The sequence below is a fragment of the Devosia sp. genome (assembly GCF_036563435.1).
Lineage (GTDB): Bacteria > Pseudomonadota > Alphaproteobacteria > Rhizobiales > Devosiaceae > Devosia.
On record NZ_DATCMJ010000006.1, the window covers coordinates 54,865 to 147,654 of the forward strand.

General features: G+C 61.8%; 96 protein-coding genes, 2 tRNA genes and 1 pseudogene (1 of these 99 only partly in view). 49 read left to right on the top strand and 50 right to left on the bottom strand.

What is annotated here, in order from left to right; translation table 11 throughout:
• Both purB and rpe read right to left on the bottom strand, forming a co-directional pair.
• On the bottom strand, nt 1-745 hold the 5' portion of the coding sequence (gene purB / locus VIL88_RS04350) for an adenylosuccinate lyase (RefSeq protein WP_331986378.1). It extends 584 nt beyond the left edge of the window; only the first 745 of its 1,329 coding nucleotides appear in the window; it begins with the start codon at nt 743-745; its stop codon lies beyond the left edge, outside the window.
• 30 nt (nt 746-775) lie between these two features.
• A complete protein-coding gene (gene rpe, locus VIL88_RS04355) occupies nt 776-1,456 on the bottom strand; it encodes a ribulose-phosphate 3-epimerase (RefSeq protein WP_331986380.1) in 681 nt (226 codons plus the stop codon).
• 720 nt (nt 1,457-2,176) lie between these two features.
• Between rpe and VIL88_RS04360 the strand changes: the two genes are divergently transcribed.
• Complete coding sequence (locus VIL88_RS04360) at nt 2,177-3,220, top strand: hypothetical protein (RefSeq protein WP_331986382.1); 1,044 nt, start codon at nt 2,177-2,179, stop codon at nt 3,218-3,220.
• Nucleotides 3,221-3,371: 151 nt separating this feature from the next.
• Nucleotides 3,372-4,313: a hypothetical protein gene (locus VIL88_RS04365; RefSeq protein WP_331986384.1), complete on the top strand. Its 942-nt coding sequence runs from the start codon at nt 3,372-3,374 to the stop codon at nt 4,311-4,313.
• A gap of 593 nt (nt 4,314-4,906) precedes the next feature.
• On the opposite strand, the gene VIL88_RS04370 is transcribed toward VIL88_RS04365, so the two are convergent.
• From VIL88_RS04370 to VIL88_RS04380, 3 genes are read right to left on the bottom strand one after another with little or no spacing between them, the layout of a single operon-like run.
• Nucleotides 4,907-5,779, bottom strand: a complete 873-nt coding sequence (locus tag VIL88_RS04370) for a CsgG/HfaB family protein (RefSeq protein ID WP_331986386.1) — start codon at nt 5,777-5,779, stop codon at nt 4,907-4,909.
• Nucleotides 5,773-6,123 carry a hypothetical protein gene (locus VIL88_RS04375; RefSeq protein WP_331986388.1) on the bottom strand — a complete coding sequence of 117 codons (351 nt, stop codon included), beginning with the start codon at nt 6,121-6,123 and terminating at the stop codon, nt 5,773-5,775. Before VIL88_RS04375 ends, VIL88_RS04370 begins: the two co-directional genes overlap by 7 nt.
• Before the next feature lie 33 nt (nt 6,124-6,156).
• Nucleotides 6,157-6,594, bottom strand: coding sequence for a hypothetical protein (locus VIL88_RS04380; protein WP_331986390.1), 438 nt, complete (start codon nt 6,592-6,594; stop codon nt 6,157-6,159).
• Nucleotides 6,595-6,918: 324 nt separating this feature from the next.
• Between VIL88_RS04380 and VIL88_RS04385 the strand changes: the two genes are divergently transcribed.
• Together VIL88_RS04385 and VIL88_RS04390 are read left to right on the top strand one after the other, a co-directional pair.
• Nucleotides 6,919-7,653: a cytochrome c biogenesis CcdA family protein gene (locus VIL88_RS04385; RefSeq protein ID WP_331986392.1), complete on the top strand. Its 735-nt coding sequence runs from the start codon at nt 6,919-6,921 to the stop codon at nt 7,651-7,653.
• An 88-nt stretch (nt 7,654-7,741) separates the two neighbouring features.
• On the top strand, nt 7,742-9,001 hold the full coding sequence (locus VIL88_RS04390; RefSeq protein WP_331986394.1) for a GNAT family N-acetyltransferase: 1,260 nt from the start codon (nt 7,742-7,744) through the stop codon (nt 8,999-9,001).
• Here the strand turns inward: VIL88_RS04390 and radC are convergent.
• Both radC and map read right to left on the bottom strand, forming a co-directional pair.
• Nucleotides 8,993-9,748, bottom strand: a complete 756-nt coding sequence (gene radC / locus VIL88_RS04395) for a RadC family protein (protein WP_414650109.1) — start codon at nt 9,746-9,748, stop codon at nt 8,993-8,995. The two genes, VIL88_RS04390 and radC, sit on opposite strands and share 9 nt — an antisense overlap.
• Complete coding sequence (gene map, locus VIL88_RS04400; protein WP_331986396.1) at nt 9,748-10,581, bottom strand: type I methionyl aminopeptidase; 834 nt, start codon at nt 10,579-10,581, stop codon at nt 9,748-9,750. The genes radC and map overlap by 1 nt, the downstream gene beginning before the upstream one ends.
• 125 nt (nt 10,582-10,706) lie before the next feature.
• On the opposite strand from map, the gene VIL88_RS04405 reads away from it, so the two are divergent.
• The 3 genes from VIL88_RS04405 to VIL88_RS04415 all read left to right on the top strand — a co-directional run bounded on the left by VIL88_RS04405 (nt 10,707) and on the right by VIL88_RS04415 (nt 12,772).
• Nucleotides 10,707-11,480 carry a competence/damage-inducible protein A gene (locus VIL88_RS04405; protein WP_331986398.1) on the top strand — a complete coding sequence of 258 codons (774 nt, stop codon included), beginning with the start codon at nt 10,707-10,709 and terminating at the stop codon, nt 11,478-11,480.
• Between the two features lie 104 nt (nt 11,481-11,584).
• Entirely contained in the window at nt 11,585-12,082 is a 498-nt protein-coding gene (gene gpt, locus VIL88_RS04410; RefSeq protein WP_331986400.1) for a xanthine phosphoribosyltransferase, read from the top strand.
• 264 nt (nt 12,083-12,346) lie between these two features.
• Complete coding sequence (locus VIL88_RS04415) at nt 12,347-12,772, top strand: GNAT family N-acetyltransferase (RefSeq protein WP_331986402.1); 426 nt, start codon at nt 12,347-12,349, stop codon at nt 12,770-12,772.
• A 647-nt stretch (nt 12,773-13,419) separates the two neighbouring features.
• On the opposite strand, the gene VIL88_RS04420 is transcribed toward VIL88_RS04415, so the two are convergent.
• Entirely contained in the window at nt 13,420-14,169 is a 750-nt protein-coding gene (locus VIL88_RS04420) for a Crp/Fnr family transcriptional regulator (protein WP_331986404.1), read from the bottom strand.
• 218 nt (nt 14,170-14,387) lie between these two features.
• Here VIL88_RS04420 and VIL88_RS04425 point away from each other — a divergent pair, with 218 nt between their 5' ends.
• Nucleotides 14,388-14,654, top strand: a complete 267-nt coding sequence (locus tag VIL88_RS04425; RefSeq protein ID WP_331986406.1) for a DUF6894 family protein — start codon at nt 14,388-14,390, stop codon at nt 14,652-14,654.
• A complete protein-coding gene (locus tag VIL88_RS04430) occupies nt 14,651-14,860 on the top strand; it encodes a hypothetical protein (protein WP_331986408.1) in 210 nt (69 codons plus the stop codon). The genes VIL88_RS04425 and VIL88_RS04430 overlap by 4 nt, the downstream gene beginning before the upstream one ends.
• Before the next feature lie 30 nt (nt 14,861-14,890).
• On the opposite strand, the gene VIL88_RS04435 is transcribed toward VIL88_RS04430, so the two are convergent.
• Nucleotides 14,891-15,592, bottom strand: coding sequence for a glutathione S-transferase (locus tag VIL88_RS04435; RefSeq protein ID WP_331986410.1), 702 nt, complete (start codon nt 15,590-15,592; stop codon nt 14,891-14,893).
• Between the two features lie 202 nt (nt 15,593-15,794).
• Here VIL88_RS04435 and VIL88_RS04440 point away from each other — a divergent pair, with 202 nt between their 5' ends.
• The 4 genes from VIL88_RS04440 to VIL88_RS04455 all read left to right on the top strand — a co-directional run bounded on the left by VIL88_RS04440 (nt 15,795) and on the right by VIL88_RS04455 (nt 18,157).
• Complete coding sequence (locus VIL88_RS04440; RefSeq protein ID WP_331986412.1) at nt 15,795-16,853, top strand: acyltransferase; 1,059 nt, start codon at nt 15,795-15,797, stop codon at nt 16,851-16,853.
• Nucleotides 16,854-17,391: 538 nt separating this feature from the next.
• Nucleotides 17,392-17,477, top strand: a tRNA-Leu gene (locus tag VIL88_RS04445).
• Between the two features lie 12 nt (nt 17,478-17,489).
• Nucleotides 17,490-17,870: a RidA family protein gene (locus VIL88_RS04450; protein ID WP_331986414.1), complete on the top strand. Its 381-nt coding sequence runs from the start codon at nt 17,490-17,492 to the stop codon at nt 17,868-17,870.
• A complete protein-coding gene (locus tag VIL88_RS04455; protein ID WP_331986416.1) occupies nt 17,870-18,157 on the top strand; it encodes a hypothetical protein in 288 nt (95 codons plus the stop codon). Before VIL88_RS04450 ends, VIL88_RS04455 begins: the two co-directional genes overlap by 1 nt.
• Here VIL88_RS04455 and VIL88_RS04460 read toward each other — a convergent pair.
• Nucleotides 18,154-18,813, bottom strand: a complete 660-nt coding sequence (locus tag VIL88_RS04460; protein WP_331986418.1) for an RluA family pseudouridine synthase — start codon at nt 18,811-18,813, stop codon at nt 18,154-18,156. The two genes, VIL88_RS04455 and VIL88_RS04460, sit on opposite strands and share 4 nt — an antisense overlap.
• A gap of 113 nt (nt 18,814-18,926) precedes the next feature.
• Between VIL88_RS04460 and VIL88_RS04465 the strand changes: the two genes are divergently transcribed.
• The 3 genes from VIL88_RS04465 (at nt 18,927) to VIL88_RS04475 (ending at nt 20,597) form a co-directional block, all read left to right on the top strand.
• Nucleotides 18,927-19,109 carry a CsbD family protein gene (locus VIL88_RS04465; protein ID WP_331986420.1) on the top strand — a complete coding sequence of 61 codons (183 nt, stop codon included), beginning with the start codon at nt 18,927-18,929 and terminating at the stop codon, nt 19,107-19,109.
• A gap of 93 nt (nt 19,110-19,202) precedes the next feature.
• Nucleotides 19,203-20,105, top strand: a complete 903-nt coding sequence (locus VIL88_RS04470; protein WP_331986422.1) for a CHAD domain-containing protein — start codon at nt 19,203-19,205, stop codon at nt 20,103-20,105.
• A 3-nt stretch (nt 20,106-20,108) separates the two neighbouring features.
• Nucleotides 20,109-20,597: a CYTH domain-containing protein gene (locus VIL88_RS04475; protein ID WP_331986424.1), complete on the top strand. Its 489-nt coding sequence runs from the start codon at nt 20,109-20,111 to the stop codon at nt 20,595-20,597.
• Here the strand turns inward: VIL88_RS04475 and VIL88_RS04480 are convergent.
• Together VIL88_RS04480 and VIL88_RS04485 are read right to left on the bottom strand one after the other, a co-directional pair.
• Nucleotides 20,581-21,123, bottom strand: coding sequence for a gluconokinase (locus VIL88_RS04480; RefSeq protein ID WP_331986426.1), 543 nt, complete (start codon nt 21,121-21,123; stop codon nt 20,581-20,583). The genes VIL88_RS04475 and VIL88_RS04480 overlap by 17 nt on opposite strands.
• Nucleotides 21,124-21,125: 2 nt before the next feature.
• Nucleotides 21,126-21,896 carry an SDR family oxidoreductase gene (locus tag VIL88_RS04485; RefSeq protein ID WP_331986428.1) on the bottom strand — a complete coding sequence of 257 codons (771 nt, stop codon included), beginning with the start codon at nt 21,894-21,896 and terminating at the stop codon, nt 21,126-21,128.
• Between the two features lie 198 nt (nt 21,897-22,094).
• On the opposite strand from VIL88_RS04485, the gene gndA reads away from it, so the two are divergent.
• Nucleotides 22,095-23,513: an NADP-dependent phosphogluconate dehydrogenase gene (gndA, locus tag VIL88_RS04490; RefSeq protein WP_331986430.1), complete on the top strand. Its 1,419-nt coding sequence runs from the start codon at nt 22,095-22,097 to the stop codon at nt 23,511-23,513.
• Nucleotides 23,514-23,551: 38 nt separating this feature from the next.
• On the opposite strand, the gene VIL88_RS04495 is transcribed toward gndA, so the two are convergent.
• The 5 genes from VIL88_RS04495 to VIL88_RS04515 form a co-directional block, all read right to left on the bottom strand.
• A complete protein-coding gene (locus tag VIL88_RS04495; protein ID WP_331986432.1) occupies nt 23,552-24,706 on the bottom strand; it encodes a GGDEF domain-containing protein in 1,155 nt (384 codons plus the stop codon).
• A 121-nt stretch (nt 24,707-24,827) separates the two neighbouring features.
• Complete coding sequence (locus VIL88_RS04500; RefSeq protein WP_331986571.1) at nt 24,828-25,313, bottom strand: GNAT family N-acetyltransferase; 486 nt, start codon at nt 25,311-25,313, stop codon at nt 24,828-24,830.
• Nucleotides 25,291-26,625 carry a TCR/Tet family MFS transporter gene (locus tag VIL88_RS04505; protein WP_331986434.1) on the bottom strand — a complete coding sequence of 445 codons (1,335 nt, stop codon included), beginning with the start codon at nt 26,623-26,625 and terminating at the stop codon, nt 25,291-25,293. The genes VIL88_RS04500 and VIL88_RS04505 overlap by 23 nt, the downstream gene beginning before the upstream one ends.
• Nucleotides 26,626-26,732: 107 nt before the next feature.
• Nucleotides 26,733-27,944: an FAD-dependent monooxygenase gene (locus VIL88_RS04510; protein ID WP_331986436.1), complete on the bottom strand. Its 1,212-nt coding sequence runs from the start codon at nt 27,942-27,944 to the stop codon at nt 26,733-26,735.
• Nucleotides 27,945-27,953: 9 nt separating this feature from the next.
• Nucleotides 27,954-28,193: a zinc-finger domain-containing protein gene (locus VIL88_RS04515; RefSeq protein WP_331986438.1), complete on the bottom strand. Its 240-nt coding sequence runs from the start codon at nt 28,191-28,193 to the stop codon at nt 27,954-27,956.
• A 136-nt stretch (nt 28,194-28,329) separates the two neighbouring features.
• Here VIL88_RS04515 and VIL88_RS04520 point away from each other — a divergent pair, with 136 nt between their 5' ends.
• From VIL88_RS04520 to VIL88_RS04530, 3 genes are all read left to right on the top strand, one after another.
• A complete protein-coding gene (locus tag VIL88_RS04520) occupies nt 28,330-29,091 on the top strand; it encodes an alpha/beta hydrolase (RefSeq protein WP_331986440.1) in 762 nt (253 codons plus the stop codon).
• A gap of 87 nt (nt 29,092-29,178) precedes the next feature.
• Nucleotides 29,179-30,015 carry a serine O-acetyltransferase gene (cysE, locus tag VIL88_RS04525; RefSeq protein WP_331986442.1) on the top strand — a complete coding sequence of 279 codons (837 nt, stop codon included), beginning with the start codon at nt 29,179-29,181 and terminating at the stop codon, nt 30,013-30,015.
• Between the two features lie 148 nt (nt 30,016-30,163).
• Complete coding sequence (locus VIL88_RS04530) at nt 30,164-30,382, top strand: DUF3126 family protein (protein WP_331986444.1); 219 nt, start codon at nt 30,164-30,166, stop codon at nt 30,380-30,382.
• A gap of 42 nt (nt 30,383-30,424) precedes the next feature.
• On the opposite strand, the gene VIL88_RS04535 is transcribed toward VIL88_RS04530, so the two are convergent.
• Nucleotides 30,425-31,111, bottom strand: coding sequence for a hypothetical protein (locus tag VIL88_RS04535; RefSeq protein ID WP_331986446.1), 687 nt, complete (start codon nt 31,109-31,111; stop codon nt 30,425-30,427).
• 101 nt (nt 31,112-31,212) lie between these two features.
• Between VIL88_RS04535 and VIL88_RS04540 the strand changes: the two genes are divergently transcribed.
• A complete protein-coding gene (locus VIL88_RS04540) occupies nt 31,213-31,533 on the top strand; it encodes a DUF6949 family protein (protein WP_331986448.1) in 321 nt (106 codons plus the stop codon).
• A gap of 105 nt (nt 31,534-31,638) precedes the next feature.
• Here the strand turns inward: VIL88_RS04540 and VIL88_RS04545 are convergent, their stop codons facing one another.
• The 3 genes from VIL88_RS04545 to VIL88_RS04555 all read right to left on the bottom strand — a co-directional run bounded on the left by VIL88_RS04545 (nt 31,639) and on the right by VIL88_RS04555 (nt 33,958).
• Entirely contained in the window at nt 31,639-32,265 is a 627-nt protein-coding gene (locus tag VIL88_RS04545; protein ID WP_331986452.1) for a transglutaminase-like cysteine peptidase, read from the bottom strand.
• 276 nt (nt 32,266-32,541) lie between these two features.
• Nucleotides 32,542-33,174, bottom strand: coding sequence for a PilZ domain-containing protein (locus tag VIL88_RS04550; protein WP_331986454.1), 633 nt, complete (start codon nt 33,172-33,174; stop codon nt 32,542-32,544).
• Between the two features lie 130 nt (nt 33,175-33,304).
• The gene (locus VIL88_RS04555; RefSeq protein ID WP_331986456.1) at nt 33,305-33,958 is read right to left on the bottom strand and encodes a PAS domain-containing protein; all 654 of its coding nucleotides are present in this window, start codon (nt 33,956-33,958) and stop codon (nt 33,305-33,307) included.
• 182 nt (nt 33,959-34,140) lie between these two features.
• Here VIL88_RS04555 and VIL88_RS04560 point away from each other — a divergent pair, with 182 nt between their 5' ends.
• A complete protein-coding gene (locus VIL88_RS04560; RefSeq protein ID WP_331986458.1) occupies nt 34,141-34,875 on the top strand; it encodes a rhomboid family intramembrane serine protease in 735 nt (244 codons plus the stop codon).
• Here VIL88_RS04560 and VIL88_RS04565 read toward each other — a convergent pair.
• From VIL88_RS04565 to folE, 5 genes are all read right to left on the bottom strand, one after another.
• Nucleotides 34,872-36,101: an OpgC domain-containing protein gene (locus VIL88_RS04565; protein ID WP_331986460.1), complete on the bottom strand. Its 1,230-nt coding sequence runs from the start codon at nt 36,099-36,101 to the stop codon at nt 34,872-34,874. The two genes, VIL88_RS04560 and VIL88_RS04565, sit on opposite strands and share 4 nt — an antisense overlap.
• A complete protein-coding gene (gene mdoH, locus VIL88_RS04570) occupies nt 36,088-37,851 on the bottom strand; it encodes a glucans biosynthesis glucosyltransferase MdoH (protein WP_331986462.1) in 1,764 nt (587 codons plus the stop codon). The genes VIL88_RS04565 and mdoH overlap by 14 nt, the downstream gene beginning before the upstream one ends.
• Nucleotides 37,852-37,998: 147 nt before the next feature.
• Nucleotides 37,999-39,597 carry a glucan biosynthesis protein G gene (locus VIL88_RS04575; RefSeq protein WP_331986464.1) on the bottom strand — a complete coding sequence of 533 codons (1,599 nt, stop codon included), beginning with the start codon at nt 39,595-39,597 and terminating at the stop codon, nt 37,999-38,001.
• 233 nt (nt 39,598-39,830) lie between these two features.
• Nucleotides 39,831-40,283, bottom strand: a complete 453-nt coding sequence (gene hisI / locus VIL88_RS04580) for a phosphoribosyl-AMP cyclohydrolase (protein WP_331986466.1) — start codon at nt 40,281-40,283, stop codon at nt 39,831-39,833.
• A gap of 16 nt (nt 40,284-40,299) precedes the next feature.
• Nucleotides 40,300-40,920 (bottom strand): GTP cyclohydrolase I FolE, encoded by a 621-nt coding sequence (folE, locus tag VIL88_RS04585; RefSeq protein ID WP_331986468.1) that lies wholly within the window; start codon nt 40,918-40,920, stop codon nt 40,300-40,302.
• A gap of 142 nt (nt 40,921-41,062) precedes the next feature.
• Here folE and VIL88_RS04590 point away from each other — a divergent pair, with 142 nt between their 5' ends.
• From VIL88_RS04590 to VIL88_RS04615, 6 genes are all read left to right on the top strand, one after another.
• Nucleotides 41,063-41,515 carry an iron-sulfur cluster assembly scaffold protein gene (locus VIL88_RS04590; protein ID WP_331986470.1) on the top strand — a complete coding sequence of 151 codons (453 nt, stop codon included), beginning with the start codon at nt 41,063-41,065 and terminating at the stop codon, nt 41,513-41,515.
• A complete protein-coding gene (yidD, locus tag VIL88_RS04595; RefSeq protein ID WP_331986472.1) occupies nt 41,515-41,826 on the top strand; it encodes a membrane protein insertion efficiency factor YidD in 312 nt (103 codons plus the stop codon). The genes VIL88_RS04590 and yidD overlap by 1 nt, the downstream gene beginning before the upstream one ends.
• An 81-nt stretch (nt 41,827-41,907) precedes the next feature.
• Nucleotides 41,908-43,890 (top strand): threonine--tRNA ligase, encoded by a 1,983-nt coding sequence (thrS, locus tag VIL88_RS04600; protein ID WP_331986474.1) that lies wholly within the window; start codon nt 41,908-41,910, stop codon nt 43,888-43,890.
• Nucleotides 43,890-44,120: a hypothetical protein gene (locus tag VIL88_RS04605; protein WP_331986476.1), complete on the top strand. Its 231-nt coding sequence runs from the start codon at nt 43,890-43,892 to the stop codon at nt 44,118-44,120. The genes thrS and VIL88_RS04605 overlap by 1 nt, the downstream gene beginning before the upstream one ends.
• Nucleotides 44,121-44,133: 13 nt before the next feature.
• Entirely contained in the window at nt 44,134-44,562 is a 429-nt protein-coding gene (arfB, locus tag VIL88_RS04610) for an alternative ribosome rescue aminoacyl-tRNA hydrolase ArfB (RefSeq protein ID WP_331986478.1), read from the top strand.
• Between the two features lie 33 nt (nt 44,563-44,595).
• Entirely contained in the window at nt 44,596-45,999 is a 1,404-nt protein-coding gene (locus tag VIL88_RS04615; RefSeq protein ID WP_331986480.1) for a phosphomannomutase, read from the top strand.
• Nucleotides 46,000-46,035: 36 nt separating this feature from the next.
• Here the strand turns inward: VIL88_RS04615 and VIL88_RS04620 are convergent, their stop codons facing one another.
• The gene (locus VIL88_RS04620; RefSeq protein ID WP_331986482.1) at nt 46,036-47,823 is read right to left on the bottom strand and encodes a hypothetical protein; all 1,788 of its coding nucleotides are present in this window, start codon (nt 47,821-47,823) and stop codon (nt 46,036-46,038) included.
• An 82-nt stretch (nt 47,824-47,905) separates the two neighbouring features.
• Nucleotides 47,906-48,901 carry a hypothetical protein gene (locus VIL88_RS04625; RefSeq protein WP_331986484.1) on the bottom strand — a complete coding sequence of 332 codons (996 nt, stop codon included), beginning with the start codon at nt 48,899-48,901 and terminating at the stop codon, nt 47,906-47,908.
• Between the two features lie 168 nt (nt 48,902-49,069).
• Here VIL88_RS04625 and VIL88_RS04630 point away from each other — a divergent pair, with 168 nt between their 5' ends.
• From VIL88_RS04630 to VIL88_RS04640, 3 genes are all read left to right on the top strand, one after another.
• Nucleotides 49,070-49,651, top strand: a complete 582-nt coding sequence (locus VIL88_RS04630) for a nitroreductase (protein WP_331986486.1) — start codon at nt 49,070-49,072, stop codon at nt 49,649-49,651.
• Nucleotides 49,652-49,732: 81 nt separating this feature from the next.
• Nucleotides 49,733-50,527, top strand: a complete 795-nt coding sequence (locus tag VIL88_RS04635) for a transglycosylase SLT domain-containing protein (protein ID WP_331986488.1) — start codon at nt 49,733-49,735, stop codon at nt 50,525-50,527.
• 88 nt (nt 50,528-50,615) lie between these two features.
• On the top strand, nt 50,616-51,818 hold the full coding sequence (locus VIL88_RS04640; protein ID WP_331986490.1) for a DUF2336 domain-containing protein: 1,203 nt from the start codon (nt 50,616-50,618) through the stop codon (nt 51,816-51,818).
• Here the strand turns inward: VIL88_RS04640 and VIL88_RS04645 are convergent.
• From VIL88_RS04645 to VIL88_RS04655, 3 genes are all read right to left on the bottom strand, one after another.
• Nucleotides 51,815-52,591: an NAD kinase gene (locus VIL88_RS04645; protein WP_331986491.1), complete on the bottom strand. Its 777-nt coding sequence runs from the start codon at nt 52,589-52,591 to the stop codon at nt 51,815-51,817. The two genes, VIL88_RS04640 and VIL88_RS04645, sit on opposite strands and share 4 nt — an antisense overlap.
• Before the next feature lie 100 nt (nt 52,592-52,691).
• Nucleotides 52,692-54,722: a response regulator gene (locus VIL88_RS04650; protein WP_331986493.1), complete on the bottom strand. Its 2,031-nt coding sequence runs from the start codon at nt 54,720-54,722 to the stop codon at nt 52,692-52,694.
• Nucleotides 54,719-60,400 (bottom strand): HAMP domain-containing protein, encoded by a 5,682-nt coding sequence (locus tag VIL88_RS04655; protein ID WP_331986497.1) that lies wholly within the window; start codon nt 60,398-60,400, stop codon nt 54,719-54,721. The genes VIL88_RS04650 and VIL88_RS04655 overlap by 4 nt, the downstream gene beginning before the upstream one ends.
• A 154-nt stretch (nt 60,401-60,554) precedes the next feature.
• On the opposite strand from VIL88_RS04655, the gene VIL88_RS04660 reads away from it, so the two are divergent.
• From VIL88_RS04660 to VIL88_RS04670, 3 genes are read left to right on the top strand one after another with little or no spacing between them, the layout of a single operon-like run.
• Nucleotides 60,555-60,944, top strand: coding sequence for a hypothetical protein (locus tag VIL88_RS04660; RefSeq protein ID WP_331986499.1), 390 nt, complete (start codon nt 60,555-60,557; stop codon nt 60,942-60,944).
• Nucleotides 60,941-61,210 (top strand): DUF5985 family protein, encoded by a 270-nt coding sequence (locus VIL88_RS04665; RefSeq protein ID WP_331986501.1) that lies wholly within the window; start codon nt 60,941-60,943, stop codon nt 61,208-61,210. The genes VIL88_RS04660 and VIL88_RS04665 overlap by 4 nt, the downstream gene beginning before the upstream one ends.
• Nucleotides 61,211-61,213: 3 nt before the next feature.
• Complete coding sequence (locus VIL88_RS04670) at nt 61,214-61,465, top strand: DUF5985 family protein (protein WP_331986503.1); 252 nt, start codon at nt 61,214-61,216, stop codon at nt 61,463-61,465.
• 55 nt (nt 61,466-61,520) lie between these two features.
• Here VIL88_RS04670 and VIL88_RS04675 read toward each other — a convergent pair.
• Nucleotides 61,521-61,596: transfer RNA gene (locus VIL88_RS04675), tRNA-Thr, on the bottom strand.
• A 305-nt stretch (nt 61,597-61,901) separates the two neighbouring features.
• Between VIL88_RS04675 and cysD the strand changes: the two genes are divergently transcribed.
• Together cysD and cysN are read left to right on the top strand one after the other, a co-directional pair.
• Nucleotides 61,902-62,810: a sulfate adenylyltransferase subunit CysD gene (cysD, locus tag VIL88_RS04680; RefSeq protein ID WP_331986505.1), complete on the top strand. Its 909-nt coding sequence runs from the start codon at nt 61,902-61,904 to the stop codon at nt 62,808-62,810.
• Nucleotides 62,810-64,705 carry a sulfate adenylyltransferase subunit CysN gene (gene cysN, locus VIL88_RS04685; protein ID WP_331986507.1) on the top strand — a complete coding sequence of 632 codons (1,896 nt, stop codon included), beginning with the start codon at nt 62,810-62,812 and terminating at the stop codon, nt 64,703-64,705. Before cysD ends, cysN begins: the two co-directional genes overlap by 1 nt.
• A gap of 60 nt (nt 64,706-64,765) precedes the next feature.
• Here the strand turns inward: cysN and VIL88_RS04690 are convergent, their stop codons facing one another.
• A complete protein-coding gene (locus VIL88_RS04690) occupies nt 64,766-66,193 on the bottom strand; it encodes a mannose-1-phosphate guanylyltransferase/mannose-6-phosphate isomerase (RefSeq protein WP_331986509.1) in 1,428 nt (475 codons plus the stop codon).
• A 202-nt stretch (nt 66,194-66,395) separates the two neighbouring features.
• Between VIL88_RS04690 and VIL88_RS04695 the strand changes: the two genes are divergently transcribed.
• From VIL88_RS04695 to VIL88_RS04705, 3 genes are all read left to right on the top strand, one after another.
• Nucleotides 66,396-67,523, top strand: coding sequence for an S-(hydroxymethyl)glutathione dehydrogenase/class III alcohol dehydrogenase (locus VIL88_RS04695; RefSeq protein ID WP_331986511.1), 1,128 nt, complete (start codon nt 66,396-66,398; stop codon nt 67,521-67,523).
• A gap of 17 nt (nt 67,524-67,540) precedes the next feature.
• Entirely contained in the window at nt 67,541-68,011 is a 471-nt protein-coding gene (locus tag VIL88_RS04700) for a YaiI/YqxD family protein (RefSeq protein WP_331986513.1), read from the top strand.
• A 70-nt stretch (nt 68,012-68,081) separates the two neighbouring features.
• Nucleotides 68,082-68,960, top strand: coding sequence for a polysaccharide deacetylase family protein (locus VIL88_RS04705; protein WP_331986515.1), 879 nt, complete (start codon nt 68,082-68,084; stop codon nt 68,958-68,960).
• Nucleotides 68,961-68,969: 9 nt separating this feature from the next.
• On the opposite strand, the gene VIL88_RS04710 is transcribed toward VIL88_RS04705, so the two are convergent.
• The 10 genes from VIL88_RS04710 to VIL88_RS04755 all read right to left on the bottom strand — a co-directional run bounded on the left by VIL88_RS04710 (nt 68,970) and on the right by VIL88_RS04755 (nt 78,241).
• Nucleotides 68,970-70,568 carry an MGH1-like glycoside hydrolase domain-containing protein gene (locus VIL88_RS04710; protein WP_331986517.1) on the bottom strand — a complete coding sequence of 533 codons (1,599 nt, stop codon included), beginning with the start codon at nt 70,566-70,568 and terminating at the stop codon, nt 68,970-68,972.
• A gap of 8 nt (nt 70,569-70,576) precedes the next feature.
• The gene (locus VIL88_RS04715; RefSeq protein ID WP_331986519.1) at nt 70,577-71,656 is read right to left on the bottom strand and encodes a sn-glycerol-3-phosphate ABC transporter ATP-binding protein UgpC; all 1,080 of its coding nucleotides are present in this window, start codon (nt 71,654-71,656) and stop codon (nt 70,577-70,579) included.
• Between the two features lie 9 nt (nt 71,657-71,665).
• Nucleotides 71,666-72,586, bottom strand: a complete 921-nt coding sequence (locus VIL88_RS04720) for a carbohydrate ABC transporter permease (protein ID WP_414650110.1) — start codon at nt 72,584-72,586, stop codon at nt 71,666-71,668.
• Between the two features lie 2 nt (nt 72,587-72,588).
• Complete coding sequence (locus VIL88_RS04725; protein WP_331986521.1) at nt 72,589-73,482, bottom strand: sugar ABC transporter permease; 894 nt, start codon at nt 73,480-73,482, stop codon at nt 72,589-72,591.
• Nucleotides 73,483-73,598: 116 nt separating this feature from the next.
• The gene (locus VIL88_RS04730; protein WP_331986523.1) at nt 73,599-74,900 is read right to left on the bottom strand and encodes an ABC transporter substrate-binding protein; all 1,302 of its coding nucleotides are present in this window, start codon (nt 74,898-74,900) and stop codon (nt 73,599-73,601) included.
• A gap of 123 nt (nt 74,901-75,023) precedes the next feature.
• Nucleotides 75,024-75,884 carry a phytanoyl-CoA dioxygenase family protein gene (locus VIL88_RS04735; protein WP_331986525.1) on the bottom strand — a complete coding sequence of 287 codons (861 nt, stop codon included), beginning with the start codon at nt 75,882-75,884 and terminating at the stop codon, nt 75,024-75,026.
• A 411-nt stretch (nt 75,885-76,295) separates the two neighbouring features.
• Complete coding sequence (locus VIL88_RS04740) at nt 76,296-76,688, bottom strand: hypothetical protein (protein ID WP_331986527.1); 393 nt, start codon at nt 76,686-76,688, stop codon at nt 76,296-76,298.
• A complete protein-coding gene (gene rlmB, locus VIL88_RS04745) occupies nt 76,685-77,440 on the bottom strand; it encodes a 23S rRNA (guanosine(2251)-2'-O)-methyltransferase RlmB (RefSeq protein WP_331986529.1) in 756 nt (251 codons plus the stop codon). Before rlmB ends, VIL88_RS04740 begins: the two co-directional genes overlap by 4 nt.
• A gap of 68 nt (nt 77,441-77,508) precedes the next feature.
• On the bottom strand, nt 77,509-77,772 hold the full coding sequence (locus VIL88_RS04750) for a hypothetical protein (RefSeq protein WP_331986531.1): 264 nt from the start codon (nt 77,770-77,772) through the stop codon (nt 77,509-77,511).
• A 196-nt stretch (nt 77,773-77,968) separates the two neighbouring features.
• Nucleotides 77,969-78,241: a hypothetical protein gene (locus VIL88_RS04755; protein ID WP_331986533.1), complete on the bottom strand. Its 273-nt coding sequence runs from the start codon at nt 78,239-78,241 to the stop codon at nt 77,969-77,971.
• A 234-nt stretch (nt 78,242-78,475) separates the two neighbouring features.
• Between VIL88_RS04755 and VIL88_RS04760 the strand changes: the two genes are divergently transcribed.
• From VIL88_RS04760 to VIL88_RS04770, 3 genes are read left to right on the top strand one after another with little or no spacing between them, the layout of a single operon-like run.
• Entirely contained in the window at nt 78,476-78,739 is a 264-nt protein-coding gene (locus tag VIL88_RS04760) for a hypothetical protein (protein ID WP_331986535.1), read from the top strand.
• Complete coding sequence (locus VIL88_RS04765; RefSeq protein ID WP_331986537.1) at nt 78,740-79,402, top strand: response regulator transcription factor; 663 nt, start codon at nt 78,740-78,742, stop codon at nt 79,400-79,402.
• Nucleotides 79,399-80,766, top strand: coding sequence for a HAMP domain-containing sensor histidine kinase (locus tag VIL88_RS04770; RefSeq protein WP_331986539.1), 1,368 nt, complete (start codon nt 79,399-79,401; stop codon nt 80,764-80,766). Before VIL88_RS04765 ends, VIL88_RS04770 begins: the two co-directional genes overlap by 4 nt.
• Here the strand turns inward: VIL88_RS04770 and VIL88_RS04775 are convergent.
• From VIL88_RS04775 to VIL88_RS04795, 5 genes are all read right to left on the bottom strand, one after another.
• Nucleotides 80,763-80,903, bottom strand: a complete 141-nt coding sequence (locus tag VIL88_RS04775) for a hypothetical protein (protein ID WP_331986541.1) — start codon at nt 80,901-80,903, stop codon at nt 80,763-80,765. The two genes, VIL88_RS04770 and VIL88_RS04775, sit on opposite strands and share 4 nt — an antisense overlap.
• A gap of 21 nt (nt 80,904-80,924) precedes the next feature.
• A complete protein-coding gene (locus tag VIL88_RS04780) occupies nt 80,925-81,107 on the bottom strand; it encodes a hypothetical protein (RefSeq protein ID WP_331986543.1) in 183 nt (60 codons plus the stop codon).
• Nucleotides 81,108-81,110: 3 nt separating this feature from the next.
• Nucleotides 81,111-81,317 (bottom strand): hypothetical protein, encoded by a 207-nt coding sequence (locus VIL88_RS04785; RefSeq protein WP_331986545.1) that lies wholly within the window; start codon nt 81,315-81,317, stop codon nt 81,111-81,113.
• A gap of 169 nt (nt 81,318-81,486) precedes the next feature.
• On the bottom strand, nt 81,487-83,049 hold the full coding sequence (locus VIL88_RS04790; protein ID WP_331986547.1) for a DUF6600 domain-containing protein: 1,563 nt from the start codon (nt 83,047-83,049) through the stop codon (nt 81,487-81,489).
• A 70-nt stretch (nt 83,050-83,119) separates the two neighbouring features.
• A complete protein-coding gene (locus tag VIL88_RS04795; protein ID WP_331986549.1) occupies nt 83,120-83,566 on the bottom strand; it encodes a DUF1236 domain-containing protein in 447 nt (148 codons plus the stop codon).
• Nucleotides 83,567-83,940: 374 nt separating this feature from the next.
• On the opposite strand from VIL88_RS04795, the gene VIL88_RS04800 reads away from it, so the two are divergent.
• The 6 genes from VIL88_RS04800 to VIL88_RS04825 all read left to right on the top strand — a co-directional run bounded on the left by VIL88_RS04800 (nt 83,941) and on the right by VIL88_RS04825 (nt 90,731).
• A complete protein-coding gene (locus VIL88_RS04800) occupies nt 83,941-85,131 on the top strand; it encodes a FecR family protein (RefSeq protein WP_331986551.1) in 1,191 nt (396 codons plus the stop codon).
• Nucleotides 85,128-87,473, top strand: a complete 2,346-nt coding sequence (locus VIL88_RS04805) for a putative bifunctional diguanylate cyclase/phosphodiesterase (protein ID WP_331986553.1) — start codon at nt 85,128-85,130, stop codon at nt 87,471-87,473. The genes VIL88_RS04800 and VIL88_RS04805 overlap by 4 nt, the downstream gene beginning before the upstream one ends.
• Before the next feature lie 197 nt (nt 87,474-87,670).
• On the top strand, nt 87,671-89,020 hold the full coding sequence (locus VIL88_RS04810; protein ID WP_331986555.1) for a tyrosine-type recombinase/integrase: 1,350 nt from the start codon (nt 87,671-87,673) through the stop codon (nt 89,018-89,020).
• 38 nt (nt 89,021-89,058) lie between these two features.
• Nucleotides 89,059-89,313, top strand: coding sequence for a hypothetical protein (locus VIL88_RS04815; protein WP_331986557.1), 255 nt, complete (start codon nt 89,059-89,061; stop codon nt 89,311-89,313).
• 130 nt (nt 89,314-89,443) lie between these two features.
• Nucleotides 89,444-90,238, top strand: a complete 795-nt coding sequence (locus VIL88_RS04820; protein WP_331986559.1) for a glutaredoxin — start codon at nt 89,444-89,446, stop codon at nt 90,236-90,238.
• Nucleotides 90,239-90,275: 37 nt separating this feature from the next.
• A complete protein-coding gene (locus VIL88_RS04825) occupies nt 90,276-90,731 on the top strand; it encodes a DUF305 domain-containing protein (protein ID WP_331986561.1) in 456 nt (151 codons plus the stop codon).
• A 57-nt stretch (nt 90,732-90,788) separates the two neighbouring features.
• Here VIL88_RS04825 and VIL88_RS04830 read toward each other — a convergent pair whose 3' ends face one another.
• On the bottom strand, nt 90,789-91,217 hold the full coding sequence (locus VIL88_RS04830; RefSeq protein WP_331986563.1) for a helix-turn-helix domain-containing protein: 429 nt from the start codon (nt 91,215-91,217) through the stop codon (nt 90,789-90,791).
• Between the two features lie 73 nt (nt 91,218-91,290).
• Here VIL88_RS04830 and VIL88_RS04835 point away from each other — a divergent pair, with 73 nt between their 5' ends.
• A complete protein-coding gene (locus VIL88_RS04835; protein WP_331986575.1) occupies nt 91,291-91,992 on the top strand; it encodes a cation transporter in 702 nt (233 codons plus the stop codon).
• Between the two features lie 542 nt (nt 91,993-92,534).
• On the opposite strand, the pseudogene VIL88_RS04840 reads toward VIL88_RS04835, so the two are convergent.
• A pseudogene (locus VIL88_RS04840) lies at nt 92,535-92,790 on the bottom strand (DeoR/GlpR transcriptional regulator); the annotation flags it as partial.

Below are 92,790 nucleotides of genomic sequence, written 5' to 3' on the forward strand. Positions count from 1 at the left end.
CGACGGCGACGCGCTCGATTGACGAGGCGATGACGCCTAGTGTGGCAAAGAACATGGCATGCCGGTCGCGCGGAATGACCTGCGTCGAGACCGGCTCCACCGTCAGCCCGAGCTTTTCGGCGACATATTCCTCCACCTGCGGGTCGATATTGGCAAAGGTGCCGATGGCGCCCGAAATGGCCGCGGTCGCAATCTCGGCGCGGGCCGCCACCAGGCGCTGCCGGTTGCGGGTGAATTCGGCATAGGCCTCGGCCAGCTTGACGCCAAAGGTGGTGGGCTCGGCATGAATGCCATGCGAGCGGCCGATGGTGATCGTGTCCTTGTGCTCAAGAGCGCGGCGCTTGAGGGCGGCCAGGAGCGCGTCGATATCGGCGATCAGCAGGTCGGCAGCGCGCGCCAACTGCACCGACAAGGTGGTATCGAGAATGTCCGACGAGGTCATGCCCTGGTGCACGAAGCGGGCATCGGGCCCCACGATTTCGCTCAGGTGGGTGAGGAAAGCGATCACGTCGTGCTTGGTGGTGCGCTCGATCTCGTCGATACGCGCCACGTCGAAGCCGTAGTCCCCGAGTTCCGCCTTGCGGCGGTTCATCACGTCCCAGATGTTCTGCGCCGACTCTGCCGGCACCACGCCCAGTTCCGCAAGCTTGGTGGTGGCATGCGCCTCGATCTCGAACCAGATGCTGAAGCGCGTTTCCGCCGACCAGATGCTGACCATTTCCGGGCGGGAGTAACGAGGGATCATGGGCTTGGACCTTGTGGTTCAGAGTTTGAATCAGGCGCTGCGGCCGGTGGCCGCCATGCGGATCGCGGCGATACGGCTGGCATAGGTTGCGGAGTCATTGCCGGCAAAGATCGATGACCCCGCCACCAGAACATTGGCGCCAGCATCGGCGATGGCGCGGGCATTGTCGGCCGTTACCCCACCGTCGACTTCGAGGTCGATGGGGCGGTTGCCGATCAGCGCCTTGGCTTGGCGCAGCTTGTTGAGCGTCTCGGGAATAAAGCTCTGGCCGCCGAAGCCGGGATTGACGCTCATGACGAGAACGAGGTCGACATCGTCGATAACGTGCTGGATCGCCGCTACGGGTGTCGCCGGATTGAGCGCAACGCCCGCCTGCTTGCCCAGGCCGCGGATCGCCTGCAGCGAACGGTGCAGGTGCGGGCCCGCCTCGGCATGGACGGTGATGATATCGGCGCCGCCCTTGGCGAAATCGGCGAGATAGGGATCGGCCGGGGCGATCATCAGGTGGCAGTCGAACACCTTGTCCGTCACGGGACGCACCGCCTTCATGATCGGCGCGCCGAAGCTGATATTGGGCACGAAGTGACCGTCCATGACGTCGATATGGATGAAGTCCGCGCCGCCCTCGGCAATGGCGCGGACCTCCTCGCCCAGGCGCGCGAAATCGGCGGAAAGGATCGAGGGGGCGATACGGATGGGGCGGGTGGTCATCGGCATTCACCTCGGCCGCGTGTGTGCATAGAGGCTGCTATATTGTGGCATGGCGCCAGCGGCAAGGGCCGATGCTCGGAACGGTCCAGCGGCAGGCCTGGCGAGCCAATGCGGCTGCTCACATTGGTCAGCAGGATGGCAGCATTGTGTGCGCATCTGCGTCGCGGAGGGGGAGCTCTGTCTCGCCCCCTCGTCGCGGAAGGGGCAGAAATCCTGGCCCAATCCGTGACCTTTTACTTAAGCCACCTAAGTAAATAATCGAATATCCGCTAAGTAGATCATCGCGGAATATTGTTATGAACCCGTATTGGTTAACCAAGCATTAATTGTGATTAGACGGCGCGGCCAAGATGTGGCAAAGATGTGGCCACTAGGGCATGTGAGAAAATCACGCGGGGGAAAGCGCTTCATGAAAGATACCGCACGACATTAAGCGGAGTCGGGCAAGGCGGACACTGCTGTCACAGTATCTGTTGACGCGTCCTTCTGTCGGCACCTTCCCAAACATATTCAGCACTGGCTTTCTGCCGCGGCAATACTTTGGCGCGCATTGAGCCCGGCTGACCGTCATCAGACAAACTGAAACGGTGCAAGCGAAGAGATCCATCTCTACGCGCGGGGCAGCTCGCCATCAGTTCCAGATGTCTGTGTCTAGAACTGTCGATCCTCTCAAAAGAAGGGCGACGGCAGTGCGTCAACTTTGGAAAATGGAGAATTGAAATGAAGAAGACAGTATTCGTTGCAGCTCTGCTTGCTACCAGCACGCTGGGAACCGCATCAGCCTTCGCCTTCACTTTTGGAGGCGGTCACCATGGTGGTGGCGGTTATCCGGGTGGCGGTTCGAACAACTGCGGCACCGGCATGTGTACCCAGGATTCCGATTTCTACCAGAAGTTGCTCGGCTTCCAGAAGGCCCTCAACATGATCGTTGATGTGGAAGATGCGACAGCCATCGTTCAGGAAGCAGTGAACGCCGGCAATCTCATCTCTGTTGGTGATGCTGAAGATATCGAGATCGATCTCGCCAATGTCGAACAGTATGGCGACCTCTATCAGTTTGCCCTCAACAAGCTGGAAGGAGACGACTGGAGCTCCGATTTCACCGACGTCACGCAGTCTGCAACCAACGTCGTGAACTCCATCAGCGGTGACGGCGTGTTGTCGATCGAGCAGACCGCCAAGGGTGCTCAAGACGCGACCAACAAGATCCTCGGTTCGGGCAACAGCACGTTCATCGATCTTGAGCAGGCCGCAACCAATGTGGTGAACACCGTCACGGCCAGCACCTCCAAGACCATCGAGCAGGTCGCGCACACCGACCAGACAGCCATCAACGTCATCGTCGGCGGTGAAGGCGGCTACGACAACGTCGGATCCGATATTAATTGGGATGAGGCGGATGCGGTTTCCACTCAGGCCGCCGTCAATGCCGCAAACCTGGTCAACATCGACACGCTGACTGGCGCGATCACTCAGTCCGCTTCCTACAACCCGCAGATTGCCGTCAATGCCGCGATCTTCCACGGCTACGATGCCGACGTCTTCGACTTCGGCCAGTCGGCGACCAACGTCGTCAACAGCGTGACGGTCGGCGACATCAATCCGAGCATCAACTGCAACTGCTATGACGGCTGGGAGATCAACCAGGAAGCTTTCGCCAGCCAGCTTTCCAGCAACCTGCTGGAGACCATGGGCAGCGTGACCAACAGCGTCCAGTCGGCCACCAACGTGGCCAACTCGATCAGCATCCCTTCGGGCGATTGATCGATCTGGGGCCGCGCTTCGGCGCGGCTCCTTCCTTCAAAACAGGGAGTGGTCGAGATGCCCCGGTTCAGCGTGGTCTATCTGAGCCTTCTGCTGGCGCCTGTCGCCCATGCGCAGGATGGGCTGCCCAGCGTCGAGCAGGACGGCAGCGGTGCGCAAATTATCGAACCTCATCCAGGTCGGCACGCTGGAGCGCCTCACCGACAGCTATATGAGCCAGATGCTGGACTTTGCCTCCACCGGCAACCTGTCGCAGTCCGGCAGCAATGCGATCAATTCCGTGGTCTATGCGGGCGATCTCAACAGCGTCGTGCAGCGCTTCGACGGCACGCAAACCGTCGGCAACAGGCTGGCGCTGGGTGCGGTCGACGTCTTCGGCACCGTAAACCAGACCGGCAACAATGTTGCCAATTCCACCATTTCCAACAGCCTCGAATTTGCCGATCAACTGCTGGCCGCCACCGGGAAGCAGCTGGTGCTTAACAGCGCCGAACTGGCCATTCTCTATGGCAACATCAATCAATCCGGGCTCAACATGGCCAACTATGCCGAGGCGGCGCTGGCCGTTGGCAGCGCCAGCCAGGAGATCGAGCTGGGCGCGGTGCAGCGCGTCGACAACACACTCACCGTTGCCGCCATGTCCGTGGTTTCGGCCGCCATCACGCAGCGCGGCGAGAACTTCGGCAACATCATGATTTCCGAGACGGTGGACAGCGTCACCCGCAACTTTGCCGGTGACCAGATCGTCCACAATGTGGTGACGCTGGGCGAAGGTGGCGCCGGCCCGATCACCCAGCACGGCGCCAATGTCGCCAACTTCATCATGTCGAGCCGCATCGGTTCGCTCGAACAATCCTCCGTTGGTACGCAGACGGTGATTAACGAGGTGCTCGATGCCAAGGGCCGGCCGGTCAAGGGCGACGGCATCATCCAGACCTCCGAGGATTCGGTGAATGTCATCATCCTCACCAAGCCGGCCGAAGGCGGCGACTCCGCCGTCATCGAGGTGGCGCAAACGGCCGATTTCCCGCAGTCTTCCAACAGCAATGGCGGTGGTTCTCAATCGGGGAACACGCTGGTGATCAACCGATAGGGAAGCAGCGGGCGCGGGAGGGCGGGGCGGCCCTCCGGGCAAGAGGCAGCCAGTCCCCTGGCTGCCTCTTTTCTGTTGTCGACCCGCGCACGGGTGAAGATGACCGACGCAGCTGACTTTTGCGCCTCCTATAGCCCTCCGCGCAATGCCGTGATGGGTTCCTCGGTGCCACGACAACCGTCAGACGGCGGGCAGCGATTTCATAAGCGGCCGAGGGATTGAAGCGGCGTCCTAGTTCCTGGCGCAGTTGCCGCCGCGGGAGGAGGCTTGGCCAACTGGTGGTTTCAGAATGCAACGCAGGCAAATTTGATATCCAAGCCCCCTCGCGCCGCACCCGCTGACGAACGATCAGGAACGTGTGCTGAGCACGACCGGCGACCCAAAACCTGGGTCAGGATCTGGTGCGGGCAGGCCGGTTGATGGTTACTGTCGAAGGTGATAGGCCCGCCTGACCCGAGATCCGGCCGCACCGGACGTGTGACTCCCCTCACGATCACCGCTGAACTCAGCAGCTGCCGGACCCGAAGGGGAGGTACAGAAAACGCCCGGAACACAGGCGCGCCACTGCCACGCGCACCGACACCCGTTCGCTGTCAGGGCTTGACCACTGCCGTCTGCATATTGGCTTCGGCGCGGATTTCCTGCGTGGCGGCCGGCAGGTATTTGTCGCAGGAGCCCTGGTGGTGCACCAGCGAGGCGACGATGTCATAGGCCGCTTCCGCCATCAGCCAGCGCACCCCGGCATGGAGACCTTCCTGGGACTTGTCGCCAATCTTGACGTCGAACAGCTCGTTGGAAAAGAAGCGGAACACCGAGGCATAGACTTCGGTGCCGATCGCCTGCTTGGCATAGGAGCCGGCCCGCACGATGCGCGTCGTTTGCGTATTGGTGACGCGGATGTCGGCGGCAGCCGTCAGGGCGAAGGCGCGGGCGCCGGCGCCGAGGCCGCCGACCGTTGCTTCCGCCCCGCCCGAATAGGTGTTGAAGTCGAGCTGCGTCAGCGCGCCGTCGATCACATAGTCCGAGCCGCGGATCGTGCCCTTGGTCACGGGACGGAACTCCACCGTCTGGTTGCCGACGGTCGCGGTGCCGCCGTCGCCCAGCAACTGCTCCTTGGCGCGGGCGATTTCCCACTCGGTCACCACGGTATTGGTGCGGTTGACCTGTTTCATGCCGGCCTTCTGCAGCGCCGTGATCAGCATGGCGGCCACGTCGCGCGGCACGAAGCTGCCTTCGTCGGAATTGAACTTGTTGGTCTGGTCGGTAATAGTGTGGACCGCCAGCATGATGCCCGAATTGCGCACTTCCGGCGTCTTGCTCAGGCAGACCAGCGCCTCGTCATGCGGCGTGGAATTGGCGATCGGCACCGGGCCGTGAAAGGCTGCCTTGGGCCGTGTCATCGGCGTCAGCGCCGTACATCCCGCCAGCGCCACCAGGGCGAGGCTCATGCCAAGAAGTTTCAGCATCCGAACATGCCCCCGGTAACGTTGAAGCTCGAGCCAGTGCAGTCGCGCATCTGGGATTGGGCGCCGCTATTGGTCTGGGTGACGGAGATCACGTTGTTGGATCCGTTCACGGTGATGGAGGTGGAGTTGCCCGTCTGCCCGGTCCCGGTGCCGATGCCATTGCTGCTGCCCGAGCCGAGGAGGCCCATGAGTTCCAGCCGCGTGCGCTCGAGCGCCAGGTTCACCTGCCGCTGGCTGTCGGAGCGGAACTGGTAGGGCCGGCTTTCGCCCAGGCCATTGGCGGCGGCGGGCAGGGCGGCGGTGGCTGACAGGGCCAGCGCGATCAGGAAAAGCTTTGTGGTCACGCCGATCTCCTCGGATACGTTCGCATCGGGTTCTTAGAATTCGAGGCAGTTTTCGCTGCTGCACCAGGGGCCGTTGGCCACTTCCGGCGGCGCCGGCCAGTCGTCGGGCTTGCTGGCGAGGTAGACCTGCGCCTGCGCCTGGTAGCCGCGATAGGCCGCCTCCAGCTTGTCGCGGCACAGAACCGCCGCCTGCGAGCGCACGAAGCGGTCGAGGCTTTTCTGGGTCGTGCCGTCTGTCAGGTCGGGGAGTTCCTGATTGAGCGCCTTGAAGAAATCGACAATACTTTGCGTCCGCGCGGTTGGACTATTAGCGACAAAGCGGTCGCAAGTAACGGCTACGGTGCGCATGGTGACCATCGACGCCAGGAATGGCGCCGGATCATAGGCTGGTTGTGCCGGTTCTGCTGGTTGTTGCGCAATCGCGCTGCCCGCAAGCGCACAGAAGGCCATGGCCACCACAGTGCGACGCAATGGTGTTTTCACAAGACTTACCCCGAATCCTGATCTTGAGGATAGCTGAGGTTGTTTGTAACGCTAGAGCAAATCAGCAACAGTGGTCAATTAGATACTTCTCTGCTGATAGTATAGAAGATGTACGTACATAGAAGTAAGAATCCGGCGCCGGCAGATGTTTAGCCTGTCCCAGACCGGGCCGGCTTGCCGCCTGCTACCTAGGTAGTCGTACGAGGTGGGTTCCGGTGTCCCGCCTTTCACTTCGCGGCGATGCGACAACGCCGGCATTGCGTTGGCCGGTGCAGGCGCTAGAACGCTTCGGGCAACAGGAGCGTCAGCCTCGTGGAATTTTCATTGCCGTTGGTGTTCGGGGCAGGGGTGCTGAGCTTTCTCAGCCCTTGCGTCCTGCCGCTGGTCCCGCCCTATCTCACCTATATGAGCGGCGCCAGTTTCGACCAGTTGCGCGGGGAAGATGCCGATGCCGCCGCCCTGCAGCGGCGGGTCGCGGTGACGTCGCTGTTCTTTATCGCCGGCTTTGCAGTGGTCTTCGTAGCCCTGGGCGCCACCGCCACCGCCTTTGGGCAGGCCTTCCGCCAGCTGCTGCCGATCCTGACCCCGGTCGCCGGCGTCGTCATCATTGCCATGGGCCTTCATTTCCTCGGCCTCTATCGCATTGGCCTTCTGGACCGCCAGATGAGGCATCAGGGCCCCGGCGTCGCCAGCGGCCCGCTCGGCGGCTTCCTTCTCGGCCTGGCCTTTGCCATCGGCTGGACGCCCTGTATCGGTCCGGTACTCGCCGCGGTGCTCTCCGTCGCTGCCGGCCGCGAAACGGCCTGGGAAGGGGCAGGGCTCCTCGCGCTTTATTCCCTGGGCCTGGGCGTTCCCTTCTTTCTGGCCGGCATCGCGGTGGGGCCGTTCCTCACCTTCTTTCAAAGCTTCAAGCGCCACCTCCATACAGTGGAAAAGGTCATGGGCGGCCTGCTGGTGCTCACCGGCGTCCTCTTTCTAACCGGCAACTTCACCCGTCTGTCCTACTGGTTCCTGGAGACCTTCCCGGTCCTCGCCAATTTCGGCTGAGTAACGGCGGCTTAACCTTCCAAGGTTTTTTGACACTCTGTCAGCCAAACTTCAGCCGCGGTTTACCTGCTCCCGCCAGAGTGCGGGCATGAGCGGGAGCGCCTTCACACTGCAAACGTCCGGCCCTGGCACGGACTTGGAAGCACAGCGCGACGGGGACGCAGCGGCGCCCGCGTCGCTCCGGTCGCGCATCGACGTCTCCGTCACCTCCCGCATCGAGGATGTCGAAGCCGTCTGGCGCAAGCTCACCGCGCCAGCCATCGAGTCGCCCGGCCAGAGTTTCGACTTCATTCGGCTCTGGGTGGGCGATCGCCAGATCGCGCCCGAAAACCAGCGCTACGTCCTGGGCTCGGTCGATGGCGAGCCTGTGGCGCTCCTGCCGCTGCATCGCAAGCGCGTCCATGGCCTGCCGGTCTTTACCTGGTTTCCCGGCGCCAATGCCGGTTGCTATGCGCCCATCGTCGATGCCGACCGGCTGGTGGCGCTCGGCCCCGAAGGGCGGGCTTCCCTCTGGGCGGCCATGACAGCCTCGCTCAAGGGTGCGGAGGTGATCTATCTCCGCTCGATCCCGGTGGAGGTCGGCGGTCACGAGGACCTGTTCGGTGAACTGGGGACGCAGCTGCGGGTGGAGACGCTTTATCGCGCCGAGTTCCCGAGCTGGGAACAGTGTGACAAGCTCCAGCGCAGCAAGAGCCGCCGCAAGCATGACCGGCAACAGGGTGACCGCCTGGCGGCCTTGGGCGAGGTCAGCTTCTGCGAGTTGCGCAATGGCGACGATACGGGTTTGGCCCTGGCCACCATGTTCCAGCAGCGCTCGGCCCGCTTCAAGGCCATGGGCGTCCGCGACCCCTTCGTGCATGATCGGCTCTTCAACTTCTACCAGGCGCTGGCGAGGCCCGATTCCGGCGTCGACCTGCGGCTCCACGTCCTGCGGCTCGATGGCGAGATCGTTGCCGTCCGCTACAACGTCGTCCACAATGATCGCATGTTCTGCCTGATCTCGTCCATGAGCGACGATCCGCGCATCCAGGGCGGCTCGCCCGGCAAGCAGTGCCTCCTGCGCGTCATGCAGACGGTGTTCGACCAGGGCATCGGCGTCTTCGACATGGGCCAGGGCTTCACCGACGAGAAGCGCCACTGGTGCAATGTCCAGAAGCCGCTCCGGCAGCACTATGTCGGCCTCACGCGCAAGGGGGCCCTTGTCGTCCACGCGCACCGCAACTTCCAGAAGGCACGGGCGGCCATCAAGGCTAATCCGCAGCTCAAGGCCGCGGCGCGCAATCTCCGGCAGCTGGTCGATCGCTTGGGCCCCACGGCCCCGGCCGCCGCATCCGACCAGCTAGATTAGCTTGAGGCTGCGCAGCGAGGCGTGGCCGGATTTTCCGACAATGATGTGGTCGTGCAGCACGATGCCGAACGGCTTGGCGATGTCGGCGATTTCGCGCGTCATCCGCACATCGGCCGATGAGGGAGACGGATCGCCCGAAGGGTGGTTGTGCACCAAGATGATGGCGGTGGCGGACAGTTCGAGCACCCGCTTGATGACCTCGCGCGGATAGACCGGCGTATGGTCCACCGTCCCGGTCTGCTGCACCTCGTCGGCGATCAGCCGGTTCTTCTTGTCGAGAAAGAGAATACGGAACTGCTCGATGGATTCGAACGCCATCTGGCTGCGGCAATAATCGATCAGCTGGTTCCAGGACGACAGGATCGGCTTGTCATGGTCGATGCCGTCGCGCCCGAAGCGGGCCGCTACCGCCTGGATCACCTTGAGGTGGGCGACGGTCGTGGGACCCAGTCCCTTGATGGCGGCAAGGCGCGCCTGGCTGGCCGAGAACACGCCGGAAAAGGAGCCGAATTCCTTGAGCAGGGCCTTGGCCAGCGGCTTGGTGTCCTTTTGCGGGATGACCATGTGGAGCACGAGTTCGAGGAGTTCGTAGTCCTCAAAGGCGTCGGCGCCAAGCTTGAGGAAGCGCTGCCGCACGCGTTCGCGGTGGCCGGCATGATCGGGCTTGGCGCCGGCCGCATCGGAATGCGGCATAGCATCAAGAGCGGGGAAGGGCGCCTCGGCGAGTTCGACGGGGCGCTTCGGCATCAGGCAGCCCGTGCAGCCAGGGGATTGAACAGGCCGCCGGGCGACACGGTGAAGATTTCGCAGCCCGTCTCGGTGATCCCAATCGTATGCTCGCATTGCGACGACAACGTCCGGTCCCGCGTCACCGCGGTCCAGCCATCGGAGAGGATTTTCACATGCGGCCGGCCCAGATTGATCATCGGCTCGATAGTGAAGATCATGCCGGGCTTGAGCGGCACGCCCATGCCCGGTGTGCCGAAATGGAGGATGTTGGGCTCGTCGTGGAAGAGCTTGCCCACCCCGTGGCCGACGAAATCGCGCACCACGCTCATGCGCTCGCCTTCCGCCAGCGTCTGGATGGCCGCGCCGATATCGCCCGTCGTGTTGCCCGGCCTGGCCGCCGCCATGCCCGCGTCGAGGCTGGCATAGGTCACCTCGATCAGCCGCTCCGCCTTGCGCGAGATTTCGCCCACCGGATACATGCGGCTCGAATCCCCGTGCCAGCCATCCACCACCAGCGTCAGGTCGATATTGACGATGTCGCCCTCGCGCAGCGGCCGCTCGTCGGGAATGCCGTGGCACACCACATGGTTGATCGAGGTGCAGAGCGAGTGGCGATAGCCCTTGTAGAATAGGGTAGCCGGCACGGCATTGTTGTCGCGCGCGAATTCATAGGCGATCTGGTCGAGCTTGGCCGTCGACACGCCCGGCTCGACGAATTCGGTCAGGATGTCGAGCGCCCGCGCCGTGAGGCCACAGGCCTTGCGCATGCCCTCGAAGCCCTCGGCGCCGTGCAGCGGAATGACGCCGGCGGTGCGGCGGGCCTTGGCGGGCGCTTCGACAAAGGTGATCATGGAGGACTCCGGCTGTTGAAGGGCAAAATAGTCCCTCGTCCCGCGGTTGGGAAGCCTCCGGCGCCAGCTTGACGCCACTATCGCGCCGGAGCATGTCTGATGAACAGCAACCCAGAGAACATCCCATGTCCGCAGACAGCATCACGGCCGGCCTCCTGGTGATCGGCGACGAAATCCTTTCGGGCCGCACCAAGGACGTCAATATCGGCGCCACCGCCGAATTCTGCACCGATCTGGGCATCGAGCTCACGGAAGTGCGGGTGGTGAGCGACGATACCGACGCCATCGTCGAGGCCGTCAACGCGCTGCGCAGGCGCTATACCTATGTGTTCACCACCGGCGGCATCGGCCCCACCCATGACGACATCACCGCCGATGCCATTGCCAAGGCCTTCGGCGTCGCCCTGCCGATCAACCCGGAAGCGCGCGCCATGCTGGAGGCGCGCTGGAAGCAGACCGGCACCGAGGTCAACGAGGCCCGCCTGCGCATGGCCCGCATTCCCGAGGGCGCAACGCTGATCGTCAATTCGGTCAGCGCCGCCCCCGGCTTCCGCATCGGCAATGTCCATGTCATGGCCGGCGTGCCGGTGATCATGAAGGCCATGCTCGAGGCCATTGCGCCCACGCTCGAAGGTGGGCGCAAGGTGCAGTCGGTGACTATCAAGGCAGCCGTGGGCGAGGGGACTTTGGGCAGCCCGCTGGCTGCCCTCCAGGACCGCTTTCCGGACGTCAAGATGGGCAGCTATCCGCAGATGGGTAAGGACCGGGTGATGACCGAGCTGGTGCTCCGCTCCGCCGACCTCGACCGCCTCAACCTTGCCGCCGGCGAGGTCCGGCAGATGGTAACGCAGGTGCACCTGCGCGAAGGCGTGGCGCTGCCCGACGACGAAGTTTACTGACTGGGGGCAAAAGCCTGCGTGCCTGATTGGCGCGGCGTTCCGCTTTTGCTAAGCACGGTGCCTTGATTTACCGGGCGCTGCCGCGCCGGCGCAGGAGACGTGACTTGAGCAACGCCAACCAGAAATCCTTTCCCGTCACCTGGGACCAGTTTCACCGTGACAGCCGCGCCCTGGCCTGGCGCCTGGCCGGCATGGGAAGCTTCGATGCCGTGGTGGCCATCGCCCGCGGCGGCCTGGTTCCCGCTGCCATCGTCGCGCGCGAGCTCAATATCCGCACCGTCGAGACCGTGGCGGTCAAGAGCTACGACCACCAGAACCAGGGCGGCATCCAGGTGCTCAAGCCCATCAGCCAGCCCATCCTCGACATCGCCAAGAATGGCGGCAAGATCCTGATCGTCGACGACCTCGTCGACACCGGCTCCACCGCCCGCGTCGTCCGCGACATGCTCCCTGGCGCCCACTTCGCCACCGTCTACGCCAAACCCAAGGGCCGCGACCTCGTCGACACCTTCATCACCGAAGTCAGCCAGGACACCTGGATCTTTTTCCCGTGGGACCTGGACGTGGCCTATGTCGCGCCGATCAGTGGTGGGACGGACTGACGGGGCAGCCCGATCGATTGTGGGGCACGCGTAGCAGCAAGGGTCTGCAAGGGGGTGGGTTGCGGACTGGCGGCTTTCGGCTGAAAATGTGCCTTGTCAGCCGGAAAGGACACTTCGTGCATTACCGTGAGGCGCTGCCCAAGACGTCGACGGCATCACTCCTATCCATGTCATAGGTGGCCAGCAGGCCTATGCTGGTATTTTGCCCGCAACCTATCTCGAATGCGTAATGCCTAAGGAAAAAGCGATCTCTGGCGGTCTCGATTGGGCGAAGGGATAGATCAGTCCAGAATGTCGGTAATGGTCGCCGAAGAAGCGAACGATCTTGCCGGTTTTGCTTGCTTTCTGTTCGACCAAGAACAGGATTTTGGGACTTATCTTCACAACATTTACGTCGCCAAAGGTTATCAGCGAAGAGGCGTAGCCAGCGGCCTGCTTGCAGCAGGGATTGAGGCTTTCCATGCAACTAGGCGTGGGGAGCCCGTGCATTTGCTCGTCTTTGCCAAAAACGCGCCGGCCCGAGCTTTTTATGATCGATTAGGCGGCAGAGTGATCGAACAGATTGAAAGAAGTCGCGCTGGAAGCGAGCCTGTAGCTCTTTTTCGATACCAGTGGGCGTCTGCAAACAAGCTGCGAGAGGCTTCGCTGCGGCAGATATCAGGGAGCGGCATTAATCGGTCTAGTGGCTGACATGGGGTCGGGAGCAGCCATGGTCGCTTAGGCGGATTGCTCCTTCAGCCAACCTCTCAAAAACTTATCCCCGCCTCCCTTCACCCGTGCCAAACTCCACCCATTCCCGCCACGACACGCAGTGCCGACGAAGCACTGGGCGGGGGGAGTGGTAGCCGGAGTCGCCTGGCACCGGCGTGGATGCTGACCACCGGTAGGCGGGGGACGTGAAAAGGAGAAGGGGGGGATCCCCGCCCGATCGCCCAACCGGACGTTCCTTCATGGAGCCGCTCGATGCATGCGCGGGAAAAACCAGTTCGTGTGAAGCGGCTTTCGCCTCTTCAACTCCCTCAAACAGGCGGCGCAAGCCGTCGGGGCGAAAGCCGCTTCCCACCGTGCAACCGCGACGCCAACTGGCCGGGCGGCGTTTTGTGTTGGAGCAGGTCCGAAGTGTCTTGCCCCTTTATCATCGAAGTCGGGCAGGACACCTGGATCTTCTTCCCCTGCGGCCTGACGTGGCCAATGTGGCACAGGTCGGTGGGCGACGGACTGAGGCGATTGGTCCCTGACGATCATGAAGCTGATGGGCGGCAAGGTGCTCTGCAGTAGGCAGCCTCACGGAGTGCCGCTCTGCGGCAGAGAGCTTGTCCGGCGGTGAGCAAAAACGCTTAGCTGGGTGAGAAGCGAGCTGTCTTGGGCATTCGAAGGTATGTGGGATCGAACTCGGCTGATCGAGCGAGGCCGTCCCAGTCCTTGATGGTGATGAGGTCTCGCTCCCAGCTGATCACCCCGCGCGCTCTGAGCTTCTGTATCGCGCGATTGGCATGAACTGGCGTAATGGCCAGGCACTCACCAACTGTGGCCTGCGACAACGGAAGGTGGAAGCTGTAGTCGTCGACCCTGCCAATCTGCCGAAGGCGCAGGTAGAGCTCACAAATCAAATGGGCAAGGTGCTGGTGGGCCTGGTAGCTTCCCAGGCAAAAAGTCCAGCGCCTGTGCGTGCCGCCATCGACAAGCGTGTTCAACCACAACAGGCGGACGAGCCCGGGATTTTGTTCGTAAATCTGCGTCAGCCGTTCGTGCGGGAACATGGCTACCTGGCAGGTCGTCAACGCGACTATGCCATGGTCCAGCGGCTTCATCAGCAGGCTATGAAGGTCAACGAAGTCCCCGGCTACGTGCAGCGACGTTATCTGGCGAGAACCATCCAGCTTCAGGTTATAGCGTGCTGCAAAACCGCTCAGAAGCAAGGTACTGTGAGAGGGCGACGTGCCTTCAAGCACCAGCTCCGTGTCGGGCGGCACCTCGCGCTCGGAGCTTACCGCCTGTTCGAGAAGCGCCTGCTCTTCCCTGGAAAGAGGCCCGTAGTTCAGAAGACGGGCGATCAGGAGCCTCACCAAGGAAGCGTCGGAAGCCATGCTCTTTCTCCAATTAGGGCAAGAGCAAACCGCTTCTCCCAATCGTCTGCGACCTAACTTGGCGGCATTCGATGCGCTCGCTGTTATCACAACTATCGTGAAGACGCGCTATTCTGCATCAATACGTCTAATCCATCTTATAGGTATTTAGCGGTTCCGAATTTTTTCGGAAACAGTGGCGCCTTTTCCATTGGTACTCCGCATCAGGAGATTACCGCATGGCCCGTTTTTTCTTCCACATTGTGGATGGTCAATTTGTCCCCGATACTAACGGGATTGAATGCAGCACGCAGGCACAAGTCAAAAATCAGGCAGTTCGTATCGCCGGTGAGATGATCAAGGACCTCGGTTCGGAAGTGTGGGGTACGAGTCGCCTAGACCTCTTCGTCTGCGACGACCAGAACAATACCCACCTGAAACTGTCGTTTTTTGCCGAGGACGTTTCTGGTACGCTGGGCAAGTTGGTGCCTGAGTCGTCCACATGATGGTCAGGGCGATACAGCTTTCCGAAGCAGGGGCAGCACTGGACGCTGTCGCGACGGAAGCGGACCTGATGCAGTGGCACGACGACTGGATGAGCAGTTCCGAATATGTCGGAATGTCCGACGACGAAGCAGGATTTCTCGAAGCATCTTTCGAAGCGAGGGCCCGGCTTTTCGCTGGCGTTACGCAGAAGCCGCCGTCGCTGTAAGCCTCCCTGATCGCTCGGCAACACGCGGTCCTAGCGGTTCAAGACCTCCGCCATGGATTGGCCGATCTGCCCGCCGGCATAGGCCTCCCCATATTGCCTGCGGGCATCCCCGGAGAGCTTGCTGAGGGCCGGGAGGGCCGAGACGCGGCGGCAGAGCGCGGCCGTCATTGGGGCGCTTTCCTCGAGCAGCGTCCGGATCGCGCTAAAGCGATCGGTCATGGTGGTCCACAAGGTGGCGGTGATCACGTCCGCAATGGCTGGTGCCACGCCGCCCAGCATGAAGCCGCTGTCGGCCTGGAGCCCGTGTCGACGCCCGGTTTCTTCCCAGATGCGCATCCACTGCTGAAGCCTGGGCTTGAACTCCTCCCAGCGCTCCGGCGTCCACATCGCCTTGCCGCCATCGAGGGTGATCTCGTCGATCACGTCATTGGCGTCGTTGACGATCTTCATGGTCATCGCCCGCTCCTGGGGCGTGTCCGGCAGGAGGTTCAGCGTTTCGCCGAGATAAAGGATGATGGCCGGCATCTCCGCGATGGCGAACCCGGTCGTCAGCTCGATCAGCACCGGCGGCCCCATGAACGGCACCGGCATGTCACCGATCGCACCCTGCATCAGCCGCGAAATCTTGCCATCTCCACCCTCGACCCAGCTCTTGCCGGCAAAAGCGAGCACCGCCCGGACGAATTGGCCGCGAAACGGGACGGACCAATAGAGCAGTTCATAGTCGGCCATGGGGAGCTCCTGCGAGCGTTGCAGCCTGTCGCCAACGCTCTCGAAGGCGATCGGTTCGATCGATGCCGATCTCTGACGCAGCGGCTGGTGCCGGCTCGCAAGCTTCATCAGCGAAAATCGGCACGGCCGTTTACGATAAAGATCAGATATGCACTCGTTGGTGGCTCAGGTCTGTTAGCTATTTGGCAACCTTGGGCAAGACATGCAGAAATCAAGCACCTACCGGCCAGAGCTAGACAGCATCCGTGCACTATGCATCATTTTTACTGTAGCCGGGCACGTACCTGGAGCGATGCCTCTCATTAATGGCAGCGTAGGAGTTGATGTCTTCTTTGCGCTTAGCGGCTGGTTGGTCACGAGTCTGCTGCTCAAGGAGAGGCAGGTCGCCGGGGAAATTTCTCTTGGCTCCTACTACCTGAGGCGCACATTCCGCATCGTGCCGCTTTATGCTCTGACAATTGGCTTGTACTTTTGCGCTGCTTACCTGCTGCAGGCGATGCTGTCCCAGGGTGAGGAACTCTCGGCCTTTCAATCGGGCTTCGTGTATTTCGTCACATTCAACGGTGAATACATGTTGCACCGTGACGGGCTGTTGTTTGGCCACTCATGGACCTTGGGGATCGAAGAAAAGTTCTACCTCTTTTGGCCGCTAGCTATCATTCTGCTGGGGCAGCACAACATCTCTGTTCTTCTCGGCGCAACCATTCTCGCCATCACCATCCTGATTTTGCCGGCTTCCAACCCAGAACTGCTCGTTAGAGGCTATGTTGGATTGGCTGCCGGTGCTTTCGCCGCCATAGCTTCCTCGCGCTCTACAGCGATCTCCCGCGGCTTTGGGAACTTGATTGCTCCGCGGTTAGCACTTTTGGGCATTGGCTTTGCTTATTTGGCATCAGTTTTCCTTCCGACTGCGATCATATGGAACCTGCTGATATCCCTTTTTGCAGTGCCGCTGATCGCTCACTTGTGGATACAACAGAGTGAAGGCTCCATCGGCAAAGTGCTGAGGTGGACGCCACTCGCGGCCCTTGGTCGGCTTACCTATGCGGTGTACCTAACTCACGTCCTTGTGATAAATGCCGTTTTGCTGGTTCTAGACCGCTTGGGTTGGTCGCCGGGATGGTGGCTCACCTTTCTCCTTTCGTATGCTGCGTCACTCTTATTGGGGGTTTGCTTACATCTCTTCATCGAGAGGCCCTTTATTGCGGCGGGCCGAAACTTATCGAGACGCTCCATCAAAGGTACTGCCGTGCCAGTTTGATCGTCGGCAGTGGCTTCAGGATTGCCGGGTGTCACCAAGCTCAGGGTCGTTGAAGCTGCTTTTGAGCCCGGAGTGCTGCCTTGGATTGCGCCTCAGTTCAGGAGCAGCAGGCGACCACTGCAAAAACTTATCCCCACCCTCCTTCACCCGTGCCAAACTCCACCCATTCCCGCCACGACACGCAGTGCCGACGAAGCATTGGGCGGGGGGAGTGGTAGCCGGGGTCGCCCGGCACCGGCGTGGATGCTGACCACCGGTAGGCCGGGGACGTGAGAAGGAGAAGGGGGTAATCCCCGCCCGATCGCCCAACCGGACGTTCCTTCATGGAGCCGCTCGATGCATGCGCGGGAAAAACCAGTTCGTGTGAAGCGGCTTTCGCCTCTTCAACTCCCTCAAACAGGCGGCGCAAGCCGTCGAGGCGAAAGCCGCTTCCCACCGTGCAACCGCGACGCCATATGGCCGGGCGGCATTTGGCGTTGGCCGAACGGCCACTAACGCGTTGGCACCGCGCGTCCCCCATGCTACCTCCCCCTCCGCCGCGGGCGTGGTGGAATGGTAGACACACCGGACTTAAAATCCGGAGGGGGTATCCCCGTGCGGGTTCGAGTCCCGCCGCCCGCACCACAAGGAGCCGCCATGATCGAGCGTATCGAAACCGGAATCGCCCCCTCATCGGCACCGATCAGTGACGCGGTCCGCGCCGGCAATCACCTGTGGCTCGTGGCCATTGCCGAAGATCCGCAGACCGGCGAGATCGTCGAGGGCGGCATCGAGGCGCAGGCACGCCGCTGCATCGAGAACCTCGAGATCGCGCTCAAGGCGGCCGGCGGCACGCTCCGCAACCTCGTCATGGTGCAGATATTCCTCGTCGACAGCGCCGACGCCGCCGGCATGAACAGCGTCTATCGCGAATTCTTTACCCAGCAACCATTCCCGGTGCGCGCAACCGTCGTGGTCAAGGAGCTCCTTGCAAAGGGCCTCCGCATCGAGATCACCGCGCAGGCGGTGCTGGGCTGATGCTGCTCAAGCTCGAACTGCTGGAGCAGATCCAGCGCGGCGAGGTCGACCTGGTGTTTCGCCGCTGGAGCCGGCCGACGGTGAAAGCCGGTGGCACGCTCAAGACCAAGCTGGGCCTGCTCCAAATCGGCGCGATCACCGACGTGGATCCCGCTGACGTCTCGGAGGCCGATGCCCGCCGCGCCGGCTTCAGCGATGTCGCCGACTTCCGCAAGTGGCTCGACACCATGAAGCCGGGCCACCTGTTCCAGCGCATCGAGGTCGGTTTCCCGCCCGAGGGGCACTAGAACGGCGTCGGCGCCACGAAGCGCACGAATTCGCCCGTCGTGGGATGGGTGAGGCCCAGTTCCGCCGCATGCAACTGCAGCCGGTCGGCCGCCGCCAAAGCCGCAGCATCGGCATAAAAGGCATCGCCCAGAATCACATGGCCGATGGCCTTCATGTGCACCCTGAGCTGATGCGTTCGCCCGGTCAGCGGATGGAGGCGCACGCGCGTCGCCGCCGCCTCGCGCTCCAGCACCACATATTCGGTCTGCGACGGACGGCCATTGTCCCAGTCCACGCGCTGGCGCGGCTTGTTTTCCCAGTCGGTGGCGAGCGGCAGATCGACAAGGCCGCTGTCGCTCTCGATGATGCCGTCGACGCGGGCGATATAGGCCTTGGTGGTCTTGCGGTGCTCGAACTGCGAACCGATGCGGCCATGGGCGCGCTTGTTGAGCGCCAGCACCAGGACGCCCGACGTATCCTTGTCGAGCCTGTGGCACATGCCGGCGGTCGGCCAGGTTTGCCGCGCCCGGTACTCGATGCAGTCCCACAGCGACGGGTCCTTGCCCGGAACGCTCAGCAAGCCGCTCTGCTTGTCGACCACCAGGATATCCTCGTCCACATAAAGGACGTTAAGATAGGGATCGAGGGGCGGGTGGTAGTCGACGAGGGTGGGCATGGGACCGGGCATGCCGGGGGTGTAGCAGACCTCAACGAATAGGTGAATGCAGGGTTGGAACGGCTAGGAGCCCCATCCGTTTATCTATCAGGTAAACCACCAAGGAGATGAAAATGCACAAGGATCATGCCGAAGGTGCTGGCAAGCAGGCCAAGGGTGCCCTCAAGGATGCCGCTGGTGGTCTGACGGGCGACGAACGCCTGCAGGCAGAAGGCAAGGCCGACAAGGCCGACGGCAAGCTGCAGCAGAAGGTGGGCGACGTCAAGGAAGCCGCTCGCGACGCGCTGAAGCACTAAGCGCTGCCGCCAGCCTATTCGGGCCGTCCTTCCGGGGGCGGCCTTTTCGTGTCAGCCTTCCAGGCAAGATCATGGACCCTACCGGACAAGGCAATGAGTTTCACCTTTACCCATCGGCGCGGCATCGAAAAGCAGGTCCGCCAGATTGCGCGCGAACAGATCGGCAAGGCGCTGGAAGCCTGTGCGGACACGCATGCCGAGTTCGACGCGGTGGTGCATGGATTGCGGCGGCGCTGCAAGAAGCTCCGCGGTCTGGTGCGCCTGGTGGAACCGCATCTGGATGGGAGCAAGACCGAGGATCGCGCTTTCCGCGATGCCGCCCGTTCGCTGTCGGGCAGTCGTGACGCGGCGGTCATGGCCGAAACCTTCGAGGCGGTGCGGGCTTTCGACCGCAAAAGCGGCGAACGCATCGAGCCGTCCGAGGGCAAGGCGATCCTGCGCTGGCTCCAGAGCCGCGTCGGCCAGACGCCAACCGGAACGGCACGCAAGCAGATGCTGGGCGAGTTCGTCGGCATTTTCGAAAGGGCTGACAAGCGGGCCCGCGACTGGTCCTTGTCGGGCAAGGGCTTTGCAAAGATCGGCGACGGGCTCGAGGCGACCTATCGGCTGATGCGCCAGGGCCTGCGCGATGCGGAGCAGGAGGGCACGGCGGAGCTGCTCCATGAATGGCGCAAGCACACCAAATACCATTGGCATCATGTGAGCCTGCTGGAACCATCGGCGCCAGACATGCTGGCGCCGCGCCGCAAGCTCCTCGACCGGCTGGGCGAAGCCTTGGGCGACCACCACAATCTTCATGTTCTGGCTGAAACCCTGGGCGACTACGATGACGCCAAACCCGATGCTCTCGCCGCGGTTCACCGGGCCATCGCGGCACTGCAGGATGAGCTGGCACGGGACGCCTTCGTTCTGGGGCGGCAGTTGACCGCCGAAACCTCGTCGAGCCTCGGTGATCGCTTCGGGCGCTATTGGGCCCTGTTGCCCAGGGAGAGTTGAGCCATGGCTACGGAAATCGAACGCAAGTTTCTGGTTGTCGGCGATGGCTGGAAGGCTTTGGCGCAAAGCAGCAGCGTCATCCGGCAGGGCTATCTCTCGTCCAACGCCAAGGCGACCGTCCGCGTCCGCAGCTGGGATGACCAGCGCGCCGCCTTGACGCTCAAGGGCCGCGTCAGCGGCATGAGCCGTCCGGAATATGAGTATGACATCCCCGTCCAGGATGCGCGCGAACTGCTGGACATGGCGCAGCCGCACCTGGTCGAAAAACGCCGCCACATCGTGCATTTTGCCGGCCTCACCTGGGAAGTCGATGTGTTCGAGGGCCGGCATGCAGGCCTCGTCATTGCCGAGGTGGAACTTCAATCCGAGGCGCAGGAGGTGACGCTGCCCGACTGGATCGGCGCCGAGGTGACCGACGACGAGCGCTACTACAATGCCAGCCTCTCGCGCAGCGACGGCATGCCGGAGCCGAAGCTTACTGCCAGCGCTTGAAGGTCTTGAGGTGCTCAAGGTTCTTGAGCACCGTGCCGGTCAGGCGATCGACGCTTTCGGTCACCGGCAGGACCAGCACGTTTTCGGTGGCCGGGTCTGGCACTTCGAGGGTCGCAAACTGCGAATCGAGCAGGCTCGTGGGCATGTATTCGTGGCTCCGCCGCGCCATGCGCTCGCCGATCACCTCGCGGCTGCCGTGGAGATAGGCAAAGAGGATATCCTCGCCTGCTTTTTCCATGAGATAATCACGGTAGATGCGCTTGAGCGCGGAGCAGGCCCCCACCGCCGCCCCCTTGCGCTCGGCAGCCTCATGAAGCGCCTGCGCCAGGCGCTCCAGCCAGGGCCAGCGGTCCACGTCGGTCAGGGGAATGCCGGCCCGCATCTTTTCGACATTGGCTTCGGGGTGGAAGCCGTCGCCATCCAGAAAGGGAACATGGAGGCGCCGGGCGATGGATTGGCCCATGGTGGACTTGCCAGAGGAACTGACCCCCATGACGATGATGATGCGTGCAGGCTTGAGGGACATGGTCACACCACCGCCGTCAGGCCGCCATCCACATAAAGGATGTGCCCGTTGACAAAGCTCGATGCGGGGGAGGCGAGGAACACGGCAGCGCCACCCAATTCCTCCACCTCGGCCCAGCGGCCCATGGGCGTCCGCCCCTTCACCCAGGCGTCGAAAGCCGGGTCCGCCATCAGGGTCGTATTGAGCTCGGTGCGAAAATAGCCGGGCGCCAGTCCATTGACGTTGATGCCGTAGCGGGCCCAGTCCGCCGCCATGCCGCGCGTGAGGTTGGCCACGGCCGCCTTGGCCGCCCCATAGGGCGCCGCCCCCGGCCGGGCAATGTCGGTCAAGACCGAGCAGATATTGATGATCCGCCCTTGGCCGCGCTTGATCATGCCCTGCACCACGACCTTGCTGACGGCAAAGGTCGCGGTCACATGCGTTGCCAGCAAGCGCTCGAAGCTTTCCATCGGATAGGTCTCGAGCGGCCCGCGGATCTGCATGCCGGCATTGTTGACCAGGATATCGATGGGCCCGATCTCGCTCTCGCAATGGGCGACCGCTTCGGTCACGCTGTCTTCGCTGGTCACATCGAACGCGATGGCCTTCACGTCCGCGCCGGTCGCGGCCAGGTCGGCCGCAGCAGCACCCAGTGCCACGCTGTCCCGCGCGTTGAGGATCACGGCTGCACCGGCCCGCGCGAAAGCCGTCGCCATGGCCAGGCCCAGGCCGCGGCTCGAGCCGGTGACCAGTGCGCGTTTGCCGGTAAGATCGAAGGGATGAGTGGCAGGCAAAGTCAGTCTCCAATGAGGGCCAGACCTTACGCAGCCTCAGGGGTGACGGCAATACGATCCTACCATACAAGATCGGACTTTCGGCCAAAAATTCCCCTAAAGCGACTTCCTTACGGCTCTGGTTTGTGGTCAGTTCGCCGCCACATTCCATGCACCACACGCATGGGCGAGACGAGAAGTTCTTGGAAGGACGTTTGTATGTCGACAGCGGATATTGGCCTGATCGGCCTGGCGGTGATGGGCTCCAATCTGGCGCTGAACATCGCGGAAAAGGGCTATACCATTGCCGTCCATAACCGCACGGCGTCCAAGATCGACGACTTCATGGTCACCGCCCGGGAGCAGGGGCTCGATGGCAAGGTCGTTCCCAAGGCCGACCTGGCGGACTTCATCCAGACCATCAAGCGCCCGCGCTCGATCATCATCATGGTCAAGGCCGGCCAGCCGGTCGACGACATGATCGAGCAGCTGCTGCCCCATCTCGAGCAGGGCGACGCGATCATCGAATGCGGCAACTCGCTCTATACCGACACGCAGCGCCGCTTCGACTACCTCAAGCCCAAAAATATCGGCTATCTCGGCGTCGGCGTGTCCGGCGGCGAAGAGGGCGCGCGCCATGGTCCGTCCATCATGGTCGGCGGCTCCAAGGAACAATGGCACAATGCGGAAGCGGTTCTCACTGCCATCGCGGCCCAGTTCAACGGCGAAAGCTGCTGCGCCTATCTGGGCGAAGGTGGCGCCGGCCACTTCGTCAAGATGATCCACAACGGCATCGAATATGGCGACATGCAGATGATCGCCGAAATCTATGGCGTGATGCGCGATGGCCTGGGCATGTCGCCCAAGGAATGCGCCGACGTCTTCAAGGAGTGGAACAAGGGTCCGCTTAATTCCTATCTGATCGAGATCACCGGCCACGTGCTTGATGCTGTCGACGAGCAGACCGGCAAGCCGCTGGTCGACCTGATCCTCGACAAGGCCGGCCAGAAGGGCACTGGCATGTGGTCTGCCGTTGTCGCCCAGCAGATGGGTGTGCCCGCCACGGCCATCGAAGGCGCCGTCGCAGCCCGCTCGCTCTCCTCGCGCAAGTGGGAGCGCGTCGCTGCCGAAGGCATCTACGGCAAGCCCAACCGCGCCAAAACCGACGTGTCTCTCGCCGATCTCGAAAAGGCGCTGCTGGCGGGCAAGATCGTCTCCTATGCGCAGGGCTTTGCCGTCATTGCCAAGGCCTCGGAAGAGTTCGGCTGGTCGCTGCCGCTGGCTACGATCGCCAAGATCTGGCGCGCCGGCTGCATCATCCGCTCGCGCTTCCTCGACCAGATGAGCTCGGCCTATGCCAAGGGCGAGGCGGTCAATCTCCTGGTCGTTCCGGACTTCGTCGCGATCATGAAGGACAGCCATCCGAGCCTGCGCAAGGTCGTGGCGGCGGCGGCCATCGGCGAGTTCCCGATGATCTGCCTGTCCGCTTCGCTCAGCTATTTCGACAGCTACCGCCAGGCGCAGGGCACCGCGAACCTGACGCAAGGCCAGCGCGACTTCTTCGGCGCCCACGGCTTCGAGATCGAAGGCCGCGGCGCCGACCTGCACGGCACCTGGCCCTCGACGCTGGGCAAGTAAGAACAATCAAGCCCCGCTTCGGCGGGGCTTTTTCCCCTTCAGGCGCGCATGCGGCTGCCGGTTCGGCGTTCCGCAGCCTGGGGCAGGGCGTGCAGTGCCGGCGCACCAAGGACAGCACGGTCCTTGCCGGCGCGCTTGGCCTCGTAGAGCGCCCGATCGGCAGCCGACATCATCTCGGAAATGGTCTCGCCCGCCACCCTCGGATGCAGCCCGATGCTGACGGTAACGTAGCGATCCGGCGGCAGGCCCGGGAAATGCGCTTGCGAGAGCTCTTTTCGAATAACTTCTGCATGCCCGAGCAGTTCGGGCCGTGATACCTTGCCGTAAAAAAGCGTGAATTCCTCACCGCCCGACCGGGAGGTTAGGTGGCCACCTCCGTGCCGGTTCAGCACCTCGGCCACTGCCGCGATCACCCCGTCCCCCACCGCGTGGCCATAGCTGTCATTGACCAGCTTGAAGTTGTCGATGTCGACGATCATCACGGCGGCGCCGTCCTCGGCCCCACAGGCCGTCAACGCCTTCTGCACGCCTTTCTGGAAACCGCGCCGGTTCAGGAGCCCCGTCAGGAAGTCGCGATCGGCTTCCACGGTGAGTTCATCAAAGAGCTTGGCCGCCAGCGATCCGAGGAAGGCGAGTCCGACGGCGATAGCCAGGATTGGTGTCACGGCCTGAACGGTTGCCCAATAGGCGGAGTCGCGAAACGAGCCGCCGGCATTGGCATCGAGCTGCTTGAGCAGCAGTGCGGCGGGCCGTGCTACGGCCAACACGGTCAGGGCAAAGGAGAGCACGACGAACAGCCAGTCCAGCGCCCGTTGGGGTCGAGCGCGGAGCAACATCCAGGTCGTTGTCGCCGACAGGATGGTATAGGCGACGCTGACGACATAGATGCGCGCCTCGGTCGAGGGCTCCACCACAAGGTACCAGGCAAAGGCCGGGCAGCAGAGCGCGATTGAAACGCCGAACAACCGCAGCGGCACCGGCACGCCCGCGCGTTGCAACCCGCCGATGCAGGCGGAAGCGATGGCTGTGAGAAACAGAATGTTGGCCGCCACGCGGGAGGCTGAGGTGGAGAAACCGGGGAGGAGGTCGTTGACGGCAAATGCCAGCCCACAACTCAGAAAGGCAAGCGCCAGCATGCCGAGATAGGCTTGATCGGGGCGCTTGCGCCACAAGACGAGAAAGGTGACCGCCAATATGGCTGCCACCGCTGGATTGAGTAAAGTGAAGAAGAAGTGCCCGACCAAGTGTCGAAACCCGCATGTGCCCCGCAGATAAAGCACTTCAATAGGTATAAAGAAATGTTAAGGGCGCAGATCAGACAAGAGATTTGAACATCACAAAACTGTCCACATAGCCGTGGACCGGGTGATGAAAGGCCATTGGGAGAGTACCCACGATCTCGAAGCCCAAGCCGCGCCAGAGGTTTACGGCACGATTGTTGGTGGACACGACGTGGTTGAACTGCATGGCCCGAAAACCACGCTCCTTCGCCCGCGCCAGGGAGTGTTCGCACATCGTCCGCGCCACGCCGCGTCCCTGGGCTGCGGCGGCAGTCATGTAGCCGCAATTGGCCACATGCGCACCGCCACCTTGCTGGTTAGCCATCAGGTAATAGGTGCCAAGCAGTTTGCCATCGGCTTCGGCAACGAACACTTCATGCGTCGGACCGAACCAGTAGGCTGCAACGCCCGCCCTATCGAGATCGCGCGCAATGGCATAGGTCTCGCCCGCTGCCAGCACGGGCGTGACGATCTCCAGGACCGCTGGAATATCGGCTTCAGCGGCGGGACGGATGCGGATCATCTTCGTCATCGATGGGCGCGATGCGGACCTGGCCGGGCGGCGGGGTCTCAGGAGTATGCGGATGATCGGCAACACTGGGGCGATGCCCCAGTTCGAAGCGCCAGGCGGCTATGCCAAATACCACAAGGGCGACAATCACGGCGCCGGCGCAAGCGATGAAGGGAGCGCCAGGGAAATAGTGCCCGGCTTCGGGGGCACTGGTATAATATGAAAAAATCTGGGTGGCAGCCAAGGGACCGATGATGGTCGCCAGCGAGCTGGCGGCGTTGACCGCTCCCTGCAGTTCCCCCTGGCTATTGTCCGGCACCTGCCTCGACAGAACGCCATTGATGGCGGGCGGCGCCATCCCGCTCACCGTGCCGACGGCGATGAACAGGTAGAGCTGGTAAACATCGGCCGAAAAGGCGATGCCGGCAAATGCCGCTGCAGCCGCCAGCAGCCCGACGATACCAACCGCCGGTTCGCCGAGACCTTTGGAGAGGGGAGCAGCCAATACGGCCTGGCTGAAGGCGAAACCAATGCCGAAGGCGCCCAGCGTCCGGCCGATCGAGGACGAGGTGAAGTGGAACACCTCCACCGTGAAATAGCTGAAAATCGTGGGTAGCGCCTGCGTAGCGAGTTGCAGGAAGAACAGCACGACCAGCAGCCAAATCACTGCGGGATATTTCCGCAGGGCTGCCACGGCGCCGAACGGATTGGCACGGCGGATGTCGAACTTCCGGCGGGAGGCCTTGGGCAGGCTTTCAGGCAGGACCAGCAAGCCAAAAAGGAAGTTGGCAAAAGCCAGGCCTGCGGCGGCATAGAAAGGCACACGCGGGCCAAGCTCGCCCAGCTCCCCGCCGATCACAGGCCCGATGATGAAGCCAAGACCGAAGGCCGCGCCGATCAGGCCAAAACGGTGGGTACGCTTATGGGGCGGAGTGATGTCGGCCATATAGGCCGTCGCCGTTGCCAGTGCGGCTCCGGCGATGCCGGCGATGACGCGGCCGATGAACAGGTACCAAACAAAGGGCGCGATCGACATCATGAGGTAGTCGAAGGTAAGGCCCAGCAGCGACGCCAGAAGAACCGGGCGGCGACCATAGCGGTCCGACAGGTTGCCTAGCACGGGCGAAAACACGAACTGCATGAAGGCATAGGCGAAAACCAGATAGCCGCCGATGACAGCCGCATTGGCGACGCTGCCGCCGGTGAGGTCTTCCAGCAATTCGGGCAGGACCGGCACGATGATGCCGACGCCGATCATGTCCAGAAGGATCGTGACCAGAATACAGGCAAGGGTCAGGCGTGAGCGGGTCGCTGCTTGCATGCTGGGAGCGCAAACCTTCAATGTTTCAGTCGGCTGTGCCGCGCAGTTGACACAGGGTCATATGCCAAGGCAAGGCCGAAGGACGGGCAAGGTTCCATCCCTCTCCATCAGCGCGATCTATCCTCGTGGGCAGGCGCGCTGGTATAATCTGGAACCTCATAGCCGTAGATCCAGGCGAGTCGGCTCAAGTGGCCACGACTCCCCCCCAGGGTGATGGCGAGGTCCCGCGCCAAGGTGAGCGGCCAGCGCATGTGGAAAATGCGACCGTTGGTCAGCGATGTGTTGGCGACACGCGCAACACGCTCCCGCCGCGCCAGCTCGTACTGGCTGAAGGCGGATTCTGTGTCCGCAGCGCCTTCCAGTGCAGCAGCAAGCACCGCCGCGTCTTCGATGCCCATGGCAGCGCCCTGCGCCTGGAACGGTACCATGGCATGAGCGGCATCACCGACAAGGGCGATGTTGCCGTCATGCCAGCGCGGCGTGGACACGGTATAGAGCGGCCAGGGCGTCCAGCTGTCGCCGGCCGCGGCCAGCAGAACTTCGGTCGCCGCACCGCGGCGCGCCTCCTTGGGAAGCACCGGTTGTGTTCCTGCGGCATCGGGCTGCCTGTGTTCCGAGAAGAGAGCCAGGTTCACCTGCCGGCGGTGTGGCAGCGGATAGCAGACCAGATGGTAGTTCGGGCCCAGCAACACCGAGACGCTATCCGGCCGGATCTGGCTTAAGATTGAGTCGGCGGGCACGAGGGTGCGCCAGGCGATACGATTGCCATACCGCGCTGCATCGCCACCGAGAACCGCAGTGCGGGTCTTGGAGTGAACTCCATCCGCGCCGATGAAAGCGTCACCTCGGCTGGTGCGGCTCTGCCCGTCAGTCTCGTCGATGGAGACGGTGACGCCTCGGGCATGCGATACCACATCCCAGGAGCGGACGCCGAAGACGAGATCGATCCGCGCATGACGACGGCAGGCCTTGTAGAGCACGTCGGCAAGATCGGCCCGGTGCATCACCGCGTAAGGGGCGCCGAAGCGCTCGCGCATGATGACGCCCATTTCCATGGTGACCAGCGGCCGCGAGCCGCCGGCAAATACGTCCAGTCCCTTCGGATCGAGGCTCCGCGCCGTCAGCGCCGCGCCGAGGCCCAGCCTGTTGAGGATCTTTCGTGCATTGGGACTGACCTGGAGCCCGGCGCCGAACTCGGAGACAGCGGCAGCGCGCTCGAGCACAACCACACTCGCGCCGCGTTGGGCGAGCGAAAGAGCAAGAGTCAGGCCGGATATGCCGGCGCCGGCAACAAAAAAGGTCTGCCCATCAAGGGGCATGGTTCAGCCTCAGGCGGCCTGGACGAGTGCCGATGACGGGTTCGCCGTGCCCGCTTCGAGGCGGGAGTTATATACGAAGTGGGTCGAGCAGTAGGGGCAGACGATCTCGCTGTCCTTGCCCATGTCGAGGTAGATATGGGGGTGATCGAATGGCGGAAGTGCGCCCACGCACTGGAATTCCTTGGAGCCGACCTCGATCTGGCGAAGGCCTTCAGTGTTATGGAAATGGGGCGTTGGGCCGTGTGCCATGACGATAAACCTGTTTGATTTGCGCGGACCATATGCCAAGGACGGCGCGAAAGAAAGAGTTAGCACCACCGCTCGAAAGAGCCTCGTCCGGTGCTTCATACGCTATCACATTGCTAACATCTGGGACGGATCTGCCTTGCCTCGCTACCAGTCGGACGGATTGAGCCTCGCCTACCAGACTTTCGGCGACGGACCGCCGGTGCTGTGCATCCACGGCTTCGCCTCGAGCGGCAAGGTCAACTGGATCGACACGGGCTGGGTCGAGACGCTGACGGGTGCCGGCTACCGCGCCATCACGCTCGACAACCGTGGCCACGGCGACTCGGACAAGCCCTATGATCCGGAGCAGTATTATCCGCAAGCGATGGCAGGCGATGCACTGGCGCTGCTGGATCATCTCGGAATCGAGCGGGCAGCGGTGCTGGGTTACTCCATGGGCGCGCGGATCAGCGCCTTCCTTGCCTTCGAGCATGAGGAGCGCGTCGCCTGCGCCATTTTCGGCGGCATGGGGATGAACCTCATCAATGGCCTGACTGATGGCAACGACATCATTTCCGGCCTGCTGGCGCCGACGCTGGCCGGCCTGACGCATCCGACAGCGCGCCAGTTCCGCATTTTTGCCGAACATACCGGCGCCGACCGGGAAGCCTTGGCGGCCTGCATGGAAACGTCGCGACAGCCGATGGCCCGCGCGGATGTCCGCCGCATCAACATGCCCGTGCTGGTCGCCGTCGGCGAGGCGGACGAGATGGCTGGTTCGCCCGCACCACTGGCAGAATTGCTGCCGCAGGGTGAGGCCTTCGTGATCCCCAAGCGCGACCATATGCGGGCAACGGGCGACAAGGCGTTCAAAGCTGCTGCGCTCGGCTTTCTGGGCAAGACGTTCCCGGTTCGGTGACATTCGTGAACCAATTGCCCGTCCATGACTTTGTTTGTGGAAGTGGTTAGCCTATATCGGTAGCTGTCGATGAAGCGGAGACGCCCGATGTCAGCAAGCGCGACCAAGTCAGCTGGACTGCAGTCCGTGGACCCGGTTTGGGACGCGGTGCGTGCCGGCGCGCGCCAGATCGTGGCGTCGGAGCCTTCCCTGGCCAACATGGCCGTTTCCGCTATTCTGAACCACGATAGCTTCGAGCAGGCGCTGGCTCACCGGCTGGCCGCGCGGCTGGACCATGACGACGTCTCTGCCGACCTGATCCGCCAGGCTTTCGCCGAGACGCTGGTGGATGCGCCAGAGATCGGCGAATTCGCCCGTGTGGACTTGGCTGCGACGCTGGAGCGCGATCCCGCCTGCCATCGTGCAATCGAGCCACTGCTCTACTTCAAGGGCTACCAGGCCATCCAGACTCATCGGTTCGCCCATGCCATGCTGAAGGCTGGCCGCCGCGACTTCGCGCTCTATCTGCAGAGCCGGTCGAGCCAAGTGTTCCAGGTCGATATCAACCCCGCTGTTGCCATGGGCAAGGGGATCATGCTTGACCACGGCACAGGGCTGGTAATCGGCGAGACGGCAACCATTGGCGACAATGTCTCCATGCTGCAGAACGTGACGCTGGGCGGCACGGGCAAATCGGACCAGGACCGGCATCCCAAGATCGGCAACGGCGTGCTGATCGGGGCAGGCGCCAAGGTGCTGGGCAATATCAGGATCGGCGACTGCTCGCGCATCGGGGCCGGCTCGGTGGTCCTCAAGGAAGTCCCTCCACGCGTGACTGTCGCCGGTGTTCCGGCCAAGGTCATTGGGGAGGCCGGTTGCGCTCAACCGGCACTGGTCATGGACCAGATGGTGCTGGTGCACGATCTTAACGCCGAGCGAAGCTAGCGCCGATACTTCCCATCGGAATGGCTGCAGCGTTGGCGGGCAAGCGCGCATCACATGTTGTCACCGCTAAAATGGCACCGTTGCGGGGTTGTCAGCGTTTAGCCTGTGACTAGATTGCGGCCTCAACCAAATCAGCAGGACTTTCCCAGTGAACCATCCCGAGATCATCAAGCTGCAGAAGTTCTTGCAGCTGAAGTTCAACAACAAGAACATCGACGTGCGGCCGCGCGCCAAGCTCAATGACTCTGTCGAAGTTTTTATCGGCGATGAATCGATCGGGCTTATCCACGCGGACGACGAGGACGGCGACAAGTCCTACATCTTCAACATGTCGATCCTCGACATCGACCTGGATGACGTCGGCTAACCAAGAAATCCCCGCCTTCGAGCGGGGATTTTCTTTAGGCGCTTACCAAGCGCCGATCGGGCGCAGCCACAGCGCCATCTGGTCGTCGAACTGGCGCCAATGCTCGAGCAACCGGGCATCGAATGTGTAGACAGCGGCGATGCCGCTGGCCAAGTGAACCGTCCGCACACATTGCGCGCCAGCGTCCGGCGTCACCGGCTGCTGGCATTTGGCCACGAAGGGGTTGGGCGAAAGCGCATCATACCAAACCGTCTCGCCGGCGTACCCGACCGTGCCATTCATGGGCTTGCCCACGAGGCCAGGAACGCCCGAGAGATTTTCGTTCGCAAACTGGTGCAGATAGACTCGGTCGAGCAGGCTAGCGCTGGCGCGAGCGCGGCTGCGCGGCAGCAGCGTGACATTCACCCAGGCTGGTGGAGCACCCGCCTCAGGGGCAAAGCCAAGCTTGAGATCGATCTGGTCGGTAAAACCGCTGCGGATTTGTTCGCCGAAGCGGAACCAGCTCGTGGGAATCGCCAGATCCTTGCCGGAGATGGTCTGCGTCACGTTCTCCGTGTCACCCAGGGTTGGCGTGCGAACTTGATCGCCGCGGCCCAGCATATCGATCAGATAGGCTGTTCCTACCGCCAGCAGCAGCACCAGAACCCCGATCGTCAGCAGGTTGTAGACCATGCCGGACCGCGTCGGCTCTTGGCCTGAGACCGCCGATTGGGAAGACACGTCCAGCATTAACCAGTTTCTCGGAGGGGAGGTGACAGGTCATGGAGCGCCCAATATGCTTAATGATGTGTTAACGAGGCTGCCCAGCGCAGCCAGAATGGGCGGATGGCATGACCAAGGAATTGTTGGCAGCAGCGTTTTCCATCGGCATGGGACTGTGCATGGCCGGAGTCGTGACGCACCTTTACCAGCTGCTGTTCAAGCAGCCGGCCATGCTGCGCTACGACGGCGAGACGTTCTTGGCCTCCATGGGTCATCTGGCGATGAGTTTCGTTTGCGGCCCCTACATCATGCTGCAGACGGGCTGGACGCCTGCGAAGGACGGAACGATCTCGACGAGTTCGGCGCTGCTCTCCGCCATGGTCGGCTTCAGCTGGGCGTTCCTTACCGGCCTGCTGTTTCTTGGAACCTATGCGTCGATCGGCATCTGACGGATTAGCGTCCTCAAACAACAAGGCCAGCCGTCAAGCGGCTGGCCTTGTTGTTTGAAACCCTTGTCAGGGTAGGTGGGCTTCGGAGATTGGGATCGCTTTCGCCTACTGGATCGCGGCCGTGATGGTGACGTCGCGGTCGTCCATCATGTCGACCCACTGGCCCGCATTGGCCTGCGACTGGCGCTTGATGAACTTGTAGGGGGTCTGGCTCCACAGGTCGACAGAGCCAATCTGGTTGTCGAGCACCAGGTCGCCGCGGTCGGTACGCACCAGCAGCACGGCGTGACCATCGCCATTGGCCTGCTTGACGACAGTCATCAGCAGCGTGCTGGCGGGCCAGCCGGCATTAATCAGTTCGCGGCGCTTGGCCAGCGCGAAGTCTTCACAGTCGCCATAGCCGTTGGGGTAGGTCCAGAACTCGGACACCTGATAAAGCTGCTCGTCGGTGACGGGTGTTACGGTCTGGTTGACATAGGCGTTGATGTTGAGGAGCTGCTGCCAGAGCTGCTCGTCCAGGGCTACCGCCGATACAGGCTTGGCATGCGCGGTGCACTCAGCCGGACGAGCCTTGCAGAATTCGAGGTGGCCGACAGGGATGCTGGTGGCGACTGTGCCCGTCTGAACAAAGGCGACGTTGGTCGTGTCCAATGCATGGGCCGGGGCGGCTAAGGCAGCAAGCGCCAGCACGGCGCCCAACACATTCCGCAGTCCCTTGTCGATCGAAAACATCGTGTGATCTCCCTGATGGAGACCACGTTAGAAGCGGCCACTTAGGGCGATCGGAAAACTGCAATGCAGATTTTATGCGTGTTTTATCGATTGGATTCGGCTGCGGTTAACCATGGAGGGGTGGAGGAGTCTTTGCTGGCCACCTGCTCCTAGCCTGCCTGTCCTAAGGGAGGAACAGACCGAGGGCGTGTAGCATTCGTGCCATTCGGGCATAGCCCTTATGGCCTGCTCGCCTCAAATCGATCCCCTGGATCGGTTTACCCTAGGGAACGGCTCTCAGTTCATCCGCAGGTTCTGCTGAATGACCGTCAGCATTTCCTGTGCGGAGGCAAATTCCACGGCGACGCCGTTCTGGAAATGGCGGACGACGCGCGCCCGCATGCGGCCCAGCGTGACCGGCGTGCCCATTGCCGGCCGCACGTCGAGTTCGATAGCGGCGCCCGAGAGCGAGATATCGATGATCTTGCAGTTGTAGCGGCGTCCGTCATCGAGCACGACGGTGGAGTGGCGGATATCGGGGACGACACGTTCGTGCCGCCGATCTTCGGGCAGATCGAGGATGTCCTTGTTGGCCAGCCAGGTGAGTTGGGCCGCCAGTTTGTCCCGCTTGCGCGGTGAGGCGGAGATGTCCATTTCGAACCCGCCTTCGGCCTGGCTCTGAATCGTGCCTTCGATGCGACCGATATGGTCGATATAGGCAATGACCTTCTCGCCGTCCTGGCCCGGAACGGGGGCGACTACCAAGGCGTCGCCGGGCGACATTTCGAGGATCTGGCAGGGAAATTCACGCCGGTCGGCGAGCATATAGCGGCCCAGCACCGAAACCTTCACGCGCTGGAACTTGCCCGCATCCGCACGCGTGCGGTTGGGGGCAATAAACTGCGGTGAGGGAAGGTCGTCGCTCAGCATTCACCAGACCGCCAGCACATTCGATTACTTGCGCAAACCTAACCGCTTCTGGTTAACGCAAGGTGACAAATACCTGACATGCCGTTCCGCAAGTCAGTATGCAATGGCGCTGATTTGACGAAAATGCCGATTACTGGCGACCGCCGTCAATTACGGCAAGATGGGCGTAGCGACGTGCGGTACGACCATAGACCACAGCAGGCAGGCCCATCGGCGAAGCGCCGCCGCTGAAGCTGCTCTCGTTGACGACACTCGCCGCCACTTCGCGCACCGAGTCTTCCGTGCCCATGTCATCGGGCCAGATCAGGCGCAGCCCGGTGATGCGCTGTTCCATGATCGGCTGCACGCCCAGCCAGTAGGGCTCTTCCAGTGCCGTCATCGCGCCAAGCAACCGCGTATGTGTCGAGCCGTTGTGACGCAGCGGCATCAGGATGGTTTCAAAGCTGACCTTGGTGTGCAGGGCAGTGGTGCCCTGGAAGGTCACCAGGGCGACGGCATGATCTTCGGTGACAGCCCGGATCAGTGTGTCCATGGCGTCGTGGTCGCGCTCGTGCCAGAGGGCGCTGAAGGAGCGGCCCTTGAGCTCGCGGCAATAGCTGGTGCAAAGATGGGACCCGGCGAGGCGGAAGGAGAACTTGTCGCTCTCGTCGAGTTCCAGAATGAACGTGTTGGCCAGTGCCTCGCGAATGCGCGTCGGATCGATATCCTTGCGGTCGGGTGCGCTACGCGAACCTCGGATCGAGTTCCAGTATTCGTAAAGCGTTCTGGTGCTGTTCTTTTGCATTCTGATTGGACCCGATCAGCCTGTCGCCAGCGTTCCCCCCGTGGAACGCTTTCGCCGCTCCGAGACATTGGCAAAAGCCGGCGGCAAAAGCGCTCTTAAAGGAAAGTTAAGGTTAACGCGGGGGCTGCCATGTGGAAAAGAACAGCCAGAGGCGCAGGACGCCAGCGAGTCGGAGCGAAGCGATGATTGAACAAGGCGAGACGCCGGTGAATCCAGAGCAAAAGGGGCGGGAGCCGATCTTCCTGTTGCCAGGCGCTGTCACCGCGATGATCGGCGTCCTGCTCGCGATTCATCTGGCATCAACCTATGCGCTTAATCAGGACGGCTATCTGCAGCTGATCTTCTGGCTCGCCTTCCAGCCGCTTCGCATCGTGGCGGCGCCCACTGATCCGTCCCTTGCCGTGCCGCTGCTGTGGACGCCGTTCACCCATGCTCTTCTGCATGGCGGCTGGGAGCATGTTCTGGTGAACACCGCCTGGTTCGCGATCTTTGCGACCCCACTGGCGCGGCGCTATGGAGCGGGCCCGATGTTGATCATCTTCTTTGTGTCCGCCGCGGCCGGCGCAGCGCTCTTTGCAGCCACAACGCTGCTCTCGGGCTCGTACCTGATCGGCGCTTCGGGCGGTGTCGCGGGGCTGACCGGAGCGGCCGTGCGGTTCATCTTCCAGCCCGTCATCGTAGCGCAGCATCCCGAAACGGGCGAGCGCATGGTGCTCGGCCGGCGCCTCGCGAGCTTCGGCGACTTGTTGCGCGACAACCGGGCACGGTTCTTTATCCTGATCTGGGTGGTACTCAATGCTGCAGTGCCGTTGCTGCCGCTCGTCACCGGCATGGAAATGTCAGTGGCCTGGCAGGCGCATCTCGGCGGCTTCTTCGCCGGTATCCTGATGGTCGGGCTTTTCGAGCGCCGCCACTAAGGCGCGCTCGGCACCTTGCTGCGGCTCAGCTCCGCCGTTCTCGTGAGGAGCCAGGCAAGGGCAACCAGAAAAAGCAGGCCACCGCCGAGGATCAAGCCGTCGAAGATAGGGTCGGGCTGCCGGGCAGACTTGACGGCTTGAAGGAACATGCTGAGGACGGTGCCGATGGAAAAGACGGCGAGCCCTTGGCGTCCCATGAGACGAAGGGGGGCCGCAATCGCGGAACTGGCTAGGCGCTGCATCACCGGTAGGTGACCTAGGAAATAGAACAGCGCCAGCGCATGCAGCAGGCGCGGGAGCGCCAGAAAGGTCTTGTCGAACCAGGTGATGTAGAAGGGCAAACCCGCCTGTGACAGCGCAGAAAGGCCGCTCATCCCGAGCTTGCCCACGGGCGGAACCTTCATCCAGAGCAGGACCAGCAGCAGGAACAGGCCGCAGGCGGCAAACAGCACGCGATGGTAGGGGATGAAGCGGCTGCCCGCTTTCATCGCCGCTCCGGACAGGAGACCTATCACGAAAAGGATTTGCCAGGCGAAGGGATCGAAGAACCAGCCGCCGGAATTGGGAAAGGCCGGCAGGTTGAGCCGGAACTGTCCGGCCACGGCCCAAAGAAGTATCGAGGCCGACAGCACGAGCCAGGGCTTTCGCAGACCCGCGAGCAGCACTAGCGGCGTGATCAGCAGCAGGGTCATATAGAGCGGCAGGATGTTGAGATAGCCCAACTGGTGACTGAGCAGCGGAATTCCAATGATGGTGCTTAGCGGCTTCTGGAACAGAGGGGCGACGTTGTTCTTTGTCAGAAGCTCCGGCAGATCGAACCAGAGGGCGCCCGCCGCAAAGATAGCCAGGCTCGCCATAGTGATGGCGATGTGGACCAGGTAGAGCTGACGCGCGCGCGCCCAGACCTTGGCCGTGGCGGCCCAGAGGCTGCCGCTGCGGAAGCGGTTGGAATAGGCTAATCCGGCGGCCATGCCGGACATGAAGACGAAGGCTTCGGCCGCGTCGGAAAAGCCAAAATTGCGGTTGGTAAAGTTCTCGTAGACCGTGCCCGGCACGTGGTTGACGAAGATCATCACCAGCGCAATGCCGCGAAACATGTCGAGGCGCGCGTCACGTCCGACCGGAGCACTAGTCTCCTTTGGTGCAGCGGACGGCAGGACAGCACGGATCAGGCTGGGGCCAAGCAGGCCCGCAGCGCGATGGGACGCCAGTTCAGGCAATGACATGTGTTGGCGTTCTCACAGACGCAGCATCGGCCTCGATCGATGAGCCCTGAATGGTCCAGGCCGTCATGATGGCGCGTTGTTCCTTGATTACGGAACTCGGTGCAAGCTCTGAATCCGTGGCGAAGAGTTTGGGCGTAGCAGTGCCGCGCTTGGGGCGTGAGGTCCAGGAGATCAAGACCGGCGCAAGGAGGGCAGGCAGCATGGCTGGAGCCACCCAAATTGCGCTGCCGGAGGCAAGCAGCACGGCCCCTGCAAGCGTTGCTGCTGCAATGGCCACGATCCACCAGCTCGCGCGCCAGGCATCGGCGAGGCTGATCCAGTTCTGGCCGCGGCGTGTCGCGGGCCACCCGCCATCGATGCCGAGCAGCACCTGGATGACAGCGCGGCTCTGAAGAAATAGCAGGGTGGGCGCGAGGAGGGTCGAGAGCACGATTTCGCCAACCACCGATCCGCCAGCGGCAAGCGTTCCGCCAAAGGAGCGGTTGCGTCCGTCCAGGATGCTGCGCAACCATATGGCTAACTTGGGCAGGAGCAAGATGGCGGCGACGGCGATAGGCAGGGTCCAGGCGCTGATGTCGGTCTTGCTGAAGCCACGGACAACAGACGGTTGTTCCGGTACTAACGCTACCATGCTGGCGACCAGAAGCAGGAGCCAGAGTGGGGAAGCCAGATAGGCCATGATGCCCTGCAGGAAGATGAAGCGGCTCCAGAACTTGAGACCGGGCGCACCGACGAGGCGGGCGTGCTGCAGGTTGCCCTGGCACCAGCGGCGATCGCGCTTGGCATATTCAATGAGGTTGTCGGGGCCTTCCTCGAAGGAGCCGGGCAGGGCCGGGTCCATCTGCACCTTCCACCCGGCGCGCGACAGCAGTGCTGCTTCGACATAGTCGTGGCTAAGGATGTGGCCGCCGAAAGGGGGTTTGCCGGACAGTTCAGGCAGGCCGCAGCTGGCAGCAAATGCACGTACCCGAACAATGGCGTTGTGACCCCAATAGGGACCCTCATTGCCCTGCATCATCGCGGCGCCGCGCGCAAAGGTGGGCGACAAGTAAGCGGCGGCAAACTGAAGCGACCGGCCGAACAGGGTGCGCGCGTTGATCACGTGCGGCACGGTCTGGAACAGGCCGAGCTGAGGATCGGCATCCATCCGCCGTGCCATTTCGCCAATGGTCGCCCCTTCCATGAGGCTATCAGCGTCAAGGATCAGGGCGTAGTCGTAGGCACCGCCTGAGCGAGCGACGAAATCTTCGATATTGCCAGCCTTGCGGCCGACATTGCGCTCGCGCCGGCGATAGAAGATGCGGCCGGCGCCCATGGGTTCGTCGATCAGCCGATTGAACCAAACGACCTCAAGCGCGGCTGTTTCCATCACTTGCGTGTCGGAAAGGATGACGAAATGGAAGCGCTCAGCGATGCCCAAGGCAACGAGGCTGCGGTTCATGGCAGCGATACGCGAGAAGGTGGCGACCGGGTCCTCGTTGTAAACGGGCACCAAAATGGCGGTCATGCCCTTGGGCGCCTGCGTCGGCTCGCCCTGGATGAGCCTTGAGGGCGTAAGCACGCCCAGGATGGCTGCAGCACTGCCCCAGATCAGCCAGAAACCGGTAAGCACGACGAGGGCCGTACGCAACAGATCGATTGCTGTCACGCCGCCCTGGCCGGTGAGGCGCAGGAAAACGTAGGCGCCGGTAATCGTCAGCGCGGCAGCAAGCGATAATGCCAATAGGCGAAGAGCGGTAGAACGACGCATGAGGCTCCTGGTCGACCTATCGACCGGTAATCGCCGATAGAGTCAGCCGGATCACGTCGAAGAAGCTCCGCCGTTCGAGCATCTGCTTGGGCATGTCGAGCGGGGCGTCAGGCAGAGACCTGGCCATGGGGAATTCTCCGCTATGCTTCATGCTTCGGGCCTCCACTGATAGAGCCAAGTTTCGGTAAGTTTGCGCCCCAGGCCAACGACATAGGCCTTGAGCTCGAGCGGCACCGTTCCGTCGGTTTCCACATCGAGCACCAGGCGCCAGACACCATTAGCTTCGACACGAGAAAGCACGGAACTCACAATGGTTCCCGCGCTGGTTGTCGCAAGGACGTCGAGTTCATCTTCCTCGGTCATACCCGCGAGATCCCCACCTTCGAAGTCGATGACGAACTTACGGAACGAGGCCTTGGATTCGACACCCGAAACGCCGCCAACGCCGCTGCGCGTTTCAGCTACATAGGCGAGCGACGCGTCGGCGCCGGGGTTCAGATCACCCCAAACCATGCGGTAGCTGAACTCGCGCGAGCTGCCGGCAGTTACCTGCTCCGCAGGCACCCAGAACGCCCCGATATTGTCGTCGGCCTCGAGCTTGGCCGGGATCTCGATCAGGCGCACCATGCCCTGGCCCCAATCGCCGATAGGCTCGATGCGCAGCGAGGGGCGACGCTCGTAGTGTGCTCCGGCGTCCTGATAGGTCTCGAAGTCGCGCCCGCGCTGGTAGAGGCCAAAGGCGCGCGGATTGTGCTCGGCGAAGTACGAATTGCCCAGCGTGCTCGAGTTGTTGAGCGCGCGCCACAGCACCTCGCCCGTTTCCATCTCGATGAGCAGCCCGTTGCTGTCATGGACTTGTGGCCTGTAATCGTCGAACCCGGCGCGGTTAGCTTCGGCATAAAGGAACATGGAGGTCAGCGGGGCAACGCCGAGCTCCTTGACGTCAGCCCGGAAAAACAGCCGGGCCGTCACTTCCATGATGGTTTCCTGCCGCGTGTCGCGCGCCGGCGTAATCAGAAAGCGATAGGCGCCCGTGACGCTCTGGCTTTCAAGCGCGGCGTAAACGGTGAGCGGGCCACCGGACACAGGCTTTTCAGCATAGAATTCGGAGAAGCGGGGAAATTCCTCAGGCACATCGAGCCATGAGTTCATCAGCAGGCCACGGGCACTCAGGCCATAGACATTGTTACGGCCCAAGGCGCGAAAGTAACTGGCGCCGAGGAAGGAGACGACTTCATCGTAGGTGCCGGGGCGGTTCATCGGGTAGTTCACCCGAAAGCCGGCAACGCCCGGGAACTCCGCAGCCGAGGCGGCCTCGCTGACGGCTTCATCGTGGTAGTCGAAATCAGCCGCGCTGAAGCCGATAGAGTGGGCTTTGCCGTCCACGATCTCATAGACATAGACGGGCTCAGGGAACAGCCAGCCCATGTGGAAGGCCTGCAGGCGGTAGCCCAAATCCTCTGCCGCCCACTTACTGGCTTCGGTGCGGTACTGGATGCGGCGATAGGCGTCGTAATCGAGGCCCTTGAAGGCCTCTGGCAGCACGTCTGGTGCCGGCTTGAAAGGTTCAGCCGCCAAGGTCTGCATTCTCTGGCTGAAGCTGTCGAAATCGAAGGCAAATTCCTTCGCCGTTTCGATTTGTGCGAGAGCCGGTGTGGAGAGCGACGTCGTGGCCAGAAGAGAGATTGCTGCCAGTCCCTTAAGGAACTGACGACGCGTGTGCGGAGTTGGAATGTGACGCTTCAACACAATGCCCTATGGGTCTCGTTTGGCCGACTTCTTCGGCAAAGCGCGAACGCCGCCTAGAGCAAAAAGTTGTTGCATAGCGGGCATTCGCAAGGAACATAGCTCCTGGCCCGTTTGAACGCGGCGGCGCTACGTGATTGGCGTCAAAAAGTCCGACGATTCCCGCCATTTTAAGGCACAAGCTGCCTTAATCTCACAAAGCCGTGAATCCGTGCGCAATTGCCGCACGCGTTTCAGTGCCCGTAGACCTCATTTGGGTCGAATAGCCGGGGCTGAAGGGTGTCAGTCAATACAGCCTGCCCCTCCACGAGCTGGACGGTGCGGTAAAAGCAACTCTTGCGCCCGGTGTGACAGGCCGCGCCCCTGCCGGTTTGCTTCACCACCAGCACCAGCGCGTCCTGGTCGCAATCGGTGCGAAGTTCGACAACCTGCTGCAATTCACCCGACGTCTCGCCCTTTTTCCAGAGCTTGCCGCGGGAGCGTGACCAATAGTGTGCGATGCCCGTCTCCAGCGTAAGCGACAGGGCTTCGGCATTCATGTGAGCGAGCATCAGCACATCATTGCTGCCATGCTCGACAGTCACTACCGTGATGAGGCCGCTCGGGTCAAAACGCGGTGAAAAGGCCGAGCCTTCCTCCAGCTGTTCATGCGACAGCCCAGCAGGGTCAGCAAAAACAATTGTCATGTCAGCTCCAGCGGCTCTAACGCCGGATCATGGCGTAGAAGCGATCCTGCTCAACGCGGTCCTCGGCAAAAGTGCCTGTAAACCGGTGCGTCACGGTGGCGGCTCCATGGGCGCGAACACCGCGCATCGACATACACATGTGTTCAGCCTCGAGCATCACGGCCGCGCCGCGGGGATGCAGATGCTCGTTTATGGCGTCAATGATCTGCGCGGTGAGATTTTCCTGGGTCTGCAGGCGCCGGGCGAAGACATCCACAAGGCGAGCAAGCTTGGAGAGGCCTACCACGCCTTCCTGAGGCAGGTAGGCGATGTGTGCCTTGCCGACGAAGGGTACCATGTGATGTTCGCAATGGGAGCTGAAGGGAATGTCCTTGACCAGAACGATATCGTCGTAGCCGCCGACTTCCTTGAAGGTCTTGGCGAGTATGGCGCCGGCGTCTTCGTCATAGCCGCCAAAAAACTCGCCATAGGCCCGCACCACGCGTGCCGGCGTTTCCAGCAGACCCTCGCGGTTAGGGTCATCACCGGCCCAGGCAAGAAGCGTGCGCACGGCAGCCTCCGCTTCCTCGCGCGTCGGGCGCGAGGGGAGGGCAGTGGAAGTGCGAAGGGCGCCGATCGGCTTGGTCATCGCGTCCATGTTGGTCGGCTCCTAAACGCTTGGCCATTCCGCGAGACCAGAGCGAAAAAGGCAGGTGCGGCAGTCGAGCCTGACACTCTGCGTATCAGCCTCTATATAAGAGGGGCGCCGAGCGCTCACAAGAAACAGAATTGTCCGGTTAATGGAACTTAGCGATCTCTATTCCCAGAAAATCCTGGACCTCGCCGGGAATGCGCCTAACCCGGGGCGGTTGACGCGCCCGCATGTCAGTGCCCGCAAAGTCAGTCGGGTTTGCGGCTCGATGATCGAAGTCGATGTTGCGGTTGAGAACGAGATCATCGTTGCCTATGGCCATGACATCTCCGCCTGTGCGCTGGGGCAGACATCGGCTGCGGTGGTGTCCAGGGAAATCGTTGGAACGCCAGTCAGCGAATTCAGGCAGTTGCAGGCGCAGATGCTGGCCATGCTCAGGCAGGATGGTCCTCCACCTGAGGGGCGTTGGAGCGATCTTCGCTATCTCCAGCCGGTGCGCGACTTCAAGGCACGGCACCTTTCGACCATGCTGGTTTTCGATGCGGTGGTGGAGGCATTAGAGAAAGCTAAGTCCGCAGAATCGGTTACGGCACGAATTTGATGGAGCGGTTCAGCAGCTATCTCTGGCGGGCAGTGGACCTGCCGTTCAAGGTCGCGGCGGTATTCCTGATCACCATCTACCGCTACACGCTCTCGGCCTTTGCAGGGCGGACCTGCCGCCACTTGCCGACTTGCTCGGAATATACCAGCACGGCCATATGGCGTTTCGGGTTCTGGCCCGGTGGCTGGATGGGTCTTGCCCGCTTCGTGCGATGCCGCCCCGGCGGGACGCATGGCTATGATCCGGTGCCGGAAGGTGTGCCTGCAGGTGCCAAGTGGTATGCGCCCTGGAACTATGGGCGCTGGCATTAGGCTGGCATTAGAAGCAAAGCGTGATAGACAGGCGCTCTTGCAGCGATTTCGCTGCCATTGTCCAATTCTGGAGACCCTAAAATGACGATCAAGGTGACGTTCCCCGACGGTGCAGCTCGCGACTATGCGCGTGGCACCACTGGGACCACCGTTGTCGAGGGCATCTCCAAGTCGCTGGCCAAGAAGACGGTGGCGATGCGCTGGAACGGCGTGCTCAGCGATCTCAGCGATCCGCTGGAGCAGGACGGCCGCATCGAATTCGTCACGCGCGACAGCGGATCCAAGGACGTGCTGGAACTGATCCGACACGATGCCGCACACGTGCTGGCGGAGGCGGTGCAGGAGCTGTGGCCCGATACGCAGGTGACGATCGGTCCGGTGATCGAGAACGGCTTCTATTACGACTTCAAGCGTGACGAGCCGTTTTCGGAAGAAGACTTCCCGGCTATCGAAAAGAAGATGGCCGAGATCATCGACCGCGGTGCCGCCTTCACCAAGGAGATCTGGACGCGCGATCAGGCGAAAGCCTTCTTCAATGCGCGTGGCGAAAACTTCAAGGTGGAGCTGGTGGATGCCATTCCGGCCGACCAGTCGCTCAAGATGTACAAGCAGGGGCAGTGGATCGACCTCTGCCGCGGGCCGCATATGCGCACCGTCAAGGATGTCGGCATGGCGTTCAAGCTGACCAAAGTGGCGGGCGCCTATTGGCGGGGCGACAGCAACAATCCGGTGCTGTCGCGCATCTACGGCACGGCTTTCGCAAGCAAGGAAGAGCTCGAAGCCTATCTCCACATGATGGAAGAGGCCGAAAAGCGCGATCACCGCAAGATCGGGCAGGAAATGGACCTCTACCACTTCCAGCCCGAGGCGCAGGGATCGGTGTTCTGGCATCCGCGCGGCTATGTTCTTTACAACCAGATGGAAGCCTATATCCGCCGCCGCCTAAACTCTTCCGGCTATGTCGAGGTGAAGACCCCCCAGCTGATGAGCTCCAAGTTCTGGGAGCAGTCGGGGCACTGGGGCAAGTATCGCGAGAACATGTTCGTGGTGCCCGACGAGGTGCCCGGCACGGAAGAGGAAGGTCCGGTCCTGTCGGGCAAGGGCGACCTGATGGCGCTCAAGCCGATGAACTGTCCGGCACACGTGCAGATCTTCAACCAGGGCATCAAGTCATACCGCGACCTGCCGCTGCGCATGGCAGAATTCGGCTGCTGCCACCGCAACGAGGCGCATGGTGCGCTGCATGGGCTGATGCGCGTGCGCCAGATGACGCAGGACGACGCCCATATCTTCTGCCGCGAGGACCAGATCCAGAGCGAAACCGAGCATTTCGTGCATCTGCTCTATTCGGTCTATGGCCATATGGGTTTTGACAACGTGGTCATCAAACTGGCGACGCGGCCGGAGAAGTTCGGCGGTACCATCGAGCGCTGGGATGCGGCCGAGAAGGCGCTGGGTGATGCGCTCCGAGCAACGGGTTATGACTTCGAGATTGCCGAGGGCGAGGGAGCGTTCTATGCACCCAAGCTCGAATTTCACCTTAGGGACGCGATCGGACGCTCCTGGCAGGTCGGAACGCTGCAGCTCGACTATGTCTTACCCGAGCGGCTCGACGCCACCTATGTGGCCGAGGACGGATCACGCAAATATGCGGTGATGCTCCATCGCGCGATCCTGGGATCGCTCGAGCGTTTCATCGGCATGCTGATCGAGAACTATGCCGGCAAGATGCCGATGTGGCTGGCCCCGACGCAGGTGGTGGTGGCGACCATTGTCTCGGAAGCGGACGAGTATGCGCAGAAGCTGGTCAACCAGCTGCGCGCCGGCGGCATTCGCGCCGAACTCGATACGCGCAACGAGAAGATCAACTACAAGGTGCGCGAGCATTCGGTCGGCAAGGTGCCGCTGATGTTCGTGGTGGGCAAGCGCGAGGCCGAGGAGGGCACCGTCTCGGTTCGTCGCCTTGGCACCGAAGGGCAGAAGGTGGAGCCGTTCATGGATGCGCTGGTCGCGCTGATGGCGGAAGCAACACCGCCCGACCTCAAGGCCGCGCAGGCTGCCTGATGCCGCAGCGTCCGTCCAATCGCGAGATCAAGGCCCTGACGCATCTCGGTGAAGAGAATGCGTTGGGGCCGGGCGACTTCAAGGACATCGGCGAGAAGGTCTTTGCCGGCATGCTCAAGAAGGGCTGGGTAGTCGAGGCCGAAGGCATGCCGGGAAAATACCGGGCGACCATCAAGGGCCTGACCATCCACGAGGGTGAGATCATCTTCGCGGGCCGCCTGCGCCGATAGTGGAGGAGCGGGGATGGCTGACCCCATTGTTATCACCCGCTCCGTCTCCATCGACCCATCCGAGATCGAGGAGAGCTTCGTCCGGGCCTCCGGTCCGGGTGGACAGAATGTCAACAAGGTGTCGAGCGCGGTGCAGTTGCGCTTCGATCTCGCCAACTCGCCGAGCGTCCCCGAGGCGATGAAGCGGCGGGTTTCGTCCTTGGCCGGCAAGCGACTAACCAAGGACGGCGTCATCGTCATCACGGCGAACACGCATCGCGATCAACCCATGAACAGGGCGGATGCTCTGGAGCGGCTCGTGGGGCTGCTGGTGGCCGGAGCGCAGGTGCCCAAGGCACGCGTGGCCACGCGGCCAACGCTCGCAAGCAAGCAGCGGCGGCTGGAGGGAAAATCCATCCGCTCGCAAGTCAAGAAGCTCCGGGGCAGCCCGCTCGACGGGTGACGCTACCGAAGCAAACAAGAAGCGGAGACGGAGATGAGCGGCACGAGCCTCAAGTTCGGGACCAGCGGATTGCGCGGCCTGGCAGTGGACCTGGAAGGACAGGCTGCGCGGCGCTATACGGCCGCCTTCCTCCGCCACCTCGAGAAACTGGGTCAGGCCGGCGGCGGCACGGTGTTCATCGGCCGCGATTTTCGCCCGTCGAGCCACGCCATCATGCGTGACTGCGCTGCCGCCATTGCTGCTGCAGGGTTGACGCCGGTGGATTGCGGTGCGGTACCGACGCCAGCCCTGGCGCTCCATGCCATGGCTGCAGGATGCGCGGCGATCATGGTGACCGGCAGCCATATCCCCTCGGATCGCAACGGGCTGAAGTTTTACCTGCCCGTCGGCGAGATCAGCAAAGCGGACGAGGCAGGGATCCTCGCTGAACTGCGCAATGAAATGGTTGCCGATCTTGTCGGGGACGTCGCCGACGCGTTCGACGCGGCTACTGAGCGCTACTTCGAACGTTGTGCGTCGCTGCTGCCGAAGGGCGCGCTGAGCGGCTGGCGCATTGGGGTCTTCGAACACTCCACGGTCGCGCGCGACTTGCTGAAGCGGATCGTCGTGCACTATGGCGGGGACGCTGTTCCGCTGGGCCGGAGCGATGTCTTCGTGGCCGTGGATACTGAAGCGTTCGGCGACGAGGTCTTCGCCCCGCTGCCGCAGTGGATTGCCGAGCAGCGTCTCGATGCCTTGATCTCGGCCGATGGCGATGGCGATCGGCCCTTGCTGATGGACGCCGCGGGGCAGTTCGTGCGTGGCGATGTTCTGGGGCTGATCACGGCGCGCTATCTTGGTGCACAGACGGTGGTCACGCCCGTGACCTCCAATTCGGGTATCGAGCGGACCGGATCCTTTTCGCGGGTGCTCCGTACGCGCGTTGGATCGCCCTATGTGATCGAAGCCATGACCGGGGCTCCGGGTTCGGTCATTGGCTTCGAGGCCAATGGCGGGACCTTTGTTGGCGACAAGGTCACGGCGGCCGGAGTCCCGCTGCCGGCGTTGCCGACCCGCGATGCCCTATTGCCGCTGCTCTGTGTGCTTGGCCTGGCAGCTGGCAAGGACACCAGTGTCGATGCACTGGTCCGGCAACTGCCGTTGCAGCACGCGCTGGCGGACCGGCTGCAGAACGTGCCGAGCGAACGAAGCGCTGCTTTCCTATCCAGGCTGTCAAGCGACAGCGACTATGCCGCCACAATCTTCGAGCCGCATGGCATTGCCGACCTGTCGCAGATTGACGGCCTGCAGTTCCGCACCCGTTCGGGGGACATGGTGCACTTCCGTGCGTCCGGCAATGCGCCCGAGCTGCGCTGCTATGTCGAGGGGAGCACGCCCGAAGTGGCAGAGGCGCTGCTGGCCTGGGGCATGGCTGCGGCTGCACGCGCAGTGGCCTAAAGAAGCGGGGGCCGCCTAGAGGCGGCCCCTGTTCAATTACTTTGCCGTGGCGTCGACGACGACCTTGCTGACCAAGACGCTTGGATCCTGTTCGGCAGCCATGAAATCCACCAAACCGATTCCTGCTGCGTCCTTGGCGGTCATGTCGATGGCCAAGTGCTTGGCCTTGCCGCTGACAAAGCTGCTGACGGCTGCGCCAACCTTCTGGGCCTCGGCGGCACCAGCCAGAACGCTGATGATGGAGCCTTCCGCCAGACCTGCAAAGACGGGTCGCATGGTGGCTGGGTCTGAACCCTGGTCGGCGGCAACGCTGGCAAGGATGATGTCGGAGAGACCTTCGTCATGGACATCCAGCGTCAGGTTCCGAATAGCGAGGGCCATGGTTGCCGCCAGTCCCTCGTTCTCATCGGCGCTGAACAGGGCTTCCGTCGCGTTCGCAAGGGTTCCGCTCAGCACGACGGTCGCCAGATCGGCGCCGGTGATCGATAGTTCTTCGATCGCGATGGTTTCCTCAGCCTCGCTCCAGGCTGCGTTGAAGGTGAAGCCGGTATCGATGCTGGTGATGCCGAGGTCGATCAGCTGCTGCAGTTGCTCATCCTCGGTGTCGGCGGGGAGGTCGAAAACGATGTTCTCGGCCGAGGTCGCCACGTCCGTGGGCATGCCGTTGAGATAGCTGCCCAGGGTCAGGTCAAAGCTGCCGACGCTGGCGACTATCCGGTTGCCCTCCATTTCGGGGTCCGGGATGTCCATGCTGAAGTCGCTGAAGGAAAAGCCTTCGAAGGCGGGGATCAGCGCACGGGCATTCTCCGTGAACCAGGCTTCGTCCAGCACTTCAGGTGCATCCTGCAGCACCGCCAAAGGACCGCTGAGGTCCATCTGCTTGATCGTTACATTGCCCAGGGTGAAGGAGCCTTCGCCCTCGACGTCCACCACGAAACCATCCATGGAGACTTCGGGATAGACGCCCGGGCTCATGCCACCCATCGACATGCCGGCGATGCTGAAGCTCATCGGCTTGCCGTCTTCCTCACCGGAGCAGTCGAAGCCGTCAAAGGTCGCCGGGGTGGTTTCGAATGCGGTGAACATATCGGCATAGAGCCGCACAAGCGCACCCATGACCTGGGGCGAGGGTGTTTCATCCTCTTCCAGCGAGGAGAGCAGCGCGTAAGCGTCAGCGAAGGAGGAACCGAGCGGCCGCGCCTTGAGCTCGCCAACTTCCATGGCGCCCATGGTGCACGACATTTCAGGCGCTTCGAAGGTGCCGCCTTCAAAGGTAAAGTCGCTATAAATGGTCTTGAGCTCGGTGCTGCCATCGGACTCGACCAAGCCGTAGAGCGCGAGCATGCCGGCAATGTCGAAATTGGTGGCGGAGAGTTCGCCGAAATCGGCGGAGCCTTCTTCCCCAGCATCCATGGCGACGCCGCCCAGCGACACTGAGGCGGCACGGCCATCGACCACATCGTTCATGACGAAATTGTTGAAGGTCATGGTGGTGTCGCGCGTTTCCCCATCGACCTCTGTCGTTACATCGAGGATGATTTCCGGGATGGTAATGCTGGCGGCATCGAGGCCAGCGAGGGCTTCAGCATTGTCGACCAACTGGCCGCTGAAGATGTCGCGCAAGGTTTCGTCATCGACATTGGAGTCGAGGGTCTCGATTTCGGGGATGCTCAGTTCGTAGGACGAGAGCGGCGCGGCCTCTGCAGCCGTGCCCTTGTTCTTGACCTTTTGGGCCAGGGCAACATTTGCCGGCAGGGCAACGCTGAGGAGGCAGGCGGTGGCAAAAAGAGCGATTCCGCGCCCGGCTGTGGTGGTGGATACCATCGTACATTCTCCCAAAGGGGTTTTCGGCATGTGATCGACGCGCCGTTCCGATAATTTCCTCGATAGGCGCTAGAAGTGACGTTCAGTAGACGGTCGTCAAGACCTCGATCTCCTGCGCAGGACCGGGCCGGACTTGAAATTCAAGGTCGAAGACCTGTTCCCCCTGTTTGGCCAGCACAACATAGTCTCCCTCCGCCAGAACCGTGGACGGAAAAGCGCCCAGCTCGGTGAACAGTGTCTCACCCGCGGCAGCTTTGACCGTCCACTCCACGTCGGCAATGGCTTCGCCGCCCGCTTCGGAGACGAGCTTGAATGAAACCTGGCTGGCGTGGTGGTAGAGCGTCGCGTCCGTCAACTGGCCAGCTTCGACCCGCAGGTCTGCCCGCACGACGGCGTTGATGGTGCCGAAGTGCGAGACAATGTGGTAGGTGCCGGCGTTGAGAGTGACAATGTCGTTCGGTCGCACGGCTTCGGCAATCGGTGTGCGGCTGCCTTCGTCTCCTGATGTCAGGATGTCGAAGGTCGAAAGATCGGGCGGGATGGCAATGTCATCGGTGACTGCGGCGTTGAGCCGTAGAGCACCGGCCTCCAGCACGAAGGTCTTCTGGTTGGCGCCCGGCGCAACTGACAAGGGCTCGCTGGTCTGCGCCCGGCCATAGGCGACGTGAACTACGTATTCCCCAGGGGGAAGCTGCACGGTCGGTTGACCCAGTTCAGACTTGGCGACAAGTGCCAGTTCGCCCGTGGCATCGGGTACCGTGTCGAAAACGCGCCAGACCAACCCTTCCGGGATTGCAGGTCCGTCAGGGGTGATGCTTGCCGTCAAGGTCACCGGCTGTGGAGCAGAGGTGAGCGCAGTAATGGCATCGGTAGCAGGCGTGTCCGAGCCTTGATTGCCGGCAGGCGCGGTTCTCTGCGGCAAACTATCAGGATCGGGGCGAGGCCGCGGCAAAGGGGGAATATCTCCCTTGCCAGCTTCACCGGTCTCCTGCGCCATGACGGGAATTTGGAGGAGGCAAGCAGGCACTACTGCGACGGCCAGCACAAGAAGAAGAGCTAGGATTGGTCGCAGGCGCATCGGGGTTCCCGGGAAGCAAGGATCGGCATTTGGTCGTCATAGGCTACGATTGGGAAGAAGCTGTGTCACAGAGCCAGACGGATGAAAACACTGGAAGTGAGGCCGGGCCAAATTATCGGTGCACCGCCGCCTGATTGCCGCTATGGCTCACGGCAAAGGAGACACCCCATGCCACCCAATGCCTCGACGCGTGACTACCTGCTGACGCGGCGTTCAGTGGGCATAGCGTTCCTCAAGGAGCCGGGTCCGAACGCGAGCGAACTGGAGCAATTGCTGACGATCGGCACGCGCGTGCCCGATCATGGCAAGATCAATCCGTGGCGGGTGGTGGTGATAGAGGGCGATGCGCGGGCAGAGGTGGGCGCCAGGTTGGCGGAGATTCATGCGCGCCGCAATCCGGCAGCGGATGAAGCCAGCCTGGAAATCGAGCGGCAACGGTTCTTGCCAGCGCCGCTCACCCTGGTGGTGATCTCGTCGCCCAAGGAGCATCCCAAGGTGCCCGAGTTCGAGCAGTTGCTGTCGGCGGGCAATGTGGCATTCAACCTGGTTCATGGCGCGCATGCGCTGGGCTTTGCCGCATCGTGGGTTACGCGCTGGTTCGCCTTTGATGAAGAAGCAGCGGCGATGCTTAGCGTGGCGCCAGGGGAGCGCATCGTCGGGATTGTGCATGTCGGGACGCCGACTACCACGATAGGGGACCGTCCCCGTCCGGCTCTGGACGAGGTGGTGAGCTACTGGGGGCGGAAGTAAGTACCTGGCAAGGTTGGTTAATGGGCGGTTAACCGTTGGCGGCTATGGTGGCCGGAGCGAATCTGCGGGACGAGCCTTCCGATGGGCGTACAGCCAATCTCGGTGCCACAAAGCCTTGCTTATGTGCTGACGGCGGCGGGTGACCGGAACGGCGTCGATTTCGACTACCTGCTCCAAACCGCCATCCGCGAAAGCAGCCTCAATCCGCAGGCGAAGGCGCAAACCTCTTCGGCGACGGGGCTTTTCCAGTTCCTGGAGGCCACCTGGTTGCAGGTTCTCAAGGAAGAGGGTCCGCGGCTGGGCTATGGCGAAATCGCTGGGCAAATCTCGCGGACCGGAGACGGTGACTATGTGGTGGCCGACCCGCAAGCGCGGGCGCAGATCCTGGAGCTGCGCAAGGACCCGCAAATGGCGGCAGACCTGGCTGCGGCCTTCACCAAGTCGAACGGAGAGTATCTGGAGGCCCGGTTCGGCCGGCGGCCCAGCGCGGGAGAGCTCTATATCGCGCATTTTCTGGGGGCGCAGGGCGCCGAAAGGATGTTCAACGCGGGTCTGCAAGATCCCGACCAGATCGCGGCCAACCTTTTTCCCAAGCAGGCGGCTGCAAACCGGGCGATCTTTTACTCTGACGGGCAGCCACGAACCATCCGCGATGTTTATCGCGTCCTGGTGGCCAAGCACGAGGGCGGCGAGGTCAATGCCGCGTTTTCGGCGCAGCAGATGGCCAGCCAGCCGCAGGCCCCCGAAGCGCCGGTCGTGCCCTCCCGCTTTTCACCCGCCAACATGTCCTTTTCCGGCCTCTTCAAGAACGAAGAGGAAGTGCCAACAGGCACGAGCGACGGTGGCGGTTTTTTCACCCAGCTCTACGCCCAGTAGAGTGGTTAGCAAGGTGTTGCCCGACGGGGTGAACCGTTCCTTAAATCTTGGCGGCTAGGATGATCTTCGCCGGCGTGCGGAGAGTGGAATGGTTGCGTATCAAGAGTTCATGTCGCTATCGCAGTCGCCCGACAGCGAAGAGCGCGGCAGCGCGGCCCACCTGGCTGCACTGGCCTACTTGAATCACACCGGACCTGCCGACGAGCATGCTGCCCTCTATGCAGCGCTGATGGGCTTTCTCGATGATCCTTCGGTGAAGGTGCGGGCTGCACTCGCCTATGGCCTGCTGCATTCAGTCGAGGCGCCACGGCCGATCATCCTGGCGCTGCTGCATGACAGCGCCATCATTGCCCGCGCGGTTATCCAGTATTCGCCAGTGCTGATCGATGCAGACCTCGTCGGTTTGATCAAGACGATGGACCTGCCCATGCTGATGGCCGTGAGCCAGCGGGCAACCTTGAGCACGCGCCTGGCGGCCAGCATCATCGAGCGGGGGCAGGCTCCGGTCACACTCGGCATCCTGCGCCGGCATGACGTTGCACTCGGCGAGGCGGTTCTTCTTGACTTGACTTCAAGGCATAGCGACGAGGCGGAGATGCGCGGCGCTTTGCTGGCGCGCAAGGACTTGCCATCTGCGGCACGCCTACAACTGGTGCAGAAGGTCTCGGCCGTCTTGCGGACCGCTCGCATCGTGTGCGGTGCTGTCGGCGAAGACCGCTTGGCCCGCTTGCTGCGCAACAGTTGCGACACCGCTCTTGCGGCGATCGGCGAACGAGAGGTCATCAAGGGTGGCGGCACCTATGCCAGCGACCTGATCGTTGGTGACAAGGTCAATACGAGGGTGCTGCTGCATGCGGTGGTGACCGGGCATGTCATGTTCTTTGCCGAGTGTCTGGCGGAGTTGGCACAGACGCCCCGGCACAAGGTGTTTACCTTGCTGGAGGGCGGAAGCCGTCCGGCGCTGCATGCCCTGCTGGTTCGCTGCGGCTTGGGCGAGGGGGTGCGCAATCTCCTGGCGCGCCTGGTGCTGCATGCGCGGACCAGCGATCTCGCGGACGATGCCGGGGCCCGGCATTACGTGGTGACGGCAGTGACCGAGGAATTGATCGCCGAACATGGCGGGGTGATCCCCGAGGAGCTGGAGGAGGCCTTTGCCTATCTCAGCGAGCAGAACATCATCCTGGCGCGCAGCGCGGCGCGGGGCGTGATGGCGGCTTTTGCGCTTGACGCCATCAACCCCATGGCTTTGCCGGACGTAGAGACTGACCGGCTGTCGCTGCCGGCAGCCTAGAAACGGAACTGCTCGCTGAGGACGCGCTCTTCGAGGCTGGTGCCTGGATCGAACAGCAAGGTCACGCCCTGCGTCCGATCCTCCTTGATGGTGACTTCAAGGACGTTCTGGAATTCCACGTTGTCAGCCACGGCGCTGACGGGGCGCTTGCCTGCTTCACGGGTAATGAAGCGCACCACGGCACCATTGGAGAGGATGGCTCCGCGCCAACGGCGTGGCCGGAAGGGCGAGATCGGGGTCAGGGCCAGCAATTCCGCCTCGATGGGCAGGATGGGACCATGGGCGGAGAGGTTATAGGCGGTGGAGCCGGCCGGCGTGGACAGCAGCACGCCGTCGCAGATCAGCTCCTCGAGACGTGTTTCTCCGTCGACAATGATCTGGATCTTGGCCGCCTGATAGGTGGAGCGGAACAGCGAGACCTCGTTGAGGGCCAAGGCTGTCTGCGTCTTGCCCGCGGTGTCCACCACATCCATGGAGAGTGGGAAGATACGGGTGCGCTGCACGAGATCGAGCCGCTGGTCGAGGTTGTCCTCGGAGAAGGCATTCATCATGAAGCCGACCGATCCGAAGTTCATCCCGTAGACCGGGATGCCGGTTCGCATGACCCGGTGGAGGGTCTGCAGCATGAGGCCGTCACCGCCCAGGGCCACGACCACGTCAGCCACATCCAGGGGGTAATCGCCATAGCGGGCCTTGAGACGTGTGGCAGCTGCATCGGCCTCAGGCGTACCATTGGTCACAAAGCAGATCCGGTTGTTAGGTGGGCTGGACACAAGTGGTCTCCGCTACAAGGCGCGATTGCCTAGCATGAGGCGCAGGGGCGTTTCCAGCGCCAGCCCCCGGCTGACGCTTGGATGGACGCTGGCGATAGGATTAGCTGGACTGCAGAACGGTTCGGAGCGCCTGAAGCAGCGCAGTTCGCGTGAAGGGCTTGGTCAGGAGAGGAACGTCCCCGGGGCGTTTGGCGATGTCCTCAACATCGGCAAAGCCACTGATGATCACGGCTGGCCACTCGGCCCGCATGGAGCGCGCGGTGGTGATGAGATCCAATCCGGACATGCTGGGCATGGCGTAATCAGTGACGATGACGTCGAAACGGGTTTCGCTGCTGCTGATGATCTCCAAAGCCTCGACGCCACTAGCCGCGCAGGTCACCTGATAGCCGGCGTCGGACAGGTGCATGCGCGTGAGGTCGCGCAGGCCCACCGCATCGTCGACCAGGAGCACGGTCTGCCCGGACGCCACCAGCGGCTCGGCCTCGCCACCCAGGGAAGGTGCGTCCTCTTCGGCGTCACTCCTCGACCGGGGCAGCCAGACTTCCACGACGGTGCCCGATCCCAGTTCGCTGTGAACGCGAAGGCTGCCGCCTGACTGCTGGGCAAAGCCCAGGACGGAGCTCAGGCCCAGGCCGGTGCCCTTGCCAGGATCCTTGGTGGTGAAGAAGGGCTCGAGGACGCGCTGCAGTAGGTCGGGCGGAATGCCGGCACCGGTATCGGCCACGGACAGCAGTACATAGTCGCCCTGAGCCAGTTCGCCCTGCTTTTCGGCTAGGTGCCGATTGCTTCCCGAGACCGTGACGGTGCCACCGTTGGGCATGGCGTCGCGGGCGTTGATCACGAGGTTCATCAGTGCCAGCTCGAGTTCGCCACTGTCCACAAAGGCTGGCCAAAGGTCTTCGTCCAATTCCCACTTGAGGGTGACCAAGCCACCAAGAACGGGTCCGAGCATGCCGTCGAGGGCGCGGGCGGCGTCCGCGACCCGAACAACTTCGGGTTGCAGGTGCTGGCGCCGGGAAAAGGTCAGCATGCGGTTGACGAGATGCGTGCCTTGCTGAGCGGCGTGGCGCATCATGCCCAGGACCTTTTGCCCGCGCTCGTCGAGGTCGCTCCGCCGTTCAAGGAGCCCGACGCCACTCAAGATCGACGCGAGAAGATTGTTGAAGTCGTGCGCGATGCCACCGGTCAGTTTTCCAATGGCGTCCAGCTTTTGCGACTGGAGCAACTGATCCTGAAGACGGCGCTGTTCGGTGATGTCGCGCAGGGTGCCGACCCAGGTTCCTTGGCGTCCCGACACCGGCACCCGCTGATCGACGAATACTCGATAGGCGCCGTCGCGATGCTGCCAGCGATATTCACCCGCTGCGACATCGGCAGACGCCAGCCACGCAGCCTGATCATCAGCGTGGATGCGATCTCGCCAAACTTCCGGACTGGCTTCGAATGCTTCGGCCGAAAAGCCGGTCAGACTTTCGACGTCGCCAGCGATGAAGACGGGCGTGTTGCTGCCGGTGGTGATCTGGAACACGGCCAGGGGCAGGGAGCGCAACAGGAGTGCCTGCCGTTCTTCCGCCTCGCGGAGCGCCTGGTCGATCTTGAAACGCTCGGCCTGGGCCTTGAGCGTCTCCTGCAGCAGCGCCTGCTCGCGCCGGGCGTTACGCTCAATCTCCCGGGTCTTTTCGTAAAGACTGACGAAGACCGAAACCTTGGAGCGCAGTATGACCGGGTCGACCGGCTTGAACACGAAGTCGACGGCGCCGCTGTCATACCCGCGCATCAGGTGGGCGTCTTCCTTGTTGATGGCAGTTAGGAAGATGATCGGTGTGTCGTGCGACTGCTCGCGCATCCGCACCAGCTTGGCCGTCTCGTAACCGTCCAGCCCTGGCATCAGGACGTCCAGCAGGATAACCGCGAATTGCCCCTTGAGGAGGTGCCGAAGGGCCTCGGCGCCGGAGTCGGCGGTGACGATCTCCGCTACGTCTTCAAGGACCTCGCTCAAGGCAAGAAGGTTGCGCTGGTCATCGTCGACTAGGAGAACACGCGGGCGGGCAGTCATATGCGGCTCCTCCGCCCCCGATGTGGGTTCCGGCACGATCGCTACGGCAGCATCGGCTAAGGAAAGGCTCATGCGCCGTTCGCAATCATGCTCGACCCAGCGCGGGTTTGCGACCGCCCGATCCAGACGCGCAGCAGTGCGAGCAGGAGATCTAAGTCCACCGGTTTAGCGATGTAGTCCGACGCGCCGGCATCAAGGCATTTCTGGCGGTCACCCTTCATCGCCTTGGCGGTGACGGCAATCAGCGGAATATGAGCCAGGGCAGGGCGGTTGCGGATTTCGCCCATGGTCTCATACCCGTCCATCTCCGGCATCATGATGTCCACGAGGGCGATATCAACGTCGGTGTTGCGCTCCAGGATTTCGATGCCTTCGCGACCGCCTTCGGCATGCAGAACTTCAATGCCGCAGGTTTCCAGCAAGCTGGTCAGCGAATAGATGTTGCGGATATCGTCGTCGACGATCAGCACCTTGGTACCGGCGAGGTCCTGTACACCGATCTGCTCCTGTCCATCCGGGCTGGCATCGAGCGGCCGCTCCAGCAACTGGACCAGCTGGTTGATATTGCCCGCACGGGAGAGGTTTCGAAGAGCAGGTGGCTCCGTTTCGGCAGGCAGGTTCTCAGTACCAAATAGAATAGTGGCGGCAAGCACCGTCTCGTCCTGATGGGCAAGATTGGCCAGTGCCGTCTTGTCATCTTCTGCAGAGCGACCGAGCGAGAAGACGATGTGGTTGTATTGGTGCAGGGCCGCCTCGTCGGTATTCGCAGGCAGGAAGTCAACAACTGTGACGGAGGTCACTCCGTCTCGGATTGCTTCGGTGGTCGCAGTTCTGCGATCGGTGTCGTTATCGACCACGAGAACGCTGCGTTGCCGGCGGCCGGGGTCATCAACGATGGAGGCAAAGACCTGGGTCAACTCCTCCTGTTCGACAGGCTTCAGCATGACGGTGGCTGCACCCTTGTCCGATAGACCCGCAGCGTCTTCGGCGCCTGAGATCACGTGGATGGGGATCGAAGCGGTCTTGGGATCGTGACGGAGAAGGTCGAACAGGACCCAGCCATCGATGTCGGCGAGGCCAAGGTCGAGTGTCACGGCGTCGGGCATGATCTTGCGCGTGAGCGCCAGGGTGCCGGAACCCGCTGTTGACAAGACGGCCTTTAGACCAGCCGCCCGAGCGACGTTGAGCAAGACGCGGCCGAAGGTGGGATCGTCTTCGACGATCAGGATGACCTTGTCGCCAGGTTCGAGATTGTTACGGTCGTCGGCGTCGATTGCTTCGCTGGTGGAGTGAGCACCGGGAGCGCCTAATTCAGCCAGGGTGGTTTCGTTTTGCTGCAGGCCGAGGCTTTGCGGGCCGTCGAGCGGTACGACGAGTGTGAAGGTCGAGCCCTTGCCGGGGATGCTCTGCACACGCAATTCGCCGCCAAGGAGATTGGCGATCTCGCGGCTGATCGAGAGACCAAGGCCCGTACCGCCATACTTGCGGCTGGTGGTGCCGTCAGCCTGCTGGAAGGCCTCGAAGATCAGCTTCTGCTTGTCTTCGGGAATGCCGATGCCGGTATCGCTGACGGCTACAGCCAGCATACGGGGTGCTGTACGTCCGCGCCGTTTGGCTGCTGCCTCCTCCAGCCCAAAGCGCAGCTTGACCTCGCCCTGTGCGGTGAACTTGAAGGCGTTGGAGAGGAGGTTGAGCACCACCTGCTGCAGACGCTTTTCGTCCGTCCGCATGGTCTCGGGCAGGTCCGGGTCGATCTCGATTGTAAACGAGAGCCCCTTGTCACTGGCAAGCTGCCGGAACGTGCGCTCCATGTGCTGGCGCAGCTGGCTGAGCTTGAGGTCGCCAAGGTCGATTGAAACGGTGCCCGACTCGATCTTGGACAGGTCGAGAATGTCGTTGATGAGGTTGAGCAAGTCAGTGCCGGCGGCGTTGATGGTGCGCGCGAACTCGACCTGCTTGTCATTGAGGTTGCCCTGCTGGTTGGAGGCCAGGAGCTTCGAAAGGATCAGCAGCGAATTGAGCGGCGTGCGCAATTCGTGCGACATGTTGGCTAGGAATTCGGACTTGTACTTGGAAGTGAGGGCCAGCTGTTCGGCCTTCTCCTCAAGCGCGCGGCGCGCCATTTCGATCTCGAGATTTTTGTTCTCGACCTGGCGCTTTTCGTTTTCCAGAAGCTGCGCCTTTTCCTGCAGCTCCTCATTGGTGGCGTGCAGCTCTTCCTGCTTCTTGGTCAGTTCCGACTGGCGTGCCTGCAGCTCTGCAGTCAGCAGCTGGGACTGCTTGAGCAGGCCCTCGGTGCGCATGGTCGCGGCGATCGTGTTGAGCACGATGCCGACTGACTCCATCAGCTGGTTGAGGAAGGACTGGTGGGTGTCATTGAACTCGCCAAAGGAGGCGAGTTCGATCACTGCCTTAACTTCTTCTTCAAACAGCGCCGGCAGGATGATCACGTTGGCAGGGTCGGCAGCGCCAAGGCCAGAGCTGATCTTGAGGAAATTAGGCGGCACCTCATCGAGCATGATCACGCGCTTGTCTGCGGCGCTCTGTCCGATCAGGCCCTCGCGCAGTGCGAGCTGGCTTTTGATCGCTGTGCTGTTTTCTGCCCCATAGCTGGCAGCAAGCTCGAGCCGGGTCTCTGAATCCTCACGGTTGGTCACGTAGAACACGCCATACTGAGCGTTCACCAGAGGAGCGAGCTCGCTCATGATCAGGCGCGACACCGTAGAGAGGTCGCGTTCGCCCTGCAGCATGCGCGAGAAGCGCGCCAGGTTGGTCTTGAGCCAGTCCTGCTCGGCGTTCTTGAGGGTCTGATCCTTGAGGTTGCGGATCATCTCGTTGATGTTGTCCTTGAGCGCCGCCACTTCACCGGAGGCTTCCACAGAGATCGAGCGGGTCAGGTCGCCCTTGGTCACGGCGGTGGACACTTCGGCAATGGCGCGCACCTGGGTGGTCAGATTTGCCGCTAGCTGGTTCACGTTGTCGGTCAGGTCGCGCCACAGGCCGGCAGCACCGGGCACGCGGGCCTGGCCGCCGAGCTTACCCTCGATACCCACTTCGCGGGCCACGTTGGTCACCTGGTCGGCAAAGGTCGCCAGCGTCTCGATCATGCCGTTGATGGTTTCGGCGAGCGCGGCGATTTCGCCCTTGGCATCCACCGCGAGCTTCCGCTTGAGGTTACCCTGCGCCACCGCGGTCACCACCTCGGCGATGCCGCGCACCTGGTTGGTGAGGTTGGTGGCCATGAGGTTCACGTTGTCCGTGAGGTCCTTCCACGTGCCGGCGACACCTTCCACGCGCGCCTGGCCGCCCAGCTTGCCTTCCGTGCCCACTTCGCGCGCCACGCGCGTCACTTCGCCGGCGAAGGAATTGAGCTGGTCCACCATGGTGTTGATGGTGGATTTCAGCTCAAGGATTTCCCCCTTCACGTCCACGGTGATCTTTTTAGACAAGTCGCCGGATGCCACGGCCGTGGTCACTTCGGCGATGTTACGAACCTGGCCCGTTAGGTTCTGCGCCATGGAGTTCACATTGTCGGTCAAATCCTTCCAGGTGCCGCCCACGCCCTTCACCTGCGCCTGGCCGCCCAGCTTGCCCTCGGTGCCCACTTCGCGGGCCACGCGCGTCACTTCGGATGCGAAGGAGTTGAGCTGGTCCACCATGGTGTTGATGGTGTCCTTGAGCTCGAGGATTTCGCCGCGCACCGCCACGGTGATCTTTTTGGACAAGTCGCCCGAGGCCACGGCGGTGGTCACCTCGGCGATATTGCGCACCTGACCGGTGAGGTTTGCGGCCATGGCGTTCACATTGTCGGTCAGGTCCTTCCAGGTACCCGCGACGCCGCGCACTTGTGCCTGGCCACCGAGCTTGCCGTCCGTGCCCACTTCGCGGGCGACGCGCGTCACCTCGGAGGCGAAGGAGTTGAGCTGGTCCACCATGGTGTTGATGGTGTTCTTGAGCTCGAGGATTTCGCCCTTCACGTCCACGGTGATCTTTTTCGACAAGTCGCCCGAGGCCACCGCGGTGGTCACTTCGGCGATGTTGCGCACCTGACCGGTCAGGTTCTGCGCCATCGAGTTCACATTGTCGGTCAGGTCCTTCCAGGTACCGGCGACGCCTTCCACATGCGCCTGGCCGCCGAGCTTGCCCTCGGTACCCACTTCGCGCGCCACGCGCGTCACTTCGCCAGCGAAGGAGTTGAGCTGGTCCACCATGGTGTTGATGGTGTCTTTGAGCTCAAGGATTTCACCCTTCACGTCCACGGTGATCTTCTTGGACAGGTCGCCGCGCGCCACGGCGGTGGTCACCTCGGCGATGTTTCGCACCTGGCCGGTGAGGTTCGCGGCCATCAGGTTCACGTTGTCGGTGAGGTCTTTCCAGGTGCCGCCGACGCCCTTCACGTCGGCCTGGCCGCCCAGCTTGCCCTCGGTGCCCACTTCGCGCGCCACGCGTGTCACTTCGCCAGCGAATGAATTGAGCTGGTCCACCATGGTGTTGATGGTGGACTTGAGTTCGAGGATTTCGCCCTTCACGTCCACGGTGATCTTTTTGCTCAAGTCACCCGAGGCCACGGCGGTGGTCACTTCGGCGATGTTGCGCACCTGGCCGGTCAGGTTGGCCGCCATCAGGTTCACGTTGTCGGTCAGGTCCTTCCAGGTGCCGCCCACGCCGCGCACCTGCGCCTGGCCGCCGAGCTTGCCTTCGGTACCCACTTCGCGCGCCACGCGCGTCACTTCCGAGGCGAAAGAGTTGAGCTGGTCCACCATGGTGTTGATGGTGGACTTGAGCTCGAGGATTTCGCCCTTCACGTCCACGGTAATTTTCTTCGACAAGTCACCCGAAGCCACGGCGGTGGTCACTTCGGCGATGTTGCGTACCTGACCGGTAAGATTCTCGGCCATGAGGTTCACATTGTCGGTGAGATCCTTCCAGGTGCCGCCGACGCCTTCCACGCGTGCCTGGCCTCCAAGCTTGCCTTCGGTCCCCACTTCGCGCGCGACGCGGGTCACTTCGGAAGCGAAGGCGTTGAGCTGATCCACCATGGTGTTGATGGTGTTCTTGAGCTCGAGCACCTCACCCTTCACCTCCACGGTGATCTTGCGGCTGAGGTCGCCATTGGCCACGGCAGTGGTCACTTCGGCGATGTTGCGCACCTGGCTGGTCAGGTTCTGCGCCATGGAGTTCACATTGTCAGTGAGGTCCTTCCAAGTGCCGGCGACGCCCTTCACCTGTGCCTGGCCGCCCAGCTTGCCCTCCGTGCCCACTTCGCGCGCAACGCGCGTTACTTCCGAGGCAAAGCTGTTGAGCTGGTCCACCATGGTGTTCACGACCTTGCCGATACGCAGGAACTCACCGCGCAGGGGCCGTCCGTCGATCTCTTCCATCATGGACTGGCTAAGGTCGCCCTTGGCCACGGCGCCAATCACGCGCGCCACCTCGGCGGTTGGCTGCACCATGTCCTCGATCAGCTCGTTGACCGAGCGGACGCTGGCCTCCCAGCTGCCGGTGGCATTGCGCACATGGCCGCGCTCGCCGATGCGGCCGTCCTTGCCCACCACGCGGCCGAGCCTGGCGAACTCGTCGGTCAGCGCCTCGTTGAGTTCCACGATTTCGTTGAAACTCTGGGCAATTTCGAAGTCCAAGCCCTCGAAGTCACCATCCAGCCGGACCGAGAAGTCGCCGCGCCGGAACGCTCGCAGAGCATTCAGAATATGGCGGCGATCAAGCTGTTGAACGAGAGCGGAGGTGGTCACGATGAAGTCTCCTCAAAGCTTCAAGCCCGGCCTGTCTGGGGCAGAGCACGCTGTTCTAGCGCAACCCTATGCTCATGGCACCGGATTGTTCGCTTCGCCACAAAAATCCTCGGAAGGGTTGATCCGACACTTATCGGATTCTACACCCCTGCCGATGACTCGCGCTGCCCCACCAGAGCCGGACTTCGTGGAGATGGTCGAAAGCTGTCTCGACTCCGTGTGGTCGCTGGATCTGCTTCTGCTCACCCATGCCCAGCCCAAGCGCCAGTGGAACACTGCGGATCTGGTCGCCGAGCTGCGCAGCAGCGAGCTGGTTGTCACCCAGTCGGTGCGGCGCCTCCTCGAGGCTGGGCTACTGGTCGACGAGGGGGAGGGCAATGTTCGCTATGCGGCTGTTTCAGCGGACCTCGCCAGCTTCGTGGACAGACTTGATCACGAATACCGCACCCGCCCCAACCAGATCCGACGCATGATCGTGGGGCGGTCCAATGCCAAGCTCACCTCGTTCTCGGATGCCTTCCTCTTAAGGAAACCACCGCAGTGAACCAGACCGTCCAGGTTGCCATCTATGTCCTGTGTCTCGTCGCCAGCGCGGCCTGTACCTGGCTGCTTCTGAGAGGATACAGGCGATCGGGAACCCGACTGCTCTTGTGGGCTGGGATCTGCTTTTTCTTTCTGTCGCTCAATAGCACGGCCGTGTTGTTCGATCTTTTGATCTTTCCGCAATGGGACTTTCAGGCCTGGCGCCACGCTGCTTCGCTCATGGCGGTTGGTGTGCTGATGTTTGGCCTTGTGTGGGAGTCGGAGTAGACCATGTTTGCCTTCGTCTCGGGCCTCATCACCATGGGCTTCCTGGTCTCCGGCTTGTTCTTCATCCGGTTCTGGGTGCGAACCCGCGACATCCTCTTCGCGGCCTTTGCCGCCGCGTTCTGGCTCCTGGCCGCCAATCAGGCGCTCCTGGCGCTCTCGAACCTGCCGGTGGAGGAGAGGAGCTGGATGTATTTGCTGAGGCTTGCCGCCTTCATCATCATCATCGCGGCCGTGGTGCTGAAGAACCGCCGCTGACTGAAGTGCTGGGCTGCTTTGCCCGTAGAGTGATCTGAGGTGCGCCGCGCTGGAATGGTGCCGGCAGCAGGGTTCGAACCCGCGACCCCCTGATTACAAATCAGGTGCTCTACCAACTGAGCTATACCGGCGCGACGGTGCGTGTAGCATTGGCCTGCGGCGGGAGCAACCGGCTCGATGACTTTGCTGGCTCTCGATTTGCTGTGTCCGCGGGAACTATTTTTCTGTTCCTGAGCCTCCGCGGCGGATGCCCTCGCTGCGTCATTACGCTCTCGCAGATCGCTGGCGCCAGCAAACCGCAAAGGTGCAGACTTTTATCCCAAACCCCTGCGCTGCCAGGGGTTTCCGGCCGTTCCGGGGCTTGAAGCGGGGTGCTGTTCCGCTTTACCAAACCAGCAGAAGTGGCCTGTCTGATGGGCCGAGGCTGGAGGCAGGATTGACCCGGGCATTGCTGACGCATCTGCAGACGCTTGAGGCTGAGAGCATCGAAATTCTGCGCGAAGTTGCGGCCAGCTTCGAGCGGCCGGTGATGATGTATTCGATCGGCAAGGATTCGAGCGTTCTGCTGCATCTGGCGCGCAAGGCCTTCTACCCATCTCGCATCCCATTCCCGTTGCTGCATGTGAACACGACTTGGAAGTTCCGCGAGATGATCGCGTTCCGCAATGCCATGGCGGAAAAGCATGGCTTCGAGCTGATCAGCCACACCAATCCCGAGGGCGTTGCGGCAGGCATTAACCCGTTCGATCATGGTTCCTCCCGCTTTACCGACATCATGAAGACTCAGGCGCTGCGGCAGGCGCTCAATGCAGGGCGGTACGACGCGGCCATTGGCGGCGCGCGGCGCGACGAGGAAAAGTCGCGGGCCAAGGAACGGGTCTTCTCCCACCGTAACGCGAGCCACGCCTGGGACCCGAAGAACCAAAGGCCGGAGCTGTGGCGCCTGTTCAATACCCGCCTCAATCCAGGGGAGAGCATGCGCGTCTTCCCGATCAGCAACTGGACCGAGCTCGATGTATGGACCTACATCTATTCGGAAGGCATCGAGCTGCCATCGCTGTATTTTGCCAAGCCCCGTCCTGTCGTCGATCGGTCAGGCACGTTGATCATGGTGGACGATGAGCGCTTCCGGCTTGTGCCGGGCGAGACGCCGCGCCAGGAAATGGTGCGCTTCCGCACCTTGGGAGACTATCCGCTCACTGGGGCGATCCGCTCGACGGCGGCAACCTTGCCCGAGATCATCATGGAAATGCAGACCAGCCGCACATCCGAGCGTGAAGGGCGGCTGATCGACAGCGACAGTGTCGGGTCGATGGAAAAGAAGAAGCAGGAAGGGTATTTCTGATGAGCCTGCCCTTGGCGAGCCCCGATACCGATATTGCGCTCTGGCTCAACCAGCAGACTGAGAAGTCGCTGCTGCGGTTCCTGACCTGTGGCAGCGTCGACGATGGCAAGTCCACGCTGATCGGCCGGTTGCTCTATGATAGCCAGCTCATCCTCGACGATCAGTTAGCGAGCCTCAAAAAGGAGTCGCACAACCGCACTGTCGGGGACGAAGGCATCGATTTTTCCCTGCTGGTGGACGGCCTGACTGCAGAGCGCGAGCAGGGCATCACCATTGACGTGGCCTACCGCTTCTTTTCCACCGACAAGCGCAAGTTCATCGTCGCAGATACGCCCGGTCACGAGCAGTATACCCGCAACATGGCGACGGGCGCGTCCAATGCGGATCTGGCGCTGGTGCTGATCGACGCCCGCAAGGGCGTGCTGACGCAGACGCGCCGACACAGTTTCATCCTGTCGCTGATCGGCGTGAAGCACGTTGTTCTCGTGGTCAACAAGATCGACCTGGTCGACTACGACCAAGCCGTCTTCGACAAGATCGTGGCCGAATATCGCGCCTTTGCGGAGCCGCTCGGGTTCAAGAGCCTGGAAGCGGTGCCGGTCTCGGCGCTGCGCGGTGACAATATCCTGACGCAAAGCACCAAGACGCTTTGGTTCAGCGGAACACCCCTGGTGCCATATCTAGAAACCATCTCCGTCGCCGAGGATCGCAGTGCGGGCAAGCTGCGGTTCCCGGTGCAGTGGGTCAATCGGCCCAACCTCGATTTCCGTGGTTTTTCCGGCACGGTTGCTTCAGGCTCGGTCGCGGTGGGCGACGAGGTGCTGATCGCATCGTCGCGCAAGCCTGCCGTGGTCACCCGGATTGTCACCATGGACGGCGACTTCACACAGGCGGTAGCGGGGCAGGCGATAACGCTGGTGCTGGACCGCGAGGTGGACATTTCCCGTGGCGACGTCCTCAGCCATCCTCGCGAGACGCCGGAATATTCGAACCAATTCCAGGCGAGGGTCGTGTGGATGAACGAGGAGGCGGCGTTTCCGGGCCGCTCCTATCTCCTCAAGCTCGGCACCCAGGTCGTGCCGGCGACCATTACCGACCTCAAGTTCCGCACCAACGTCAATACGCTCGAGCATACCGCAGCGACCAAGGTCGACCTCAACGAGGTGGCGACCGTCACCATCGCTACCGACAAGCCGATTGCATTCGATCCCTATGCTAGCAATGCGCTGACCGGCGGCTTCATCCTCATCGACCGCCTGACCAATGCCACGCTCGGGGCGGGGACCATCGAGTTTGGACTGCGCCGGGCGCAGAACCTGACCTACCAGTCTTTCGACGTGAACCGCGAGGTGCGGGCGCAGATGAAGGGGCAAAAGCCGCAGATCGTCTGGTTTACCGGCCTCTCCGGCTCGGGCAAGTCCTCCATCGCCAACATCGTCGAGAAGCGGCTTACAGCGGAGGGCAAGCACGCCTACATCCTCGACGGCGACAATGTGCGCCACGGACTCAGTAAGGATCTGGGTTTCACCGAAGCCGCACGCGTGGAAAACATCCGCCGTGTCGCCGAAGTCGCCCGTCTTATGGCCGATGCCGGGCTGATCGTGCTCGTCTCTTTCATTTCGCCCTTCGAGAACGAACGCCGTTTGGCACGGGAGATCGCTGGCGATATCGGCTTCACCGAGGTTTATGTCGATACGCCGCTGGCCGTGTGCGAGGCGCGGGACCCCAAAGGCCTCTACAAGCGCGCACGTGCGGGCGAGATCAAGAACTTTACCGGCATCGACAGTCCCTTTGAAGAACCAACGAGTGCCGATGTCGTGCTCCACGGGGCCGAGTTCACCCCTGATAACCTCGCCGAGCAGTTGTACGGCACGCTGCTCAGCCGGTTGGCCTGATCACCTCACCCCGCGACGGGTGAACGACGTTATGTCCCCGTTCAACAGTTGCCGAGCCGCCTAGGCTCGGCCGAACTCGTCCTCGATGCGGATGATGTCGTCTTCGCCCAGGTAGGACCCGGTCTGCACCTCGATCAGCTCCAGCTCGATCTTGCCGGGATTGGCCAGGCGATGGACGCAGCCCAGGGGCAGATAGATCGACTGGTTTTCGCTCAGCGTGGTGATCGTACCGTCCACCGTTACCTCGGCAGTGCCGCGCACCACGATCCAGTGCTCGGCCCGGTGGTGGTGCTTCTGCAGGCTCAGCTTCTTGCCCGGCTTGACGAAAAGGCGCTTTACCTGGAAGCGCTCTCCCGCGAGCACCGAAGAGTAGCCGCCCCATGGACGATAGGCTGTCTTGTGGATCTCGGTCAGGCCTACGGTTTCCTTGCCGGCACGGAGTGTCTTGACCATGGCCCCGACCTTTTGCGCCTCAGATAGTCGACCGACATAGACTGCATCGTTGGTGGCAATTACCGCAATGTCGTCGAGGCCGGACACTGCAACGTGCGCGTGATCGGTCACGACAAGGGAGTTGCTGACGGCATCGAGTGTAACAGAACCCTGCGTCAGGTTCTGACCCTCGTCGCGTTCCGAGTTCTTCCAGAGAGCGTCCCAGCTGCCCAGATCGGTCCAGCTGAAGTTCACCGCGACCACAGCAGCTTTCTCGGTTTTCTCGAAGATCGCATAGTCGACCGAGATGTCCGGCGCAGCGGCAAATGCGTCCTGGTCGAGTCGAATGAAGTCGAGGTCGGTCTGTGCTTGATCGATGGCGGCGCGGGCTGCGGCAAGCGTTTCCGGAGCCAGGGTCTCGCATTCGCGCAGAAAGGCGCCCGCACCCAGCATGAACATGCCGGAATTCCAGTAATAGCCGCCTTCGGCCAGCATCTGCGCGGCCCGCTCGGCATTGGGCTTTTCAACGAAGCGCTCCACCGGCTGCACGCCGGCACCGACAGTGGCCTGTGACTTGATATAACCAAAGCCCGTTTCGGCATGGGTCGGGAGAATGCCAAAGGTCACAAGTCGGCCATCGGCTGCGGCGTCTGCGGCCTGACGAACGGCTAGGCGGTAGCCCTCATCGACGCCGACCTCGTGATCAGAGGGAAGGATGTGCAGCACCACGTCTTGACCGAAGCGATCAGAAGCAAAGGCCGCCGCGGCGGCTATGGCAACGGCGGTGTTGCGTGCAACGGGTTCCAGGAGGATGCCTGCGGCAGTCTTGCCGATCTCGGCAGACTGCTCGGCGACCAGGAAGCGGTATTCCGAATTAGTGATGATGATGGCGTCGGTATAGATCGTCTCGTCACCGACACGCTCCAGCGTCAACTGGAACAGGCTCTTCTCGCCGGTCAGCGTCAGGAACTGCTTGGGGCGGGCCGCCCGAGACATGGGCCACAAACGGGAGCCCTGGCCGCCTGCAAGAATAACCGGGACGATCAGATCAGTCATGGAGAAGGGCCTTTTGTTCTTGGTTGGAGCCGCGCCGGCCACTTCGATACTATGGCATTCCAAACAATGTCGAGCACCGTCAGCGTTGTCGCATCGGGGAGCTCATCCACCTCCTGAGCTTCGCTCGCACCTACCAGGACAGGTTGCTGCTGGACGCCGGGCATGGCAAAGCTGGCCCAACGCAGCACAGGAGAATCCCGCCATGAAAACTCGCGCAGCCGTTGCCTTCCAGGCCGGAAAGCCGCTGGAGATCGTCGAGGTCGATCTCGAAGGTCCGAAGGCGGGCGAAGTGATGGTGGAGATCAAGGCCACGGGCCTGTGCCATACCGACGATTTTACCCTGTCCGGTGCCGATCCCGAGGGCTTGTTCCCGGCGATTCTTGGTCATGAAGGGGCCGGCGTGGTGGTCGATGTCGGGCCGGGCGTGACGAGCCTCAAGAAGGGTGACCACGTCATTCCGCTCTACACGCCGGAATGCCGGGAATGCTACGCCTGCCGCTCGGGCAAGACCAATCTTTGCACGGCGATCCGCAGCACGCAGGGGCAGGGGCTGATGCCGGACGGCACCTCTCGCTTCTCCTTCGAAGGCAAGCCGATCCACCACTACATGGGCTGCTCGACCTTCTCGAATTTCACCGTGCTTCCAGAGATCGCCGTGGCCAAGATCGATGCCGCTGCGGCCTTCGACAAGGTTTGCTACGTCGGCTGCGGTGTTACCACGGGCATCGGCGCTGTCATCAACACGGCCAAAGTCGAGATCGGTGCGACCGCGGTTGTGTTTGGGCTCGGTGGCATCGGCCTCAACGTCATCCAGGGCCTGCGCCTGGCGGGTGCCGACATGATCATCGGGGTCGACATCAACAACGGCAAGAAAGAATGGGGCGAACGCTTCGGCATGACCTATTTCGTCAATCCGACAGAAATCGATGGCGACGTCGTTTCCTATATCGTCAACATGACCAAGCGGCGCGGCGACCTGATCGGTGGCGCCGACTACACATTCGACTGCACCGGCAACACCAAGGTTATGCGTCAGGCGCTCGAATGCAGCCATCGCGGCTGGGGAAAGTCGGTGGTGATCGGCGTGGCCGGAGCAGGACAGGAGATCTCGACCCGCCCGTTCCAGCTGGTGACCGGCCGCACCTGGATGGGCACGGCCTTTGGTGGTGCCAAAGGGCGCACCGATGTTCCCAAGATCGTGGACTGGTACCTTGACGGCAAGATCGAGATTGATCCGATGATCACGCATACGCTGCGCCTCGAAGATATCAACAAGGGCTTCGACATGATGCATGCAGGCGAAAGCATCCGCAGCGTGGTGGTGTACTAGCGTCTGCGCCGCGGCCCGTGCCCAATCCCACCATCTTTGTCGACGCCGATGCCTGTCCGGTGAAAGAAGAGGCAAGGCGCGTAGCCGAGCGGCTCGGTCTGGTCATCACCTTTGTCAGCAATGGCGGGGTGAGGCCGTCGCGCGATCCGATGGTGCGGGTCGTGGTGGTGCCGCAGGGGTCGGATGCCGCCGACAACTGGATCGTGGAGCAGGCGCAGGCCAACGACATCGTCTTGACCGCCGATATTCCGTTGGCCAGCCGAGCGATCGACAAGGGCTGTCACGTGCTGGGCTTTACCGGCAAGCCGTTCACGCCAAGCTCGATCGGCATGGCACTAGCCATGCGCGATCTCAAGCAGCATCTGCGCGAAACAGGCGAGATCAAGGGCTTTAATCCGGGTTTCCGGCCGGCGGACAGATCGGCGTTTTTGAGCGCGCTCGACACTCTCGGGCGCAAGGCAAAGGCGGTCGCGGTAAGTAATCCTTAAGTTCTCGCGAGGGGATTATTAACCATAATCGCGAAAAGTGTGCCCGTTCCAAGTTGTTCGGGTGCGAGCGGTGTCTCTGTCGCGTTTTGGTCTGTCCATGCTGCTTGCCGGCCTGCTCCTGGCAGGGTGTGCCAAGCCGCCCAGCGAGTTTCCGAGCTTCAGCGGAACGGCCGACCACGCTGCCGTGACCGGCAGCATCCTGCCGGCCTCCAGGACGTTGGCGCAGCAGCCGATGCCGGAGCGGATCTTTGCCCCCGGCAATATTGGCGGACGTACACTTGCGGTCTCGACCACTACCGACATCATCCTACGCCCACGCGAAGTGGTGCTGACCTTTGACGACGGTCCGCGTTCGGGCAAGACGGAAAAGATCCTTGCGACGCTCGACGACTTTGGCGCAAGGGCGACATTCCTGATGCTTGGTTCGGCGGCCCAGGCCAATCCACGGCTGGCGCAGCGGGTCGCTGCCGCGGGCCACACTGTGGGCAGCCACACGTTCAGCCATGTCGATCTCAGTACGATGAGCAGCCAGGCGGCGCTCGACGAAATCGCGCAGGGTGAGCGGGCAGTGCAGGTCGCGCTGGCCAGTGGAGGGCAGACGCTCTCGCCGTTCTTCCGCTTTCCCTATCTGTCTCAAACAGGGTTCCTGCGCACCAACCTGCTGCAGGGCAACATGGTCGTGCTTGATGTCGATATTGACAGCAAGGACTACTACAAAGACGCGCCCGCCGAGATCGTCGAACGCACCCTCGCGCGGCTGGAAGCGCGGGGCAGCGGCGTAATCCTCTTCCACGACATTCATCAGCGTACGGTCGACCTGCTGCCGCTGTTCCTGGCGGAGCTCAAGGAGCGCAACTATTCTGTGGTTCGCCTGGTACCCAGGGATACGAGCCCCTTTGGCCGCGACCTGATCACGGCGGAGGCGCCGGAGCTGAGAAAGGGTCTTTGATCCTTCCCTTCAGCTGCCGTAGGTCGGGAAGACAAGCTTTGGTGCGCTGCTAGGGATCAGGGAGCCGTCAGCGAAGCTCTGAACCTCGTTGGGACCAACGGATAGCTCGTAGCGGCCGGACGGGGTCTGCAACGTGCCGGTTGCGGTTCGGCTCACCAGGCCAGTAACCGCCGTCGGGGTACCCAGCCGGTCCGTAGTGACTCGCACTCCATAGGGGAAACGAATGTGCTCCTGGCCATCCCTCAGGATCGTAACATTGCTGCCGTCGTTCAGGAGCTCGAAGTTCAGGCCATCAATCTCCCGGCTATAGGCGGTTTGGTGGCGCACATCCTTGTGGATTACCTCCTCCGGAACCAAGCCGGTGAACCACAAGGTTCCGTCAGGACGCGGAAGGATCCCCGAGCGGCGCTCCATGAAATCAAGAAGGCAGAGGATGGAAGGGGAGTAGCTCTCGGTATAGCCGGGCGCGCCCGTGAAGGGACTGAGCGTCTGGGGAAATGTCTCCATGTCGAAAAGGGCGGCGAGGATCGGCTTTTGCGCCCAGCTGAGCTCCACATGATGTCCATGATGCTCGAAGGCGTGAGCGGCACGGATGATGGAGAGGAAGTTCGAGGGCCCTGACCAGGAATTCTGCCCGAAATTCGGGTCGAAACGAGGGTCATCCAGCGCAATCGAGGTAAAGGGGTACTTGCTGAAGAACTTTCGCGTGTTGAGCAAATACCGTTCGAGCGCCTGGGCAAAAAACGCGCCGTCTCCGATCTCACAAGCAAGGACCCGAAGCAGAACATCCGATTGGACCCGCACGAGCTGGCCGTTGCGGTCGCGGTCATAGAAGAAGAAATCTTTCGCATCGAAGCACTGCTCGAACAGCGCTCTGACGCTTGCTTCTGCCTTTTGGCGCCAGGGTTCAAATGGCTCACCCAACTCTTCGGCAATTTGAGCGAGATGGAATCGCTGGCAAGCGACGTTGGCGGTCAGGTCAGGCGCAATAAAGGGCAGGATCGGGTTGTCAGGGTGGACCGTACGTGCGTCGTTGTTGAAGGGGCTATCCGGGACATGCCAGAAGCGAGCTGATAGGTCGTGACCGGTGTCGTAGGTGCAAAAGGCTTCCACGCCGCTAGTGCCGCGGGTGTTCCGGAACCGTACCAGCCAATCATCGTAGCGGGACATAGCCGCGTACATCTTGCCCAGGAAGGCACGGTCTCGCCCATTGAGCCGGTAGTGATGCCAGACGCATCGGGCGAGGGGGCTGACCAGCTGGACTTGCGCAAAGGCCGCTCCAGCGGCCGTGATCTTGTAGGGGATCAACCCGTCTTCGCGTTGAAAATCGGCGAAGGCCGAATAGGTCGTTGTCGCGATATGAGGGAGGAAACGCGCCAGCAGTTCCGTGTTGATGGTGCCGGTACTTTCCAACCAGCAGCCGTGATAGACGCCGCCCTCGTGAAGAAGAGGCGCTGTCACCTCAGTAGGCTTTATGCAGTCAAATAACTCACGCACTGCCTTGTCGTAGCGCGCCTCGATACGTTCGGATGTGCAGGCGAAAGCCGTACCCGACGCACGCCACTGCTCTACGACCGGGAGGGTGCGCCGCTGGCGCAAACGAGCCAAGAGGTCTATCATTTCGTGGAGGAGCCCGACCGCACAAGCGACTGACCATTTACATCGAAATAGTGTGCGTCCATGGCATTCAGCGAAACGCTGAGCTGGTCACCATGCTGATAGGTGGCCTTGCCCGGCGCCTTGACCAGCACGGTTTGCCCGTCAGCGAGCCGCAGATAGACGAAGACCTCGCTGCCTAGATATTCCAAAAATGACACCGTGCCGGTTGCTGCTAGGTCTCCCCCCTGTTCGAGTGCAAGCTGCTCAGGGCGCAGGCCGATGGTCGTCTCGCCCGCTGCGTCGACTCCCGGTGGCAGTTGAAGCCGGCCGAAACCAGGTATCTCCGCATGTCCGTCCGTTGCATGCGCTTGCAGCAGGTTCATCTTCGGTGAGCCGATGAAGCTGGCCACGAACAGGTTGCGCGGAAAGTTGTAGAGCTCGAAGGGCGTGCCGACCTGCTCCACGTTGCCCTTATTTATAACAGCGATGCGGCTTGCCATCGTCATCGCCTCGATCTGATCGTGGGTGACGTAGATCATCGTGGTGCCGAGGCGCTGGTAGAGGCCGGCGAGTTCCACCCGCATCTGCACGCGAAGCTCGGCATCGAGATTGCTGAGCGGCTCGTCGAAGAGGAAGAGTTGCGGCTCCCGAACAATGGCGCGGCCAATGGCGACGCGTTGCTTCTGTCCGCCGGACAGCTGACGCGGCTTGCGCTCCAGCAATTCTTCGATCTGGAGGATCTTGGCCGCCTCCGCCACCCGCCGGGCGATCTCGTCGCGCGGCATGCGCAGGTTTCCAAGGCCGAAAGCAAGGTTCTTGCGCACGCTCATGTGCGGATAAAGCGCGTAGCTCTGGAAGACCATGGAGAGGTTTCGCTGCGACGCAGACAGGTCGTTGACGATGCGCTCGCCGATCGCGATCGTCCCGTCGGTGATCTCCTCAAGTCCGGCGATCATCCGCAACAGCGTGGACTTGCCGCAACCGGATGGCCCAACGAGAACCAGGAATTCGCCCGACTGAATTTCGAGGTCAATGCCATGGATGACCTCGAAACCTGAATAGGCCTTGCGAACTTCGCTGAGAGTGACTGACGCCATGGCAGTTCCTTACTTGAGCCCGCTCATTGCGATGCCGCGGATGATGAGCCGCTGGAAGATGATGAAGAACAGAAAGATCGGCAGGATCGACAAGATGGACATGGCAAACATGGGCCCGTATTGCGACGCTCCGTCCTGGCTCAGGAACATGCGCAGGGCGAGCGGCACCGTGTAGTCCTCCACATTGTTGAGGTAGACGAGGGGGCCAAGAAAATCCTGCCAGGTCCAGATGAAGCTGAAAATCGCGGCTGTCGCCATGGCCGGCACGCTTAGCGGCATGATGATGGCCCAGTAGATCTTGAATGACGAACAGCCGTCGATCATCGCGGCCTCGTCGAGCTCGCGCGGAAGCTGGCGGAAGAACTGGATCATGAGAAAGATGAAGAAGGCGTCGCCGGCAAGGAATTGCGGGACGATCAGAGGCAGGTAGGTGTTCACCCAGCCAAGTTTGAGGAACAGCAGATACTGCGGGATGAGGACCACGTGATAGGGGATCATCAGGGTCATCATCATGAGCGCGAACCAGATGGTCTTGCCCGAAAATTCCAGCCGCGCGAATGCATAGGCGGCAAAGGAGCACGAGACGACGTTGCCGATTACGGACAGCACTGTGACAAGCGTCGAATTCCAGAAGAAGCGCCCGAAGTCCACTGAAAGGGCATTCCAACCGTCCCAGTAGTTGAGCCAATCAAAGGTTGATGGCCAGAGCGCCAGCGAGCCGAAGATCTGGTTGTCGGGCTTGAACGATGCGGAGAGCATCCAGATCAGGGGATAGACCATGACGAGCGAGGTCAGGGCCAGGAACACATGCTTGAGGACTGCAGAGCGGCGGGCGCGGCGCGCCTTTGCCTCCCGATAAGCATGTGCGGCGGCTGCCGTACTTGGCCGCGGCGCGGCAGCGATCGTGCTGCTGATCGGTGTTTCCGTCATGATCAACCCCGCTCGTTTTCGTAATGGACCCAATACTTGCTGGTCCAGAAGGCGATGGCGGTGAAGGCGGCGATAATAATGAGCAGGATCCATGCAAGGGCGGAGGCATAGCCCATGCGAAGGAAGCTGAAGGCCTCTTCATAGAGATAGACGGTGAAGAAGAGCAGCGAGTCCAGGGGTGCACCGCTGCCGCCGGAGATAATGAAGGCTCCCGAAAAGCTCTTGAAGGCTTCGATCATCTGCAGCACGAGGTTGAAGAAGATGACGGGGGCCAGCAGGGGAACGGTGATGGCGACAAACTTGCGGACCGGCCCGGCCGCGTCGATCTCTGCCGCTTCGTAGAGTTCCTGCGGAATGGCACGGAGTCCTGCCAGGAAAATGAGCATGGGCGAGCCGAACTGCCAGACGGCAAGAACGATCAGGGTCCACAGCGAATAGCGCGGGTCGGCAAGCCAGTAGGGGCCTTCGCCACCGAACAGGCGCAGGATGGAATTGACGACGCCGTCATAGTTGAAAAGCTGACGCCAAAGTATCGCTACGGCAATTGAGCCGCCCAGGATCGACGGCAGATAGAAGAGCGCGCGGTACCAACCAATGGCGCGGATGCCTTTGTCCAGCGCCATGGCAACAGCCAAGGCGAAAACAAGCTTCGCCGGCACGGAGATGGCTACGAACGTGAATGTAACTTCGAGAGCCTTTTTGAAGCGATCATCGAACTGGAACATGTAGAAGTAGTTGTCGAGCCCGATCCACTGCGGGGGACGGACGATGTTGTACTTGGTGAAACTCAGATAGAGCGAGGCGACGATCGGGCCGATAGCCAGCAGGAAGAAGCCCACCAGCCATGGCGCAAGAAAAGCGTAACCGGCGAAGTTGCGGCGCAAGAACTTTTCCATCTTCCATCCTCTCCGATCCACGGAGCTCGTGAGGGGAGCTAAACGGGCCGGCTTATCCCAAAAACAGGGAGGTCTCCTTCGGTCCCTCGCTGCGAAGGACCGAAGAAGTCAGTTGCCTAGGCCCTGGCGAGGATGGCCTTGGCCTGGCCGAGAAAATCTGCGGCAACGTCGGGGATGGACTTGTCGCCCAGAAGGACGGACACCGCCAGGCGCTCGAACGTCTGCTCGACTTCGTTGGAACCTGAAGGGGGTGGCGGCGGCAAGGCTGCCGTCTTGCCCTGAATGCCGTCGAAGAACGCCACAGTCACCGCTTCGGCTGGCGAAAGCGTCGGCTCGAGGGCAGCGCGTACTTCGCTGTTGGATGGAACGCCGCGCTCCAGACCCAGTATGGCCGTAAGTTCAAGGTCGTTGACGAAAGCGCTCATGTAGGCGGTAGCTGCTTCAGGATCGGCACTGTCGCGCGTGAGGCACACGAACTGGGACGGCTGGATCACCGAACCTGGGATCATCTCGGGCGTGTTTGGATACATGGCTGCCCCGAGCGCATCCTCCATCAGTCCCTGTGCACCGACGAGCTGGTTGCTCCAGAGGTAGGAGGTCGCCGACTTGCCGGTGACGACCCCGAGCTGGCTAAGATCCGTCACACCTGCGAGCCCTGCCGATTCCGGGCCAGGAGGGGTGCCGCCAGCGTCGCGAATGCCTTGCCAGATGCTCCAGTATTCCTCGACGATCTCCTGGGTCACGCCATAGGTGCCGTCTTCGTTGTACATCGGTACGCCCTTCTGGGCGGTGAAGTCGGAAAAGTTCTGGTAGTCGGCAGTGTTGTCGTCGGTGCCGGGTACCCCCGTCGCTTCTTTGATGGCCACCGCTATGCGCTTGAGGTCCTCATAGGTCCAGCCATAGGGGTCGAAGTTCTCTCCGACAGCAATGCCGGTCTCCTCGTAGAGGCGCGTATTGTACATCGCCATATGAGAGTTGGCGCCGATGGAAAGTGCGTAGAACTTGCCGTCTACCGTTCCCGCGGCGATCGCCGCCTCGTCCAACTTGGAGATGTCGAGCGACTTGCCAATGTAGTCGTCGAGCGGCACCACGGCGCCGTTGGCGATGTATTCGAAGAGGACGCCGTAGCCCTGCTGGATCACGTCGGGCATGTTGCCGCCCGCGATCTGCGTCGTTAGCTTGGTGAAGTAGTCGGCAAAACCGAGAGTTTCCCCACTCACCACGACGCCAGGGTTTTTCTGGTTATAGAGATCGATCACGGCAAAGGTCCGCTTGTCGCGTTCTGGATTGCCCCACCAAAAGTGGCGGATCTGCTTGTCCTGCGCGAAGGCCTGGGGGCCCAAGGCGGTAAGCATAGCGGCGGAGCCGGCGGCGGCGCCGCTCCGCAAAATGAAAGTTCGGCGGTTCAGTATGCTCATGATGTCCTCCCGTTGAGCAATTCCTAGTGGCGGTGCTGGCGTTTTGCGCATTTCTGCACGGCCGAGATCTGCTGACTTACGTACCTCCCAGTAGGTCAGCCGATCCTTCTGTTCTCCCCTAGATTAGGCCGATGCCATTAGCGGCGGCTGGTGCGGCATTACGATCTGGCGCTGCCGCGGGGTGAGGCGCGCCAGCAACTCGGGGCTGGGCACAAAGCGATGCCGGAAATATCCCCAGCTCGGCCCATAACGGTAAACCGTCATCCGGCGCTCGCCTGGGTTCACTCGCCGAGCCGATCCATGCATGATCGCGTCGACGAACATCAGCGCGTCGCCAGCCTTGAGGTGCACCTCGATGGCGCCCTCGATACCGTCAACCGATGTCTGCTCGTCCCGCTTGTCGATGCTGACGGTCTGCGGATGGCGGAGATTGGACTTGTGGCTGCCCGGTATGACCATGGTGGCTCCGTCACCCGGCCCGATATCGTTTAGCGCCACGAGGACGTTGACCTGCCCGCAGTGGAATTTGCCTGCGTGGAAGCGGTACTGCGTGCGGATAGTGCCCACGTGGCCACCCGAATGAAGGCGTAGCGCCTGGCCGGGGCCACGGATGGTGGCGAAGCACTCGTCGATAAAGGCCGGGCCATGATGCCCGTCGAAGTTTTCCGGGTCATCACTGCCGATGAAATGAACGGCTTTGTCGAACCAGTTCGGGTGGTCGATCATCCGCTCCCAGACCGGTCCAGCCTCATACATCTGCTGGAGCATAATGCCTTCGTGTCGGGCGGGATCATTGTGGATGAAGACGTTGCCGCGGAACTCACTGCCGATGAAGCCGCTCGCCTCGTCCAGCGTCGCATTGCAGCTCGCCAATTCGTCTGGTGACAGAGCGCCAGGTATGATGATGTAGCCGTTGAGATCGAACAGGTAACGTTCCATCTCCGTCACGCCAACAGCCTGGCCGTCGCTCCAGCTCGCGTCCATCCTGCGTCCTCCCGCTGCGCCCCAGGGCTACGGTACGGCGCCATCAACGGTTCGGAACACCAACCCGCCAACCGCGACCGTACGGTTGAGATCGTCTGCGGGTCTCTCAGAAGGTCGATACAAGCAATGGCCCGTAGATGGACGGTCAGACCAATGAAGTACCGCGTAGCTCACGCTTGACCACATACCCTGGCTGAGCCTTTGGCAGGCCCATTACGTGTCTCCGGCCGTTCCTGGGGGATTGTTCCCGCTCGGATGGGCAGAGACTGGCGAAAATCTACCATACATGTCAACTGGTATTCTGCGGCCGGACCAGACACCAGCAGAAAGGCCCGAAGAAATATCACCGGTCAACTGATCCGCAGCGGGAAAGTAGGGGGCTTCTACAGCGTCTCGGCGCCAAAATCTGGATCAGTCTTCCTCGTCTTCCTCGACGTCGGTCAAATAGACTGAGATCTCGATGTCGATGCCACAGTTGGCGATGGCCGCGGCAACATGGGCCGGTAGGCGAGCGGACATGGCTTCGCCCTCTTCAGGGTAGTCGAAGGCAAGGTCCAGCACGGGCTTGCCGATCCGGCGGTCTTCCAGCATGGCCGTGATGGTTGCACCGGAGCGTTCGACCAGCTCTAGGAGCGCGCGCACCGGGTTCTTGGCCGATACGTCCACCTGAGCGTAAAAGCTTTCTTCCGCGTCTTCAGGTTCGTAGCGGGTTGTGAGTTGCTTGAGTGCCGCATCGAGGTCGTTCTGCGGCAGGGTTACGCCCGAGAGACGCAGGGCGATGGCGAAGGGTGCAAACTGGCTCATGCGGAGCGTCCGGCCGTGGCAGCGAAGAGGGCGATGGCTGCGGCATTGGATACGTTGAGCGATTTGATCGGGCCAGGCATGTCGAGCTTGACCATCTCGTCGCAGAGCTCGCGCGTGCGCTGGCGCAGGCCCTTGCCTTCGGCGCCCATGACGATGGCGAGCGGCTGGTCGCCTGATCGTGGCTTGAGCTGTTGCTCAGATTCAGAATCAAAGCCAAGAACCAACATCCCGCGCGCCTTGAGCTTTTCCAAAGCGTCGCCAAGATTGCGCACTTCGATCATGGGGACAAGGTCTAGGGCGCCAGATGCGGATTTGGCCATGACGCCGGTTTCGCGCGGCGAGTGGCGCGCGGTGGTGATCACGGCGTCGGCGCCGAAGGCACAGGCCGTGCGCAGGATCGCGCCAACATTGTGCGGATCGGTGATCTGATCGAGCACCACGACGAGCTTGAGCGGCTTGATGTCGTCGAGGCCGAAGCGGCTCACGGGATCCACTTCGAGGGCGGCACCCTGGTGAACGGCGTCTTCACCTAGCAGGCGGTCGAGCTCCTTCGGCGTGGTCTCCTTCACTGGAACCTTGCCGATTTCGCCTGTCTCCTTAAGGCGCATCAGCGCATTGGGGGTAGCCAGCAGGACCTTCTTGATCCGGTTCTTGTTATCAAGCGCAGCGCGGACGGTGTGGAGGCCGTAGAGATAAACCGGACCGGTATCCGGATCATACTTCGGCTTGGGCGGGAATTTGTTGAAGCTCATGGCGCCTTGGGTAGCGCCTTTGCGCAAAGCCAGCAAGCGATTGCCGCGTCAGCCCTTCTTCTCGATGCTCAGGGCTGACGGTGCGGCGGTCTTGGCAAGCGGTCAGCAGCAAAGCCACCCCAGGGCCGGCTGCGTGCGTGGATCAGCATGTCGACGTCGTAGCTCTTTTCCGGATGGTCCTGGGCAATGCGCGCGAGTTCGTCCTGACCGGCTTCTAGCTTGCGGTGCAGTTCGTCGCTGTCATCATTGGTGAAGCCGCCCACTGCCATGGTCCAGGCCTTGAGGAGGGCGCGGTACTGAGCCAGATAGGCTTCGTCTTCCTCACGGATCATTTCTAGTATCCTCAAGCAAACAGCGGTCCCAAGTCGGCATCGACAATGCGGGGGGCGTTGCTTGTCGATGCCGGTCACTGGGACTGGCGGATAAGAACGCATGGGATCTCAGACGCCAACGAATCCAAATTAGCAGAAGTGCGCTGAGGGAAGCGTGACGGTGGCCGTCAGCGTTCTGTAAGCTGGAAGGGGCTATTCAGGTAGGACCATGAAACCCGCAATCGGCGCAATCGCGCTGTTCCTTTTGTCGTTCGCACTTGCTCAACCCGCCCCGGCCCAAGGGCAGGGCAATGGGAATGGACAGGGCAACGGCAATGGCGGCGGCTCCAGCGAGCAGGGCAACAACGGTCAAGGCAGCGAGCGGGGCAACGCTGGAGGCAACGGCGGCGGGAACAACGGGAACGGTGGCGGCAACGGGAACAGCGGGAACGGGAACAGCGGTGCCGGAACTGTCGATAGCGGACAGCAAGGTGGCGGCAGCACGCCCGGTGGGGAAGGTTCGCCTGGCAACGTCGGGGGCGGTTCGGCGGGAAGCGGTGGAAACGGTCCTGCGGGGAATGGCTCCACGCCCCCTGCGCCTCCAAGCAGCGGCGGGCCGGGAGCGGGTGCCGTGAACCCTGGTGGAGGCAATGCTGCCAACCTGGGCAATGCTGGTGCTCCCCCGGGACTTGGCGCCCCCTCCCAGCCAGGACAGCAACCCAACTTGCCCGCAGCCGCGGCAGCCGCGGTTGCTGCCGTCAAGGAGCTTTCGGAAGGCGAAGCTCTTGCGGCCGTGCAGGCAGGGCGAGCCGTTTCGCTGGAGTCGATCCTGCCCGACGTGCGGCGTCGCACCGGCGGCGAAATTATCAATGCTCAGCTACAGTTCGTTCAGGGCTTTCTCGTTTACGCGGTGAAGGTGCTTGCGCCCGGAGGCCAGGTGACGACGGAATACTATTATGCCCGCACGGGCCGGCACGTGGAGCCATAGATGCGCGTGCTTGTCGCCGAAGATGACGATCGCATCGCCGAGACACTGAATGTGTCGCTGACCAAAGCCGGTTTCAGCGTGGAGCGGGAGCGGGACGGAGAGGCAGCCTGGTTCCGCGGAGACAGTGAGACTTTTGACGCCATTGTGCTCGACCTTGGACTGCCGCAGATGGACGGTCTCACCATCCTCAAGCGCTGGCGCGCTGCTGGACGTCTGACGCCTGTCCTGATCCTCACAGCCCGCGGGCAGTGGGAAGAGCGCGTCGATGGCATCGAGGCGGGTGCTGATGACTACGTGGTCAAGCCGTTTCACGTCCAGGAAATCGTAGCGCGCCTCAGGGCACTGGTGCGACGGGCGAATGGTCTAGCCTCGTCGCGGATCGCCTTCGGCAAATACCTTTTGGATCTTCGCACCATGGAGGTTACGGCTGATGGGGTGCCGATGGACCTCACCCCGCAGGAGTTCAAGCTTGTTTCATACCTCGTGCACCGGCGCGGGCAGGTGATATCTCAACTCGAAATCACAGAGCACATCTACAACCAGGATTACGAGCGCGATTCCAATGCGGTGGAGGTCCTGGTGGCCCGGGTGCGTAAGCGGCTCGGGGCAGACGTGATCAGGACCCGGCGTGGCTTCGGTTACGCACTTGGTGACGGCTATTGAACCTCCAGTCCCTGCGCCTACGCATGATTGGGCTGGCGGTTGTATGGGCCGTGGCGGCCATGGTCGCGGCCGGGTTCGCCCTCCAATATCTGTTCACGGTCAACCTTGAGCGTTCGACCCGCCGGGACATGGAAGCTGCGCTGAGCCGCCTGGCCGCAGTGATCGTGCCGGCAGCGGGGGAGCCCCAGCTTAGCGGAGCGCTTCCCGATCCGCGTTATGAGACGCCGTTCGGCGGGCGCTATTGGCAGATCGAGTCGCTAGATGAGGGCAGCGTTGCACGGTCCCGATCTCTTTGGGACCATGTGCTCGATGTTCCGGCTGTGGAAAACGAGTTGCATCATGGCGAGGGTCCTGAAGGGCGCCACCTCATCATGCTCACGCAGCGGCTGAAAATCGAAGATGCCGCGGTAGGCACGAGGACCTATCGTGTGACCGTGGCCGAAGACCATCAGCCCATCCACGATGCTGCGCAGCAGTTTGGGCAGGATGCATCGCAGGTCTTGCTGCTGTTGGGTGGCTTGATCATCCTGGCCGCCTGGTTGCATGCGCGCTTCGGCTTGATGCCAATTGACCGCGTCAAAGCAGCGCTCGAGGCGGTGAGGCGAGGGGAAAGGGCGCGTCTCGAGGGCACATTTCCAACCGAACTTGGTCCGCTTGTTCAGGAAGTCAACGGACTGCTGGAAGCGCGCGAAGAGATGATGGAGCGGGCCCGTTCGCGTGCGGCCGATCTCGCCCATGGCCTCAAGACGCCGCTTGCGGCCATTCATGGCATTGCCGAGCGTCTGCGCGACAAGGGAAACGATGCGGAAGCCGACATGCTGCAGGACCTCAGCTTCGAAATGTCGGAGCGGGTCGATTACCAGATCCGGATCGCCGCACTGCGGGTGCGCACGTCAGCGCATTCGACCCGGTCGTCGCTTAACGCGGCGGTGCTCAGAACCCTAACTGTGCTCAAGAAGACGGGACGCGGTGAAGCTCTGCACTGGGGCGCCGAGCTCAGCGACGAATGTTGGGTCGACATTCACCGGCAAGACCTCATGGAGCTTGTGGGTATCACGCTGGAGAACGCCGCCAAATGGGCGGCAAGCAGGGTGATCATCAGAAGCAAGCAGGATGGCGCCAATGCCATCCTTGAGATCTGCGATGATGGTCCGGGTATCCCGCAGGACCAGCTCAAGTCGCTGGGCACCAGGGGTGTGCGGCTAGATGAAACCTTGCCGGGCTCAGGCTTGGGGCTGGCGATCGCCGCTGAGATTTTGCGGATAAACCACGGCACCATCGCCTTCGACAGAGCCCAGATCGGGGGCCTTGTGGTCACTCTGGAGTTGCCCCTCGCGCAGCCCGAAGCTACCGCGACGAACTAGCTGTTGAGCTCGGATCCGGACGGAAGGCCTTCCATAGCCCGAACCTCATCCGCGGCATTCTGGGTGCTGGCGATGAGGCCTGCTGCCGCGATGCACGAGGCAAGGGCGAAGAGGGCAAATAGAACGAGGGTGATCATCTGTCGGTCCTCCTAGCTCGATTAGTTAGAGTCGATCTCTGCCATGGCAACCTGCGTGCCGAGGTCAAACGGCAGGGTGCGGGTCAGCCCATCGACGGAAAGGTCATCGAGCCGGGGCGTGAACATCACAGCAGCCAGGGCAGCCAGTGCGACATACTTAGCGGCTGCGATGCGGCGTTTGCGGACGCGTGTCGAAACTAACATCGCCTATTCCGTCACGGTTACGTTGGGCAGATCCACGTTGACGGCGTCGCCATCGCTGGAGATCCCGCCATTGACCAGCCAGAGGATCAGCAGCGCAGCGGCTACTGCAGCCAGGATTAGGCCGATAATGCCAAATGGATTGCTGCGGCCTTCCACGACCACAGTCTCACGAGGGGCGTGCTCTACGATGGTTTCGCGCTCGATAGCCATTTCTGGTCTCCATTGCTTGTTGGATATAGAACGGCGGTGCAACAGGATGGTTTCGTTAACCCTCTGATATTTCGCATTAAAATCTACGCGATGTTACCGTCAGCATTTCGTAAGCTTGAGCGATAGGTAAAAAGAAAGGGCGGCTCGAAAGCCGCCCTTGTAGTGCTGATTATTGTGCTGGAACTGGGCAGACGCCGTCCACCATGGTTTCTGGCGGGCAGGGAAGCTCGGTCGCAGGAGCGGCCTCGCTGGGTTCCTCTGCAGTCTCTTCGGCAGGTGCTTCCTCGGCGGTCGCCTCAGTCTCTGCAGCAGGGGCTTCTTCGGTCGTGGCTTCCACTTCAGCTGGAGCAGCCTCTTCTACGGGAGTGGCTTCTTCGGAGCTGGTTTCTTCTTCCACAGCCGGAGCCTCTTCAGCAGGGGCTGCCTCGGCGTCGGCTTCAACGGCAGCATCGCTGTCTGTCGTGGCCTCAGCTTCGGTGGTCGCTTCAGAGTCCGTCGTGGACTCTTCAGCTGCCGGATCCTCCTCGCCGGCCACCGGGCAGACGCCGTCAACCATTTCATCGGGATCGCAGGCAGCTTCGTCAGTGGTAGCCTCACCTTCAGCAGGGGCAGCCTCTTCGGTGGTGGCAGCCGGATCGGCAGCCTCCTCCGTGGTGGCCTCTGTGTCGGTCTCAGTCGAAGCTGCACCTTCGGCAGGAGCGGCCTCAGTTTCGCTGGTTGCCGCAGCGTCAGCGTCAGCGCCTGTTTCTGCTTGGGTCGGGGCATCAGCTTCCGTTGCAGCACCGGCCTCAGCGCCCGCTTCGACCTTCGTGCCCGTTGTATCGGCAGGTGCCGCTGCTGGATCTTCGGCAGCTATCTCGGCTGTCGCTCCGGCCGTGCCACCTTCGGTTTCGATGACAGTGGCCGCTTCGGTTTCTTCAACAACTTCCGGGGGCGCAGCCTCGGCTTCTGGTTCAGCCACGTCCTGGGCGAAGATCGTGATGGCCTCGCCTTCGGCACTTGCGGTTTGAGCGGCGGCCGGGTCAGAGGCTTCCTCGGCTTCGTAGACAACCACTTCCTGGTTGATGGTCTGCTCGATGTAGGTCACGTCAATGACGTTGTTGACCACCACGTCGCCTTCGACCACTACCGGACCAAGGAACTCGGTCTGTGTGTAGTATTCAGGCTGCTGGTTACCGAACACGATGCTGATCGAGAGGTCAGGCTCGATGAAGCGCTCGGTCGGTACGTAGACCCAATAGGCCTGCGGCAGGTCGCGACGCGAAACTTCAAACGAGACGGCATAACCATCGTCTTCTGGAGGCAGCGGAGCCCAGCCGACGATATTGTCGCTACGGCGCCAGCTCACCCAAGCCGGTGCCCACTTGGTACCGGGGACCCAGCACCAGCCGAGGCGGGCGTCTGCGAACCAGCGGCCATAGTGGTAGGTGGCCCAGGCAAAAGGTTCTTCAGAAGCGAAATACCAGCCACGGTCGCGCATGTAGAGCCAGCGGCCATTGCTATACGGGCGCCATGACGTGTCGATGCCCGTGGGGCAGAACACGTAGTTGTAGCGCGCGTGGCGGACCCAAACCCCATGCGGTTCGAGGTTATCGAAGAAAAGCTGGAAGCTGACGTTGGCTGACTGAGCCTGCGCGCTAGCAACGCCGAGCGGCATGCCGGGCGTCAGTGATGCGACAGGAAGGCAAAGTGCAGCCAGCGCTACACCGGCTAAGAGACGGGACTTGCTCATTATGATCCTCACTGATGTCTTGCCCCCCGGCAAGAGAACGGCCGCCCCGAGGGGCGGCCGGCAGGCAAGATTACTGGGCTTCCCCAGCCACGACGACGCCAGGCGAGTAGACAACGGTCCGGTCGCTCAGGTTCACGAAGTAGACGCGGTCATTGGTGTAGAAGTAGCCGTGGGTCTCGTCGCCTTCGATCGGGTGGATTTCGATCTCGGTGGGAACGGCATAACCCACGTCGATGTCACCTTCGATCATCACCGGCTCGGTAGGGTTCATACGGACGTATTCGACAGAAGCTTCTTCAACGCCGGCCGATGCGCCGATAGTGGCACCGGTAAACCCGCCGATCACGGCACCGATTGGCCCAAAGATGAGACCGCCAACCACGGCGCCGGCTGCGCCACCGGCACTGCCGCCAGCTACTGCACCGGCTTCTGCGTCACTATTGGACGACTGGGCGAAAGCGGCAGTCGGAGCCCCCAGCAGGGCGGCAGTGGTGATAGCAAGAACAAGCTTTTTCATTTCTGCTCTCCATGTGAGTGAGTGAGGCAAGCGAAATGAGGAGCTGCACCAGTCCGTTCCCTGATGTCGAAGAAAATAGTGTAGATTACTCAGTGGTTTCAGCAGCTGTAACCGAACTGTAAGCTTCAGGGTAAAGCTTAGACTTCGATTATCTTGGCTCAACTAATTGATCGGGGAGGATGCGGAGGCGTATCGAGCTTTAGCTGATCTGAGGTCTTGCCTCGGATCTCAAGATTTTCCACAAATTCTAGTAACGCTCTCTTCACTGCCTTTTCCGCTTGCCAGCGTTGCGGGAGAATTTAGCGAGGCGTGGTAAGACTTTGGCAATTCGGTCGGGCAGAAGCTCCCACCAACACAGAAGTGGATCGGCCGATATGCTCAAATACTCTGCTCAGGTGGCGCTTTTCGCCATGCTCGTTCTGCCATGTTATGGCCAGGGCTGGACCGTGGACCGTGTCCGCGGCACAGCCGAACAGCTGGATGGAGGGCGCTGGGTTACGCTGATCCGCGGCGCCGTGATCGTCGACGATCAGATGGTTCGCACCGGCAGCGATGGCCGCGTCGGACTTATCCGCGGTCTGGAGCGGGTGGAGCTCGCGCCGGGCACCGAAATTCGCCTTCATGAAGGCGAGGGGAAGCTCACGAGCTTTGAGCAGAGTTCCGGCTCACTGACGGCCGACGTCGAGCGCAAGAACGTCCAACACTTTTCCGTCCAGACTCCGTTTCTGGCCGCCGTGGTGAAGGGCACCCGGTTTCAGGTCACAGTTGGCAGCAATGCTGCACAGGTGACGGTGGACCGCGGCACTGTCCAGGTGCAGGATACTGAAAACGACCTCGTGGTCGACCTGAGGCCTGGTCAGGAAGCCCAGGTGACCAGTACCGAGCCATTGTTGGTGTCCGGCAGTGGTCCCGTCGCGGTGTTTACGTTCGAAGGGCAGCGCGTGGTCAACGGCACCGAAGATGTGCCGGCGGACGAGACTGGCGGTCCAGCGGAGGCTGCACAAGATACTGCCGCTTCACCAGCCGCTGGGCCAAGCAACAACGCGGCCGCGCAAGCGTTGAACAACAGCAATGCTGTTGGTAAGGGCAACAACGGCCAGGGCAATGGCAACTCCGGTGGCAAGGGTAACAGCGGCAACGGCAATTCTGGAGGCGGCAACAGCAGTCACGGAAACGGCAGCCAAGGCAATGGCAATTCCCACTCAGGCAACAGCAATTCCGGGAGCAATGGCAATAGCGGCCAAGGAAACGGGAATGGGAACGGCAATTCTGGGAGCGGGAATAGCGGTCAGGGCAACAGTGGCCAAGGCAACGGCAATTCCGGCAGCAATGGCAATGCGGGTGGCAATGGCAACGGCGGCAACGGCAATTCCGGTTCGAACGGAAACGGCAACGGCGGCAATGGCCATGGTGGTGGGAACGACAACGCCAGCGGCAACAGCAATGCGGGCGGGAATGGCAATGGCAATTCCGGCGGGCAGGGCAATGGTGGCAACGGTAATGGCGGTGGGAACAGCGACAATGGCGGTGGGAACGGTAGTGGCAAGGGCGGGCGGAACGATTGAGTCGCTTCGCCACGGCCTGGCGTAACCGAGCCGGCGGCTTCCTTGCCGCCGGCGCTGTGGCGGCGACGCTGCTCCTGACGCAATGGCTGGGGCTGCTGACGCCTGTCGATCAGGCGCTGCGCGCCGGGCGCTTCCAACTCACCAACCAGCAGCCTTCGGGCGAGACCCTGTTTGTCGAGATCGACGCGACCAGCCTCTCGAAGGTGGGCGTGTGGCCTTGGCCCAGGCAGGTCCATGCGGACATTCTCGACAAACTTATAGCACTGGGCGCGGCCGAGGTGGTGTTCGACATCGACTTCAGCACGCAGTCGACGCCAAGCAGTGATGCGGCACTAGCCGATGCCCTGGAACGTGCGGGAGGTTATGCCTTTCTCGCGGCCTTCCAGCAGATCGCGGCCGATGGCACCATATTCCTCAACCATCCCTTGCCTGAGCTTGCGGCGCACGCGGACGCCGTGCTGGTCAACGTCGACGGCGATGGAACCGGCTTGCTGAACTCTGTTCCGGCCGCCTTGCCTGAACACGCGATGCTCTCCGTCGCGCAGGCCTTGGTGCCGGCGGCACGAGATACAGGCGCATCCATCACCATCGACTATAGCATCGATCTCAACGCCATCGACCGCATCAGTGCCGCCGAGCTCCTGTTCGGCACGCCGGACCCGGCACGTATTGCCAACAAGCAGGTGATTGTCGGCGCCAGCGCGATCGAGCTGCGCGACTTCTTCCTCGTGCCTCGCTTTGGCGTGGTGCCCGGCCCCTTGGTGCAGTTGGCCGCTACCGAGACGCTCAAGGCAGGACGTCAGCTGAGCGACCTCGGCACCATGCCGGCGGCGCTGCTTGCGGCTGTGGCCGGTGTAGGACTGGTTCTGCTGCGCAGGCGAACCGCTGCACTTGTGGCACTAACCCTGGCTGGCCTTGGCTGCATGGTGCTGGTTGAGGCTCTGGCTTGGCTGGTGCAGTGGCAAACTGGCTGGTTGGCAGATACCGCCTTGTTTCATTTGGCCATTGTCCTGTTCGGCATCGCCGCCTTGCTGCTGGAGCGTGCTGCCCGCTGGCGGCAGTTTCTAGCTCAGCAGGCGCGCCTTGCTTACCTCGCAACTCATGATCCTGCCTCCGGCGGCCGTTCCCGTCAGGCCCTGATCGATGACCTTAATTGTCATCTCGGATCAACCCAAATGGCAACGGTGTTCCTGGTGCATCTTGGGCGACTCGATCGCGCCATAGCCAGTCTGGGCCACGATGTGGGCGAAGCAGTTGCGCGCGAGGTGGTATCTCGGATTGAACGCCAACTTGGCGTCAAGCCAGCACGGATTGGGCTGGATCTCTTTGCCTGGGTGCTGTCTCAATCGCTCGACCCTGACGAACAGGCGGCGCTCTGCCGGTCTACGAGTGTGTTCCTTGATGCGCCCTATGCCGTTGAGGGGCACGAGGTCATCCTGACGAGCCGGTTCGGCACGGCCGCCGGCTCTAGTGTCGGCGGCGCCGAGCTGTTGCGGCAGGCAGACGTTGCGCTCGCCGTAGCGAAGTCGCGCGACCTCAAGTCCGCTCCCTTCGACGAAAAGCAGAACGCGTCATTCGAACAGCGCCGACTGCAGGACCTCGCCTTGCGCCAGGCTCTGCGTAAGGGGGAATTCTACCTGCTCTTCCAGCCGCAGATCGATCTCGCTACCCGCGAGACGACCGGCGTTGAAGCATTGGTCCGGTGGCACAATCCGGGGATCGGGCATATTTCGCCAAGCGATTTTATTCCTCTCGCAGAAGAAACCGGGCTCATCGTCGACCTTGGCGACTGGATCCTGGAAGAAGCGTGCCGTCAGGCTGTCCGATGGCTTTGGCAAGGATCAGTGGCGGTAAACGTCTCGTCGGCGCAGTTTCAGCTCGGCGATGTGGTCGGAAGCGTCAGCAAGACTCTGGCGCGCACAGGATTTCCAGCCAACCGATTGGTAATCGAGATAACCGAGAGCCTGTTCGTCAGCGACGACAGCAAGGTCATGAACGCGCTGGTGGCTCTTCGTCAGATGGGCGTCCGCATTGCGCTGGACGATTTCGGCACCGGCTACTCGTCGCTGAGCTATCTGGCGCGCCTGCCGATCGACAAGCTCAAGATCGACCAGGCCTTTGTCCGCCCTCTGCCTGAACCGCACTACGAGGCGCTGGTCGAAACCATCATCCTGATGGCGAAGCGGCTGGGCAAGGTCGTCGTGGCGGAGGGCGTCGAGACAGAGCAGCAGCGGGACTACTTGGCCTCGCTCGGCTGCGAGATCGGGCAGGGCTACCTGTTCAGCCGCCCCGCGGCTCCAGAGGCTCTGGGGCTGGTGCAAGGCGCAGCCAACGCGGCGTAAGACAGCCCTTATCGAGGGAGTTCGTTGGCACAAGCGCAGTGACAAGCACCGTGACGATCTGGGGAAGGGCGATGGTGGAGGGGACTGGATTCGGTTCTAGCGGTTAAGAGGCCCGGTATACTTACATTCCTTGACTTTTTGGGGCGGCTGGGCCCCTTTGGTTGTACAACATACTGTTCAACATTGGGGTGTAGCGCATGAGGCGCCCGGGCCAGATAAAGCCGCATCGGCGCGCTGGTATTTGGTACCTGGTGCGTCGCGTTCCCCGCGAGTTTGAGCACCTCGACGCCCGCCGCCCGGTCAAGCTGTCCACTGACATTGCCATCGTCGATGACCCCAAGGGGGTTCGCGCCAAGAAGGTAGTTGAGCAGCTGAACTTGCAGCTGGAGGCATACTGGCGCGGCCTTCGCGATGGTCAATCGGTCGAAGCCTGGCAGCGTTTCGAGGCTGCCAAGAAGCGCGCAAAAGCGCTGGGGGTGACGTACCAGACAGTGGACGAACTGCGCGCCAGTGGGCGCCTCGAGGATGTGCTTTCGCGTGTTGAGCTGCTGGTGAACCGCAAGCTCGTCGATCGTGAGGACGACGTCGCCGCCGTTCTGGGTGGAGAGGCTCGGCCAAGGCTGCGGATCTCCGACCTGCCAGATGAATACGAGAAGCTGCTAAGGGCGAAGCTGGCCAGCTTCTCAGAAGGGCAGCGCACCAGGTGGAAGAACCCTAAGGCAAAGGCCGTCAAAAACTTCGTCGCCGCGGTGGGTGACAAGTTCCTGGACGAAACGACGCGCGCCGACGCCGTCACCTTCCGCGAGTGGTGGCAGGACAAGCTGGCCGCTGATGGCCTCGAGATCGGCACAGCCAACAAAGACATCGGCCACATGAACAAGATGTGGCGCGAACTCGATATGGCAAACCACCTTGGGCTGCCGCAGATTTTCAGCCGCCTCCGCATGGAGGGTGAGACTACGGGGAACCGGGCCGCGTTCTCGCCGGAGGAGGCAAACACCATCATCCTCTCGCCGGATCTCGACAGGTTGAACGACGAGGCCAGAGACATCCTGTTGATCGTAGCGGAGCTGGGCATGCGCCCGTCTGAGGTGTGCGGTGTGCTCCCCCATCACATCCAGCTGGAGACCGCGATCCCCTTCGTGGACATCACGCCCGAGGACCGGCAGCTCAAGAACGCGCAATCTGAGCGCTCCATACCGCTGGTGGGCAATGCGCTGGCGGCATTCCGGCGCCACCCCGACGGGTTCCCGACGTACCGCGACAAAGCCGACACCCTTTCGGCGACTGTCAACAAGGCGCTAAGGAAAGCCAAGCTGCTGCCAACAAAAGATCACTCGCTCTACAGCTTCCGGCACGCCTTTGAGGACCGGCTGATTGAGGTGGAAACCCCCGACAAGGTGGTGGCGTCGCTGATGGGGCACAAGTTCCAGCGCCCGAAATACGGCAAGGGCCCGTCGCTCGAGCTCAAGCGCAACTGGCTGAACAAGGTGCTGCTGCCGCACAGAGGTGCGCATGTACCGGAGCCGCCCGCACCGAACGATTGAGGATCTGTTGCGCACGATCGAGCGGTGAGTGCCTTGCGGTGCTCCTCGCTATAATAATCGAGCCATTTCAGGACCCGGGCCGTGCTCGCGTCGCCGCGATCCGCGGCCGCGCCCCCAACATTGGCGTGCAGGCACCGGGCACCGCGATCGACGTTGAAGCCGAAGCGCTCACCGTGGATGCCGTTGTCAGGCACACCGCCGACCACAGCCTTGCAGAGGCCGGTTTCGACCCCTTTGCGGTCCTTCGCGCACATCCAGCGGTCACCGAAAAGCTGCCGCTGGATTTGAGCTAGGCAGGTTAGCAGGTATTGGGAAACGTAGCCTATTGTGGGTGCTGTACGCCACATTTCTCCCTGTTGACCTTCCCATGATTGGAAGGTGCACAACTGGTCCAACGCAAATTTCTGCTGAAAGGACCAAGCTATGTCGACGCTCCTTATGGATGCGGCCACCCCCAAGAAGACTGCGGTCATTTACCGAATGGTTATGTCCAGCCACATTTGCCCCGACGGCCTCAAGGTCAAGGATCTGCTTCAGCGGTCAGGGTATGAGGTGGAGGACCACCACCTGACCACGCGCGAGGAGACTGACGCCTTGAAGGAACAGCACGGCGTTAAGACGACGCCGCAGGTGTTCATCGACGGGCATCGTATCGGCGGTCACGACGACACTCGACGCTTCCTTGGCAAGAGGGTCGCAGATCCAAAGGCCACAACTTACCGCCCTGTTGCCGTACTGTTTGCCATGACGGCTTTGACCGCCATGGCTGCCAGTTACGCCGTGACGGGCAATGCGTTCAGTCTGCGCGCTGTCGAATGGTTCATCGGCTTTTCAATGGTCGTGCTGGCCCTGCTCAAGCTGCAGAACGTTGAGACCTTTGCGACCATGTTCCTCAACTACGATCTCCTGGCGAAGCGCTGGGTGCTGTACAGCTACATCTACCCCTATGCTGAAGGTCTTGCCGGCATTCTGATGGTTGCAGGCGCCCTGACTTGGCTGTCGGTTCCAATTGCCCTGTTCATCGGGACCATTGGGTCAGTGTCTGTGTTCAAGGCTGTCTACGTCGACAGGCGTGAGCTCAAATGCGCGTGCGTCGGCGGATCGAGCAATGTGCCGCTCGGGTTCATGTCTTTGACCGAGAACCTGATGATGATTGCCATGGCGTTCTGGATGAGCCTGTCGGCCCTCGGAATCATCCCTTTCGCTCACGCCATGTGACCGAGGCCAACCTCCCCTTTTTCAACGGAGAACTACGATGAAGCATACAATGATCGCCTTTGCCCTAATTGGCCTCTCCGCCCTGCCGTCCTTGGCACAGGACGCACATGCCGGGCATGGCGCTGCTGCTTCTGCTCCCGCTGATAGCAGCCTCACGGCCCAGCTGCCGGACATCTGCCTTACGGCCGAGCCGATGCAGGCCGAGCCGATGGACATGGGTCATGAAATGGACCAGGCGCATTCCGACCTCATGGCCGGCATGGACGAGAACAACCAGTTGATGATGCAGGCGGGAATGGCCGAAGACCTGGATGTGGCTTTCGTCTGCGCCATGATCCCGCACCACCAGAGCGCCATCAACATGGCCAAGGCTGAGCTTGAGCACGGCGACAATGCCTGGGCCAAGGAGATGGCCCAGAAGATCATCGACGCGCAGGAGGCCGAGATCGCCGAGATGGTGAGCTGGCTCGAAGGTGAAGGCGCCAAGGAGTAGCAGATTAGGGACGCTCTCAAGGCGTCCCCAACCTGAGCGTGCACATGATCGTCAGCTTCAGCTCGGCTTCGAATGTTCCGAATGACAAAGGCTGTGGTCGGCAAGCGCCTCGATGATCCGGCAGTCGCAGATCCGACCATGTCCGCACTCGTCGATCATACGGGATAGCTCGCCCTTGAGGGCCTGAAGGCTGGCGATCCTTCGATCAATTTCGAACAAATGGTTCCGGACTATGCTGTCGGCTTGGTGACACGAAGCTTGCGGCTCCGCTGCCATGCTTAGAAGTTCACGGATATCTTCGATCTGAAAACCGAGTTCTCGCGAGTGCCGGATGAAGTTGAGCTTCCCAATCTCGGCGTCCCCATAAAGCCGACGGTTGCTCTCTGTTCTGGGCGGCAAGGGCAGCAGTCCGATCTCTTCATAGTACCTGATTGTAGGCACCTTGATCCGGGTCCGAGCGGCAGCTGCACCGATTGTGTATTCCACGACCAAATACCTCTTGATCCTCTAGTCACTAGAGGATGTACGGCTGATGGCAGCGGAATTCAAAGGAAAAGTCATGTCCAGGTCAGCCCCGTCCGATAGCTGCAGCTCGTCTCAAGGAGGCTGTGGTTGCGGCAGCAATGTTCCATTTGACGGAATGGTATCCAGCTATAAGCGCGTGCTCTGGATCATCATTGCCATCAACGCCATCATGTTTGTCGTCGAGATGGGGGCGGGCCAAGTTGCTGGCTCGCAGGCCCTGAAGGCCGATGCTTTGGACTTCCTCGGTGACACGCTGACCTATGGTTTTAGCCTTGCCGTCATCGGCGCCAGCCTTCGCGTCCGATCGACTGCAGCGCTCCTCAAGGGCATCTCGCTCTTGCTGATGGGGCTGTGGGTCTTCGGCTCAACTGCTTATCAGGTGCTTGTGTTGGGAACACCGAGCGCCGAGGTCATGGGGGTCATCGGCTTCCTTGCGCTTGCGGCGAACTTGGGCAGCGTGCTCCTGCTCATGCGCTACAAGGACGGGGACGCCAATGTCCGTTCCGTATGGCTGTGCTCGAGGAATGACGCCATCGGCAATGTCATCGTTATGGGCGCGGCAGCGGCCGTGTGGTTCACTTCAAGTGCCTGGCCTGACCTCATCGTTGCAACGATCATGGCGGCACTGTTCCTCTCGTCATCCTTTCAGATCCTGCGTCAGGCATGGGCCGAGTATCGGACCGGGGACGGTGAGGGGGCGCTGGGAAACCACGGGCATGACCATGCTCATCACTGACATGCAGTTCTGCAAGTTAGCTGAGTTGCAAGTTCACAAGGTCTAGAAGACCTGATCGTCATGCTGACCGCTTATCGCTTCACCAGCAATCTTTAGGCCCTGATGCTCAAGTAGGTGCCGCCGGAACGGAAACGCCTCCCTTGTGCACTGCGGTAGTACCGCAGGAGCTATTACGAGAAATGGCGTTTCAACATGCAAGGAGGCGATGAAAATGGTGCTCCAGTAATCGCGCGGCTTCCCGGACCTTACCGACTGGTGATCATCCAGACCTTTCGGGCTGGCCCCACCGTTGACTACGTCGACCTTACAGAAGCTTGGCCTTGGCTTGGCCGGCAAGGGCTATGCGCTTCCATTATCACAGGCATTTGGCTCTTCGGAGATGCTCTACTCGTGAGCACACGCAAGTAATGGGCGCACCAGGCGCTCGGTCGGACGGCGACGCGCACCTATTGCGCCCTGTCTGTGCCTCGACCCCATTACGGTCTTAAGTCGGTCTGATGCCGACTTAAAAGCGGACGTAGCGGGGTTAAGCCACCTGCCAATCAAGTGGGGTGCACCTCGATATCGAGCTGGCGAAAAGCCTTCGTCTTGGCTTCGTCCTCGACCACGAGATGGTCGATGCGCGTCGCGTCGGCGAGTTTGAACGGCGCGACCGTACCCAACTTGTCTGTGGTTGCCGCGATGGTGAGAAGGCTGCTTTGCGCGATCATGACACGCTTGATCTCGGCCTCGGCCGCATCAAGCGCGGTGACGCCCAGTGCGGTGTCGACACCGCAAGCGCCGAGAATGAACATGTCG

Coding starts and splice junctions, on each gene's coding strand:
- VIL88_RS04555 (WP_331986456.1), bottom strand. CDS start 33,958: ATGCAAAAGAACAGCACCAGAACGCTTTACGAATACTGGAACTCGATC.
- VIL88_RS04370 (WP_331986386.1), bottom strand. CDS start 5,779: ATGCTGAAACTTCTTGGCATGAGCCTCGCCCTGGTGGCGCTGGCGGGA.
- cysE (WP_331986442.1), top strand. CDS start 29,179: ATGTCAGCAAGCGCGACCAAGTCAGCTGGACTGCAGTCCGTGGACCCG.
- VIL88_RS04540 (WP_331986448.1), top strand. CDS start 31,213: ATGACCAAGGAATTGTTGGCAGCAGCGTTTTCCATCGGCATGGGACTG.
- VIL88_RS04820 (WP_331986559.1), top strand. CDS start 89,444: ATGTCGACGCTCCTTATGGATGCGGCCACCCCCAAGAAGACTGCGGTC.
- VIL88_RS04715 (WP_331986519.1), bottom strand. CDS start 71,656: ATGGCGTCAGTCACTCTCAGCGAAGTTCGCAAGGCCTATTCAGGTTTC.
- VIL88_RS04615 (WP_331986480.1), top strand. CDS start 44,596: ATGAGCGGCACGAGCCTCAAGTTCGGGACCAGCGGATTGCGCGGCCTG.
- VIL88_RS04460 (WP_331986418.1), bottom strand. CDS start 18,813: ATGCCCACCCTCGTCGACTACCACCCGCCCCTCGATCCCTATCTTAAC.
- VIL88_RS04435 (WP_331986410.1), bottom strand. CDS start 15,592: ATGGCCGACTATGAACTGCTCTATTGGTCCGTCCCGTTTCGCGGCCAA.
- VIL88_RS04425 (WP_331986406.1), top strand. CDS start 14,388: ATGGCCCGTTTTTTCTTCCACATTGTGGATGGTCAATTTGTCCCCGAT.
- VIL88_RS04505 (WP_331986434.1), bottom strand. CDS start 26,625: ATGCAAGCAGCGACCCGCTCACGCCTGACCCTTGCCTGTATTCTGGTC.
- VIL88_RS04800 (WP_331986551.1), top strand. CDS start 83,941: ATGCTCAAATACTCTGCTCAGGTGGCGCTTTTCGCCATGCTCGTTCTG.
- VIL88_RS04430 (WP_331986408.1), top strand. CDS start 14,651: ATGATGGTCAGGGCGATACAGCTTTCCGAAGCAGGGGCAGCACTGGAC.
- hisI (WP_331986466.1), bottom strand. CDS start 40,283: ATGACAATTGTTTTTGCTGACCCTGCTGGGCTGTCGCATGAACAGCTG.
- VIL88_RS04440 (WP_331986412.1), top strand. CDS start 15,795: ATGCAGAAATCAAGCACCTACCGGCCAGAGCTAGACAGCATCCGTGCA.
- VIL88_RS04785 (WP_331986545.1), bottom strand. CDS start 81,317: ATGGCTATCGAGCGCGAAACCATCGTAGAGCACGCCCCTCGTGAGACT.
- VIL88_RS04720 (WP_414650110.1), bottom strand. CDS start 72,586: ATGACGGAAACACCGATCAGCAGCACGATCGCTGCCGCGCCGCGGCCA.
- VIL88_RS04670 (WP_331986503.1), top strand. CDS start 61,214: ATGTTTGCCTTCGTCTCGGGCCTCATCACCATGGGCTTCCTGGTCTCC.
- thrS (WP_331986474.1), top strand. CDS start 41,908: ATGACGATCAAGGTGACGTTCCCCGACGGTGCAGCTCGCGACTATGCG.
- VIL88_RS04650 (WP_331986493.1), bottom strand. CDS start 54,722: ATGAGCCTTTCCTTAGCCGATGCTGCCGTAGCGATCGTGCCGGAACCC.
- VIL88_RS04765 (WP_331986537.1), top strand. CDS start 78,740: ATGCGCGTGCTTGTCGCCGAAGATGACGATCGCATCGCCGAGACACTG.
- yidD (WP_331986472.1), top strand. CDS start 41,515: ATGGAGCGGTTCAGCAGCTATCTCTGGCGGGCAGTGGACCTGCCGTTC.
- VIL88_RS04735 (WP_331986525.1), bottom strand. CDS start 75,884: ATGGACGCGAGCTGGAGCGACGGCCAGGCTGTTGGCGTGACGGAGATG.
- VIL88_RS04695 (WP_331986511.1), top strand. CDS start 66,396: ATGAAAACTCGCGCAGCCGTTGCCTTCCAGGCCGGAAAGCCGCTGGAG.
- VIL88_RS04510 (WP_331986436.1), bottom strand. CDS start 27,944: ATGCCCCTTGATGGGCAGACCTTTTTTGTTGCCGGCGCCGGCATATCC.
- rlmB (WP_331986529.1), bottom strand. CDS start 77,440: ATGAGCTTCAACAAATTCCCGCCCAAGCCGAAGTATGATCCGGATACC.
- VIL88_RS04795 (WP_331986549.1), bottom strand. CDS start 83,566: ATGAAAAAGCTTGTTCTTGCTATCACCACTGCCGCCCTGCTGGGGGCT.
- VIL88_RS04630 (WP_331986486.1), top strand. CDS start 49,070: ATGCCACCCAATGCCTCGACGCGTGACTACCTGCTGACGCGGCGTTCA.
- radC (WP_414650109.1), bottom strand. CDS start 9,748: ATGCCGAAGCGCCCCGTCGAACTCGCCGAGGCGCCCTTCCCCGCTCTT.
- VIL88_RS04390 (WP_331986394.1), top strand. CDS start 7,742: ATGAGCGGGAGCGCCTTCACACTGCAAACGTCCGGCCCTGGCACGGAC.
- VIL88_RS04480 (WP_331986426.1), bottom strand. CDS start 21,123: ATGTCCCTCAAGCCTGCACGCATCATCATCGTCATGGGGGTCAGTTCC.
- map (WP_331986396.1), bottom strand. CDS start 10,581: ATGATCACCTTTGTCGAAGCGCCCGCCAAGGCCCGCCGCACCGCCGGC.
- VIL88_RS04455 (WP_331986416.1), top strand. CDS start 17,870: ATGCTGCTCAAGCTCGAACTGCTGGAGCAGATCCAGCGCGGCGAGGTC.
- VIL88_RS04545 (WP_331986452.1), bottom strand. CDS start 32,265: ATGTTTTCGATCGACAAGGGACTGCGGAATGTGTTGGGCGCCGTGCTG.
- VIL88_RS04775 (WP_331986541.1), bottom strand. CDS start 80,903: ATGATCACCCTCGTTCTATTTGCCCTCTTCGCCCTTGCCTCGTGCATC.
- VIL88_RS04605 (WP_331986476.1), top strand. CDS start 43,890: ATGCCGCAGCGTCCGTCCAATCGCGAGATCAAGGCCCTGACGCATCTC.
- VIL88_RS04360 (WP_331986382.1), top strand. CDS start 2,177: ATGAAGAAGACAGTATTCGTTGCAGCTCTGCTTGCTACCAGCACGCTG.
- VIL88_RS04780 (WP_331986543.1), bottom strand. CDS start 81,107: ATGTTAGTTTCGACACGCGTCCGCAAACGCCGCATCGCAGCCGCTAAG.
- VIL88_RS04790 (WP_331986547.1), bottom strand. CDS start 83,049: ATGAGCAAGTCCCGTCTCTTAGCCGGTGTAGCGCTGGCTGCACTTTGC.
- VIL88_RS04825 (WP_331986561.1), top strand. CDS start 90,276: ATGAAGCATACAATGATCGCCTTTGCCCTAATTGGCCTCTCCGCCCTG.
- cysN (WP_331986507.1), top strand. CDS start 62,810: ATGAGCCTGCCCTTGGCGAGCCCCGATACCGATATTGCGCTCTGGCTC.
- VIL88_RS04550 (WP_331986454.1), bottom strand. CDS start 33,174: ATGCTGAGCGACGACCTTCCCTCACCGCAGTTTATTGCCCCCAACCGC.
- VIL88_RS04810 (WP_331986555.1), top strand. CDS start 87,671: ATGAGGCGCCCGGGCCAGATAAAGCCGCATCGGCGCGCTGGTATTTGG.
- mdoH (WP_331986462.1), bottom strand. CDS start 37,851: ATGCGTCGTTCTACCGCTCTTCGCCTATTGGCATTATCGCTTGCTGCC.
- VIL88_RS04625 (WP_331986484.1), bottom strand. CDS start 48,901: ATGCGCCTGCGACCAATCCTAGCTCTTCTTCTTGTGCTGGCCGTCGCA.
- VIL88_RS04465 (WP_331986420.1), top strand. CDS start 18,927: ATGCACAAGGATCATGCCGAAGGTGCTGGCAAGCAGGCCAAGGGTGCC.
- VIL88_RS04660 (WP_331986499.1), top strand. CDS start 60,555: ATGACTCGCGCTGCCCCACCAGAGCCGGACTTCGTGGAGATGGTCGAA.
- folE (WP_331986468.1), bottom strand. CDS start 40,920: ATGGACGCGATGACCAAGCCGATCGGCGCCCTTCGCACTTCCACTGCC.
- VIL88_RS04730 (WP_331986523.1), bottom strand. CDS start 74,900: ATGAGCATACTGAACCGCCGAACTTTCATTTTGCGGAGCGGCGCCGCC.
- VIL88_RS04740 (WP_331986527.1), bottom strand. CDS start 76,688: ATGAGCCAGTTTGCACCCTTCGCCATCGCCCTGCGTCTCTCGGGCGTA.
- VIL88_RS04620 (WP_331986482.1), bottom strand. CDS start 47,823: ATGGTATCCACCACCACAGCCGGGCGCGGAATCGCTCTTTTTGCCACC.
- gndA (WP_331986430.1), top strand. CDS start 22,095: ATGTCGACAGCGGATATTGGCCTGATCGGCCTGGCGGTGATGGGCTCC.
- rpe (WP_331986380.1), bottom strand. CDS start 1,456: ATGACCACCCGCCCCATCCGTATCGCCCCCTCGATCCTTTCCGCCGAT.
- VIL88_RS04470 (WP_331986422.1), top strand. CDS start 19,203: ATGAGTTTCACCTTTACCCATCGGCGCGGCATCGAAAAGCAGGTCCGC.
- VIL88_RS04750 (WP_331986531.1), bottom strand. CDS start 77,772: ATGATCCGTGAGGAAGACGAAGCCTATCTGGCTCAGTACCGCGCCCTC.
- VIL88_RS04535 (WP_331986446.1), bottom strand. CDS start 31,111: ATGCTGGACGTGTCTTCCCAATCGGCGGTCTCAGGCCAAGAGCCGACG.
- VIL88_RS04640 (WP_331986490.1), top strand. CDS start 50,616: ATGGTTGCGTATCAAGAGTTCATGTCGCTATCGCAGTCGCCCGACAGC.
- VIL88_RS04420 (WP_331986404.1), bottom strand. CDS start 14,169: ATGGCTTCCGACGCTTCCTTGGTGAGGCTCCTGATCGCCCGTCTTCTG.
- VIL88_RS04725 (WP_331986521.1), bottom strand. CDS start 73,482: ATGGAAAAGTTCTTGCGCCGCAACTTCGCCGGTTACGCTTTTCTTGCG.
- VIL88_RS04635 (WP_331986488.1), top strand. CDS start 49,733: ATGGGCGTACAGCCAATCTCGGTGCCACAAAGCCTTGCTTATGTGCTG.
- VIL88_RS04515 (WP_331986438.1), bottom strand. CDS start 28,193: ATGGCACACGGCCCAACGCCCCATTTCCATAACACTGAAGGCCTTCGC.
- arfB (WP_331986478.1), top strand. CDS start 44,134: ATGGCTGACCCCATTGTTATCACCCGCTCCGTCTCCATCGACCCATCC.
- VIL88_RS04560 (WP_331986458.1), top strand. CDS start 34,141: ATGATTGAACAAGGCGAGACGCCGGTGAATCCAGAGCAAAAGGGGCGG.
- VIL88_RS04475 (WP_331986424.1), top strand. CDS start 20,109: ATGGCTACGGAAATCGAACGCAAGTTTCTGGTTGTCGGCGATGGCTGG.
- VIL88_RS04590 (WP_331986470.1), top strand. CDS start 41,063: ATGGAACTTAGCGATCTCTATTCCCAGAAAATCCTGGACCTCGCCGGG.
- VIL88_RS04405 (WP_331986398.1), top strand. CDS start 10,707: ATGTCCGCAGACAGCATCACGGCCGGCCTCCTGGTGATCGGCGACGAA.
- VIL88_RS04835 (WP_331986575.1), top strand. CDS start 91,291: ATGTCCAGGTCAGCCCCGTCCGATAGCTGCAGCTCGTCTCAAGGAGGC.
- VIL88_RS04565 (WP_331986460.1), bottom strand. CDS start 36,101: ATGTCATTGCCTGAACTGGCGTCCCATCGCGCTGCGGGCCTGCTTGGC.
- VIL88_RS04690 (WP_331986509.1), bottom strand. CDS start 66,193: ATGACTGATCTGATCGTCCCGGTTATTCTTGCAGGCGGCCAGGGCTCC.
- VIL88_RS04450 (WP_331986414.1), top strand. CDS start 17,490: ATGATCGAGCGTATCGAAACCGGAATCGCCCCCTCATCGGCACCGATC.